The following is a 115,343-nucleotide window of genomic DNA, read 5'->3' as shown; positions in this document are numbered from 1 at the left end:
TTGTGTGTATTCACGCTTAACGGCAGGGCAAACAAGAAACCTCACAAATATGGACCAGACTTATTTGAAGCGGCCTCCACATTACTTCGATTTAAACACAGAAAAATACGCCGATACTTTCCAACAGAGCGCTCAATTCGTCCTATTTGAGCCAACTCGGATCGATTAGCCTTTTGTGCAGAATGTCTATAAGGAGTGTGTCGTGGCGTCGCCAAGAATCTCTGTGTTGAAGTCTTTTTTGTTCACCTTACCTGTCATGTTCTTCCTGAGCGGGTTGCTGGCCTGTAGCAATCAATCAATGACATGGACACGTGTGGATAGCGACCATCAGCCTCGCCACGAGGCAGGTATGCTGACGCACAAGAATCAGATTGTCCTTCTGGGCGGTAGAGGTGAGCGAGCAATCGAAGTATTTAATGCCCAAACAGGATTGTGGGAAAAGCAAATCACACCAGCGCTTGAATTGCATCACTTTCAACCTGTCAGCCTGAATGATGACATCTACATCATTGGTGCGCTTACGGGGCCATGGCCAAAAGAAAATACCGTGGACACTGTGCTTTCTTATAACGGGGAGTCAAAAACGTTAAGTTCACGCCACCCCATACCATCTTCCCGGGCGCGCGGCTCAGCCGGCGTTGTAGTATTTCAGGGTGAATTGTACATGCTTGGAGGACTCACGAACGGGCATTTAGGTGGCAGTGTTAACTGGTTTGATAAATACAATCCTTATACAGGCCAATGGACGCAGTTGCCCGATGCTCCACATGCGAGAGATCACTTTCAGGCAGTGGTCGTGAAGAACAAACTCTATGCTGCAGGTGGACGACAAACCTCTCATTCAACGGGTAACGGATTGTCGCAAACGCAGTCGCGCATTGACGTGTATGACTTTGCGACACACACATGGTCAACTCTGGCAGACTCAGCGAATATTCCTATCCCACGTGCCGGAAATTCTGCGATTGCTTTAGGCACTGATATCGTGCTGGCAGGTGGTGAGTCTGTAGCGCAGAAACAGGCTCACAATGAAGTGAGTATATTTAATACACAAATCAATCAGTGGCGAGACGGTCCTGATTTGGCTCACGGCAGACACGGTACAGGATTCGGTGTGTTAGATGATTATCTTTACACGGTCTCGGGCAGCGGCAATGCAGGCGGTGAGCCCGAGCTGGACACCTACGAGAAAATCCCATTGGCGGCGTTGAGGACAACTAACGACATTCAATCGACCAAAAACACATTGATTTCATTTGGCGAGGTTATTCGCGTCGATATCAATGGCCCGACAGTTTCTGAAACGGACAGGGTAAATCCATTCACTGACTATGTCATGCAAACTGTGTTTACTCACCAAGATGGCAGCGAAGTTGTGGTTCAAGGCTTCTTCGCGGCAGACGGAAATGCGGCAAATTCCAGTGCCTCACGGGGCGACATCTGGCGAACCCTATTTACACCTCAGAAAAAAGGCATCTGGCAGTATCACGCCAAATTGTTTAGTGGTAGCGATGTTGTGTTTGCTGGCGACAAATTAGCCTCGATAGAGCCTGTATCAAGCGCAGATGGCGCTGTGGAGGTGGGAGAGGCCATTCCCAATGGCGATTTTTTTGCTGCTAATGGTCAGGTGCAGGTGAGAAATGGCTATTTTTACTTCCCTCATACCGAAAAATACTGGGTCAAGGTGGGTGCAAATAGCCCAGAAAACTTTTTGGCGTTTCACGAAATTGACGGTACCTATCGCCATTCGCAACAGGCTCGTGACGGGGAAGCAAAAGCGCCCGACTTTATTCACGAGTTCGAAGCGCATCTACAAGATTACGAGCATGGCGATCCACTGTGGCAAGGGACTAAGGGCAAAGGCATTATGGGTTCCATCAATTATTTGTCCGCGATGGGGATGCAATCGCAATATTTTTTGACGATGAATATCAACGGTGATGGTCGCGATGTTTGGCCTTATATTGACCACGAGGCGTTGGAACGGTTTGACGTTAGTAAACTGGCCCAATGGGACATGGTTTTCCAACACTTAAATAACCGCAATATGCTGATCCACGCGGTGACACAGGAAACAGAAAACGAACTCTTTCTGGACGGCGGCAATACCGCACGGTTGCGCAAATTGTATTATCGCGAATTGATCGCACGATTTGGTTATCACAATGGGTTGATATGGAATTTAGGTGAGGAAAATGGTCCCGCTGATTGGTCGCCAGAAGGGCAGAACTCAGCGCAGCGCATTGCAATGTCGGCGTATTTTGCGCAACACGATCCGCACCACAACCCGATTTTTTTGCACACTATGCCAAGCCCAAGTGACAAGGACAATATTCTTCCGCCACTTTACGCAAGTGAGCTACACGGTATGTCTTTCCAAATCGACAATCGCGAAGAGGTGCACGAACAAATCGTAAAATGGCGTAAGCAATCCAAACAGAACGGTAGTCATGGCGGTGAGGGGTGGGCGATCACCATGGATGAAATTGGTATGTGGGACACCGGAGCAAAAATAGACGCTAATGATCCTACTCACGATTCATTGCGACGCCACGCGCTATGGGGGGCGTTAATGGCAGGTGCGACCGGTGTTGAATGGTATTTTGGCGCACATCAGCCTCACAATGATCTATCTTCTGAAGATTTTCGACAAAGAGAAAACCTGTGGAAGCAAACAAAAGTCGCCGCGGACTTTTTCAACGAACTACCGCTGGCGACTCTCCAGCCCGTTCCAACCCAAAATGGATTGTATAAGGCGATTGGCAAAAATTTCGGCCTGATTTATTACACTGTAGAGCAGGCTTCAGGCAAAACCGTAAAGGCAATCATCCCCGCTGAAACAGATACACTAGTCTGGATTGACCCAATTAACGGTGAAAAAATAATGACCCAGATTGGAGCCGGCAAGTCAGATAACAATGATGTACTTGGCCAATCACTCACAGTTCCCGACAAGTTAGCCAACAAGGATGTGGTGCTTTTCCTGCAAAGCCAACAGACGGATTAGCGAATACAAAAAAATGATAATTTAGTGATAAATTCACAATCAGGTTTTAATCTGACTGAGAGCGCTTCAATTTTCGCTTGTAGGGCTCCATAAAGTGCAGCAGTACAAAGCCGATTAAACTCAGTACGATGGCTATTTCGTAGCGCTGATAAGCCACTGACACGCCGATTGCGCCTGTTAACCAAATGCCTGCTGCCGTTGCCGTGCCGTGCGTGGTGCCGGATTCCTTAATGATCGACCCTCCACCAATAAAACCAATCCCCGTGATGACACCATACATGACTCTGGCTTGCGCCTCTGGGTCCTGATACACATCATTGGCAACCAGCATAAATGCCGCCGTAGACACCGCCACTAGTGGAAACGTTCGTAAACCCGCACCTTCAGATTTTAATTCCCGATCAAAGGCAATCGGCAGTGTCAGGGCAAACGCAATACCGAGTTGATACAAATGATACCAAATTAGCTGAAAATCGACCGAAAACTCTGTTTCCAATGGCAACTCCTTTTACACAAACGGGATCAAGTGGATAAGATGTGGCTGTCAATTTAGCGTAGATTAGCGCAAGTTAAAAGCGTCTGCGCAGGTGGGAATGCACAGCGTGGATCACTAAAAGTCAGGGTGCCAGAGGTTAATCTAGCACCCTTTGTCGCCGTTATTTACCAAATACGGACACGATCTTCTGGTGCAAGGTACAGCGCATCGCCAGGCTGAACGTTAAACGCTTCGTACCACGCATCATGGTTACGTGGTGCTAGCGCTCGGTAACGACCCGGCGCATGTGTTCCGCCGCGTAGTTGATTTAGCATGCTTTCTTCGGTGCGTTTTTCCTTCCATACCTGCGCCCATGCCAAAAAGAATCGCTGGTCGCCTGTTGTTCCGTCGATCACTGGCGCTTCTTTGCCGTCAAGGCTCAACTGATAAGCGTGGTAAGCCATGGCAAGCCCGCCGACATCACCGATGTTCTCGCCTAAGCTGTTTTGACCATTGACAAAGTTACCTTCGATTGGCTCATATGCACTGTACTGCGCAATCAGTTGCTGGGTTTTCTGTTCGAACGCGGCGCGATCTTCATCAGTCCACCAATTTCGCTGAATACCCTCAGCATCAGATTTTGAGCCCTGATCGTCGAAGCCATGACCCATTTCATGCCCGATAACGGCACCAATGGCACCATAGTTCACGGCAGGATCAGCATTCGGATCGAAGAAGGGCGGTTGCAGAATAGCCGCAGGGAAAACAATTTCGTTGAAGCTACTGTTGTAGTATGCATTGACACGCTGCGGCGCCATACCCCAACGATTGCGGTCGGTTTTCTTTAACTCGTCTTCCACTTGCTTGGCTTGGAAGAAGGCCCGAATGTTTTGTACATTGGCTACCAAATCGTCACGGGTAATCGTTAAGCCGGTAAAGTCTTCCCATACATCAGGGTAACCAATTTTAGGGTTAAAGGCCGCAAGTTTTGCTTGTGCGTTCTTTTTGGTTTCTTCGCCCATCCAGTCGAGGTTTTCGATTCGCTCGCCTAGCGCTGTGCGAAGATTTTCAACCAATTCGGCCATTTGTGTTTTGGAACTTTCCGGGAAGTAGCGGTCAACATAAACCTTGCCTATCGCAAAGCCAAGCGACTCGGTGCCAGACATTTGTGACACCGCGCGCTTCCAACGATCACGCGGCTCTTGCTGACCATTCAACGTTTTTCCGTAAAAATCAAAGTTTGCCGTATAGATATCATCCGATAACAAATCAGCATTGTTACTCACTGTGTGGTAGCGCATATATGCCTTCCAATCAGCCAGCGGAACGGAATTGATCAGCGCAATCACGTCGTTGATTGGCTCAGGCTGCGTGACGTTTAAGTTAGGGACTTTAAAACCACTGGGCTCGAAAAACGTGTCCCAATCGAAGCCAGGGTATTGCTGATCCAACTGTTCACGCTCGATTTGATTTAGCGTCAGATCGCGATTACGGCGTTTTTCACGCGGCCACTGAATTTCAGCGATCTGAGTCTCTAGCGCTAAAATCGCTTCAGCAGCTTGCGCCGGATCTTCGCTATCTGTGAAGCTCAGCATCTCGGTAATATGATTTTTGTACGCTTCGCGGATGGTGACGAAGCGTTCGTCATCGCTGAGGTAATAGTCGCGATCCGGTAATCCTAAACCGCCCACACCCACGCTTAACTGATACGCATTTGGGTCCAGTCGATCGTACCAGAGCCCACCCCATATTGGGGTGATACTGTCGGTCAACCAAGCTCTACCAAATTCTTTCGTGAGTGCTTGCACGCTATCGATAGCCGCTATAGCGTCAAGCGTTGGCTGGATCGGTGCTACGCCCTTGGCATTGAGTGTTTCTGTGTCCATGTAACTGTGGTAAAAGTCAGCAATGAGCTTTGCTTCACCGTCGAGATCCGTTGCTGTGTTTAAATCATCAATGATCGTCTTAACGCGGTCTTCACTGCGTTCAGCTAATGCGGTAAATGCACCAAATCGTGTTTTGTCTGCGGGCATTTCATAATTGTCATACCATGTGCCACTGGCATACATAAAGAAATCATCACCTGGTTTAACACTTTCATTGCGTGCGCTTAGGTCGACGCCAAAGGTTCCTAATTCAGGTTTAGCGTCTGCCACTGGTGCCGCTGCGGATGTATCCGTTTGTTGAGTGGACGTTTCAGGTGTGCAGGCTGCTAAGCCAAGTGCACTGATCAAAGCAAGTGCGATTACTGATTTTTTCATAAATTTCCTATCGGGTTTCTATCGTCAATGGTGATGTTGTTACCGCCATCACTCTTGGTTTTGTTTAAAAGGTAAAGCGTTTGTGGCTTGCATGAAATAACGCTCCATGGCTGGCCGTTCCTGTTGTGTAAAGTTCTTCACTGCGTTAGCGAAGCGGGGATCAGCCACGTAGTGACTGGAGTAACAATACGTGGGTTCGAATCCCCTCAAAATTTTGTGCTCGCCCTGTGTACCAGGATTAAACAACGGAATATTGTGCTGGATGGCAAAATCTATTCCTGCGTAATAGCAACATTCAAAGTGTAAACCGTCATACTCACGCAGGCTTCCCCAGTAGCGGCCATACAATCCGTGGTCGTCGAATAAGTATAACGCTGCGGCAATAGGTTTATCAGATTGGGTTGCCACCACAATCATCATATTACGCGCAAACTTAGCATAAAGTTGTTCAAAAAAACGACGTGTGAGATAACCGGTATGACCGCTGCGTTTAAGGTAGGTTTGACAGTAACACTGATAGAAAAATGCGATGTGATCGGCCTGAATAGACTCGCCGCAATAGTAATTGATTAAAATCCCTTGCTCAGCAACTTTTTTCCGTTCTTTACGGATATCTTTGCGCTTACGTGAGGTAAATCGCGCAAGAAAGTCGTCAAAATCCTGATAGCCTTGGTTGTACCACTGAAATTGTACCGAGAGCCTTGTGGGTAGCCCATGCAATTCTGATTCGCGCTTCTGTTGGTAGGTATTAAAAAGCCAATGCAAAGACGACGTGCCCGCGTTATTGCAAATACTGTGAATATGGTCAAACACAAACGCATTGACTTCTGTTGCGTTAGCGTTAGGGCAGCACAATACTTTGTTACTGGTGACCGGTGTAAACGGGACGCCAATCAGTAGTTTGGGATAATACTGAATGCCGTGCTCGTGATAGGCATTTGCCCACGCGTGGTCGAATACGTACTCGCCATAACTGTGATGTTTTAAATAGCAAGGAACATACGCCACGGGCATCGAATTATCTATTTCATACACTACGATAAAGTGTGTGTCCCAGCCCGTATCACCGCCAATACTGCCACTTGATTCAAGCGCATGCAGAAAATCATATTGCAAGAACGGGGGCGAGTGAAGGCTACACTTTTGCCAGTGATCGCGATTAATCTCTTGCAGTTGAGAGGCAATACTGATGCGATATTGGGTTGGCTTAGTCACGGAATCTCGTTAGTTTGGATGGCACGGGTTTTCCTTGGTTGTGATAATGATTGTTCTCGTGGGATACTGCAAGAATGGAAGACGATTCTCAAATATTTGCTGCGCTAATCCGCCTGCAGGCAATGCGTGAGCACAGCAGCCATGAATTGCTGCGTAAATTGACACAGAAAGGCTTTAGCCATAAAGCCGTACAGGAGCAAATCGAAGGATTAACCGAGCAGGGCTTACAGTCCGATCAGCGGTATGCGGAAATGGCAGTCAGGGTGGGTGTGTCTAAAGGGCACGGTCCACAGCGTATTCGTCAGCAGATGAGCCAGCAGAAGCTATCCAATACGCTGATTTCGCAGGCATTTGAGCAAAATGAGATTGACTGGTTTACCTTAGCTTACGAGGTGAAGTGCAAGAAGTTTGGTGAGGACATTGAACTAGATTGGCACAAAAAACAAAAGCAACAACGGTTTCTGCTTAACCGAGGTTTTGATTTTGAGCAGATTAATCATGCAATCCAATACAATCCAGTATTAGACGCTTAACACCATTGGTATAAGCATGCTATCTTTGCGCGCTAAGGCGCGAGCCTTGCTTAATTCGTTTTTACACTCAGCACACAGGACCCTTCATGACATTATCAACCGCTCAGATTCGACAGACGTTTATCGACTTCTTTGCTAAGCAGGGCCATCAGCCGGTTTCTAGCTCTTCGTTGATCCCTCATGGTGATCCCACTTTGCTGTTTACCAATGCGGGCATGAATCAGTTTAAAGATACTTTTCTGGGCACAGAAAAGCGCGCCTACACTCGTGCGGTATCATCTCAGCGCTGCGTGCGTGCCGGTGGCAAGCACAATGATCTAGAGAACGTCGGGTATACGGCGCGTCACCACACGTTTTTTGAGATGTTAGGGAATTTCAGCTTTGGCGATTATTTTAAGCGCGAAGCGATTCAATTTGCCTGGCGGTTTTTAACCGAAGAACTCAAGCTGCCCAAAGAAAAATTGCTTGTCACTGTGTATTCGGAAGACGACGAAGCGTTTTCAATTTGGGAAAACGATATCGGCGTACCGGCTGAAAAAATTATTCGTATTTCTACTTCTGACAATTTTTGGTCTATGGGAGATACCGGACCCTGTGGACCTTGCTCAGAAATTTTCTATGATCACGGTGAGCATATTTGGGGAGGCCCCCCAGGAAGCCCAGAAGAGGATGGTGACCGCTTCATCGAAATCTGGAATCTGGTTTTTATGCAGTTTAACCGTCAGGCAGACGGTGAAATGTTGCCGCTTCCCAAGCCATCGATTGACACCGGTATGGGGCTAGAACGGATCAGTGCTATTTTACAAAACGTCCACAGTAATTATGAAATCGACTTGTTTCAGGCGTTGATTAAATCCGCCGCAGTCATCGTCGGTACACAGGATTTGGAAGACAAATCGCTGCGTGTTATCGCTGATCATATTCGCTCGTGCTGCTTTCTCATTTGCGATGGGGCAATGCCGTCGAATGAAGGCCGTGGTTACGTATTGCGTAGAATTATTCGCCGCGCAGTGAGACACGGATATAAGTTGGGTGCAAACGAGATTTTCTTCTATCGACTCGTCGATACGCTGTGTGAGCAAATGGGCGAGTTTTACCCAGAGCTGCGTGAGCAAAAAGCCGTGCTTGAGAAAGTGCTTAAAGTCGAAGAGGAGCAATTTAGTCGCACATTGGCGCGCGGTATGACCCTTCTATCCGAAGCCTTAGAAGATATTGAAGGCACGGTAGTGCCTGGTGAGATCGTGTTCAAACTTTATGATACTTACGGATTTCCGGCTGATCTCACCAATGATGTGGCAAGAGAAAAAGGATTTACCATAGATGAGTCTGGATTTGAGGCGTGCATGCAGCAACAGCGAGAGCGAGCACAGAAATCCAGTCAGTTTGGCGCAGATTACGGCGCGTCAGTGCAGTTAGACAGTGAAACCGTCTTTACCGGCTATGACGCGACTGAACAACAGTCAACCGTGGTTGCTCTCGTTCTCAACGGTAAACCGGTCGAAACAGTTAATGATGCAAAAGATGTACTCATCGTTCTTGATAGCACACCGTTTTATGCAGAGTCAGGTGGTCAGGTTGGCGACACTGGGAGTATAAGTGGTGAAAACGCAACTGCCACAATAGGTGATACGCTAAAAATGGGTGCCAGCTTTGCGCATAAGGCGGAAGTCGTGGGCACACTGAGCGTCGGTGATCATGTCAGTGCTAGTATCGATAGCTTTCAGCGCCAAGCGATCAAACTTAATCACAGTGCAACGCACTTGCTGCATGCGGCATTGCGCAAAGTGCTCGGCGAGCATGTCACGCAAAAGGGCAGCTTAGTTGATGCAGAGAAATTGCGTTTTGATTTTTCGCATATGGAGGCAGTGAGCCACAACCAGCTTCACACGATTGAGGCAATGGTCAACCAGCAAATCCGCGCCAATCATTCGCTCACCACTAAACTCATGAACATTGATGAAGCTAAGGCGTCAGGAGCAATGGCGTTGTTCGGAGAAAAGTACGACGATGAGGTTCGTGTGGTGACCATGGGGGATTTTTCAACCGAGTTGTGCGGTGGCACTCATGTTGCCAGCACGGGCGAGATCGGCACGTTTAAGATTGTCTCAGAAAGCGGTATTGCTTCTGGGATTCGCCGTATAGAAGCGATTACGGGGGAAGCTGCGGTTGAATTCATGCAGCATCAACAACTCAAACTGGCGGAACTTGCGACCTTACTCAAAGCTGACCCAGCCGCGCTACCTGAGCGCGTCAAGGCGTTGCAAACCAGTATCAAAGAGCTAGAAAAGCAAAATCAACAGATGCAGCAAAAATTGAACAGTCAACAAGGGCAAGATTTGTTGAACAGTGCCGTATCGATTAATGGCGTTAGTGTGTTGATTACAGAGATGCAGGGTGTTGAAGCAAAGTCTCTGCGCAATATTCTGGATGATTTGAAGAACCGAATTGGCAGTGGTGTCGTATGTATTGGCGTGGCGAGTGATGAAAAAGTGAATTTGATCGCTGGCGTCACTAAAGATTTAACAGATAAGGTAAAAGCTGGCGAATTAATTAATCACGTCGCCTCGCAAGTTGGCGGAAAGGGTGGTGGCCGCCCCGACATGGCACAAGCGGGTGGTTCGCAACCAGAAAATCTGGCAAAAGCGTTGGATTCGGTTAATACTTGGCTACAGGAACGTTTGTAAGGAAAAACGGGCTAGTTATCTTGCAGTGACATCAAGACAACATGGAATGCCGACGCTGTACTTTCAAGCTGTGGTGCAGCGTTACATCGTAAGGATTCTCGAAAATTGTAATGGATAAGGAGCAATACAATGCTTATTTTAACCCGTCGTGTCGGTGAAACATTAATGGTTGGTGATGAAGTCACCGTAACTGTGTTAGGCGTCAAAGGTAATCAGGTTCGTATCGGCGTGAATGCGCCAAAAGAGGTCTCTGTGCATCGCGAAGAGATTTATATGCGGATCCAAGCTGAAAAAGGTGGAAATGCGGGCAAGGTCGAAAGCGACGACTGAGTGCCTATCCACTAAAATCAAAACCGAGCCTATGTCATCAAGCTCGGTTTTTTTGTGTGTGCTGCAGCTGTGACCAACGCGATCAAGCCCAACCCTTCGGGTCAAGTCCTTCGGGTCAAGTCCTTCGGGTCGTGTCCTTCGGGCCGAGTTCCAATAATCCACATTCTTTAGTGTCAAATAGTGGGCGCTTTACGTTGCACAAGATGGAAGGTTAACATGCGGTTAAATTACCGAGACTGACAGCAATAGCGCCCTTAAAACAGCGACTAATGCATGAACAGGTTAATCTTCGGGCTAATTGTGCAAAATACCTTCGGATAGAATAACCTAGGCCAAAAAAGGTTTGACTTCCCTTCATGAGTCGTTAGAATTCGACTCCACATTTTGGAGAGGTGGGTGAGTGGCTGAAACCAGTTCCCTGCTAAGGAACCATACCTATTACTGGTATCGAGGGTTCGAATCCCTCCCTCTCCGCCATGTTTTTTGTGTAAGACAACGCGTGTGTAGCTCAGCTGGATAGAGTACCTGGCTACGAACCAGGCGGTCGGAGGTTCGAATCCTTCCACACGCGCCATAATCTTTCAAAAGGATTATACTGTCTAGGGCGGACGGCCCGGTCACCGCACGCCGGTCACCGGAGGGGTAAATCCTTCCACACGCGCCATTGATTGAATGTCGTTGCAAGAACATGGTTGTGTTGGCTAGCTTGTGCTAGTCTTAAGGTGTTTAGTAAGTTTAATGTCACGCGTGTGTAGCTCAGCTGGATAGAGTACCTGGCTACGAACCAGGCGGTCGGAGGTTCGAATCCTTCCACACGCGCCATTAACCCCGCATTGAAATATCTACTGGCTAGGGCGGACGGCCCGGTAACCGGAGGGGTGAATCCTTCCACACGCGCCATTAATCCCGCATTAAAATATCTATTGGATCCTTCCACACGCGTCATTAACCTCGTCATACCGGAATAGTTGCGGATTAACGATCGCTGAATCGTTTTGAACACTTTCCTATCTTGTATCTCAAACGGTGATTACCACCGCTGTATTTTCACAGAACGTTGCTGTGCGTTTGAGTGAACTGCGCAATCTCGTCTTCCATTGAAGTTGATAACACGAACGCCAAGTATCGCAGTGCTCTAAATTGACATCCATAACCGGAATAACACATCTAAATGTAATAAATATGTAAAAATAATGCATAATAAGCGAAATTGAAGCGGAAATGTTTATAATATTCGGTTTTTTATTCATTTTGTGCCGTGAGTGGATTGCTTTTGACTGATCGGCGTGATACTTATGACGGTTGAATAAATGGAAAGGAGAACGTGGCATGCAAAATTTATCATTAGCCGACTCGGCATCCAGTGTGGTCAACGGTCAACTGGTTGAAGCCGCTATTCTTATGGGCGTTGGTATGCTGTCTGTTTTCCTATTTCTCAGTTTTCTTATCATTGCCATGCAGGTACTTGCTGCGTTGGTGAACCGGTTCCCGGGGCCACTGCCTGCGCACTCGCCTGCAAAGCCTCAAGCCGTGGCGGAGCCCCCCTTATCCAACGCCGTAGTGGCGGCCATTGCGGCTGCTGTCCACCGATATCGTAAGTCGACTTAACCTAAATCGGAGTTCCTATGACCAAACCCCTTGCTCTAACAGAGCTGGTGCTGCGTGATGCACATCAGTCTTTGCTTGCGACACGTCTTCGATTAGAGGATATGCTACCCATCGCTGCTTCGCTCGATAAAATTGGCTATTGGTCAGTCGAATCATGGGGCGGCGCGACGTTTGATGCGTGTATACGCTATTTGGGTGAGGACCCATGGGAACGTATTCGCCAGATCAAAGCCGCGATGCCAAATACACGTCAGCAGATGTTGCTGCGAGGTCAAAATCTTCTGGGCTATCGGCATTATGCAGATGATGTGGTTGAAGCTTTTGTGAAGCGAGCTCATAAAAACGGCGTCGACGTATTTCGTATCTTTGATGCGATGAACGATGTCAGGAACTTGAAAACTGCAATAAAAGCGACCATCGACTGCGGCGCGCATGCGCAAGGCACCATTTCCTATACGGTAAGTCCAGTGCATACCTTAGACACATGGTTGGCCATGGCGAAGGAGCTTGAAGGTCTTGGGGTTCACTCGATTTGTATTAAAGACATGGCAGGGCTGTTAAAGCCTTATGAGTGTGAAGCGCTGATAAAGGGCCTTAAAGAAACAGTCTCAGTGCCGATTGCAATGCAATGTCACGCAACAACGGGTTTGAGCACCGCGACCTATCAAAAAGCGATTGATGCGGGTATTGATATGCTGGATACCGCCATTTCTCCCATGAGCATGACCTATGGTCATACGGCAACAGAAACGATTGTTGCGATCCTCGAAGGGACCGAGCGAGATACTGGGCTCTCCCTTGCAGAGCTCACGCAGGTCGCTGAGTATTTCCGTGAAGTACGCAAAAAATACGCGCAATTTGAAGGTAGTCTCAAAGGCGTTGACGCTCGGATCCTAACGGCACAGGTTCCCGGTGGTATGCTCACGAATATGGAGAACCAGCTCAAAGAGCAGGGCGCCGAAGACAAATTTAGTGATGTTTTGGATGAAATCCCTAAAGTTCGTGAGGATCTGGGGTTCATCCCCCTTGTGACGCCAACATCTCAAATTGTCGGCACTCAAGCGGTGATGAATGTATTATCCGGCGAACGTTACAAAAGTATCTCGAAAGAAACCGCTGGCGTATTAAAAGGAGAATATGGTGCCTCTCCTGCACCGGTCAACGAATCACTTCAGGCGCGCGTATTAAATGGTGAAGAGCCAATAACTTGCCGTCCTGCCGACAGACTGTCACCTGAAGTGGACGAACTAACCGATGAATTGACTACGCTGGCAAAAGAACAAAGTTTCTCGTTAGCCGATGAGTCACTGGATGATGTGCTAACTTACGCGCTATTCCCTCAGGTTGGGCTTAAATTCCTGAAAAACCGTGGCAATGCAGACGCATTTGAACCAGCACCGCAAGCGGGCTCAACTAAAAGCGATGCCGAAACGAAGACTTCTGAGCCCACTGAGACTACCAACAACAGTGCGCAGTCTTATGATGTACAGGTGGAAGGTAAAACGTATCAAGTCACCGTGGCACCGAGTGGGGAGCTCGCATCGATCACGCCATCAGCGCCCTCTAGCGATGACAATAAACCGGCTTCGTCAAACGCTGGGGAAGGGCAACAAATAACCGCACCACTTTCAGGTAATATCGTGTCTATATTAGTTGGGCAAGGCGCACAGGTAGAAGAGGGCGATGTGGTTATTATGCTGGAAGCGATGAAGATGGAAACGGAAATACGCAGCTCAGTCACAGGCTCAGTATCCCAATTATTAGTCAAAGAAGGGGACTCGGTGCAAACAAGTCAGCCTCTGATAACGGTAAATTAAGTATGGATAAACTCGAAATCCTGTGGCAGAGCACCGCGCTGCCGCATTTTACCGCCGGCCAGTTAATCATGATGTTGGTTGGATTGGGACTGTTGTATTTGGCGATCGTCAAAAAGTTTGAACCCTTGCTGCTGTTTCCCATCGGCTTTGGTGCGCTGTTAACCAACATCCCATTGGCCGGATTTTCCGAAGTCGGCGGGCTCCTTCATTACATTTACTACGTGGGCATTGAAACCGGTGTGTTTCCATTGCTGATATTTATGGGAGTGGGCGCAATGACTGATTTCGGCGCATTGATTGCCAACCCGCGTATGTTGTTGCTAGGTGCTGCCGCACAATTCGGTATTTTTGCCACACTGTTTGGTGCGATTGCACTGAACTTAGTGCCGGGATTCGAATTTACATTAAAAGACGCGGCTGCCATCGCGATTATCGGCGGAGCTGATGGGCCCACGGCAATATTTCTTGCGTCGCGGTTAGCGCCCGATTTGCTCGGTGCTATCGCCGTTGCTGCCTATTCCTACATGGCATTGGTCCCTATCATTCAACCCCCAATTATGCGGCTTCTAACGAATGAGAAAGAGCGCAAAATAGAAATGGCCCAGCTTCGTCCAGTGTCGCAGCGTGAAAAGACTTTGTTCCCATTGGCGGTGTTACTGTTAACCATTATTTTCTTACCAACCGCGACGCCTTTAGTCGGTATGTTCTGTTTCGGTAACTTAATGCGTGAGTGCGGCGTGGTCGAGCGCCTGAATAAAACAGCACAGAATGAACTGATCAATGTCGTGACTATCTTTTTAGGCCTTGCTGTAGGTTCAAAGCTTTCCGCTGAGCAGTTTCTGACGTTAGAAACGTTAGGTATTCTTGGCTTGGGCGCCGTGGCATTTTCAATTGGCACTGCCGCTGGCGTGCTGATGGCTAAGGGCATGAGCAAAGTCAGCGGAGGCACTATCAACCCTTTGATCGGTGCAGCCGGCGTCAGTGCGGTGCCCATGGCCGCGCGTGTGGTGAATAAAGTCGGTTTGGAAGCTAACCCGCATAACTTTTTGTTAATGCACGCCATGGGGCCGAATGTGGCAGGCGTACTGGGCTCGGCGGTCGCCGCAGGTATATTGCTGTCGCTAGTCGGATAGTTTTACATTCAGACGCTACGCGTGCGTCTGATGTTGCCTTACTAGCGACTGGTGCGCAGAGACAAGCCGCTTTGTGACATCATGCTTAGGCCACCGAAACAACGTATCGGTTCGGCCAGTTTCTACAATCTGGCCATCGTGCATGACAATGATGCGGTCTGCAATGTGACGCACGATACCAAGGTTGTGGCTAATAAATACGAAAGACAAGCCAAGCTCCCGCTGTAAACGTAAAACGAGGTTCACCGTTTGCGAGCGTACCGATGGGTCAAGTGCTGCAAAGGGCTCGTCGGCAACAATGATGCTGGGGTTCAGGATCAGCGCTCTAGCCATTGCCACCCGCTGTTGTTGCCCGTCAGACAACATGTGCGGATAGAAAAAAAAGTGGTCGCGTAACAGCCCTACCTGCACCAAGACTTGTTCGACACGCTCTTCTCGTTCGGCGGCGGTTTGGTCGGTATTCAGTTTGAGAGGTTCTTGTAAGATATCTCCAATAATCAGCGCAGGGTTGAGAGACTCAGAACTGCGCTGAAATATCATTCTGACCTGACGCTTCTGCCATCGCAACAAATCGGCTTTGCTGTGCCCCGTGGTTTCCTGATGAAACTGGATTTCACCTGCGCTCGGCTCAATCGCACCACAAAGTAGCTTGGCCAGTAACGATTTACCTGACCGGTTACCGCCAATGATCGCTACTGTTTCAGCTTTTTCAATACTCAGGTCAAGCGGACCAAGCTGAAATTCGCGTCGTTTCTGGCGGCTAAACCAGGCTGGTTTTACATTGCTGAACGTGAGCGAGTGAGCAGACAGTAACTGAGTCATGAGTTATTCGTGTGTAAGGGGTAGTGGCAGCTATAAAAATGATCATGAATTTTTCTGACGGCCGGTGTTTGTACACAGGTTTTTTGCGCGCGGTGACAGCGCGGCCCCAGTCTGCATCCGATCGGAAGGTGTTGCAACGTTGGTATCGTGCCCGGCAGCGTAACTAAAGGCGACTTTGGTGGCAAGTCTGCACGAAAGCTCGGCGCGCTATCTAGCAACGCCTTAGTGTAAGGATGTAGCGGTCTTTTTTGCAGTTGTTTGATAGGGCCGGATTCAACCGTCTGACCGCAGTACAACACGGTCATTGAATCTGACATACTGGAAATCGCCAGTAAGTCGTGGCCTACAAACAGGATGCTTAAGCGTTTAGTCTGGTTGAGGCGTTTAAACAATTTTAGGATTTGTACTTTTGTTGTCGCTTCCATGCCGCGTGTGGGGTCATCCGCAATCAGTAACGCGGGCTGGGATACCAACGCCATAGCGATCATGAATTTTTGCCCTATATCACTGGCAATCTGGTGCGGGTAAGCGCTCATGACACCGGCATGATCTTTTATGCCGACTTTATGCACCAGTTCAATGGCAATACGCTTGCGCTCTTTTTGCTTTTCCCAAAACCAACCTTTACCCACAAATTCATAAGGAACGCTTTCTTCCAATTGCTCACCCAGCGTGACCGATGGATCGAGCGAAGCGAGAGGGTCCTGATACACAACAGCAATATCTCTACGCATGATTTCACGGCGTTGTTCTGCGTTCATTGCCAAGAGATTTGCGCCGCGCCACGTCATGCGATCCGCAGTCAGACGCATCTGCGGCGGCAGACCACCTGAAATCGCGCGCACGATTAAACTTTTGCCTGAACCAGATTCACCGACCAAAGCCTGTATCTCACCCTCTCTTACGCTCAGGTTGGCTTTGTCTAAGGCCTTAATCCAACCGTTGTCGGTATCGATTTCCAGCGTAAGATTTTTGATATCTAACAATGCCATTAGTGTCTTAGCCTCCTGTTGAGAGCTGCACGTAGACCGTCTCCCACCACGTTTACGGCAAACACCATGGCAAAAATCGTCAATCCCGGTAGGGCGATATTCCACGGCGCAATATAAACGACATTGACACTATCGGCGAGGATAGCCCCCAGTTCAATGGTTGAACCTTGCGCACCGAGATTAAGAAAGCCTAGCGCGGTGATGTCCAGGATCGCGACAGACAGTGCAATCGTCCATTGTACGACAAGCATTTCAATCATGTTGGGAAGTAATGAGTGAACGAATATATGTGTTTTAGACGCGCCATCCAGACGGGCAGCGAGAATGTATTCTTTATTCATCAACTCCCGTACCGTGTTACGTGTGTGATGCACAAAATGCGGGATCAGTGCCAGCGTAATCGCCCACATGCTGTTAACCAAACCGGTACCCAAAATCGCTACGATAATAATGGCTAACAACAGCGTTGGGATTACCATCAGGGCATCAAGCAGGTGATTGATGACACTCGCTCGGGTGCCATTGCTCATGCCAGCCATCACGCCAATCGCCACACCCACAAGCATAGCGATTAAGACCAGCATCACGCTGGTACCAAAAGTGACTTGTGCGCCGTGGATTAAACGTGAGAATAAGTCGCGACCCAATGCATCGGTGCCCATTACGTAGCGCACGGTGCCACTGGCATCCCATGAGGGCGGCACCAGCAGTGCATCAGTATTTTGCAGCGTTGGATCATAGGGCGATATTAGTGGCCCAAAAAAAGCGATGAACGCAAAAATAGCCAATACAACGACACCCGCCATGGCAACATGGCTGCGTTTAAATTCGCGCCACGTTTGTCGCCACGGTGAGGGATGAAACTCATCCTGATAGAGATTAAACCGCGACACGATCAAACTTCTCTCTGCTAGGGTCAACCAACCGGCTAAGGACTTCAATGATGATCGTCAGCACAATCACGGCACCGGCAACGGCCAGAAGGCCAGTTCGAATGGCTGGGTAATCTTGCTGATAAATTGCTTGTAGCAACCAGTGGCCCATACCGGGCCAGGAAAAGAGCGACTCAACGATCATAACATTTGTGATTAACGTGGTTACCTGCATGGCCATGATAGGCAGTATCGGTAACAAAGCATTACGCATTCCATGCTTGAGGAAAATTTGCGCACTGCTAAGACCTCGTGACTGTGCGGCAATAATGTAAGGCTTTCGCATGACATCAAGTGTAGAGCGTCGAACTGCGCGAATTAGCGTTGCCATTGTGATGATAGAAACTGACAAGGTGGGTAATGCAAGGTGTTTAAGCGCATCAACAAATGCATGACCTTTGTCGATGTTATCTGCGAGTAAAATATCCACAAAAATGAAACCACTCACCGTGGGTACGTTCAGCAGCAAGTCGACACGACCTGACATAGGTAACCATTCGAGATTCAGACTAAAAATCAGTATGAACACCATCGCGAGCCAAAATACCGGGAACGAATACATGACAGCACTGGCACCCAGTATCGACATGTCCAGACTTCGCTGCGGCTTCAAGCCGGCAAAAAAACCACAGGGAAGGCCGACTACAACGGCAAGCAGTAAGGCGTAAAACCCAAGCTCCAGTGTTGCTGGTAGCGACAGTAACACTTCGGAAAAAAGAGGTTCGCCGGTGATTGAGCTGACCCCCCATTGACCCACCAAGGTATTTGAAAAATAGGCAATAAATAACGAAAAGAAGCCCGCGTCACTATCAACCTTTAAGTAACGTAACGCCTCGGCTTTGGATTCTAAGCCCGTTAAATTGGTATAAACATCGCCGGGAAACAAATAACCGAGCGTAAACGAAAAGACAATGACTACCAGTAAAGTCAGTACCAGTAAGTTAAGGTAGCGGAGCAAAATCTTAGTCATCGCGCTTCTCTACCTCCCCTAGCTGAATACCACCATAAGAGTTGATAATGACTTTTTTAATATTTTCACGTTGCGCCTGATACCGAAACGCATGAGCAATGGGTAGCAACGGCACTTGTTCGTACAGAAGCCGATTGGCTTGCGCATACAATTGCTTACGTTGATCACTGTCGGTCACCGCAATGGCACGCTCGATCAGGTTGTCATATTTTTGGTTACACCACATTGCTCGGTTGGTTCCGCTCGGAATTGCGCCACAGGTTAACAAAGGGCGATAGAAATTGTCCGGATCAGCGTTGTCCGCAGACCATCCAATCAACACAGAATCATGCATGCCAGCCTGCAGATTATTTCGAAATGTCGTCCAGTCATAACTGACAATCGTCACTTCAACGCCCACCGCAGCGAGGTAACCCTGCATCAACTTCGCCATTTTCATAGCATTTGGGTTGTAAGCGCGCTGCACCGGCATCGCCCAGATTGTCATGCTAAAGCCTTGCTCTACCCCCATCGCTCGCAAAAGACTGCGCGATTGAACTGGGTTGTAACTGATTTCTTCGGCGTTCTGTTGATGCGCCCACGAGGTGGGTGGAACAATCCCGATAGCGCGCTTGGCACTGCCAAAGTAAACGGCATCAAGCAGTGTCGACTTATCAATTGCCATGGCTAAGGCTCGACGAACATCAGGATTGTCAAAGGGTTCGCGCTGCGTATTGAACGCCCAGAACCCCACGTTAAGGCCAGGCTTTTCAAGCAGCGTCAGTCGGTCATCTTCGCGTACTGCGTTGAGCTCGCTTTGTGCGGGAAATGCAGAAACGTCGCACTCTCCGGTGATCAGTTTAGCGAGCCGCAGTGCGCTGCGTTGTGTGATATCAAACACCAACTGTGGATTAGGAACCGAATGACGCCAATAGTTATCATGTCGTTCATAACGAATGAAACGATTCTTTCGATACTCGACAAATCGATACGGACCTGTACCGATAGGGTAGTGGTCTAATGCTTCGGGTCGACCCTGCTTGAGCAATTCATCTGCGTATTCTGCAGATAAAATGACCGCAAAATCAGTGGCTAAGTGAGCCAAAAATGAACTATCCGGTTTAGTGAGGTGGATTTGGATCCGATAACCGTTAATCCGGTCGACAGATTCGATGTTCGCCGCTAGGTTTAGACTTTGAAAATACGGGTACATGCCGCCGGATATTGTGTGGTACGGGTGCGACTCATCGCGCCAACGATTAATGCTGAACAACACGTCATCGGCGTTAAAGGTGCGCGATGGCGAAAAGTAGTCGGTGTGGTGAAAGGCGACGTTCTTTTTCAATTGAAAGGTATACACTAGACCATCTTCGCTGACAAGCCAGCTTTCAGCCAGTCCTGCCACGATGTTCCCCGTCTCGATATCAAACTCGATTAAGCGATCATAAAGTTGATGCGCACTTGCATCTGACGTTGTACCTGAGGTATCTAATTGCGGATTGAAGCTAGTCGGATCGCTCTCTGAACAATACACAACACCGCGTGTTGACGGTTGCGATGTTTCTGTTGGGGAACAACCGGCTAAGCACGCACCCAATACGGCGACAAAAAACGCTGTGGTTGGTCGCCACGCGCTACGCTTCATTCGCTGCTTCACTGCCAGTGGTGTCGAGCAAATTGTATTTCTTCAAATACCCGCGTAGTTGATGATAGGTCAAGCAGAGCTTTTCAGCGGTTTTCTTCTGATTGTACTGCGCATCTTTCAATGCCGCTTTCAAAATATCAATTTCGTAGTCTTGCGATTGTTGTTTTAAATCAAGGGGGAACGTTAGCGTTGCTGAGCGATTAACATTAGGCTGAACAGCACTTTGTGTTTCAGCGCTATGAGAAAAAGCGTTGTCTTCGCTTTTTGCTGCGTCAATCGGTATTGCGGTGGCTACGCGGTCGGCGGTTTTTACTCGCTGCGTGGGCCTAAATTTCGATTCAAACGGATCCAATACAATCTCGTGTACCGGCAGGTGAGGGTTATTCGCCCGATACACGGCGCGTTCAACCACATTCTTCAGTTCTCGTATGTTGCCGGGCCAATCGTAATCTAACAGCGTTCGCTTCGCTTTTTCGGTAAATCCACTAAATAGCTCGAGTTCCAATTCTCGCGTCATGTTGATCGCGAAGTTTTCCGCCAGCATCATAATATCGTCGCGGCGTTCGCGCAGCGGGGGGATGGTGATAACATCAAATGCCAGACGATCAAGTAAGTCAGCGCGAAACTCGCCGGAGTCGGCCAGGCTGGGCAAGTCTTCATTGGTGGCGGCAATTAAACGCACATCCACTTTAATTGAACGAGAGCCGCCGACACGCTCAAACTCACCATATTCTATCACGCGTAATAATTTTTCTTGGATCATGCCAGAGGTATTGGCAAGCTCGTCCAGAAAAAGCGTACCATTATCTGCGACCTCGAAACGCCCTTCACGTTTCTTTGATGCCCCCGTAAACGCTCCTGCCTCGTAACCGAACAGTTCGGACTCAAGCAAGCTTTCATTTAATGCCGCACAGTTGAGCTTGAGATAATTCTGATCCCATCGTTTCGACAAGTAGTGCAACCGCGCCGCGACCAATTCTTTACCCGTACCGCGTTCACCAATAACCAATACCGGTTTGTTCAGTGGTGCAATTTGCGAGATTTGCTCTAGAACTTCAAGAAAGCTATTCGCTTGCCCGAGAAGATTGTCTTGTTGGCTAAATCGACTCATGATTTCAAAAGGTGGTTAAATTCACTAAGTGTTAGTGTAATTCATTACGTCTGAATTGGTAGTGTTTTTCCGAAATGAATAAAAATTTAGTAAAAACAGCCATCTAACTGATTATTTAAGTTGGCATCCATATTGAATAGTTCATACCAGCAAATGCATTGTGCATTGTTATTGAATCTAAGAAGAGGTAGTCCACATGGGAATTTTCTCACGTTTTTCAGACATCATTAACTCTAATATCAATTCCCTGCTTGATAAGGCAGAAGATCCAGAAAAAATGGTTCGCCTAATTATTCAAGAAATGGAAGATACACTGGTCGAGGTTCGTTCGGCGTCAGCAAAAACGATTGCGAGCAAGAAAGAAGTCAGTGCGCAAATCAGTAAGTTTGAGCGTGAAGCCTCAGACTGGGAAGCAAAAGCAGAACTGGCGATCAATAAAGATCGTGAAGACTTAGCCCGCGCAGCACTGCAGGAAAAGAAAAAATGTGAAGATGCAGCGACATCGCTGAACAGAGAGTTTGCTGTGATCGAGGAACAAATCAGTAAACTTCAGGATGAGACGGCGCAACTGCAGGAGAAACTTGCCGATGCGAAAGCGCGTCAGAAGACTATTATCATGCGTCAGAAAACGGCTTCATCACGCTTGGAAGTGAAAAAGTCGTTGGATAACAGCAAAATCGATAATGCCATGGGCCGTTTTGAGCAGTATGAGCGCAAGATTGATGATTTAGAAAGTCAGGTCGATGCGTATGATCTGGGTAAGAAAACACTTAACGATGAATTTGCCGAGCTTGAGGCCGACGGTAAAGTTGAAGACGAACTTGCAGCTTTGAAGAAGAAAATGCAGGCTAAAAGCAGCAAAGCGAAATAAGCACAGAGTCTAATCATTATCGTTGGTGGGGAGTAAATAGTATGCAAGAGGGAATTGTTGGGATTATCATCGCGCCGATTATCATTTTCATGATTTTTGTCGCGCCGATTTGGTTGATATTACATTATCGAAGTAAAAAGCAGGTGAATCAGGGATTGAGCGACGAAGAGTATATGCGCATGCAGGATTTAGCCAACAAAGCTGAACAAATGAGTGACCGCATTCGTACGCTTGAGGCCATACTCGATTCGGAGACGCCGCAGTGGAGGGATAAGGTATGAGAACGCCAAAGACACTTTACCGTGATGCTGAGAACGGCAAGATTGCCGGCGTTTGCTCCGGTGTGGCGCAATACTTTGGTATCGAGACCTGGTTGGTGCGCATTCTGACCGTGACGAGCTTCTTTTTACTGGCAGGGCCTTTTGTGTTTGTCGGCTATATTGCCTGTTGGTTTATTATGGATAAGAAGCCTAAAGGGGCAGCGTATCAAGCTGGATATAATGTGGGTGAGGCGTTCAAGCAGGGAAGTAAAGGCTGGCGTGACGCGGTTTCACAGACAGAGGAAAAACCTGTCGAAGTGAAATCCAAAGTGTGGCAATCCGGTGAACCACCGCGCCAGGCATTTCATGACATTCAGCAACGCTTTCGTCGTGCAGAGGAACGCTTACGTAAGGTTGAAACCTATGTCACCTCCAAAGAATTCCAGTTAAACCGAGAAATCAATCAGCTCTAGTAACTAACGCCACCTGATTCAAAGTAAGCCACTGAAATCGTCACGATTTCAGTGGCTTTTTATTATCTGTAAAAAAAATGTTACATCGTTGGAACAGCTGGAAAGTGCACCTCCCTGTTGTTTGATGCGTAAATCATTACACTTTCAGGAAATTAATCGTCACGAAGTGGTTATGAGTAAAACAAGTCAGTATCAGTCAAAATCATCCAACAGCAATGGCATCATTGAATGGAGTTCTGAAGAAAATCAGATTTGGTCTGAATTGTACGAACGCCAAATTAAATTATTGGACGGGCGAGCGTGTCAGCAGTTTTTAGACGGCATTGATTTGCTCGGCATGACGGCGAATGAAATACCTCAGTTAAAAGACATCAACAAAGTTCTCAAAGAGACAACCGGTTGGCAAACTGCCGAAGTGCCTGCATTAATTAATTTTGGTGAGTTCTTCCGTTTGTTAGCCAACAAGCAGTTTCCCGTGGCGACCTTTATTCGTACTCGAGAGGACTTTGACTACTTACAGGAACCGGATATTTTTCACGAGATATTCGGCCACTGCCCATTGTTAACCAATCCGGCGTTTGCGCACTTCACGCACACTTATGGCAAGCTTGGGCTTGCAGCAAGCAAAGAAGATCGCGTTTATTTAGCAAGATTATACTGGTTCACCGTAGAGTTCGGCTTAATGAACACACAGGAAGGCTTACGTATTTATGGGGGGGGTATTTTGTCTTCCCCCGGTGAAACGGTGTATGCACTGGAAAGTGACAAACCGTTGCGTAAGCCGATTAATGCCATCGACGTGCTGCGTACTCCCTACCGCATTGATATTATGCAGCCTATTTACTATATACTTGGTGAGTTTGATGACCTGTATGATCTCGCTGAAATGGACATCATGAGTTTAGTTGAGCAAGCTAAGCAGCTCGGGCTGTTTGAGCCCTTATTCCCACCGAAACAAAAAATGGCGAGTTAAACTGACGGTGTCGAGTGGTGATTAACCACTCGACAGGCAAACTGATCGTGCTAGAATGTAAAAAAAACTTTACGACCCACTATGCGATTAGAAATCATCTGTCAGGATCGACTGGGCATCGCTCAAGACGTGCTCGACATCCTCGTTGAACATGAAATAGATTTGCGTGGTATTGAAATTGATGCCGTCGGAAAGATCTATTTAAATTTTCCTAATATTGAGTTTGATGATTTTCAGCATTTAATGCCTAAAATTCGTCGTATAGAAGGTATAGAGGACGTCAAGACCACTGCGTTTATGCCAATTGAGCGCGAGAAACATCAGCTCCGTGCTATTTTGAAAACCTTACCTGACCCAGTGTTCTCAATCGACCGCAAAGCCATCATTAGCCAAGTCAACGCGGCAACGTTATCGGGGGTGCAGCTAGATCCCGCCGATGTGTTAGGTAAAGATATTGCTGATTTTGTTAAAGGCTTTAATTTTCAGCGTTGGCTGGATGGCAAGCAAGTACTGGCTCAAGCCCACAAACTGAAGTTTGCAGACCAAGACTACCTCGGTGATATTTTACCTATTTATATTTTTGATGCTGAAGATGCTCAGATATTGGCGGGTGCTGTCGTGATGCTCAAATCTGAGCTTCGATTAGGGCAGCAACTCAGTGCGTTCAACCAGCCTCGAACACCACGGTTTGAGGGGATTGTGAGTCAGTCAGTTGCGATGCGCAGAACACTCAAACATGCGCGCCTGTGTGCAGCGTCAGACGAACCTATGTTGTTGGTTGGCGAACGCGGCAGTGGCAAACAAACACTCGCCAGAGCTTGCCATCATTCGAGTGCACGCAGTTCAGACGAGTTTTTGTGCTTTAGCGGCGCCGGCCTGTCTGAAGAACAAATAGAACTGGCTTTATTCGGTGCCACGGCAGAGCATTTAAATGCACCCGAGGGGCAAACCGGGCTGATCGAATTAGCCAGTAATGGCTCGCTATACATCACTGAAATCGCGGATATACCAATGAGTGTACAATCTCGGTTGGTGCGCTGTGTGACTGACAAAACCTTTTCGCGATTGGGCGACGCTCGCTTTGTGCCGACCAACGTACGGTTAATTTGCGCAACCAATGTCGACTTGCATGCGGCCATTGCTGCACAGCAATTTCGAGATGATTTGTATTATCGATTGCAGGCGATGACCGTCACCATTCCACCGTTGCGTGAACGCAAAGCTGACATCGCTATTTTGGTTGATGCACTGCTTAAGCAACAATGTATTAAACAAGGCAGGGCGCTGGTGCGAGTGGATAAAGCGGCACTGGATTACTTGCAGAACTACCCATGGCCGGGAAATGTGGCGCAACTCGAGAATACGCTTTCTCGCGCATTGGCGATGGTTGAAGGTGATGAGCTAACCCGAGATATTCTGCAACTGCCAACCAATGCCACCACGGTGAGTTTCGTAGATGAAGATTTCGAAGGGAGCTTGGACGAAGAAGTGAAAAAGTTTGAAAAAGACTTATTGGAACGTCTTTATCCGTTCTATCCCAGTACGCGGCAGTTGGCCAAAAAGCTGGGTCTCAGTCACACCGCGATCGCTAATAAATTGCGCGATTACGGTATTAATCGAGCATCAATCAAGTCGTAATTTTCTGCACGTTAAGTGCGTTATCAGGATGAGTTTATGAGTTTACATTTATTAGGTTACTGGCGGTCATCGGCAACTTACCGCGTACGCATCGCCCTGAACCTCAAGCAATTAGAGTATAAATATTCACCTATCCATCTGGTCAATAATGGTGGTGAGCAGAATGCCGAAGACTATCGACGGCGTAATCCAGCGGGCTTAGTACCCTGCCTAATTGACGACGATGAAGATTTCACCCTGAACCAGTCAATGAGTATTATTGAGTTTCTGGATGAAAAATACCCATCCGACATTCATTTCTTGCCCAAACATGCGTTGGAGAGGGCTAGGGTAAGGGGACTGGCTCAGGATATTGCTTGTGATGTGCAACCCCTTGCAAATCTACGCGTGCTTCAATCGCTGGAGTCGTTCGGCTGCTCACCGGACAGTAAGCCGCGCTGGGCCAAACATTGGATAGAAAAAGGGTTTTCCGCGCTTGAAAAACGGCTGCAGACCCGAGCGGGCAAATTTTGCTTCGGCTTTGATTTAACCATGGCAGATATTGTGTTAGTTCCGCAGGTTTACAATGCCGAGCGATTCGGCGTCGATATGACGCAATACCCGCTGATTGGTAAAATTCATAAAAATTGCAACCGCATTGAGGCGTTTCAAAGAGCCCATCCCGATAACCAACCGGATGCACAGTAGTTACAACCGGGTTACTGGTTTTTAATCGGTAGCTCGGTGGTATTTTTAACCTGCTTCAACGCAAACGTAGAACTCAGATGATCAACCAGAGGAAGGTGGGTTAATTTCGATTTAAGTAGATGCTCATACTCTTCAATGCTCTCAACAATAACCTTAAGTAAATAATCGCGATCGCCACTGGTGGTGTGGCATTCAACAATTTCATCAATTCCCTGTACCGCACGTTCAAAGTCATTGAGTGACTCGCCGTCATGATTTTTTAATGTGACAAAAATAAAAACTGACACGCCGAGATTGAGTTTTTTCCCATCCAGTATGGTGACTTTGCGTTTGATTATGCCATCGGCTTCCATGCGTTTAACGCGACGCCAACAAGGCGTATGAGATAGACCCACCCGTTGACTTAGGTCTGCCATCGAGACAGTGGCATCTTGCTGCATTACACGAAGTATCTCGCGATCAAACTTGTCTAGTTTCATGATGATGTGCCGCGGACAGCGTTGTGCTGGAGCCGTTAAGAGAGTTGTTAAAATTATAGGACAATTATCCTACTAACAGTGTTGAGCTTGCAACCGAAATTCAGCCACTTTGCTTATCCACTCGATAAAAGGCAAGGCACGTCCTCTGAAACATCCAGTACCATGCGTGTCTACTCAGTCCAACAATAAGAGAGTCCAACGTGAGTGTATTTGATCACAAAGAATTTGATAACCATGAACGTGTGTCTTTTTGGCACGACAAAGCGTCCGGCTTGCAAGCCATTATTGCCGTTCATGACACTCACCTTGGGCCAGCGCTGGGGGGATGCCGCATGTGGCCTTATAGCTCAAGTGCGGAGGCATTGACTGACGTTTTACGCCTTTCCAAAGGGATGACCTACAAAAACGCCATGGCAGAATTGCCATTGGGGGGCGGTAAGTCAGTGATCATTGGTGATCCACGCCAAATCAAAACACCGGCCATGATGGAGTCGATGGGGCGCTTTGTCGATTCGTTGGGTGGCAGCTACTTTACTGCAGAAGATTCGGGCATTAGCGTTGATGATTTGCACTCGATGGCGAAACAGTCAAAGTACATCGCGGGAATTAATGCTAAATACCGCTACGACGGCCAGCCATCGGACGGAAATCCAGCGCCTTCGACCGCTTACGGAGTGTTCGTTGGTATTCAGGCCGCAGTTCGCCATGCATTTTCTTCAGACCTTAACGGCTTAACTGTGGCCATCCAAGGGCTAGGGCATGTAGGTTATCGCCTTGCCGAGCATTTACACAAGGCTGGCGCGAAGTTAGTGGTAGCGGACATTTATCGTGATAATACCGCGCGCGTCGAACAGGCGTTTGGCGCAACTGTGGTGCCAGCAGAAGAAATCACTACCTATCCTGCGGATGTTCTTGCACCCTGTGCAATGGGCGCAACCATCAGTGAAGAGTCAGTTAACATGATCCAAGCCAAGGTGATTGCAGGCGCAGCAAACAATCAATTGAGCACCGAGCTTATCGGCGAGCAATTGTTGGATCGTGGCGTTTTGTATGCACCCGACTATGTCATCAATGCCGGCGGCGTGATTGATATTTATCATCAACGTTTTGATTCCAACCCAGACGACTTGAAAGCGCATATCGAGCGCATCGGAGATAATCTAAGCGCGATATTTACGCGCAGTGCGAATGAGAAAATGGCAACCAACCGAGTGGCAAATCTAATTGCTGAAGAGCGATTCAAACACAATTAGTCTAGGGGCGGTTACAGCGGTTGCAATCCCCTGAGCAAATAGGGATAATGCGCGCCGCTGTTACCTACAGCGTTTTTCAATGGTAGGCACTTGGTCCTCCCGCAATGATACTTTGTGAACCCGGTCAGGCCCGGAAGGGAGCAGCCGCAGCAAACGACTCATGTGCCGGGATGTGGCTAGGTGCTTGCCACCAATTCCAGCGTTTCACACGGTTTTCATACCTTCATCGGGGCTCGTCCTGATCAAGGAATGCTATCGCTTTTTCAATCGCATTCGCGACATTCATTTCCATTTGCTGCCGCTCACTTTGCGGGAGATAAAACGCCATATCAACTTCATAGCGTATATAGCGTGGTGGCACTTGATTTAACGCTAAGCAACACAAATCGGCCAGATAATCAGACGGTTTGGTTTTGTTTAGCCCCAGTTTATCAATGCGCTCTAACACCAATTGTTCATAAAAATTGTGAATGTCGTCGTCAAGTTTCATGGCAATGTTCTCCTGCGCAATGTAAGCACTGCGACTGTGTATTGGATCAAGTTCCTGTGTTTATACGTCTTACCCAATCAATGATCAAACCCTATCTTTAGCGCGCACTGAAAAGTGCTAAACTAGGGGCGTTTACTCATCAAGGTAGAAATAATGAAAAATAACATTCCGCCCGTTTACTACGGTGACTATCTTCAATTGGATAAAATTCTGGGCGCACAGCAATTGCAAAGTCAGAAATACGCGACGGCCGCGCACGATGAAACACTCTTCATTATTGTGCATCAAGTCTACGAACTCTGGTTCAAGCAAATTCTGCATGAATTAAACAGTATTATTTCAGTTTTTTCGCACGAACGCGTTGATGATCGTGATTTAACGACGGTTGTACATCGCTTGCGCCGCATTACCCAAATTCAGCAAATTATGAATGACCAGATAAGTGTGATGGAAACCATGACGCCACAGGAATTTTTAGCCTTCCGGGACTATCTGGTGCCGGCGTCGGGTTTTCAAAGCATTCAGTTTAAGCAATTGGAGATTTCGCTGGGATTGAAGCGTGAATACAGAATCGATTTTGATCAGGAGTCATTCTATACCCGATTAACCGCAGCAGATCGACAATACTTAACTGATTTAGAGAGTAAAGCGAGTTTGTTTGAGTTAGTCGATAAATGGCTTGCGAGAATGCCGCTGCTTGAGATTGACGGTTTTTCATTTTGGTCGCTGTACAAGCAAGTGACTGACGACTATCTCGCCGATGACGAAAAAACCATTGCAGAGAACAGCACATTAACCGCAGAACAACGAAAAAAAGAACTTGAAGCGCTGCGCCAAACTCAGGAAAAGTTTGATGCTCTTCTCAACACAGATAAGTATCAGTCGCTGCTTGACCAAGGCCAGTTTCGTCTCAGTCAGAAAGCAATGTTGTCTGCGTTATTTATTAAGCAATATTCGCAAGAGCCGATATTCAATTTGCCGTTCCAATTGATTACGCTGCTCACCGAAGTTGATGAAAAAATGACCATTTGGCGGCATCGCCACGCCATGATGGTTCATCGCATGTTAGGCGGCAAAATTGGTACTGGCGGTTCGGCCGGTCACCAGTATTTGCACCGCACAACCCAAGCGAATCGGGTGTTTGTAGACTTCTTCGATATGGCTACCTTCTTGTTACCAAAGCATTTATTACCGAAACTTCCTGACAACGTCACACGCTATCTCGAATTTCATTTGTATCAAGCGGCTAAACAGCCTGTGTAAACATTGCTTTACATGGAAAAAATATTTCAAAAAAAAATAATGAACTTTTCTAAATCCCCGTGTAAACGCAGTTGACCGCGCACGGATGATATGGTTATTATCGGCGTGAGGTTCACTGCCTTACTAATAAAAAACCGCGTAAAACGGTTACAACAATCACTAAATTTATAGTGGTCCAGGGAGACAATACATGTTTACAAACTCAAAGCTGGCACAGTCAGTAAAGTTGGCTTGTGCATTCGGCGCAGTTTCAACGCTTGGTTTCGCAGCTCCAGCATTCGCTCAAGAAGAGGGTGCCTCAGTTGAGAAAATTTCAGTAACAGGTTCACGCATCAAGCGCGCTGACATCGAAGGTGCAAACCCGGTTTCAGTACTTGACGCGATCGAAATTGAACGCTTCGGTATCACTTCGATTGGTGACGTACTTCAGGCAATTCCTTCTGCTGGTTCAGCAATCAACACCAACAACAACAACGGTGGTGACGGTACGACTACAATCAACATCCGTGGTTTGGGTTCTAACCGTACATTGGTTTTGGTTAACGGCAAGCGCTGGTCTCCAGGCCTAGGCGGTTCAGTTGACTTGAACAACATCCCATCGTCTATCATTGAGCGTATCGAAGTATTGAAAGACGGTGCTTCTGCGGTTTACGGTTCTGACGCGGTTGCCGGTGTTGTTAACATCATCACTAAACAAGATTTCGACGGTCTTCACGCCAGTGCTTACATGGGTGAGTACCTGAGCGAAGGCGACAAAAACTCTGAGTCGTATGACATCGGTTTCGGTGCATCTAACGATAAAGGTAATATTTACTTCAACGTTTCTTACGTAGAAGAAGAGCCTACATTCGCAGGCGATCGTGACATCTCTGCAACACCTGTATTCGGAACTCCACAAGGCTTTGGTGGCTCTTCTGCTCCACCTGAAGGTCGTTTCGCATTTTACGATGACAATGGTGATTTCCAGAGCTTATTCGGTGACGGCAACGGTGGTTTGATCCCTTGGGATAACGTAGGCAGCCGCTTTAACTTTGCCCCGTTTAACTATTTATCGACCCCTCAAGAGCGTATTAACCTTTATTCACAAGGTCGTTATGAGTTATCTGACAATGTGACAGCAACAGCCACTGCATTCTACGGTAACCGTAAATCTGCGCAGGCTCTAGCACCTACACCACTTTTCATTGGTACAGCGTTCGGTGACTCAGGTTTCACTATTGGTGCAAATAACCCGTTCAACCCGTTAGGTTACGCGTTGTCTACGGATGTGGGCGTTGGCGAACCTGGCCGTCTGTTCCTATTAGGTCGCCGTATGTTTGAAGCGGGCTTCCGTCAGTTTAACCAAAACGTGGACCAGTTCCAGTTTAACGGTGGTTTTGAAGGTGTATTTGAATTTGCTGACCGTGAGTTCTACTGGGATGTCGGTTATACCTATGCTGATATTACCAACAACGAACTAACTACAGGTCTGTTAAACACTGACCGTGTTGCTGCTGCATTGTCTGATGCCTGTGTGACTGACGAATCTTGTGTACCTCTAGATCTTTTCAATGGCTCTACCGGTATTGGTGAAGGTTCAATTACCCAAGAAATGTTGGATTACATCACTTTCACTGCACAAGATGCTTCAAGCACTGGTCTTGAGAGCTATCAGGCGAACGTCACTGGTGAAGTGATGGAGTTGCCTGCTGGTTTCCTAGCGTTTGCCGCGGGTTACGAGAAACGCTGGCAGTCAGGTTTTGATCAGCCAGATGCCTTGATTGCAGCTGGTATTACTTCGGGTAACGCTCGCCAACCAACTTCTGGTTCATTTAGTGTTGAAGAGTTCTACCTAGAATTAGCCGTTCCATTAATTGCTGATGTAGATTTTGTTGAAGCGTTAGATTTAGAACTAGCGACTCGTTACTCTGATTACAGCAACTTCGGTGACACAACCAACAGTAAAATTGGTTTGAAATGGCGTGTTAATGAGCAGTTAATGCTTCGTGGTACGTGGTCAGAAGCGTTCCGTGCACCGTCAATCATTGAATTGTTCCGTGGTAACGCAGACAGCTTCCCTGGTTTGGTAGACCCTTGTAATGGCTCTAACCCAGACCGTGGCAGCCTGCCAGGCTGTGCTGGTATCCCTGCGTCTTACGAGCAGCCTAACTCGCAAATTCGTATCACCGTGGGTGGTAACCCGGATCTTCAAGCGGAAGAAGCGGAAAGCTTTACTTACGGTATCGTATATAGCCCAGAGTGGTTGGAAGGTGCATCATTAACGTTCGATATGTTTGACATCGAAATTGACGGTGCAGTTTCAACAGTGGGTGCGCAGAACATCCTTGATGCCTGTGCGGGCGACGGCGTAACCTTATGTTCACTTATCGAACGTGGTCCAGCGGGTAACGTTGTAGACTTGTTTAATGGCGCGGTGAACTTAGGTGGTCAGGAAACGTCAGGTTTCGATATGGAATTTGCGTACAACTTCGAAACTGACTTCGGTGACTTTAAATTCCGCGTTGATGGTACTTACATCGATGAGCGTAATACGATTGTTATCGACCCTGTGTCAGGTGAGGCAACGACGTTCAAAGAAGCAGGTCGTGCGTTCGACCGTGATGTGGTTCCACGCATCCGTGCCAACATCAGCTTGAACTGGGTGATGGGCGACTGGACAGCTAACTACTTGATTCGTCATATCGGCGAAACAACAGAAAACTGTGCAATCGGTACTGCGAACGGCGTCGATTTGAACGAAGTGTTGTGTAGCAACCCGAATGAAGGCCCAGATGGTTCAGATCTGAACGTATTGAGCGCGATGGGTTACCACGATGTTTCAGTAGGTTACTTCATTAACGATAACCTACGCGTAACAGCGGGTATCAACAACCTGTTGGATCAAGATCCACCAGTGTCGTTCTCTACCTTTGCGAACAGCTTCGACCCGTCTATGTACGAAGTACCTGGACAGTTCGGTTACGTTCGATTCAGCATGAACTTCTAAGAATATCTTAGTAGACTAAAGCCTCTCTTCGGAGAGGCTTTTTTTTATGTGCAAATTGAGTGTGTTATGACGGGTGAATCTCTTTTTCAACAAGCGCTAGACTGTTTTGGTCAGCGCAATACACAGGGTGCTATAGGTCATTTAGAGCAAGCTGCTGAGTTAGGCCACTTAGAGGCGACACTCTTTCTTGCCGAGCAATACTTTAGAAATGATCCAGAGTCAGCATTTGATTTCCTGCGCCGCCAGTCTGAGGCGGGTGTTGTAGGTGCTTTGCATCGCCTTGTCACGTTACAGGTATTCTTCCATCGTGGCGAACTTCGATTAGAAGATGTCGTCGACCTCCATCATGAGGTCATTCATGGTCATGTTGAGAGTATGGCAATCATGCTGGATATCATGTGGCAATTGCCGCTTTATCCTGTGTATGCAAATTATTTGCTCGACGCTGCTCCCGACCTTGCGGCGGAATTCGCTGTTGCCGGTGCGGCAGAGAACGGTGATGCTGACCTTGAACCACTGTTTAAAGACGCTGTTGCGTCGTTTAATCAGCGGTTTAGCAAAAAGCCCAACATGATGTGTGATGATGAACGTATCGTTATTTACAGCCAAGCCGTCTCACCCGTTGCGTGTTCATATATTACGCAAGCGCTAAGCAAACACTTGGCTCCATCACGGGTGCTCGACCCCGTAAGTGGTGAGAGCATTCAACACAGTGTTCGCACCAGTGATGTTGTTCTTGTTACCCCAGATTTGATCAATTGGTTTATCCTGTACCTCGATAAATTGACAGAGTCATTAGCGGGCGTTTCCGCAGCGCGTGGTGAGCCGTTTAGCCTACTACGCTATGTCGAAGGGCAGGAATACAAGCCACATTATGACGCTATCATCGGCGAAGGGCCCCAATTTAAAACGTTCCTGCAAGATGGTGGGCAGCGCGTTAAGACCGCCATCTATTACCTTTCCGATCAGTACGAAGGCGGTGAAACGATTTTCCCTAAACGAAAGTTACGTTTAAAAGCGTCGAAAGGTGATATTTTAGTGTTTGATAATTTGGCTCATGATGGTAGTGTGTTGCGTGATTCCTATCATGCTGGAAATCCAGTTACGGCAGGGAGTAAGTGGGTTCTCACAAAATGGATCCGAGAGTCGACAACGCACTACGGGGACGTTGTCTATCCTAACAGGGGTTAAATTATGAAGTATATTTTTTTGGTAGTCGGTTTATTGGCATTAGCGGGATGTAACAGCACCGACACTGCATCCTCATCGTCTAGCAGTGAGCAGAATGTTGCTGCGATTGATAAGGACGATGGTGTCATTTGCAAAATGGAGCGTCGCACAGGGTCCAACATGATGACGCGCGTATGCCGCACTGCTGAAGAGCGAGCTGCGCAAGAAGAGGCGGGTCGTGAAGGCTTGCGTCGCTTGCAGCGCGGTGGTGTGACATCAGGAGCCGATGGCGAATAAGTCGGTTTTCCCTACTGATTGTGTGATTTAAAGCGCCCGAAAGGGCGTTTTTACGTTTAGTGAGTAACATGTCGTTAAGTTCTTTTGAAAGTGCGGTAATACGGGCGTTAAACGCGCAAGATTATGCCGCAGCGCTAGATTCCTATAATAGTTGGTATGACGCTGTCATTTCCCGAGGCGAATCAGTCAACTTAGTGTGGCGGTCGCAGCATAAAGCCAATGCCGCAAATCTCTCGCGCAAGGCGCTTTATGATTCACTTGGCAGTGTTGTCCATTGTTCAACGCGCTTAAAAAAAGCGGTAGACATGTTCGTCGGTTTAACACCCAAAGTTTTCGCGCTGGCCAACCAGCAACCGAGTTTTTTTTATGTGCCGGATCTGACTGCTCAACCTTTTTGGCCGGTTGAGTTGCTATCAGGATTGGGAACCCTTGCTGACAATCTCGCAGCATCATTGTTAGGGCACTTTGAGCATTCAAGTACTGAAAGTTATTTGACTCGATTCGACAATATACCTCAACAAGATGACTGGCAAAAACTATACACTGATTGGCAGTCGGTACAGTTAATGATAGGTGGTGAAGCTCAGCCGATACTCAAGACGCTGCCCAGCACGTTTTCTTCTTTTTTAGATGATCCATTAATAGCTCAGTGTCCACCGTTTGCCCCAGAAGCTTTTGTATCGACGCTCGTGCCGAAGGCTGTTATCCCGCCTCATTATGGACTGACAAATATCAAACTAACGCTTCATGTGGCGTTAAACGTTAACCCCAACGCCAGCCTCACAGCGGGTGGGCAGGTTTTTCATTGGCATGACGGCTGCTCAGCCATGGTGTTTGATGACTCATTCTTACACAGTGCGAAAAACGAGGGTGAAGTGCCTCGCAGCGTGTTAATCCTCGATATCTGGCATCCTGACTTAACGCTCGGTGAACGAAACGCCCTAGCGAGGTTTTTTGATGTCCATCATCAATGGAAGCAAGGCGTCGGGCGTTTGTCTGGTTTAGATAAGGGGCTGTAGATGAATCCGTCGTTATTGACACAACAACTCATGCAAGCATATCGCGGCAAGCAATATGAGCAGGTGATCCAGCTATTTTCTCAGCACACAAACCTGGCCACCTGTGATCCAGGCAGTGGCCTGTGCTTTCTTGGCGCATTACGCTTCACAGGACGTGTCGAAAAAGCACAGACTGGCTATGTGAAGCTACTGCGGCGCTTTCCGAATGCGCCGCCCATCTTGAATAGCTACGGCAATGCTTTAGTGGATAATGGCGATACATCATTGGCGATACGGCAATTTAAGCAAGCGTTGAGGATAGATGCTAATTTCGTTGACGCTCTGATTAACTTAGGGCGGGTTCAGGCGATACAGAAACAGTACGAGTTGGCACTGAAAAGCTACCAAAATGCAGATCGTATAAAGCCAAACAACATGCTGATCAGGCTCGGTATTGCAGACGCAATGCGAGAGCTCGGCAACAATCAACGAGCGTTGGCAATCTATTCTGAGCTGCTCCAGCAACCATCCGGCTTGCAAAATCCACGCTTGGTGCTGAATATGGTCAAGTCATATCGTGTGCAACAAGACTACCCTGCAGCCATCACATTGTTAACGTCGGCCATCGCGGTACAGCCTGGGAATGCTGAACTCCATTCTACTGTTGCTGCAATGTACGCTTTGGTTAAATCGTTTGAACAGTCGCGCCAACATTATTTAAGCGCACTCGAGTTGGCTCCGGATAATATCAATGTTCACGTTGAATATGCGCATTTCGCGTGGCAACAGAATGATGCTGAGGCTTTTACGCCATTAGTGAATGCACTGCACGCTCAAGAGCACCATCAAGCGCTGTGGCAAGCAGCGCTTAATCTTCTTCTAAATGCAGAACAATATGAGCTGGTCAGGCCGCTGACTGAGAAGGCACGTTCACTTTTTCCTCAGTCGTCTCCCATGTACCTGTACAGCGCTCGATTGGCACGCTTGTCGGGCAATCTCAAAGAAGCTCAAGCGTATATCGAACAGGCTATGCAAAGAGAGGGTAAGCCGTCATCGTCGGTAATTGAGAATGAGCGGGGCTACATTGCCTTGGCCTCATCGGATGGCAAGCATGCGGAAACAATTTACCGACGATTAATTCAACGTGAACCTGACAACCAAGGCTGGTGGACACTCCTATCCACGGCCATAAAACTGCAAAATAAGCATGAAGATTATGTTCGGCTATGTGACTATCGGCAGGTGTTTTGCGCCTCAATCGTCAATGACAGACCGACAGACTTTTTACCGGCTTTAGTGGCAAAGCTGGACGAACTTCACAGTGACACTCAGCATCCCATTGGTCAATCATTGCGCAATGGCTCGCAGACGTTCGAAGACATATTCGATGACCCTGACCCGACCATCCAATCATTAAAAGATTGGATATCGGCTACGGCGACCGCGTTTGTGGCAGCGCAACAGCGCGATAAGAAACATCCGTTTCTTGTACACGCCCAAAAGCAGCCAAGGTATACTGGCTCATGGTCGGTTAACCTGCGTTGTGGCGGTTTTCATACCTCACACTTTCATCCTCAAGGGTGGTTGAGTGGCGTCTTTTACGTTGATGTACCGAGCGCCGTTGATGAAGGGGGAGAAGGGTGGTTGCAGTTTGGCCGACCAGAGATTGAACAATTATCGCTGGATGCGGATTACGCGATAAAACCCCAAGCCGGTATGTTGGCGCTTTTCCCCTCGTTTATGTGGCATGGCACACGAGCCTTCACTCAACAGGGGCGGCGCCTCACGATTGCGTTTGATATGATACCGTCGAAATAGCGTTAGCGATTACTGGCTGGTTCTAATTTGAATGCCAGTGTGAATCTTGGTTTGTAACAAATGCGATTGGGAGGCCGGCCAACGTGCTTAATTGCACCATGAAACAAGACAACTCTACCTGGCTTGGGCGTGCATGCGAATGCACAATCATCATTTTTGTTAAAAAATAGCGTCTCGCCACCCCACTCAATGTCCCATTCTGGGGCGACGTAAACCAATGCTGTCATTTCGTTACTGCTGGGTAAACAGTCTGTGTGCGTGAAGAGCATGTCGCCAAAAGCTGCGTGATTGCAGTAGCCCCGATACGCCTGATACTGTGCTTCAGTCACTTGATTGACCGCTGCAATGAGTTTTTGATAAAGCGGTAAAGCGAGAATTTGCGGCTCGGCTAGGTTCACTGCCCAGTGTTTATGCTCCTGTGTGTCTGGACGCGCAACTTCATTGCGTTTATAGGCGCTGTTATCTAACCCAGAATAAAGATGCTTAATTTCAGAAAGTGTACAAATGTCGTCAAACACCCAAATGGGCCTGTTGTCGACCAGAGTATGGTAGGTTGGGGCGTAGTGCATTATCGTCCTGTAACATCAGGCAGCCGCCCATGAAGGCGGCTGCCATTCTCAACGTATGCAGATTATAAGCATGTTTAGCGGTGTTTAGTAGGTGCGTTTTTCACACATAATTTCTTTGATGTTCGAGCCGATTTTCGTGCGCTTGACGCAGCGCAAGTCTTTTGCATCAGCACCATAGGTCGCAATATGCTGTTCAACGAACGGCTGCATCGCTTTGATGAAGTCCTCAGGCAATGCGCGAGAAATTTGTCGCTCGGCGTCTCGCCATTCTTGCGAGCGTTGTTCCAACGCAACGTTCAGCCATAGCCATCCTTGCTTATAATCTGGCTCTCGTCCCCAACCATTCAAATAAATTTGTGCCAAATAAAACTGGGCTTCTTTACTGCCCCATTCAGCGGCAGTATGCAATTTTTCGTACGCGACGTCATAGTTTTTAGCACTCAAGGCATATAGGCCATTTTCAACCATGTTGTTATATTCAGTCATCCACATACCTTCAGTTGTGCGCTCTTGAGCAAAACTTGGTGCCGCGGCACATAAGGTGGCAATAACTACGGCGCTTTTGCACCATGTCGATAAGTTTAGTTTCATGATTCAATTTCCCTGTCGTTTCCGAATATGAGCTTTGATCATAGCCAAATTTCGTGACAAATCACCTGAACCTTTGTTACTAATTGTTAAACATGTTTCAAAGCTGCTTAAAAGTTACTCAATATCATTGTTTTAGATAAACAAAGCTGCTTACCATTAGTTAACAATTAGTGCCCAATTCATCCCTGCCAGCTTGACTTTATAATCCTATCCATGTGACCATCGCTGTGTAGTGGGCGATTGTAAGTCGTCCACATTCATCTAAATATAACGAACGGTTTAATAGCCCCTTGCCGCTGACTATCGGTTTTGGCGAGGATTCGAACAAGAAAATTGGTTGGGAACTATGTCCAATATGAGCAAGAGAACTCTTATTGCTTCTACCGTAATCGGTGCATTCGCATTCGGTAGTAGCGCCATTGTCTCTGCAGATCCGCTGAGCGAACTTCATAACGAAGAGGCAAAAATTCACGCGGCAGCTGCAAAATCTCAAGAAAAAGTAAACGCTTTGTTTGAGCAATCACAGGAATTGCTGGTCGAGTATCGAAGCGTTGTCGATGAAACTGAGAATCTTAAAGTTTACAACGATTACATTGCTACGCTAGTTGCTGACCAACAGCGCGGAATCGATTCTTTGCAACGTCAAATCGATAGTATCGAGAAAACTAAACAAGGTATCGTGCCGTTGATGTTCCGCATGATTGATAGCCTTGAGCAGTTCATCGAGCTTGATGTTCCAATTAATCTGGAAGAGCGTAAAGAGCGTGTTGAGCGTTTGCGCGACATTATGGCCAGCTCGAACGTGACGGTGTCTGAGCAGTTCCGTCAGGTGATCGAAGCGTATCAAATCGAAAATGATTACGGCACTCGCATCGCATCTTATCAAGGTGTAATCAACGATGGGGGTCAAGAGGTAACGGTAGATTTCTTCAACCTTGGTCGTACAGCATTACTGGCTCTTTCATTAGATCAGACATCTGCATGGGTGTGGGATAATGAACAACGTAGTTGGCAACAACTTGGTGATGAATACCTTAAGTCGGTTGTTGACGCAGTGAAGATGGCGCAAGGCATCATCCCTCCTGATCTGATCAAATTACCAATTCAAGCTGCGGAGTAATCAGTAATGAAAAGAATGATGAAAACATTACTTACAGCGGCAACTGTAACCGTGTTATCAACCAGTGCCTTCGCACAAAGCAATAACACGCTGCAAGATTTGCTCGAACAAGTTAAGAAAAATCGTGTATCTGAAGCGCGTATTAATGAACAACGCGAAGCAGAGTTCCGCTCGGAGCGTGCCGATAAACAAGCGTTGTTGAACCGTGCTAGAGCTGAGCTTAAGGCTGAGCAGGATCGCGGTGATCGCCTTGCTGACCAGTTTGCTCAGAACGAAACGACGTTGACTGAAAAAGAAATCGAACTTGATCAGGCATCCGGTACCTTGGGTGAAATGTTTGGTGTGGTGCGTCAAGCGTCTGCTGAAGCGTACGGTCGGATTTCAACGTCTATCGTCAGTGCTGAGTTCCCCGGTCGCGATGAGTTTTTAGCGCGTATGTCGGAAGAGTCGAAAGGTCTACCGAACATTGAAGAGTTAGAAGACCTGTGGTTTGCACTTCAAACTGAAATGACTGAGTCTGGTCAGGTATCACGCTTCACTACGGAGGTCATCAGCCTCGATGGCGGTACGACAACGCAGGAAGTTGTGCGTGTGGGTACGTTCAACCTGATTGGTGACGAAGGCTACTTGGTTTACGACGATGCAACTGACGCTGTTCAACCACTAGGACGTCAACCTGATGGTTATCTGGTTGAGTCTGCTGATGAACTACGTTCAGCTACATCAGGTATTGTCCCGTTTTACGCAGATCCATCACGCGGTCAAATCTTAGGCTTGTTGAAGCAAAAAGCGACACTTGCTGAACGTTATCACGCAGGTGGTATCGTAGGTTATGTCATTACCGGTATGTTGGTTATTGGTTTATTGATTGGTCTCTACAAACTCATCACGTTGACGCTTATCAACAGCAAAATTAACTCACAGCTTAAGAACCCAGGTAATCCTTCAAGCAGCAACCCTCTTGGTCGCATTTTGAAAGTGTATCAAGAGAATAAGAATGCTGATGCAGAGAACCTTGAGCTTAAGTTGGATGAAGCCATTTTACGTGAATTGCCACGTATCGAGGCGGGTATCAATGTCATTAAGATTTTTGCGGCTATCGCGCCATTACTGGGTCTACTCGGTACGGTATTAGGTATGATTGCAACTTTCCAAACAATCACTCTGTTTGGTACTGGCGACCCTCGTATGATGGCGGGCAGTATTTCAATGGCGTTGGTAACAACGGCGCAGGGTATTATCGCTGCTCTACCACTTATTTTGACTCATAGCATCGTTGCATCACGCAGTAAAACAATCGTTCACGTATTGGACGAGCAAACTGCGGGTATCATTGCAACGCACGCTGAGACGGAGAAAGCTTAATATGCTTTACCTGATTGGATTATGGGAATCTGTCAGGGAATTTATCGCTACTGGCGGTGACGTGTTGTATTTCGTCGCCGCTGCGCTCTTCCTCATGTGGGCTTTAATGATTGAGCGCTATTGGTTTTTGACCGCAGTGTTTCCCAAGTTAAAAAGCAAGATTATTGCTGATTGGGATGCTCGGAAAGACACCACTTCATGGTATGCGCATAGAATCCGTGACGCATGGATTTCACAAGCGTCAGACGCTTTGAACGCAAGATTGTTAATTATTCGAACTTTAGTGGCTATGTGTCCTCTAATAGGGTTACTAGGGACTGTGACTGGAATGATTACCGTGTTTGAAACGATGGCGACGCAAGGCACAAGCAACGCTCGTGTAATGGCTGCCGGTATATCGATGGCAACAATCCCGACGATGGCGGGTATGGTTGCTGCACTATCAGGCCTATTTGTCAGCTCGCGTATCGAAGCGAAAGCAAAAATGGCCAAAGAAGGTTTGGTTGATAGCTTGCCGCATCACTAGAGAGAGATTGATATGGGTCGTAAAGTTAGAGAGCCAGAAGAAGATGCAGCAATTGACATGACACCGATGCTTGACATCGTGTTCATCATGCTGATCTTCTTCATCGTAACAACGGTTTTTGTTAAAGAAGCCGGGATAGAAGTTAACAAACCAGATGCCAACAACGCTGTGTTGCATAAAAATGCCAATATTTTTATTGCCGTAACAGCAGATGGCGATGTTTGGTTGGACAAGCGTCAAGTTTCTGCTGATAGTGTTCGCGCAAATATCGAGCGTCTTTTGACCGAGCAACCAACGGACTACGTGATCATTCAAGCTGATGTAAAAGCGAAGCATGGTCTGATTGTAGAAATTATGGATCAGGTCAAAGATGCTGGAGTTGACCGCGTTTCCGTAGCGGCGAGGGGGTAAAATGGTTAGATTTATACTTTCAATTTTAGTCGGTGCCGCGATTGCTTTTGGTTTGTTCGTCGTTATGGCGAAGCTGATCGAAAACTCGGCGCGACCGGCAGATGAAGTGCCTCCTGCGCCGATTATTGACATCGTGATGGCAGAGCCGGATGAAGACACGCAGACACGTACGCGTAAACCGCCTCCGCCACCACCACCGCCTCAGGAGCCACCCAAGCTTCAGCAGACAGAACCTGAAGCCGAAGAGCCAAATGCAGATGGTTTTAGTTTAGTGGTACCTGGTATTGATACAGGTGGTGTGGGTGTTGATATTGGTGGCGTGGGTGCGATGGCACGTGATGGCGAAGCCACACCTATTGTACGTATCGATCCTAAGTACCCTGTACAGGCTGCACGTGACGGTAAAGAGGGTTGGGTACGTCTGCAATTTACCATCAATGAAGTTGGTGGCGTTGACGATATCGTTGTATTGGATGCTGAACCGAAACGGTTGTTTGATCGTGAAGCGCGCCGTGCACTGTCTAAGTGGAAGTACAAACCAAAGATTGTTGATGGGAAGCCTCAGAAACAGTACAACATGTTTGTTCAGCTTGACTTTACATTGGAGCAATAGCGATGAAAAAATTATTTAAAATTTCATTAATTAGCTCAGTATTAAGCGCCTCTATGCTGCTCTCTACAGCAGTACAGGCGCAGTCGTCTGCACCGATCCAATGTCCGGGTTACGAACAGGGTAAAACGACACTGGTCGGAGAACGTACTGGTAAAAAAGTGCAAAAAGCGTTTGAGTTTTATAACTTGGATCAGGTTGATGAAGCGCTTGAAGTGCTTTACGACATTGACGCGTCAGACGACTTTGACAAAGCGTATGTGCAACGTTTTATTGGTAATTTGCTTGCTGCACAAGATGGTCAGGGTATGAAAGCCTTGGGTTATCTTGAAGACGCTGTTAATCCACGCGTTCTTAATGATCTTGAGCATACTCAGACGCTTAAGCTGTTGGGTGATCTCAACATGCAAGAGAAGAAGTACAGTGAAGCGATCAGTTATTACGAGCAGTGGATGGACATCACGTGTAAGCAAGAAGCAGACGTGTACACACGTATTGCCAATGCTTATTACGAGATGGGGCAATTGGACAAAATGATTGACCCAGCCGACAAGGCAATTGCGCTGTATGAAGAGCCCAATAAGAACCCTTATGTGTTGAAGTTGACCTCATATTACGAACGTAAGATGTACCCGGAAACGGTTAAGGTTGCTGAAACTCTGGTACAAGAGTTCCCAGAAACACGTCAGTGGTGGAGCCAGTTAGGTTTCTTCTACATGTTAGTTGAAAACTATAAGCTCGCTCTATCGACGTTTGAAATGGCGTATATTCAAGGCCATTTAACTAAGGTTTCTGAGATTAAAGCGCTTGCGCAGTTGTATGCGACCAATGATATTCCGCACAAGTCTGCTGAAATCCAGGAGAAGTACATTAAGAGCGGTTTAATCAAGAGGGATGCAGACAGTCTCGCTTCGTTGGCTAACACGCTACATCAGGCAAAAGACTACGAGGAAGCTGCGCAGTATTATGGCGAAGCTGCTAAGTTGAGTTCAGATCCTGAGCATTATCGTAAGCAGGGTGTATTGTTGCTGACAGCCGAGCGTTATAAGGATGCGATTACTGCATTAAACAATGCGCTCGACCGTGGCGCCGAAGACGCTGGTAAAATCCATTTCTCCTTGATGGAAGCCAATTTCTACGCAGGTAACTTTAAACAAGCTTTCGAGCACGTTAAAGAAGCGAAGAAAGACAGTTCTACCCGTCGTAACGCGGCGGCTTGGGAACCCTACATTCGCGAGAAAGCGAAAAATCGGGGTATCAAGGTTTCCTGATAGCTTAGAAACTTAGCAAAACGCCTCACTCAGTGAGGCGTTTTTTTTTGGAATAATATTATCCGCATTTCGCGCTAATCGTAGGTATCGTGAATTCGGAATATGAAGATCCGCAGCAACTCACCTCTCGCGCTTATTCTTATTAAAGCGATTCAGTAGCCGCGTATAGCGCCAGAACAAGGCAGTTACGTGAAGGAAGATTGGCGTCTTTGCAGCTTGGAAACAGCCTAAAGTCAAGACTTCGAGCGCTGCGTGCCTGAGTTAGCTATCCCAAGTTAACAAACACAAACCATCACACTTGTCCAGAGTCCGCATTGGACGATGACAAAGAGACGATCAACGCTGGTTTTCAGTGAGCGCAAAACGCACCAGCGCTTGTAGTGCTTTGTAAATCTGCTGTTTAGTGGCAGACATTTGCTCTTTCGCGATTGGTGTCGATGAAGCGGTTTTGGGCGAGGATGCAATTATGTGAAAATTAGCCGGATGTAGTTGTTCTGGTAGCTTCGCATGTTGCAAGGCTGGCAATATAACCGCTTGCAAATCATCCTTAGGCGTAATTGAATCGAACCAATGCTGCGCTGCCAGAAGATTCAGCGCGCTACTAACCTGACTATAGCTGCGGTGCCCATGAATGAAGTCTTGCGCTTTACGTAACGCGGTTTCAGCACTCTGTTGGGCTGCGTCGACGAGTAGTTCTGCCGAATTAGCATTGAGGGTGCGATAGCATAATTCATTCACTAATCCGCTTGCCTTGTTCGCTTTACCAGACAGTGTGCGTATTGAAAAAGCGTTTTTCCGCCAGAACGCCTTGAGCGACGTACTGGAGCCAAATACCGAACTGATGACATCAATGCGCTGTTTTTCACACCAGCGGTAGATATGATCCAATAACAGAGACCCTAGCCCTTGCTGTTGCAGCATGGGAGTGATGGCAATTCGGTTTATTCGCAGAAAGTTTAACATAGCGACCGATGGGTTGGCCGTTGCTAGGGCCATTTGTTGCGCACTGAGATGTCCGTGTACTCGACGCGCGCCCTTTGCTATGTCGTCTGCTACGTCGCTGAGTGCTTCACCGCCTTCGATAATGCCGACGGCGGCGCCAAGCAGATTGTTTTCTGATGTGAGAATGAATACGACTGAATCATGAGCATCATACAGACGAACCAAATCTTGAGGGGTCGTTTGATAATGAGCAAGCTGTAGCAGTTGGAATGCACTATCCACCCAGTGGCTATGCTGAGTGAGAGCATCACCTCGCAGGGTGCTGAACGATGCGTCTTCTGGTTTCCCCACGGCACTGTCACTATCGACGCGGCGGGAAATAAATTTTTGCCACAGGTTTTCTATTGGGTCGTTGTCATACCAGCGCATCGGTTCAACAAGGTGTTCGTGTAACACATGTTTCGATACCAGTGACGAAAGTAGAGGGAGAACTCGTTGCGTAAACCCCAGCCCACTGCCCTCGTAACCATCCAATGTGGTAGAAAGAATAAAGCGTGTGTGTTGACTCAATATTTTTTTGAGTTGTGGCACGGGAATACTGGCGGCCTCATCGACAATCACGACGTCATAGTGATTTTGGGTAATTAATGGGCTATCCGGTGCTAAAAATTGAAGGCCTTCTCGCTCCTTACTGACTGCGTCCGTATGCGCAAACAAGGCTTTGACGGATGCCGATTGCGGCGCGATGACGGCGATAGACAAACCCGTTTTCAATTGAAGAGCAGCAATATAACCCAGTAACCAGGTTTTACCGCGCCCTCGATGGGCCGTCAATGTTGCACAGCACGTGGTATGCTGCTGAAAAAATTGGAATACTTTCTGCGCGAGAATTTCCTGTTCTTGTGACGGACGAAAAATGGCTGATAGTCTGGCTTCAGTCGTTAAATGGTGTGGTCTCGACTGTGTTTCTAATCTTGTTGTGATGGGCAAATGCAGTGTTGGCGCTGAATTTCCGTGACGTGTTACACGGGCGGTGGTGGGATCTGATAGCAACGACGCTTGAAGGATGAGCGCAAAGCGACTTTCGTCATCGCCGACACCGTAAGATTGCTGTGGCAGCGTGTTAAGTTGCAATGCCCACTGATCCCACTGTGGTGCGATAAGCACCAGCAGCCCGCCAGCCCGAATCGTTCCTGATAGCGCCATGAGCGCGTTAATATGCAAAATGGGTGACGTATTGTAGACAACGCAGGCGTATTCGCGACCCAAATAGTTTTTGTACTGTTGATAGTGTATGAAAGGTTTTGCGCTGCTTCGTCGCCCGACCCATAACAGCTCATTTGCTTTTTCGTGACTGACAATATGTTCGGCAAGTGCTTCACCTTCGTCGTGAGCGACACTAAGAAGCAGAATTTGACGGTGGTTTACATCTTTACTACGCGCAATTAACCATTGAGAAAGGCGTTTAACAACATCTACGGGGAGATTCATCTATACTTCTTTGCTTATTCAATCAGCTTTTCGCAACACATTGTTGCAGTGTATAGGAAAAAGTATGCGTTTTTTATCTCGACGTTTAGTAATGCCAAATGATTTAAATTATGCCAGTTCGTTATTTGGTGGGCGCGCACTGGAGTGGATTGACGAAGAAGCGGCCATTTACGCGATTTGTCAGCTAGAAACCAACTGTTTGGTGACCAAGCATATCGGCGAAATTAGTTTTGAATCACCAGCCTTACAAGGTGATATCGTTGAGTTTGGCTTGGCAACCAAAAAAGTAGGCCGAACATCGATTACGGTAACCTGCCTAGTCAGAAATAAAGCCACTAAAAAGACGATTTGCCTTGCAGACGATATCGTTTTTGTACAAGTGGACCCGACAACACGTATGCCGGTTCAGCACGGCAAAACGATGGAAAGTTTAGAGCGGCAAACCAAGGATGAATTGAAAACGTTGAATTTTCTCCCGCGCAGCGAAGATTAACCCATCACCGCTGGCTTTTTCTGCCAGCAGTGATAACATCGCCCAGCGCTGAATAAATCAGCGCCGACCAAGGGGTGCTAAGCATTGTCACACGTGACACGCTTTGCTGAGATTCCAAATGGAAAACCCTTTTACCTGATCCGGATAATGCCGGCGTAGGAATGGTAAAGCACGCACTTTAACACCTGCCCCAAAACCGGTTCTTTTCATTGCTTTACGAAGAGATCCTTATGAATAGAAAAATTTTCACTTTATCGAAATGCGCATTGCTATGCGCCGCTTCTTTTAACGCCCAAGCTAATGACGACGACGCTGATATTGAACGCATTCTTGTCACGTCTGATTTTCGTCAAATTAGTGTGGAACAGTTGGCTGCAAGTGCCACGATCCTGGATAAACGTCAACTCCAGCAACGCCAGGCGCAGCATCTTGATAGCCTCCTAAACGCAGCTCCCAATGTGAACTTTGCCAGCGGTGCATCGAGAGGGCGCTTTGTGCAAATTCGCGGTATTGGTGAGCGCAGTCAGTTTTCTGAGCCACAAAATGCCTCAGTCGGTTTTGAGGTCGACAACATTGACTTGTTTGGTATGTTCGCGCTGGCAAGCCCTTTTGATATTCAACAGGTTGAGATTCTACGTGGTCCGCAAGCCACTGAGTTTGGTGTTGGTGCATTGGCAGGGGCGATACGCTTTGTGGGCACTGCGCCGGGCGCCGACCTAGGTAATCAAGTACTGCTATCCTATGCACAGCATGATACGTGGCGTGCTGGGTTTGCCTACGGCGACGACATCAATGAGGAAAACGGTTTTCGTGTGTCATGGATAGAGCAGGGCAGTGACGGTGAAATAGACAATATATTTTTACAACGTGATGATACCAATGGCACAGACGAACGCTTTGGCCGCCTTGCGTATGTATATTCTCCGTCTGATAACGCATCAATTTTGTTTAATTATCGCTACTTTGATGTCGACAATAGCTACGATGCGTTTTCACTCGACAATGATCGACGTACACGCTCCGACGAGCCAGGCTTTGATCAAAACGAAACGCATGCGGCGAGTGTAAAAGCGCAGTTTGACACGGAACACGTGCTGTATCAGTTCATCGCCTCCTACGCGACATCTGATATTGCGTATGGCTACGATGAAGATTGGACATTTGACGGGTTTCATCCGAACGGCTACAGCTCTTTCGATTCGTATTTTCGAGATGTTGAGAGTCATACTGCCGAGTTACGTTTGCTATCTGCCCAGCCGTTATCAATAGCGGGTCATTCAGTCGACTGGGTCGCTGGCGTCGCGCTGCGTCAACGCGAAGAATCTTTACTGCGAAACTACACCTTTGCCGACAGTGATTTTGAGAGCGAGTATGAACCGGATAATGTAGCTGCTTATCTACGTTTGGATTCAGCGCTGACCGAGCGTTTAACCGCGCAGATTGGCATTCGTGTGGAACGTTCAACACTAGATTATCGGGACAATAGCGGTTTCGCAGAAGAAAGTTCCGACACGTTGGTCGGTGGAAAAGCCAGTGTAAATTATCAACTCTCCACCAACGCGATTGTCTACGGCAGTGTATCGCGTGGTTACAAAACGGCAGGGTTTAACCCCGATGAACGGGTCAGCGATGCCGCCCGAATTTACGCACCTGAGTATAACTGGAACTACGAGTTTGGTGCTAAACAGCGGTTCTACGACGGCAAAGTGGGTATGCGATTAGCCGCCTTTTACATGGACAGAGAAGACACTCAAATCAACGATTTCGATGTGTTGCTGCGAGACAATGGCAGTACGGATTTCATTGACGTCATCGCAAATGCGAGTGTCGGAACGAACAAAGGTGTTGAATTTGAATCTGAATGGCAGGTGACCGATGATTGGCAAATCGCGTTAAATCTCGGGTACTTAAATGCCACTTTCGAAGACTATGAAACTGCTGACGGTTCCTTTGTGCGCAGTCAGGAGCAAGCCCAAGCACCTCGCTGGACGGGGCATCTCGCATCCGAACTCTTCTTGACTGACAATGTTCTTTGGCGGGTGGAAATGGATGTTAAAGATGATTACCGTTTTTCGGATGGGCACGATGTGCGTTCACCAGGCTCTGCACTGCTGCATACGGCGATTGAATACCAAATGACGCACTGGCAGTTGCAGTTTTGGGCCAAGAACGTATTTGATAGAGATTACTTTGTGCGCGGTTTCGGTGGATTCAGCAACGATCCCAGAGACGGTGAATTTGGCTATGCGACACCGGAGCCTTATTACCAGTTTGGTGCAGGTCGACAGGTTGGTGTGACCGCACGCTACTCATTTTAAAAAGGAAATAAAGATGACGACAATATGTACTGCGGAAATTTCTCTCTACCCGTTGAGCCAGAATTTTCTGGATATCATCGGTGATTTTATCGAGCGCATCCAGTCCTACCCTGAATTTGAGGTTGTTGTTATGACGACTTGCACGCATGTTCGCGGTGAACACGCGCGTTTGTTTGATATTCTCGGTCAGGAGATTTTGCGCGTTCATCAACAAACGGGGCAAGCAATCTTAGTCTGCAAATTTTTACTGGGTGATTCAGTGGGAGTTGGGTTGTACGAGACGCGTGATGCTTGAGTCTGAAGTTGTTCACAGCGTAAGTGAGCAGTTAGTCGCGCAGGCAAGTTCGATGCACGCCATGGAAGTGGCAGCGGTTGTACTAGCGCTTGGGTATGTGATACTCGCAGCCCGGCAGAGTATTCTTTGCTGGGTGTGCGCATTTATCAGCACGCTGTTGTACGTGGGTCTATTTTGGCAGGTCAGTTTGCCCTATCAAACCGTGTTAAATGGCTATTACGTAGTGATGGCTGTTTATGGTTTTTGGCAATGGCGACATTCCGGTGCCGCCATTCTGCCTATTTCCACCTTTACGGCCACTCAACATGCGGGTATTGCGGTGTCGATAGGCATAGTGACTTTACTGTTAGCATTGTTGACCAAGCTTTTTGTCTCGACGCCCTTTGTTTATACCGACGCTTTTGTCACGGTGGCCAGTGTCATCACGACGGTATTGGTTGCCCACAAAAAGCTGGAAAATTGGCTATACTGGATTGTGATCAACCTCGTTGCCTGTTGGTTGTATTGGCAGGTTGAATTATGGTTAACCAGCATGTTGTTTGGCGTCTATACGCTGCTGGCACTCTACGGTTACCGAGAATGGCGGATTCAGTGGTTGGCACAGCGTGAAGCGCAAGTGTAACGAGCGAGATTAACTAAGGATGTAACGTGCTCACAATTGAACAACTTCCCGAAGGGTTACTGAGCAAGATTGACTGCGAAGGGCCAATGAGTATTCGTAGTGTTAATGAAAGCCTGATCAACGCGGTGTACTGCCTAAAGTGCAGTGAACAACGTTATTTGGTCAAACGTTTTTTTGCTGATCAGTCAACGGGTAGGGCGCGTAAATCGCTGTTCGCCATTCAGCAGAAACTGGCCAAAGTGGGTATCGCGCCGAAGCCCCTCTATCTGTGTGAAAAACAGGGATTCTACGCGGAGGAATGGGTACCGCATAATCCGGTGCCGTTGTCGGTATTACCGCAAGCGGAAAGAATTCGTGCGTTGGCCGCAGCACTCGCCGCCATCCATTCGGTGAAGCTTACGACGACGCGTCTCGACTTGCCGAGTCAATGGCAACAATATATTGAAGCGGCCAAGCTGAGTGAAAACCATAAGCTGACGCGGCGAGCAGAGGAACTGGTTTTTGCGGCCTCGTCGTCTGCGAATGCAGCCGACGATGTTGTATTTTGTCACAACGATCTTGCCTTTAATCACGTGATCGATTACGAGCAACCCATGATTATCGATTGGGAATACTGTGCGTCAGGTAACCGGTACTTTGATTTAGCATCCAGTATGACGATAAACCGTTTGAGTCAACCGCAGCAGATGATGTTGATCAGCGATTATGCAGACCTTACCGGGATCGAGCTGTCGCAGGTTCAGAATGGTGTGTCACGGCATGAGCCTCTGGTTACACTGACTTATCAGTTGTGGTACGCGGCAATCACTGAGCATATGAAACACGCCTAAATTTTTCTTTACCTTTAGGCTTGCATACGTATAATGCGAGCGCGCTAGGGGTGTAGTTCGAATTGGTAGAACAGCGGTCTCCAAAACCGATGGTTGGGGGTTCGAGTCCCTCCACCCCTGCCACTTTTCTCTTTTTTTACCAGCTTCTCTATCTATTAACCTGAATTCGGGATAAGCAACTCCTTTCCGCAGCGCCTTAACCCGTGTCACTCCATCACTTAAACGCTTTGATCCAGAGCTTTACGGCACCACTGTATAGTTTAATTTGAAATAAGTACCAAATTAAGAACTTTGCAGATTTTCTTACGGCGAGTTGAGGTTATACTAACGTTTTGCGCGTGGGAATTTTTGTTATGGCAAACACGCTGAGTCAATATCAACTTGCTGTGCTCACTGAGATGGGATTGCGTGTCTGGCAACGTTCAGATGAGTGTGAAACCTCGTTAAATACGGTTGAAGCTCGGTCTGAGCCAGCGCCGAACCCTGCCACTATCGAAACTCATCAACAGTCTCAAACTGCGTTGGAACAGGCCGGTGAGGTACTACACGATATTCGAGTGGCGTTTGCATCTTGTCATGATTTGACTGAGACGCCGCAGCTTGACTGGTTACTGTCGGCCCATGGCGGGGTCGATGTGCAAGGCGAGCGCGTGTTTCTACCTGATCTCCGTAAGCCGCTCTCTCCTCGAGTGAAGCGCGAGTTATGGATTAAACTGATTAGCGCTTGAGATGTTGATCACGCCACTGACTCACGAGGATGCTGAACAAGCCTATGCGTTGTGCCGCATATCACATCCGGTTCCCTGGAGCTTTCGCGTATTTGCGGACTGTTTATCCGCCCCCTATTTTGCAGCTCAGGCGCGAGACGATGGTACTTGTCTGGGTTATTATATTGGTTTGAGTGTGCTTGATGAGGTCACATTGATGGATATCGTTGTGTGCCCAACGCAGCGAGGAAGAGGCCTAGGGAAAACGCTATTGGATCACTTTTTGACTTATGCACGTGGACTGCATGCAACAAAAGCGTGGTTGGAAGTTCGTGCCAGCAATTCAACCGCTATTTCGTTGTATCGCTATGCCGGATTTGAGCATATCGAAGTGCGCACAGGATATTATGAAAATCCACGCCAGAATGGACAGTCTTCTGAAAAAGAGGACGCCCTCGTATTAGCCAAAGTGCTGAGTAAAGAAGCTCCTGTCTTATGAGGGTGGGGCCTATTTTTAAACTACGCTGTAAATCGGATTGGTCGGTCATCGATATTTTTCAACGATGCGTTTGCTAATGAGGGGTGGCTGCGCGCCACTTAATCGTTTCGCCTAGTCGGCGTTGGTCGACAACAATATTCGAGCATACCCAGCAAAATTTCTGTAGAATCCGACCGCATAAATACGTCAAACTCGGTGCGCCCAAGCAATACTCTACGGCACCTGTAGCGGCACCTAAAACTGAAATTTAATCAAATGAATTCAAATTTATCTAATGAAATCAATAAGCGAAGAACTTTCGCTATCATCTCTCACCCGGATGCGGGTAAAACCACCATTACTGAGAAAGTCCTTTTATTTGGCAACGCTTTGCAGGTTGCTGGCACGGTAAAAGGCAAAAAATCTGGACAACACGCCAAGTCAGACTGGATGGAAATGGAAAAAGAGCGGGGAATTTCGGTCACCACGTCTGTGATGCAATTCCCTTATCAGGATCATTTGGTCAACTTGCTGGATACGCCGGGTCACGAAGATTTCTCTGAAGACACCTATCGAACACTGACCGCCGTCGATTCCTGCTTGATGGTAATCGATTCTGCCAAAGGGGTCGAGGCGCGCACAATTAAACTCATGGAAGTGACGCGATTACGTGATACGCCAATCATCACCTTTATGAACAAACTTGACCGCGACACGCGCGATCCGATTGAGTTACTCGATGAAGTTGAAGAGGTGCTGAACATCAAATGTGCGCCGATCACCTGGCCCATCGGTATGGGCAAAAGTTTCAAGGGCGTTTATCATCTGCTGCGCGATGAAACCATCCTATACAAGTCGGGACAAGGCCACACCATTCAACAAAAACGCATCATTAAAGGGCTCGATAATCCTGAGCTGGACGCAGCCATTGGTGAGTATGCGCAAGAACTACGCGATATGTTAGAGCTGGTGCAGGGCGCTTCGCATGAGTTCAATCTCGACGAGTTTCTGGCCGGTGAATTAACGCCCGTATACTTTGGTACGGCCTTGGGGAATTTTGGCGTTGATCACATGCTGGACGGTTTGGTTGAGTGGGCACCAAAACCGCAAAGTCGGGTGTCTGATCTGCGTGAAGTCACTTCTAATGAGCCCAAGTTCAGCGGTTTTGTGTTTAAAATCCAAGCCAACATGGATCCTAAACATCGCGACCGGATTGCATTTTGTCGTATTGTGTCGGGTAAATACCAAAAAGGCATGAAGTTACGCCACACGCGGATTGGTAAAGACATAAGGATATCCGATGCACTGACTTTTTTGGCGGGTGATAGAGCTTTACTGGAAGAGGCCTACGCGGGAGATATCATTGGGTTACACAACCACGGCTCGATTCGGATTGGCGATACGTTTACAGAAGGTGAAGACTATCGCTTTACGGGCATCCCTAATTTCGCACCGGAACTGTTTAAACGCATACGCTTGAAAGATCCTTTAAAGCAAAAGCAGTTGCAAAAAGGTCTGATTCAATTATCTGAAGAAGGCGCTGTGCAAGTATTTAGACCGTTAATTAATAACGACTTAATTGTTGGCGCAGTGGGCGTATTGCAGTTCGATGTGGTCGTCGCACGTTTAAAAGCAGAGTACAATGTGGATGCAATATATGAACACGTTAATGTCGCCACCGCACGTTGGGTGTATGGTGATGCGCGTAAACTGGATGAGTTTCAGCGCAAAGCGCAGGCTAATCTTGCGCTTGATGGTGGCGATAATCTCGCTTACGTAGCGCCTACTATGGTGAACTTATCGCTGGCGCAAGAGCGTTATCCTGATATTTCTTTTAATACGACTCGTGAACACTAAGCTGCTTAAACTATGAATTTACATGCAACACTACTACAGCGGTTTAAGTCCGCTTTAACGACGATGGGGCAGCCTGAGGCAAATGCGCCGCTAAGCAGAAGCACGCGCGCAGAGTTTGGCGATTATCAATTTAATGGGGCGATGGGATTGGCCAAAGCGCTGAAGCAAAATCCGCGTCAGATCGCGCAACAGATTGTCGATACGGTCGAGGTTGATGATATTGCCGCCAAATTAGAGATTGCCGGGCCTGGGTTTATCAATATTTATCTTAAACCTGCTTTTTTAAATATGTGGGTCAGTGAGGCACTTCAAGATGAGCGCTTAAGTGTTGCCAGACAACCTGAGCAAACGGTCGTTGTCGACTACTCGTCACCCAACCTTGCCAAAGAGATGCATGTGGGGCATTTGCGCAGCACCATCATTGGTGATGCCGTGGTTAAAACGCTGGAATTTTTAGGCCACAATGTTGTTCGACAAAATCACATGGGCGACTGGGGTACCCAGTTTGGGATGCTACTGGCACACCTGAGTGATCAATTGGCGCAAAATAGTGTCGCCGAAACAGCACTGAGTGATTTAGAAGATTTTTACCGGGCAGCAAAAGTACGCTTTGATGAAGAGCCTGATTTTGCTGACCGCGCGCGGGAGTATGTGGTTAAGCTGCAAGGCGGTGACGCGCAATGTATGGCTCTTTGGCAGCAATTCATTGATATATCTATTCAGCATTCCGAAGAAGTCTATGCGCTGCTTAATGTCAGTTTAACGCGCGACGACATTATGGGCGAAAGTGCCTACAATGCCGACTTAAGTCAGGTGATTGAAGCATTGAAAAGCCGCGGTATTGCGGTTGAAGATCAAGGCGCTCAGGTTGTATTTTTACCAGAATTGGCTGATAAAGACGGTAACCCAGCCGTTTATATTGTGCAAAAGTCTGGTGGTGGTTATCTCTATGCGACTACCGATCTAGCTGCTATTCGCTACCGCAATAATACGTTGCATGCAGACAGAACATTAATATTCACTGATGCCAGACAAGCTCTGCACTTTAAGCAAACCGAGTTAGTGGCCCGTAAAGCAGGATTTATCGACGCGTCGCAAAGTTACGAGCATTGTCCCTTTGGTATGATGCTGGGTAAAGACGGCAAACCATTCAAAACGCGTTCTGGCGAAACGGTTAAGTTGCATGATCTTTTGGTTGAAGGGGTCGAGCGTGCCAGAGCGTTGCTAACAGAGCGCGCGGAACACACCGGAGAGCAGGTTGACGAGCAATTAGCGCGTAAAATTGGTATTGGTGCGATTAAGTACGCCGATTTGAGTAAAAACCGCACAACGGACTACGTGTTTGATTGGGATAATATGCTCAGCTTTGAGGGAAATACAGCCCCTTATCTGCAATATGCTTACACGCGGATCACCAGTATTTTGCGTAAGGCCGGCGACGTCGGTCAGCCGGCTGTGTCTATCACAGAGCCTGCCGAGCAAACATTGGCGACCAAACTCGCGCAGTTTGAAGAAACACTCTTGGCCGTGTCGGCTGAGGCAACCCCACACGTGTTGTGTGCTTACCTTTATGACGTGGCAAGTCACTTTATGCGGTTTTATGAAGCTTGCCCCATACTGAAAGACGGTATCGCCAAAGAAATTAGAGACAGTCGGTTAGCGCTGGCCATGCTAACAGCGAATACCTTAAAGACTGGATTGGCGCTGCTAGGCATTGAGACCGCACAACGGATGTAGTGGCAATCGGTTAACGATTGTCACCATCGTCCATATATTCGCTCAAACTTTCAACGTGTTGGCGTGTCTCTCCAATGAGCGTGCCAATCTCTTTGGCAGACTCGGTGGTGCGAGACGCTAGGCTTCGCACTTCGTCGGCAACAACGGAGAACCCGCGACCGGCTTCACCGGCGCGGGCAGATTCGATAGCCGCATTCAAAGCCAGTAGGTTGGTTTGATCTGAAATACTGTTGATGGTGTCAATAATGCCACTGATCCTGGCGAGTACTTCGGACATGGCGCCGTGCGTTTTAGACAGGACCTGATTCCGTTCAGAAACATCCGCTCCATAAAGTAATATTTTGTTTAGCGCACCGTCTTCATCCTGCACGGGTGAAATGGCAACGGATAAGCGCACATTTTGCCCGTTGGCAGACAGCGTGATCTCCGTGTTCAGGAACTGCCCTTTATTAAGTTGGTCCCACTGGTTTTTGTTCAAATAATGCGACAAGGGTTTGAGTTGATTGACCAGCTCACTTTTATCCTTCAAACCGAAAGAGGCCAACCCCAATTTATTGGTTAAGGTTAATTTTCCCGCAGCGTCAAATTCAAGCACAATGTTGGCCTGACTGATAGCAGATAATCGAATATCGTTCTCGATGGCTTTACGTTTGGTTGAGTCAACATTAGCCTGGATTGAGATAAATTGTTTCACCTTACCATTGTCGTCAAAGACCGGATTGATGGCGAGACTGATCCAGTAGGGGTCACCACTTTTTGTATAGTTTAAGATCTCTTCATAAAAAGGCGTGCGATTTTTGAGGTTCTCGCGGATCCGCATGCGCGTTTGTTCAGACGTGTGTTTACCTTGCAGCAACTGGCCTGGCTTTTTACCTAGTGCGTCCTGACTTGAATAGCCAGTCAATTTCGAGAAACCGGGATTGGTGTATTCAATTAACCCTTCAGCATTGGTAATAATCACTGAATTATCAGTTTCATTCGCCACCAAAGACAATAGCGCAAACTGATCGCGCTGACGCTTTTCTTCAGTGATATCCTTAACGAACGCGGTGTAGGTTATTACCTCACCGATCACGACTTTGGATAGCGACAAGTTACCCCAAATCTTGCGGCCATCCAGGGTTTCAATTTCAACATCGCGCGACGTGCCGACTATTTTGTCTTCGCCGGTTTGTCGGTTGCGGTTGACCATGTTGTCGTGCTGTGCCTGTATCATCTGAGGCACTAACATTTTGACATTATTGCCAATTACCTTGTCTCTTGATACTGCCCACAGTTGCTCTGCAGCGCGGTTAAAAAACGTGACCAGATTGTTTTCGTCGATAGAAACCACGGCATCGATACACTGTTCCAATGTCTGGTCGATGCGTTGCTGTGCTTCTTTCTGCTGTGAAATATCCTTAATAAAGGCGGTGTAATGCACGCCGTCACTTTGCTGTATTTTCGACAGGGAAAGATTACACCAGCGTCGCTCGCCTCGTGAGGTTTCAATTTGAATGTCTCTGGAGGTGCCGACAATTTTGTCTTCGCCGCCGTTGCGGTTGGCGTTGACGAAGTTATCGTGATTAGCTCTGAACTCGGTCGGCACCAACGTCTTAACATTGGTATTGATCACTTCCGCCGCGCTGACCTCAAAAAGCTTTTCCGCCGCTTTGTTGATATACGTGATATTGTTGCGTGTATCAATTGAGATCACCGCATCGATTGCTTGATCTAAAATGGCGGTTGTCGCGTTCTTCTTCTTAGAAAAGTAGTTAAGCAGCATGTTGATGCCTCACGTTGTTGCTGTGAAAATTTATGCAGTAACGAGCACATGATTAGATGACAGTAAATGTATTTTAAGTAAAAGGGAAATGTAAAATGGTAAAAATACTCGCCTTTTCTGGCAGTGCGCGCAAAAACTCGTTTAATCAGGCCGTGGCTACGGCAGCAGCAGACGCGGCACGAAATGCCGGTGCGGAAGTCACTTTGGTGAACTTAGGCGACTACCCAATGCCCATTTTTAATGAAGACGATGAAGCGGCTTCTGGCATGCCTGATCAAGCCCGCGCATTCAAAGAGTTATTGCTCAGCCACGATGCATTTATTATCGTGTCACCGGAGTATAATTCCAGTTACCCCGCGCTTCTTAAAAATGCGATTGACTGGGCGAGTCGCAAGCAGAGCGATGAAAAGCCGCTTGAAGCGTTTCGCGGTAAAACAGCATTGATAATGGCGGCATCAGCGGGTGCCCTGGGCGGTATGCGAGTGCTGGTCACCTTGCGTATGCTATTGGGTAATATCGGCGTGAACGTGCTGGCAAATCAAAAAGCCATCGGCAAAGTTGATACATTAATGAATGACAGCGGCCAGTTAACCGACGAGAAAACGCTCTCTCAGATTGCCAAACTCGTTGAAGAGCTGGCGACAACCACCCAAAAGTTGAAATAACTCTCAGTAATCGCTGGCGCAGTGAAAAATCTGCGCTCAAGCCTTTGTTCAGGATATGCTTTTGAGTATCAGGGCTGTTAACCTGAGCGCAAATTCGGTAGTATCCGCACACAAAATTCATCACCTATCCAAAAGCATGTTCGAAGTTAATCCAATTCATAATGCCATCGACGATATCGCTAAGCGCACCAAGTTGCTTAGGGGGTATCTTTGACTACGACGTTAAAGTAGAACGTCTCGAAGAAGTCAATCGCGAGCTGGAGAGTTCAGAGGTTTGGAATGATCCTCCGCGAGCGCAAGCCCTTGGTAAAGAAAAGGTTGCGTTAGAAGACGTAGTAGAAACCATCCAGCAGCTTGAGCAAGGCAGTGAGGATGTTGTCGGCCTTGTTGAACTGGCCGTTGAGGCAGAAGATCAAGAAACTTTCGATGAAGCTCAGCAAGAACTTGACGCATTAATCAAAAAGCTGGAAGTACTTGAGTTCCGTCGTATGTTCTCCGGCCCGAATGACGCTAACGACTGCTACCTTGATTTGCAATCAGGCTCTGGCGGGACTGAGGCTCAGGACTGGGCAAATATGTTATTGCGAATGTATTTGCGTTGGGGGGAAGAGCATGGTTTTAAAACTGAACTTATTGAAGTGTCAGATGGTGATGTAGCGGGTATAAAAAGCGCTACGATACGATTTGGCGGTGAATATGCGTACGGTTGGCTACGTACGGAAACCGGTGTTCATCGCTTGGTGCGAAAATCGCCGTTTGATTCGGGCAACCGTCGTCACACATCCTTTGCGTCGGCCTTTATCTACCCCGAAATCAATGATGACATTGAGGTTGAGCTGAATCCTGCAGACCTACGCATTGATACTTATCGAGCTTCAGGCGCTGGTGGGCAGCACGTTAACCGCACAGATTCTGCGGTACGGATCACGCACATTCCGACCAATATTGTGGTGCAGTGCCAAAACGATCGCTCGCAGCATAAAAATAAAGACCAAGCGTTTAAACAACTTAAAGCAAAGTTGTACGAACATGAATTGCAAAAGCAAAATGCAGAAAAACAGGCGATGGAAGACAGTAAATCCGACATCGGCTGGGGTAGTCAAATCCGTTCCTATGTATTGGATGACTCCCGCATTAAAGATTTAAGAACTGGCGTAGAAACACGCAATACCCAAGCTGTACTTGATGGTGGTCTCGACCGGTTCATCGAAGCTAGCTTAAAATCCGGACTCTAATTGGAAAACCGCTATGACTGAAAAAGCCTCTTCACCGGCGACTGAGAATGCAGACAACAATAAACTGATCGCGGAGCGGCGTGCAAAACTAGCGCAGATCCGCGAGAACTGCTCTGCAAACGGGTTTCCAAATGATTTTCGTCGCGAGCACTATGCTTCTCAGCTCCAGAAAGCCTACGGCGAGCACGATAAGGAAACGCTCGCTGATGCCGCCCATCAGGTCAGTATTGCCGGTCGGATTATGGCCAAACGCGGGCCGTTCATTTTATTGCAGGATATGAGTGGACGGATCCAGTCTTATGCCAGCAAAGACACACAAAAAGACATCAAGGCCCGCTATGGCAGCTTAGATATTGGCGACATCATCGGCGTTAGCGGTGCTTTGCACAAATCAGGTAAAGGCGACCTGTACGTGGATATGGCGCACTATGTTCTGTTAACGAAAGCGTTGCGCCCACTGCCAGAAAAGTTTCATGGTTTGGCGGATCAGGAGATCAAATATCGTCAACGTTACGTCGATCTGATCACTAACGAGCAAACGCGCAAGACCTTCAAAGTTCGCAGCCGCGTAGTGGCCTCTATACGTCAGTTTTTAGCTGAGCGAGACTATTTAGAAGTCGAGACACCGATGCTACAGGTGATCCCCGGTGGTGCTACGGCCAAACCGTTTATCACTCATCATAACGCCATGGATATCGATATGTATTTGCGTATCGCGCCAGAGTTATATTTAAAACGTTTGGTGGTCGGCGGGTTTGAACGTGTGTTTGAAATCAATCGGAACTTTCGCAATGAAGGTCTTTCAACGCGGCATAATCCTGAATTTACCATGCTCGAATTCTATCAAGCTTATGCTGACTTTAACGACTTAATGGATTTGACAGAAGCGATGCTACGCAAAGTCGCAGAGGATGTGTTGGGTAGTCAGATTGTATCGAACACAACGAAGAATAAGGAAGGTGAGGTTGTCAGTCGCGTTGACTATGATTTTGGTCAGCCGTTTGCCCGATTGACGATGAACGAAGCCATTTTGCAATATTATGATGAAGCAACCAGCGGCGACAACGCTGAGCGATTCTCAACGGCGATTAACGACCCTGAAAATCATTTAGATACACTCAAAGAAATTGCTAAACGCTTGCATATTAAAGAGCCAGAGGTTGATGGGATCTGGGGCGCAGGCAAGTATTTATGTGAAATTTTTGAAGCCACTGCCGAAGAACAACTGGATCAGCCAACCTTCATCACCGCCTATCCGTGGGAAGTGTCACCGCTGGCACGACGCAATGACGACAATGCATTTATTACCGATCGATTTGAGTTTTTCGTGGGTGGCCGCGAGATTGCGAATGGTTTCTCAGAGTTGAATGACCCTGAGGATCAAGCCGAACGCTTCTTAAAGCAAGTCAGCGAAAAAGAAGCGGGTGATGACGAGGCTATGCACTTTGACGCTGATTACATTCGCGCATTGGAATACGGGTTGCCGCCGACAGCCGGTGAAGGTATCGGTATTGATCGTTTGGTCATGTTGTTGACTGACAGCCCGACCATTAAAGACGTAATTTTGTTTCCGCACATGAAACCGGAAAACAAAGCGGATGCGTAGTTAACGTTTAATCGCATTGATTAGGGCTTGATTGCATGTGCAGTTAAGCCCTTTTTTTAATCCCTGTTCGACAATATAGCCATTGATAGCATCGATTTCTGTGCGTCTTCCATGAACCCTATCTTGGTGCATCGAACTGTAGTTTTCCGCGGTCTTGTGGCACACCTCGCGCACGGCAGTTAAGATACCTTGCGGCGACACGTTGATATCGCATGCTCGCATCACGGCAGATACCTCATCGGCCAGAGCCTCCAACTGAGCTGTGTAAGCAGGTTCGAGTAGGGCGCCATTGGGAACGTCATGCAATGCGGTCAGCGGATTGATCAGCGCATTGACGGCGAGCTTATGCCACATGGCTGTTTGAATCGCTTGTTCGCTGGCAACGCCAGAGAGTAACTTAGCCATCAACGACGTTACGCTCTGCAGCCTTTCGCTATTTTGACGGCCATCAATGTAGCCTATTTTTGTGTGCCCCGTGCCCGTCTGTCGGCATACTTGCGGGCTAGGCTTGAACGCAGCGTCGCTGGTAGTCGCCATGAAGGTATGAAATGCAGCCAGTGCTGTTTGCGCTTGCTCGTAGCACCCCATACCGTTATGGATCAATACAACGTTACTGCCGTGTGGAATACAGGGGGCATATTCGTCAATGGCAGACACTATTTGATAGCTCTTTAAGGGAAACAGCACGGTCAGTTCGCGAGGTGAATACGCTGGCCATTGATTCACCGGCCCGCGCAAATGCACAGTGTCACCGTCCATTAAATGCACATCCTTGACCGCTGTTGAACGAATATGGCGACTGTACGCAAGGTTCGTTTTCTGTGCGCGTGCCGCTATTAAGCTACCAATAGCACCACTGCCAATAATATGCAGTAGCGTGTCCGTTTGATGTGCGTCGACGAGTGCCATACCTATCGGGGCCATAACAATTTGGGCCACAAAATATCACTGGGGTGCCCCAAGGCTTCAACAATAGCCCGTGTCTCATCGCGCAAAAACCATGTTCCTGCATCAGGCGGCTGATAAAAATCAAAGCGTTCGCCTTCATATTTAAAACCCAGTGCACAGGCGTGTAGGTGAAGTCGGTCCGCAGTCTGCCCCCCATATCGACCATCGCCAACAATTGGCGAACCAAGGCTACGCAGGGCGACGCGTAATTGGTGTGTCTTTCCCGTGAGAGGACGCAGGATAAACAGCCTATACCCACTGTCAATTGAGTGGCTCATAAACTGCGTATAGGCTGGGTTTTCAGTGCTTTTCAGAAGCTTATAGCTACCGCGTCTTGCAGCCGCCATGTCACCGAGTATATGACCTTGCTTCTTTTTAGGCTTCGCGCTGGACACGGCCAGATAGTATTTGCTTACCCGGCGCTGCGCAAACGCTTCGGCCAACGTAGCGGCCGCTTGAGGTTGAGTGGCGATAACCATGATACCGGACGTGGGTGTATCCAAGCGATGCACTAGCTTTAGTGAACCGTGATAACCCATGTTGTGCAGGCTTTCCATCACTGTCGGCGTGTCACTGCCGCCATGCATACTAACGCCAGCAGGTTTGTTGATAATTAAAAAATGCGCGTGTTCAAAAATAATGCGAAGCGGTGCGGTCACATTATGACTCACCCAAAATAGCCAATGCGCGCGGATAATCCAAATCGAGTATCGCGCTTTGCAGCGCTTCTTTGTCAGCTTGGCTCAAATTGCTCTGGGCGGTCGCATTGTCGAATAGTTCGTCGCTGATAAAGCGTTGTTGCTGTAGCGCTTTGGTTAACGCCTCGACGTGCTCACCGCTGTGTGTTTGAGCGACGTGACGGGTATTTTCATCTGAGCTTCGAGTGTGTTGGTTGCGCACTGCTTGTATTTCGGTCAGCGTTTGGTTGAGTGTGTGGATTAACGTTTGTAGCGATTCGTCATCGAGTGAATCACGCTTTACCAGCGCTTCGACTTTTTTTGCCTCTTTGGCCAATCGCTCAAGTCCCAAATTGCCACTGACACCTTTGATCGTATGAACCAGTAGTTGCATCGTCTCAAGGTTGTTATGTTGCTGAAATTCGGCTAACTTGCTTTCGGCGTCTTGATATTCATCTTCGAACCGACCGAGCAACTTAACAAATAACGCAGTGTTACCGCCGAGTTGCTTAGTGCCAAAATCAAGATCGACAAGGAGTGCTTGGTTTTCCATCGTGTGCCCTTTTTGCGCAATGATGTCAGTTTACGCGAAAACCAATCGTGTGTGTATTAACAATTTAAAAGCGGAAATTATGAATAAAACGGGTTGGATAGTGGGGTTTCTCAGTGTGTTGTTGCTTGGTTGTGCTCAACCGCTTCCACCACAGAACAATGCAAAGGAAAAGCCGAGTGGCGTGACAATCCCGTATGAGCGTTACCAGCTTGAAAACGGACTGACCGTAATCCTGCATCAGGATACATCCGACCCGCTGGTTCATGTTGATGTGACCTATCATGTGGGATCGGCACGAGAGGACGTTGGCCATTCAGGGTTTGCGCATTTTTTTGAACACATGATGTTTCAAGGCTCAGCGCATGTCGCTGATGAACAACACTTTTCCATGATCACCGAGGCTGGTGGTGACATGAATGGCACCACAAATTCAGACCGGACCAACTATTATCAAACCGTGCCGCGCAATCATTTGGAAAAGGTTCTCTGGCTTGAATCTGACAGAATGGGATTTTTGTTACCGGCGGTGACTCAACAGAAATTCGAGAATCAGCGTGAAACGGTCAAAAATGAACGCGCGCAACGCATCGACAATCAACCCTATGGACTGCGCAGTGAACGGATTAGTGAAGCGCTTTATCCCGCCGGGCACCCCTATTCCTGGCCAGTGATAGGTTATGTTGAAGACTTGGACCGTGTCGGCGTTGATGATCTTAAGGCGTTTTTCCAGCGCTGGTATGGGCCAAATAATGCCATTTTGACGATTGGTGGCGACATTGATATTGAACAGACAAAACGTTGGGTAAAAAAGTATTTTGGTGAGATCCCGCGAGGGCCTGAGGTAGAAAGACAACAAAAAACGCCGGTGAAACTGGACAGCCCACGGTATCTGACCTTAGAAGATAACGTCCATTTGCCATTTATTCAAATGACCTTCCCAACCGTGTATGCCCGCCATCCGGATGAAGCGCCGCTGGATGTGTTGGCAGATATTTTGGGCGGAGGAAAGACCTCGATTTTCTATAAAAACTTAGTCGTCAGTGGCAAAACGGTGCAAGCGGGTGTATCGCATCCGTGTCGCGAATTGGCCTGTGAATTTCAGTTGTTGGCGCTTGCCAACCCGGCGGTAACCACAAATTTAGACAGCCTTTATGCTGATTTTTATGCCGCGTTAGAAGAATTTGAAGTGCGTGGTGTCCAGCAAGATGATCTCGACCGGGTTAAAATGAGCATTGAGGCTGGTACTATTTTTGGTCTACAAAGTGTGGCGCGCAAAGTCTCATCGCTGGCCAATGGTCAGCTTTATGCCGGTGAGCCTGATTTGGTGCAGACCGATATTGACCGTTACAACGCGGTGACAAAAGACGATGTCATGCGCGTATATGAGCAATACATCAAGAATAACCCCGCAGTGGTACTCAGTATTGTGCCGGAGGGGCAAACGGCCATGGCTGTGCAAAAGCCGAATTACTCAGTTCCGGCTCGTGAGTTGCCTGCTAACGCGACAACCCCCGTCGCTGTTGCTAATATCACGACGCAAAGTCAGTTTGATCGCAGTGTTATACCCGCAACGGGTCCCGCGCCGGTGGTGAATGTTCCTGACTTCTGGGAGGCCACGTACCGTAATAATATTCCAGTGCTTGGGGCGCAAACTCAGGAAACCCCAACCGTTACACTGGCGATAAATTTAGAAGGTGGGCCCTTGCTGGACCCAACAGATAAGGCGGGTCTTGCCTCGATGACTGCGCAGATGCTGAATGAGTCTTCTCAAGCGCGCGATAGCATCACGCTGGCGAATGAGCTTGCTAAACTGGGCAGCAGTATTCGGTTTGGTGCTTCAGGTCGCTTTATGACGATTTATGCCTCCAGCTTAACCAAAAATCTGCAACCTACGTTGGATATCCTGCTGGAGAAACTACTGACCCCCGCTTTCTTAGCATCAGACTTTGCACAAATTCAACAGCGCACATTGCAAGCGATGCAGCAGCAATTGAAGAGTCCCAACATTCTTGCAAGCCGAGCCAGAGATTTGGTTAATTATGGCAAGCAAAACCGCGTCAGCTTGCCTGATGATGGAGTTGTTTCAACGGTTAGCAACATCACCCTTGACGATGTAAAGCAGTTTTATGCAACCTTCGTCAATCCGGATCAGGCTAACATTGTTGTCGTTGGTGACATCGATAAACCCGCTGTCATGCAGTTGCTCACGCGTTTCGACGGATGGCTTGCCAAGCCGTATTCGATTCCGCAGTATGCTGCTTTTCCTGAGTATGAGCAGGCCAATATTTTCTTGGTGGATAAACCCAATGCGGTGCAATCCGTGGTGGATTTTACTCAACGCTCATTGCCCTATGATGCTACCGGCGAGTTTTTTCGGATGCGCTTAATGAACTTCCCACTGGGCGGTAACTTTAATAGCCGTATTAACCTGAACCTTCGCGAGGACAAAGGATTTACCTATGGGGCGGGAAGTAGTTTTAGCGGCGGAAAAACGCTGGGTGTATTCAGCGCGGGCGGCGATATGAACGCGCTAAACACGCTCGACAGTATCAACGAGATCATCAGCGAGATCCAGCATTACAAGGCGCAGGGCCCGACAGAGGGTGAAATGGCGCTGATGAAAAATGCGTTTACTCAATCGGATGCGTTAAGGTATGAAACGCCCTCCAGTAAATCACAGTTTCTACGTCATCTTTTGGTCTATGACTTAGACCGTAATTATACGCAAAAGCAGTTAGAAATTATTAACAGTATTGATGCTCAAACGTTACAGTCTTTAGCACAAAAGCATCTTGTGCTGGATGATATGCAACTGATAGTGGTGGGAGACGCACAGGCTTTGCGCGCAGAGCTGGAGTCCCTGAAACGGCCTATCATTGAGTTAGATGTTCCAAATTAACTGAACGCTAAACCGTTTTGGTATTAGTAATGATAAAAAGTGCAGGTGTAGCGTTTAAAACACTCTATACTTGCCCCACTAACGAAGAAACACAGACACAGTGAGCAAGCCATTGTCGAGCACATCGTTAACCTTTGAGCAAAAGGTCGCAGCTCTTGCGACAGCCGATTTCCAGTCCGCATTACCGCAAATTCAACATGGCGTTGAGCGCGAAGCGCTGCGCATAAAGCCAAATGGTCTTCTGTCTCAGGATAAGCATCCTAAGGCTCTGGGCTCAGCGTTAACACACGATTCAATTACCACGGACTTCTCTGAGTCTCTGTTGGAATTTATTACACCGCCTGAAACCTCAGTGCAGACAACACTCGATCAGCTCAGTGATATTCACAAGTTTGTGATGGGCAATATAGCGGATGAAGCGCTGTGGCCCATGAGCATGCCATGTTATGTCAGCGGCGAATCGAATATTCCGATTGCAGACTACGGCGACTCGAATATTGGTCGTATGAAAACGACTTACCGCATCGGACTGAAGAATCGGTATGGCGCGATGATGCAAGCCATATCGGGTGTACATTTTAACTTTTCGCTGCCGCAGAGTTATTGGACTGCGTACGCACAGCTAACCGGTGGTAAAGCGGATCAAGATGCGCGTTCACAGCATTATTTTGACATGATCCGTAATTATCGGCGCTGGTGCTGGTTGATCCCGTTTTTGTACGGTTCTTCGCCAGCAATCTGTAGTTCATTTATTGGAAATAAGCAGCACAATCTTCCTTTTCAAAAGATGGGTAAAGGCAGTCTTTATTTGCCTTACGCCACGTCATTACGCATGAGCGATCTGGGTTACACGAATAGCCAGCAGTCAGTTTTGCACATTTGCTATAACCGGTTACCCGAGTACATCAGTTCAGTTCGTCAGGCAATCCGTACCCATTCAAGTGAATACGAACGCTTTTCAGCGGGTGAAAATGGGCTTTATGAACAGTTGAATCGAAACATACTGCAAATCGAAAACGAACTTTATTCGCCTATTCGACCCAAACAGCCCACAGAATCGATGGAAAAACCCAGCGATGCATTGGCCTCTCGGGGTGTCAGTTACATCGAAGTCAGAGCGCTGGACGTTAATCCGTTCAGTGACATTGGCATCAGCGAGAATCAATTTTATTTCCTCGATGTGTTTTTACTCACTTGCCTGCTATGGGATTCTCCTGAGTTCGATCCCAAAACCTATAAAGAAACGGAAACCAACCTGAAACGTGCTGTCATCAATGGTCGCGACCCCGAGCTGACGTTGCTCAAGCGAGACTTTAAAGGCCTGGGCAATCCGGTTGAAGAAGTCAAACTACAGGACTGGGCAAGACTATTGTTTGAGCGTTTTGCGCCCGTTGCCGCCCAGTTGGACAGTGCCAATCAAACCACGCGTTACTCTCAGGCGGTTAGGCAAGAACTTGCTAAAGTGAATGACTTTAGTTTAACGCCTTCAGCGCAGCTACTTGATCATTTACTGTCGAATAATCTGGACAACGGCGCTTATGGTGTTTCCTTATCGCAGCAATACAAGCAAGGCTTTATTGAGCGTGATTATCGACATTTTGATGAATCTTACTTCGTTCAGCAAACAGCGGTCTCACTTGATAAGCAACACGCGATAGAAGCCGCCAACAGCGTGAATTTTGATGACTTTTTGCGTGACTATTTCGCCAAGGCTTAATACCCCTCTGTACGCGTTGCTGGCGGCCTTCAGCGTGCTACTGGCCGCTTGTACTGTCACGCCACCAAAGGATAGCAGTAATTTATGCGCTATTTTCGAAGAGAAGCCCGATTGGTACGATGCGGCGGATGATATGCGCGAGCGGTGGGGTGTGCCAATCCACGTGCCGATGGCAATGATGTATCAGGAAAGTTCTTTCAAGGCTGATGCATTGCCTCCCAAAGATACGATATTTTTTGGTCTCATTCCGTGGGGGCGTGTGAGTTCGGCGTACGGCTACTCACAGGCTAAAACGCTGACTTGGCAAGATTATGTGCGTGAGACGGGCAATGGCTGGGCCGATCGGGATGATTTCGAAGATGCGATTGATTTTATGGGATGGTTTATCGCCAAGTCTCATACTATCAATGGCGTGTCTAAGTGGGACGCGTATGCGCAGTACTTAAATTACCACGAAGGGTGGGGAGGGTACCGGCGCGGTACTTATCAGCGCAAAGCGTGGTTGGTTAAAGTCTCTGAGCGAGTGAAAAGCCGCTCATTACGGTATGCGTCGCAACTACGGGGCTGTGAAGAGGAGCTACAAAAGAGTTGGTTGTGGCGCTTGTTCACGTAGTTGCGTGGGTTGATGGGGGCAAGCCAATGGAACTGAATACGCTATGAGTTCAAGTGCACAACTTATTGCTCAAGCCGAAGCCTGTCTGCGACGCCGTGAAGTCGCTAATGCTGAAGCATTGTTGATGCAGTGTGTGGCACAGGAAAATGGCAATGCTATTGCGCTGATGCACCTATGCCTTATCCAGTTTTCGAAGCGCCACTATGAGACTGCGGAATCTTACTTAAATGCATTTTTGAATACCCGTTCCGCATTTACAGCGTCGCAGGCAGCCGAGCATTTTATTCGCACGTTGCTTCAGTTTAACCGGTTCAATGATGCCCTCAAGGTGGCCGAAAAAGTCAGTCATTGGTTTCCATCTGACTTAACACTTCGCTGGCTGCATGTACAAGCCGCGTTGCAGAGCCGCGCTATCGACAAGGCCCTGAGTCTCACGTCACAGTGGGTAGCTGCTGTCGATGAAACGCACAAAGCACAAGTGATGTTGACGCACGCCAACACACTGGCAAAAAAAGGTCATTTTTCTGATGCGGTAGTGCACTACGAGGCCGTGCTCGCTGAGCAGCCCAACAACAGCTATGCAATAGCCGGTTTGCTGAAAAGCCAACGTGTAAAGCAGACGAATAGTCGCTATCAAAAATTCTTTGACCACGCTTACGCAAACGCAGCGAATGACGACCATCGCGCTCGCGTGAAGTTTGCTCAGGCCAAGTATTTTAATGACATCGGTGAGTATCAGCAGGCTTGGCAATGCGCCGAGCAGGCGAATCAAATGAAACAGTCTCAGGTTCAATTTAGTCGAGATACGTTGAGCAAGCAGGTGGATGCAACACTGCAAACCTTCAGCGCGGTTAATCAACGTGGAGCAGCGCAACAAACGGACGGCGAGCCTGACCACACGCCTCACATATTGGTCGTTGGAATGCCGCGTTCTGGTACCACCTTGGTCGAGCAGATGTTGGCAACGCTGCCTGACTACTATGCGGGTGGAGAGACTCCCGCGCTTGAAGTGAGCATCGCCACAGGGCGGCATGGGCAGTATTATCTGGCACCACTTGCGCAAGGGAAGTCTATTGATGAAACGACAATCGCGCAAAGCTACACTCGGTATTTTAGGCAGTTCAGCAACTTCGCTGGTCACATCATTGTGAATAAAGTGCCCACTAATTTCTTTCACGTGGGACTGTTTAAACACCTGTTTCCGCAGGGAAAAATCATTAACCTACAGCGTGATCCATTCGATGTTGCTGCATCTATCTTCTTCGAAAGTTTCTCTGCACAATTCGCCTACACGCATTCACTGGATAATATTCTTTTTGTGTACGACCAATATCAACGGTTAATGGCAGAATGGTCACAATGGTATGGCAGTGATATTCTGAACCTTGATTACGAGCACTTGGTGAGCAATTACTCAGTTGCCATTTCACAAGTAGAGCAATTTTTAGAAGTGAAAATGCCCGGCGAAGCCGAGATCCGTGGTGCAGACAATCCCGTTGAAACGCCCAGTATCTGGCAAGTGCGCCAACCGATTAATCGTCATGCGGTAGGCCGTTGGACACGTTACGCAGAGGCTTTTGAGCCCTTTAGGGAGAGATATAATAAATGAATCAGCCGATGCCTATTGCACCCGGTATGCAATATGTTAATGCCAACAACCAAACAATAGTATTGGCAAGGGGCGGGATCCTACACACGGATATCTGGCGATCGATGATGCCGGATCACCCTCGTCTGAATCAGACATTAAAAACCGCCATTCTCGATTATCAAAAAAATCATCCGACGGTGGATAAAATGGCAAACCCCGGCTGTTGGCGTGGGTCGGATGAGTTTGACGGTTGGCAAACATTGCGCCGCATGGCCATTGACAATGTTAAAGCCATTCATCGTCATTATCTTTCCATCGGTGCACCCTGTGCTGCCTTGGAATCGTTTGATGATTCGCGCTTTGAAACTAACCATTGGGCCAATGTGAACGAAAAGGGCAGCAGCAATGCTATTCACTCGCACTCGAAATGGCATTGGTCAGGTGTTTACTACGTGCAAGGTACTGGAACAGGTGACATCGCGCTTTACAGCCAGGCCTATTTAAATCAGCAGGTGAGTTTAGGGCTACCGTATGGGCAGTCGTTTACGTTACCGGCAGAGGATGGGTTGTTGCTAATGTTTCCCAGCTATCTATTGCATGAGGTATTGCCAAATCCCAGCGATCGGCAACGGATTAATATCGCTTTCAATGTAAAAATCCAGTTTTAATTGATCCAGCGCAATAACGCGGGGCTCTCCATAAGCGGGTATTGATCGAGATCAGTATGTTCTTCAGTGGTTCCAGTACGCTATGTCTCGTTGACATTGTTTATGTACTTTCAAGGAGAGCATCATGCCCCTCAATCTATTTTTTGACCCCGTTGTGTGGATGTCACTAATGATGATAGCCATCATCATCGGTATGTGTGGCTACTTTACCTATATGTTTATTCACAACAGCGCCGACCATAGCAAATAATGATGTCGTTTTAATCGCCAAGTTTGGGGTCGTTCGTTGCGATGAGAACGAGGAGGGCACCTTGTCCTCCCCATTCGAGTGTGGCTTGATGGAAAGCGATGACGTTAGGGTGCTGCACCAGCCAATGCGGTACTTGCTGACGCAGCACACCACTGCCAATGCCATGCACAATGCAAACGCAGCGGGCGTGCTGTTTGTGTGCTTCTGCCAACAGGGCGGCGATTTCACGCTTTGATTCATCACGCGAGAGCCCGTGCAAATCCAGGAGAAACTCAGGTACGTAGTCGCCACGGCGTAAACGTTTTAACTCGCTGCTGTGCTTAGTGTGGTTAACAAATTTCAGTGGCCCCTGAGCATCGAAATGAGCTTGGAAGTCGTCTGAAAAAGCGAACTCAGCGGCTCGTTTTCGGTCTGCTGCAATCGCCGACGAGATCGCTTTGCGACGAAATTGCTTCGCCATCGCTTTGTTATCGGTGCGGGTTAGCACGATCTTATCATCCGGCGCTAATGGGACTAAACCCGGTGTGGTCTTTTTAAATTGTGACCAGTCATCATCTTCCACCGCCGTTTTCCTCGTAAATTTCGATCCTATCGACCGTAATATTAGGTATCATACCAGCCATTGTTTAGCGGATGAATAGACCCGATGACTGACAAAATTTACCTCGAACAAGCCATTGAAGATCTAGAAAGCCTACTTGATATGGTGCGATGGAGCGTGAGTCGGTTTAACGATGCCGATTTGTTTTTCGGTCATGGTACTGATAACGCGTGGGATGAAGCCGTTACGCTTGTCATGTTTGCCTTGCATTTACCTCAAAATATCACCCAGCAAACTGGCGATGCGCTGTTTCACGCCAAATTAACGCGTAGCGAGCGACAAAAAGTTGCAGAATTGGTGTTAAAACGCGTACAAACCCGCTTGCCGTTGCCTTACATCACTCATCAAGCGTGGTTTTGTGGATTACCATTTTACGTGGATGAGCGCGTGTTGATACCGCGCTCGCCCTTTGCTGAATTGATTCAATCGCAATTTGCACCGTATGTGAGTGAGCCTACACGTATACTCGATTTGTGCTGCGGGGGCGGCTGCATCGCTATTGCCATGGCACACGCGTTCCCTGATGCAGAGGTCGATGCGGTCGATATCAGTACAGACGCACTGGACGTGGCTCAAATCAATGTTGAGGAGCATGGGGTGGCTCATCAGGTGACTCCTATTCAATCAGATTTGTTCGCGGCGGTGTCAGGCCAGAAGTATGACTTAATCGTATCGAACCCACCTTATGTTGATGCTGAGGACATGTCGGATCTTCCCGCAGAATTCCAACATGAGCCAGAATTGGCGCTCGCAGCCGGTGACGATGGGCTTGATTTGGTTGAAATTATTTTGAAACAAGCACCAGAGCACCTTTCAGAGGACGGCTGGCTTCTGGTAGAAGTAGGCAATAGTCTGGTTCATTTCGAAGCGCGCTTCCCAGGACTCATGGTTGATTGGGTGCGTTTTGAGCAGGGCGGTGAAGGTGTATTTGCAGTGTCGCGGTCGGCACTTAATGAATTTTGGCAGAAGGGCGCATAACAGCATGTCAGGGAATAGTTTCGGAAAACTTTTTACAGTGACCACATTTGGCGAAAGCCATGGCGTCGCTATTGGCGGTGTGGTTGACGGGTGCCCTCCGGGCCTCGCGTTGGACGAATCCGATTTACAAGGCGATTTAGACCGGCGAAAGCCCGGTACCTCTCGTTATACGACGGCACGCCGTGAAGAAGACGAAGTACAGATCCTATCGGGGGTTTTTGAGGGTAAAACGACCGGAACCAGTATTGGTTTGCTGATTAAAAATACCGACCAACGCAGCCAGGATTATTCGAAAATTGCGGATCGCTTCCGTCCTGGTCACGCAGACTACACCTATCAACAGAAATATGGCACGCGAGATTACCGCGGTGGTGGCCGTTCATCCGCCAGAGAAACCGCTGTGCGAGTTGCCGCCGGTGGTATTGCGAAAAAATTTCTGAAAACCGAGTACGGCATTGAAATCACTGGTTATTTATCCCAACTCGGCCCGATTAAGATGGATTTGCTTGAGCCAGAGCAAATCAATCAAAACCCATTCTTTTGCCCGGACTCAAATCAATTGGAGGCTTTGGATGCTTACATGCGTGAACTGAAAAAGTCCGGTGATTCCATTGGTGCCAAAGTGTCTGTGGTAGCCACGAATATGCCGGTCGGGCTTGGTGAACCGGTGTTCGACAGGCTGGATGCCGACATTGCGCACGCTATGATGGGTATCAACGCCGTGAAAGGCGTTGAAGTGGGTGACGGGTTTGATGTGATCATGCAAAAGGGCACTGAGCACCGCGATTCACTCACGCCTGATGGCTTCACCAGCAATCACTCTGGGGGCGTGTTGGGAGGCATTTCGACCGGGCAGGATGTGGTGGTGCACATGGCACTCAAACCGACGTCCAGTATCTCTATCAGTGGCGACACCATCGATATTAACGGAAACGCCACTGAGATTGTCACCAAAGGTCGCCACGACCCGTGTGTCGGCATACGTGCTGTGCCGATTGCCGAAGCGATGCTGGCAATCGTGATTATGGATCACGTACTACGCCAGCGAGCGCAAAACGCTGGGGTTCAGTCGCCTACACCGGTGATTGCGGGTAAAGCACCGTAGTCGGTGAAACGCCTCTCGCTCACCTACTTTCTGTATTTTGCTCAACTCGGTGTTCTCATACCGTATTTGGGCATTTTTCTCGATGGTCGGGGGTTTAGTTCGTCACAAATTGGCGAACTGTTCGCCTTGATCACGTTTGCACGGATCTTTGGACCCTCACTGTGGGCAAGCTTAGCCGACCGTAGCGGCAAAGTCCTTCTGGTATTAAGGCTTGGCTGTTTATTCACCGTGTTGAGTTTTGTGGGCGTTTTTTGGGCGCAGCAATTTTGGTGGCTAACGCTTTGCTTTGGCTTGATGATGATGTTCTGGACTGCCGTGTTGCCGCAACTGGAAGTGGTTACACTACGCCAAACTGAATATTTTCAACACAGCTACGGCAATGTCAGACTATGGGGCAGTATCGGATTTATCGTGTTGACCGTGCTGACCGGTCATCTCATTGATATCCATGGCAGCGAGGTGCCTGTTGTTGTCAGCACGTTGGTGCTAGCGGGGCTGTTTTTATCCACGCTATTGATTGCTGATAAAGTACCTAAGTCGCAATCGGCTGAGCGTGTGAAAGGTCAGTGGCACCGAGCTTTGCGTCGCACATTTATCCTGTTCATCGTATCAGCAACGCTGTTACAGGTCAGTTTTGGCGTATATTACGGCTTTTTCGCACTGTACATGCGCGATCTTGGTTACAGTGGCCAAACGACGGGGATCATGATTGCGTTGGGCGTCGTGGCTGAAGTTATCATATTTATGCTCGCATCTCGCTTAATTGCGCGCGTCGGGGTTAAATGGCTTTTGATCGTGAGTTGCGTGTTTACCGGAGCAAGATGGCAGCTATTGGGCGCTTTTGGCGACGACCTCTGGTTAGTGGCCTTGGCTCAACTGATCCACGCATTCAGTTTTGGATTGACTCACGCGGCTAGTGTACATTTTATCTTTCGCTATTTTGACAAACGCTTTCAAAGTCGTGCGCAAGCCATCTATATCAGTGTAGCGTTCGGTTTTGGTGGTGCATTGGGGAACTGGTTTGCAGGGCATTTGTGGCAAGACGGTGCGGGTGCGCAGCTTTCATTCACTATGGCTGCCGGTGTCGCGGTCATCGCGGGATTGGTTTTACTCCCGGTGGTTCGAGTGCGTTTGCATTAAAAAGCCCCGAATATCGGGGCTCGCGTTTATCAAATCAGACCATTAAGCGCCAAAATTTTCGCTGGCGAATGACCAGTTAACCAATGCCCAAAATCCTTCAAGATACTTAGGGCGAGCATTGCGGTAGTCGATGTAATAAGCATGCTCCCACAAGTCGACCGTTAACAATGGTGTGATGCCTTCGTGTGTCAGTGGCGTTGCAGCATTGCTTGTATTAACGATATCCAGGCTTCCATCTGCATTCTTCACTAACCATGTCCAGCTTGAACCAAAGTTATTCACTGCTTTGTCGTTGAAGGCTGCTTTAAAGTCAGCAAAAGAGCCCCACTTGGCATTGATTGCATCAGCAAGAGCGCCGCTTGGCTCACCGCCACCATTTGGGCTTAAGCTGTGCCAGTAAAACGTATGGTTCCAGATTTGCGCAGCATTATTAAACACACCGCCATCAGACGATTTGACAATCTCTTCAAGGCCTTTGTTCTCAAGCTCTGTACCTTCAATAAGGCCATTCAACTTAGTCACATAAGTGGCGTGGTGTTTGCCATAATGATAATCAAGCGTTTCTGATGAGATATGAGGTTCTAGCGCGTTTTTTTCATAAGGTAGTGCGGGTAATTCAAAAGCCATTGATAGCCTCCATTTTGGTCCTGACAGAAATTATTGAGTTTGTCGCTGACACTAAATCCTCAGTGAACGAGCAAACCACAGTCAGTATAGTTACTGATTCACTAACAGATGGGGTCATTTTTTTTAACACCAAGGGTGTATTCTAAAATTTGTCTAAAGGGGGCGCTTGAAAGCCGACTGTGTCGGCCCTATATTCTACGCATTCACATTCAATTGAGAGCATTATGGAATCCTACGACAAAACTGAAACCGTTGAAAAAATTAAGCAGCAAATTTCTGAAAATCCTATCTTGCTCTACATGAAAGGGTCGCCTAAGTTACCAAGTTGTGGTTTTTCATCGCAGGCTTCTCAAGCGCTGATGTCTTGCGGCGAACAATTCGCGTATGTGGATATTCTGCAAAATCCGGATATCCGCGCGGAGCTTCCCGTGTATGCAGAGTGGCCAACATTCCCTCAATTGTGGGTTGATGGTGAACTGATTGGCGGGTGCGATATCGTTCTTGAGATGTTTCAACAAGGCGAGTTACAACCGCTCATCAAAGAAACGGCGGAAAAGCACGCATCATAGTTAAGATGCGAAAGACGTTAAAAAATCAGGCTAATGCCTGATTTTTTTTGAATGTTTTTTTGAAACTGATGCGTGGCTAAGTGTGGAAGGTTTACTGCAACGAATGTTTCTGGGCCGATTGACCTTAGCAGACTTCTTTGAATAAAGAGTCGTCTATAATGGTGGTATCGATAATTTGCTGAGCCATCTGTACGCAACGGCCACACTCTGAACCTAGCGTGAGAACAGTGTTTAATTCACGCAGATTACCAACGCCATGTTCTTTAACCGCGTTTTTGATCGCTTTGTCTGTAACACCGTAACACATGCATACGTACATAGAGTTTGCCCGAAAACTTCATTGCAAATGATAATAGTTGTTATTCATGTTGCATGCAAGTTTTTTCAGCGCGTTTCTGTGCGTAGTTTTTTAGGCTGATGCTTGGTTTTTTCAGAACCAGCCTTATATACAACGCGTGTACTAAAATGAGTTAATAAAACAACTAACTGGAGATAATTATGAGCGTACTTGTTGGACGTCCGGCCCCTGATTTTACCGCAGCAGCAGTGCTAGGTAGCGGTGAAATTGTTGATTCATTTTCATTCAGTGAAGCGACCAAGGGCAAAAAAGCCGTGGTGTTCTTTTATCCACTTGATTTCACCTTTGTGTGTCCTTCTGAGTTGATCGCTTTTGATAAGCGCTACGCTGAATTCCAGAAACGCGGTGTGGAAGTTATTGGTGTTTCGATTGACTCACAGTTTAGCCATAACGCGTGGCGCAATACACCGGTTAACCAAGGTGGTATTGGCGCAGTGAAATATACGCTGGTCGCAGACGTAAAACATGAGATTTGTCAGGCATACGACGTAGAGCATCCAACCGATGGCGTCGCATTTCGTGGCTCTTTCTTGATTGACGAAGATGGTTTAGTACGCCATCAAGTGGTTAACGATTTACCGCTAGGCCGGAATATTGACGAAATGTTACGTATGGTGGATGCACTCGCATTCCATCAGGAGCACGGTGAAGTTTGCCCTGCAGGCTGGCAGGAAGGTAAGGCCGGTATGGATGCAAGCCCAGAAGGCGTGGCGAAGTACTTATCGGGTAACTCTGACGACCTATAACGTTGTCGTTATTGACTTATAGTGGAAAAGGCTGCGTTTAGCAGCCTTTTTTGTGGGCGTTTACCGTGACATAAGCGTTAGGCGAGTGGCCAGCCGCCTAAATTTTGCCATCGATTGACCATGTGACAAAACAGCTCTGTGGTTTTTTCTGCATCGTACAATGCGGAGTGGGCTTGCTTCTGATCAAAGGCGATTTCTGCAGCCTGACACGCTTTAACCAACACCGTTTGACCTAAAGTGAGTGCTGCTAAACTCGTCGTGTCAAATGACACAAATGGATGAAACGGCGTACGTTTAATATTGCACCGCGCGATGGCTGCATTGATAAAGCCTTGATCGAAACTAGCGTTATGCGCCACGATCACTGACCGTTGACAACCCGCCGCTTTTTGTAGTTTCCGAATATTTTTACACAGATCCAGCATCGCTTCGTGCTCTGAAATTGCACCTCGTAGCGCGCAAGTCGGATCGATACCATTAAAATCAAGCGCAGCCTGTTCTAAGTTAGCCCCTTCGAAGGGTTCTACGTGATGGTGAATTCGTTGGTCCGGTTGCAGTTGATTGTTGTCGTCAAACGTGACGGTGACTGCGGCTAACTCAAGCAATGCATCAGTATTCGGATTAAATCCAGCCGTCTCTACATCGATAATAACGGGAAAGTAGCCACGAAAGCGCTCAGCTAATAATTCAGAGGGGTAGGGCATGCAGTATACTTATGGTTTAACGAGCGTAAGCTCGATTCGTGATAACGGTTTAGGTTTGAGAGTATGACAATATCGATAGAAGGTATCCAGTAAAGGACTAAACTTTTCTGCTACCATGACGATAATAAGGCATAGATTTAGGAGTTGATATGTCGCGTATTTTTATTTTTTCAACGGCGTTGTTCGTTTCCTTGCTGAGTACCGCGACGCTAGCCAATATGCGCCAATATGCCGCCACCATCGAGTCATCTGACTGGCAGTTGACTAATCAGTCGCGTATCCAGTGTGTCTTGGAACATGAAATTCCGGGTTATGGGAAAGCACTTTTTTACAGTGCCGCGTCAAAGCAATTGAATATGGAATTTGAATTGGATATGCGCCTGTTACCGAAAACGTTCGGTGTCGCGGCGGTTTATTCAGTACCACCACGGTGGATGCCCGGTGAAGCCCAGAAGCCTCTCGCTGAAATGCCATTGCGCACGCAATACAACGGTGATCTTCCAGAGCGCACAGCATGGACTATGCTCAGCGAGCTGGAGAAAGGGTATTGGCCAACCATTTATTATCAAGATTGGTACAACGAATACGACAAAGTGTCGGTGGGTTTAAACGCGGCTAATTTTCTACCCGCGTATCGACAATTCGGTCAATGCGTTTCGCAGTTGCTCCCTTATAGCTTTGAAGACATCGCTTACACCGTGTTGAGTTACAAGAAAAACTCGGTGGAGCTCACACCCTATTCTGAGCGCCGCTTGGAAATGATTGGAAATTATCTGCGCGAAGATAGCGCGCTTTCATTGGTGTTGGTGGATGGCTATACCGATAGCTATGGCGGGCGCTGGACCAACGAGCAACTATCCATTCGACGCGCCAATGAGATCCGCGATTACTTTGCCAATATGGGAGTAAGTCCAGCGCGTATTGATGTCACCGGACACGGTGAAAAACGGCACGTGGCCCCAAATAACACGGAAGCCAATCGCGCGCAAAACCGGCGGGTTGTGGTTCGCATGGCGAAATCGTAACAGGTGCTCAGTCTGTTTCTGCGCGCTGGCGGCGCAGATAGCCGACCACGGTATCTGTGTGATCAGTAAACACGCCGTCAACCTCAAGCTGTTTAAACAAAATGTCTAGCGTTTGTGGTGCAGTCATATTGGCTGGCAGTTGATCCGCTCTGAACGTGTAGGGGTGAATTAACAAACCGTGTTTTTTAGCGTCGGTAACCAGTGAAGTCGCTTGACTGCGCTCGACATCGTACACGTGAGGAAACCAGGGGCCAATCCCTTGTGCGACCGCAGCGATTTCAGCAAGCCCCTCATTTGTTTTCAGGTAGTCATAATCGTTGTTCGACTCTTGCCAACTATTCTCGGCGAGCAACTGAATCAAACGCAATTCACTGTTAAGCGTATGCCGAATTCGCTTAATTTCGTTAAAGTCAAAACATTGCAGTAACACAGGATCGTCGGCATCCGCATACCCATGTCGTTTCAATACCGTCAGCACCTGCGAGCTGATGTCTTTACCTTCAGCACGGTGCCAGGCGGGGGCTTTGATTTCAGGGTACAGCCCTACGTTTCGCCCACGCACTTGATTTAAGGTGTTAACCAACGCAATGTGCTCTTCAAATGTTGCCAGCGAGAATGCTGCCTGACCTTTGTACCGATTGGGAAATACCAAACTGCCATCGGCGTTAGCCCGCTCATGTACATGCAATTGCTTGAGTTCTGCCAGCGTAAAATCAATGGCGTAGAAACGACCATCCTCTCTGGCACGGTTGGGGAATTGATGCTCTACATCAGTGGTGCGCTCTAGGTGAATGTCGTGTAAAACGATCAGCACATTATCCTGACTTAACACCAAATCTTGCTCAATGTAGTCGGCACCCTGATTATAAGCGAGTACGGCAGCTTCCAGCGTATGTTCAGGTAAATAGCCTGAGGCGCCGCGATGCGCGACTACACTAGGTGAACTCTTGGCATGATCCGCGTTTGATTGGCTACTTTCGTTTGCGTCAGCGAACGCACCACGACCAAAAATACACAAAAACGCGATGATGCAAAAAACGATATTTTTCATATAGCAGTACTGCTTTCAACCAAACCTTTGGTTAGGAATATCACAGTTTAGTATCTGTCGCCATGGCCAACATCGCTCAGGCTTGAGCAGCTTTACGTTTCTTAATCACCCGAAAAGCGATATACACTATTGCGGCTGCAACCAAAAAGCTTGCCGCGATGGTTGAGGGTTCCCGCATGAGTTCTATGGCACCTTTGCCAAAGAAAGCTGCACTCAGGCCCAGAGGTGCAATGCCCAAGGTGGTTCCCAGCACATACTGCCAAAGTTTGATGCGGAGGGAGCCACTGATAATGCTCGTGATAGTGAAAGGCGGAGTCGGTGCCAGACGCAAAGCAAGAAGAGCCCATACTCCTCGGTCATCCACCTGTTCCCGGACTTTATCAACTTTGCCGCCAAATTTTTCGCCAAACGACTGCGGGTCGATGAGCATACCTATGCCATAACCACTCATCCCGGCAAGCACAAATCCACACACCACAATCAACACACTTACCCAGATATTAAATACCAAGCCGACCGCCATCGCCATCAGTGGGATAGGGATCATCAGCGCGCCACCGAGTAGGAATATTCCTAAAAATATCAATGCCGTTGAGAAAGTTGTAGGAACCTCTTCAGTGACTTCAACAATTTTGTCGACTTTAAGGTACTCATTGATAGGCGTTAGAAAGTACACCGCAACTAACGCGGCAACAATTGCCACGATAACTGCGATAACGAACCATTTATTCTGCTTCATGTTGTGCCTTTTTGATTAACCACTCGAATAGACTACGGTGATTTTTTAAATACAGTAAATACTCTGGATGCCATTGTACGCTGACAATTGGCTGATCATTGTCACTTTCCACCGCTTGGATAATCCCGCTGCGCTCGATGGCGGTGATACGCATCGACTCGCCTGGGTTGACCACCGCTTGACTATGAATGGCGTTGACCCTGAAACGGGTGGAGGGGATCAACTGCCTTAGCACCGACGTCGCTTTCGTTTGCTTGACGATTTTACGTGCAAACGGGCTTCTGATCCGCATCTTCCCTTTGAGTAAGGGCAGTGTTGATTGAGCTATCGTTCCACCAAGATACGCATTAAGCAACTGGTGACCGCGGCAGATGGCCAAAATGGGTTTTTTCTCGCGGATCGCTTTTTCAATGACATCAATCTCCATCGCATCACGGGGCTCATCATAACCGCCTTTTGTCCATTGAGAAAAAAATTCCATCGGATAGCAAAAGGCTTCTTTGATCTTCAACCACGTTGAACGATGAACTGCTTCATTGGGGGGCGCCTGATAGCGGCTAGGGTGAATGTCGCTGCCCCCACCCAATACAACACCATCAAAATTCAGAGATGACGTATATCGAGATGGCGTAACCCGGATTGGCTGGCCACCGGCAAGGCGGATTTGCATGGCTGTAAAAATCCATGCCGTAAAACCGCCTGAATCCGGCCCAGTGACGACGATGTTCGGCTTTTGACTACTACGCATTTGACTCGCTAGAAACTGATGATTAAGGGGTACCCGTTGCAATTAGCGAGCCACTGAAATTGAGATAAAGCCTATTTGTTATTTTGACTTAGTAGCAACGAATCACGCAAACTTAGACTCACTTATGGCCACCGCGAAATAAAGGTAAGCTTCTGAAATTAATAGATAAACGTAGTTTGCTTTGCGGGGTTTAGCGCTAAAAAATTGGGTAGTGTCATGTCTGGACTTTTTGAGTGCACTGTCGTGCAGTCCGTAGACAAACGACTAGCAACCGCAGGATTTTCCGATGCAGCGGTAAAAACTACTCACTGATTGCTTTTGATGCAAAGTCTAGATCCAAAACTCAGTAAGTGGCCGGAATTATATAGCCAGTTTGTAAATACTTCACTTATCTTTCGCTTTCTCGCAAAGTTTAGCTCTGCATTGTAAGCTATTTAAATAGTGTCCCCGTTAGGGGTGAACAGGTATGTCAGGCAAAGTCGTATTGAAAGTGAAATTAATTACTTAAACGAGCCTAATCTAACCGCTATTTATGTTATGATACACGCAGTGTATTTTGAAGCAAATAATCGTATTTTTTCAATTGATGAAAAACGCATTTTTTGAAAAATGCTTGCGATAAATGTTTTCAATCGTTGGGAAGCGGATAAGTTTTTGAGGAATATGTAAATGGATCTGACATTAAATACGCTTCCGTATGTCGCTCGTTTGCACGATCAAGAAAAGCAGCGATTATCTGCTCTGAAAAGGACTCATCTACTCGACTCGCCACCTTCTAAACGTTTTGACAAAATTACTCTCCTTGTAGCTGATATTTTCGAAGCGCCAATTGCCCTAGTATCCCTTATTGACGCCGAGCGACAATGGTTCCTATCACGGTGTGGTTTAGCGTCGACGCAGACTTCAAGAGATGTGGCGTTTTGTGCCCATGCCATTCATGAAGATGAGATATTTGTAATAGAAGATGCCACTTGTCATCCTATATTCAAAGACAATCCATTAGTGACCGGTGACCCCTTTATTCAATTCTATGCGGGAGCTGTAATACGGGATGAAAATCGTTTGCCTTTAGGCACGCTCTGTATCATCGATACTAAACCGAGAGTGTTCGGGAAAAAAGACTCTCGCCGGTTAATCAAGTTTGCCGAACTGGTTCGCCAAGAAATGTTTGGTTTCAGCGACGAAACAGATGAGCGTATGCAAAACTCCTTTATCGCGAAAAAAGATCCCGTGACGAATACGTTGTGGGGTGATGCCCTTTTTGACGCAGTCGAACGATATCGTGATACAAACATTCATCAAAAACCGTTTGCTACTATCTGTATTGATATTGTTAATTTTAATATGCTCAACAACTCGTACGGTCGAATTGTCGCTGATCAAGTCATATGGGAAACGAGTAAAAGGCTCAGACATTGTTTAAAAGGTATAAATACATTTTATGTGGGTCGCTTAAAATCAAGGCAACTGGGGGTATTCGCTTGTTTAGATAGCGATACAGGGTCATTGGAATTAGAGCAGAAACTTTCGCAAATGGAGTTTTCACTCAGAGAAATTGTGTCGACATCTGTTTCTGACGTATATCCCCACATAGATATCGTTTACGCGATTGAAACTTCACAGCATACCTTGTTTAGAGAGTCCATACGCTCCATGCAATTAGTGATGAGCCAAATTAGGCCCCAAAAGTCCGGTGTGCAGTTAGTTAAGGTGACCACAGAAACGCGAGCACTTATCACTAAGCATTTTGATATTGCTGGGGGCTTGTTGGACGCAATAAATACAAACCAGCTGGGTTTGGTTTATCAGCCAAAAGTGTCAACGGATGGTAATGAGATTGTCGGTTTGGAATGCTTGCTGCGTTGGCAGCATTCAACGCACGGCTTTGTTTCTCCGTTAGATATCTTTGAATGTGCCAAGGGGATAAATAGTACCCTCTATCTTGAAAAGTGGATTTTTAAGACTGCTTTGTGCCAAGCGGCGTACTGGAAAGAAATGGGAAAAAAAGTGCCGAAACTATCGATTAATCTGACGGGTGAAACATTAGTCGATCCAAGTTTCTATGAATTTCTATTAACGAACCTAGACGAATACGGGTTGGACCCGAGTGATATTGACATTGAAATACTAGAAAGCTCTGTGTTCCATGATATGGAGTTTTGCCTTGCCGTCATCCAGCGCTTTTATGAGGTAGGCATCAGTTTTTCTCTAGACGATTTTGGGACAGGATTTTCAAATCTGTCTTATTTAAAAAAAATGCCGATATCAACTTTGAAGGTTGATATGTCGTTTGTACACGATATTACTGAGAAGGGTCAGTCAGCTGCGTTGTGTAACTCAATTATCTCGATGGCGAGAGACTTAGGTATGCAAAGTGTCGCCGAAGGTGTCGAATCCAAAGCACAATTGGAAATGCTCACTGCGATGGGCTGCAATTTGATACAGGGCTATTATTTCTACAAACCGATGCCAACTGGTTTGCTCCAGAACTTGCTGCAGAATAACGACTAAGCCTCTTCTAACGAAATTATTTTCAGATAAATACCTCAGGCCAGAATCGCTTCTGGCAATGTTCTCGCCCCAATCAATCGTTCCGACCGATTCATACGATTATAGGAGCAATAAACTTTTAGCTTGGGAGCTTAGTGTAGGGCTTGGTACATCGCATTATGGCACCAGATATTTTCATGGGGGAAATAATGGCGATTTTCAATCTGGATTTACGGTGTATGGGCTAAGTAAATTAGGGTTTGTACTTTTACAAACGGCGATTCGGGCGAGAAATTACACAATTTGTTTGAAGAAGTTTTACTTTAAGGCACGTCACCTATTTAGGGTTGAAGCAGAGCGTTCGTTAACTGGATCGTGGATTAATTTTAGTCCAAAACATGCAACTCCACTCCTAGAGGTGACACCGATAAGACTTAATTTAATAAGCACCAAGCCATAGAACTGAACCCAGTGGGCCGCGCTTGATAACAATTTACAAGCCTTTTCGCTCGCTGATGTAGAATAACTCAACGGCGTTCGCTCAGCCTTGTTTAGATTGCTATCAAACGGCTGCAAAAATCTACCGCAAAGATCAACACGCTTTAGTTTTCTGCTTTATCCTTAAACTCACACAAATTCTCAATGATGCAAGAACCACAGCGGGGCTTGCGGGCTACATAGGTGTAACGCCCATGCAGGATCAACCAGTGATGCACGTCAATTTTAAATTCGGCGGGCACAACTTTTATCAGCTTTTCTTCCACTTTTTCAACGGTTTTACCCATCGCGAGCTTGGTTCGATTACTGACACGATAAATGTGCGTATCCACCGCGATGGTAGGCCAGCCGAATGATAATAAAAGTAGATAGAACGGTTTACGTTTAGTGGTTGCTTGAACGTAATCAGTTCGCGTGCCGCTTAGCTGTAATACATTTATAACTGTTTCATTCAGACTGTTCCGAATTAAGTCGTCTCAACCATTTTTCTACGTCACGTTTTTTATCGACTAATTCTCTGTCATTAACCACATTCAGTGCTTGCTGCGCGATTTCTATCGCCTGATCGTGTTGATTTTGGGCGTAGGCTAGTTGTGACAGGTTAATTAGGCCGTTGGTATATCCCAAAGGGCATTGCATGATCTGATGATGATCCATTGCTTTGTGAAAAGCCATTTTTGCTTTCGTAAACTCTCCCTGATCCTGAAAAATTAGCCCTTTGATTTCTTCCAGATAGGCCAAATATAGCCAGTCTTTTGATAAGTTGGCGCCTTCCCTCGCAACTGCAAAAAAGGTCTGGGCATCTTCTAGGTTTCCGTTCTGCAAATGATTCATACCTTGCCAAAAGTTGAGACGTATAAGTTCCTTTTGGTTGTCAGTTCTTCTCGCTTGCAAGATACCTTGTTGCAAAACATTGTCAGCCTGCTGGAATGGGTAATGTCGCTCAACTAACAATTGCCCCAGAATACGTCTTTCCATGACAGCTAGAGGGTTGGTAATAATCGCTGCCTTAAGTAAATCGACGGCTTGATTAAACTCGCCCTTTTGATTGAGCTCAAGCGCATTAGCCAGAATTTCATTAGCTAATGAAGATGCGTATCTAGTAGTTGGAAGCTCATAATTTTTATCAAGTCGATTGCCAATTATGCGAGCTAAATTATCTACGGCTACAACGACCTGCTCATTTGAAATCGTGCCTTTTTCAATTTTGTTTCGGTAATAAAGTGAATACAATAATTGATAATCTTTTGGTGAGCCTGCCAATGTCATTTCGACAATCAAGCTGGCACCAGAAATCTGAAAAATTTGTTCAATGTGTTCCTTAGCGAAAGCCTTGCTTGGCATTTTGGATCTCGCCATGACCTCGAACACATAGTCGGTTTGCAGCACGCCAGCGGTATCCGTGGAGTGTAAGCGCTGAATTAATTGATCCATTGCGCCGTATCGCACCCATTTGTGATCAGCATCCATAATTTGATTGTTGACGGGTAATACCATAAGTGACCCACTAATAGGCTTATCGTATTGGTGGCTTTTTGTAAAACTGACTAAAACGCCAATGATCACGATCAAAGCAATGCCGATCGCTACCAACCCTTTGCGAAATTTTCCTATAGATACAGTAGGGCTTACTACTTTTTCTGGTTTTCCTGCAAACTGCTCTACTGGTGGCAACCAGATATAACCTTTTCTGGGCAGGGTTTTTATCACCTGCTCATGGGCAAATATTTTTCGCAATTCTTTAATTGACTGGAAAATCACTTGATCGTCAACCACCACGTCATCCCAAACGGTTTCAAGTATTACTTTCTTGGATACGGTTTTCCCTGCACTTTCCAGCAGCAAAGTCAGTAGCTGCATGGTTTTTGGTCGAAGCTTGATGGTTTTGTCACCGTAAAGGATCTGTCCATTTTGCGGGTAGACATACCGACCGGCGGTGGAGAAATAATACTGCAACGTAACAAACGACTTTTATGAGACTTATCCAAGCGATGGTACAGCAATTTATTTACAGATCAGTAATAAATCACTTTATTTTGGGAAAGTTAAATATTTTCGAGTGCCTGTAGACTCCGTGAGTGGCCTTTCAGGTTTTTTCAGAATATTTCAGTGGCGTCTATTTAACAGGATGACAAGCTCAAGTCGACTATTAACAATTCACATATTTCATTTCTAAGGTCCATCACTATGCAGTCATTAGAACGCTTTTTTAAAAACCACCCCTTACTTGGTGCAGCAGTAACCGTGCTGGTATTGATTATCTTTACACAACTCGGAGCTGTAATCCTAGGAGCCGTTCATCCAGAAATAGGAAGGGAATATTTTGCAACGGTATTAAGGTTACTCAGTGGTGGGATAGTGATTGCATTGATGTCGCGCTTATGCTGGCTCGAAGCAGGATTTATATCTACTCCTGTTCATCGCTGGGGTAAGCGATGGCCACTTGCGATGCTACCTCTGGCAAGCTTGGGGATTGTCAATTTTTTCGGAGTGGAGTGGCATACCCTGCAGTTCGATGTTGCAACGTTTTGGTTTTGGCTAATTGATAATGCCAGCACAGGTGTGTTTGAAGAGACCATGATGCGCGCAATCGCTTTTTGCATATTACTTAAAGCATGGGGGAATACCAGAGCTGGAGTATACAAAGCGGCTATTGCGCAGGCTGTTATCTTTGGTTTAGTGCACTTGCTTAATTTGCTCAACGGATTTGCTGTTGAGGTCGTAGCTCAGGTTATTTATGCCACATTGATAGGATTTGGCTTTGCTGGCGCAGTGATATATACGCGCAGTATTTGGCCAGCAGTTTTAGTACATGGATTCATCAATGCTGTTGCTAATATTAATAGTTATTTCGATCCTAATTTTGTGAATACACCCACCGATATAGCGACATTGACGGGATTAGTCGCGTTCATATTCGTCATCAGTATTTTGCCAGGGCACTTCGGTATTCGCCAATATTGGCGTGAGACCACGCAAAGTAAAACAGCTTAGACCAATAAAGTAAGAGGTGGATTGTGAAATCTTTTAGCGTCCTTGTACTAATTATTGCGTTGCATTTAGGCTATTTAAACTTTACTTATGCTGCGTCACAGGATAGTAAAGCTGCGTTTGACGCGCTAGAGATGGCGCAGGAGGATTTGCAGCAACGTAAATTGGGCCCAATGTCTGATTATACATTGATGTTTCTTCAGCATGAGCAAAACAAACATGGGGACTACCAATTAGCGCGCATTACTCAGCGAAACGGATTTCCAGTTAAATCTGAGTTGCTTAGGTCCAAAGGAGAAGTAGATAAGGAGGCTGATGTTAATTGGAATAGGTTCATTTTGGTAACAATGCCACGTGAATATACTCAACAAGCAAAACTAGTGCGAGAAACAGAGGCTAGCTGGTATTTTCAAGTTCCAACAACAGTGCAAGCTCAAACGGATTCTGAGGAAATAGAAGAGTTATCTCATGCCAATAAGCTACTTCAGGAGCGACTAGTGACAGAGGTTTCAGTGAGTAAGTTGAAACCCTCATTCACAGGCATGCGTATTTTTGCGCCACAACCTTTTTCACCCTCATTGCTAGTCAAAGTTACGACATTTGATGTTAAATTAGATTTTGATGAAGTATCTAGTTCCGGGCCACTCTATGTATCTAAGGAAACAAGGCAACTTGAAGGGCATTATGGATTATTTATATCTATTAATGATTGGGTTCAAACTACGATAACTGATATGCAAATAATGGAGCGCCAAAAAGGATTTAACAACCACGACGAGAAGCTATTACCCTGAGGTCCTTTGTCTGTTTAAGTCGTAACACGATCCAAAGAAAGGCGTATGGAAAAGCGTGGAACAATTTATCTTAATAAGTGATTGCGACACTTTTAACAACGCTGACTAATTCATAACGGATGGAAGAACTTTATAATAACGTAGACCACTCGCCCAAGCCTTTTAACCGCTGCGCTGTGACTTTTCTTAGCAACCAAATTGTTACTCAAGTTTGTCTTTAAACTCACACAAATCCTCAATGATGCAAGAACCACAGCGGGGTTTGCGGGCTAGACAGGTGTAACGCCCATGCAGGATCAACCAGTGATGCACGTCGATTTTGAATTCGGCGGGCACAACTTTTATCAGCTTTTCTTCCACTTTTTCAACGGTTTTACCCATCGCGAACTTGGTTCGATTACTGACACGATAAATGTGCGTATCCACCGCGATGGTAGGCCAGCCGAACGCCGTATTGAGCACAACATTCGCCGTTTTTCTGCCTACCCCGGGTAGCGCTTCTAGTGCTTCGCGATCCTCCGGCACTTGTGAATCATGTTTGTCGATCAAGATTTTGCAGGCTTTGATAACGTTTTCTGCTTTGGCGTTAAACAAACCAATCGTTTTAATGTATTGCTTAAGCCCTTCAACACCCAACGCGTAAATCGCTTCAGGTGTATTGGCGACGGGAAACAGCTTGTCAGTCGCCTTATTCACACCCACATCTGTCGCTTGCGCCGACAGTGTAACGGCAACGAGCAACTCAAACGGTGTAGAAAAATTAAGCTCTGTGGTTGGATGGGGGTTGGCATCACGCAGCCGTGTGAGAATTTCCCGGCGTTTGGCATTGTTCATCGATATTCCTATGCTCCAGCGCTATTCCGCAGTGACACGTGCACGCTGCACTTGTTTTTCAGATGGGACCTTGGCGATGCTGGCAATGCGCAAATCCAGTGCATTTTTAGCAGCGATTAGTAAGCCCATCGCAAGAAAGGCGCCCGGCGGTAATATGGCAAGTAAAAAAGGGCTTTCAGTGGTGAACAGCGTGATCTTGAGCACGCTGGCCCAATCACCTAGCAGCAATTCTGCGCCGCTGAACAGGGTACCGTAACCGAGTATTTCCCGAACGACACCGAGTGCAATCAAAACGACGGTAAATCCTAAGCCCATGCTCAGACCATCATAGGCCGCAAACCCCACTGGGTTTTTCGATGCATAGGCTTCAGCTCGCCCGATAATTGCGCAATTAGTTACAATCAGTGGAATAAATATGCCCAGCGCCAAAAATAGCTCGTAGGTGTAGGCGTTCATTACCAACTCGACAATGGTTACAAACGCGGCGATGACCATCACAAAAATAGGGATACGAATTTCATTTGGTACAATATTGCGAACCAGCGACACAGTGATATTAGAGCCTATCAATACCAATGTGGTGGCTATTCCAAGCCCTAAGCCATTAGTGACGGTGGCAGTGACGGCGAGAAGGGGGCATAATCCTAGGAGCTGAACCAATGCCGGGTTATTTCGCCATAGCCCTTGCCATGTAAGGGTGTTAATTTCCTGCTTAATATCACTCATGCTTGCGGCTCCTGCATGTTTTCATCGGGTTTACTATCACAGGTCTGCCCCGATAACAGCCATTGTTGCACATTTGATCGTACAGTAAGAACCGTGCGTTCAACTTGATTCACCACGGCGCGCGGCGTAATAGTCGCGCCAGTGAACTGGTCAAACTGACCTCCGTCTTTCTTCACTTCCCATGCGTCTGCGGTCTCGTCTGTCACGCGTTTTCCGCTGAAGGAAAGGATCCAGTCGCTGATCCGCAGGTCAATCTTATCGCCAAGCCCCGGTGTTTCCTTGTGATCAAGCACGCGTACGCCGGTCACCGTGCCATCCAGTAGCACACCCATTAATAGATGAATGTTTCCGCTATAGCCATTGGGTGCGGTTGTTTCGACTACGTATCCAGTCGCTTGCCCCTCATTGCGTGCCTGATAAATGCGTTGTGGTTCGCTGGCGTGAAGTACAGGGTCGAACACAAGTAAACAGCTTTGCGCGATATCATTTGAGTAGTAGCTGGCTGGCATCACTTGTTCAATGGTATTACGCAGCAAAGTTTGCTTCTGCTGGGCAATCGTATCTTTGGTAAACACATAGGTTAAGCCAATGAGCGCTGTGGTGACGACCGCGAAACCCGCGAGGATGAGACCGTTTTTCGAGGCACTTCTTAACATATTACTACCGCGACCTTCTGCTGTGCCCGTAAGTACGAGGTTGAGTGTAATAATCAATAAGTGGCACTGCCATATTCATAATGACGACGGCAAAGGCCACGGCGTCGGGGTAGTTGCCAAACAAGCGGATGATGACAATCCAAAAACCAATCAACGCACCAAACACCATTCGCCCGCGAGGAGTGGTGCTCGCAGAAACAGGATCGGTTGCAATAAAAAAGGCGCCAATAATGGCACTGCCATTGACCAGGTGAAAATACGGTGACGCGAAGTTATCCGGCGATACGGCGTAAAACATTAAGCTTGTAGCAGCGACGGCGAGCAATAAGCTGCCTGGGATGTGCCAACTGATCACGCGTAATTTTATTAAAGCTAAACCACCCACCAAATAGGCGATACTGACCCACAACCAGCCTTTACCTGCCGCGCCATTAAACATAGGTGAATTGAGCGATTCAGAGTAAGTTTGCCCTGAAAGCAATGCTGTTTTCACCGAATCCAATGGTGTCGCCATGGTCACGCCATCTGCATTTACCTGCAACTGAGCAATGCTATAGCCTTCTAACGTGAACCCGGTAAACACGACGGACGCAGCGTCGATGATACTTGCACTATTTTCGGCGATAGATTGCGGCGGAAGCCACTGTGTCATTTGTACCGGAAAACTGATCAGTAACATGATGTAGGCTGCCATTGCAGGGTTAAACATATTGTACCCGAGGCCTCCGTAGAGTTGTTTCACCACCACAATAGCGAACACACTCCCAATCACAATGACCCACCAAGGCGCAAGCGGCGGAATACTAATGGCTAATAGCAGTGCAGTCAGCAGGGCGCTGTAATCGCTGAGCGTGCGTTCAAGGCTTTTCTTGCGCAACAGCAGAACGGCCGCTTCGGCTAAAATGGCGGTTGTGATAGCAAGTATCAGTTGAACAATAACTCCCCACCCAAAAAATACTACTTGTGCGGCAATGCCGGGTAGGGCCGCATAACACACAAGCCGCATCACTGCGCCGGTGTCGCGGCGAACATGCTGGTGGGGAGAGCTACGAAGTGACAGTTTCATGAGTCGCCGCTGGAATTTTGTTGATTGAGTTTACGCGCTTTTGCGCGAGCAATGGCTTGAGCGATTTTTTCACGTTTTTGTCGCTCGGCATCACTCATCTCTGGTTGATCCTGAACCTGAGTACCTGACGTTTTGTTATTCGAAGCGGTGTCAGCATCGGGCTTTTTATCCGCACTCGTTGTTTCGTTTTGGGCGGTTTGTGCTTTTTTGGCTTTTGCTCGGACAACGGCGGCTTGTACTTGCGCTTTTTTATCCGCACTCGTTGTTTCGTTTTGGGCGGTTTGTGCTTTTTTGGCTTTTGCTCGGGCAACGGCAGCTTGCACCTGCGCCTTCTTCTCTTGGGCAGTGCTTTGAGGCGATTCACTATTTTCAGTAGATTGGGATTTCTTGGCTTTCGCTCTGGCTAATGCCGCTGCAATCTTGTCTTTCGCGCCACTGTCAGATTTTTCCATCGCCTGTTTACGCGCTTGCGCTGCCAACCGGTGTTTTTCTTCACGGGCTTCTTTTTCGGCTAACAACCGGGCTTTACGTGCTTCGAAGCGCGCTTTGGCCTTATCAGATTTGTCTTTCTCATCACGGAGATTGCGTATATCAGCCTTGGCTTTACGATAATAGTGCACCAACGGAATTTCACTGGGGCAGACATAGGCGCAGGCTCCACACTCTATACAATCGAACAGGTTATACTCTTCTGCGTTGTCATACTCTTTGGATTTGCTGTACCAATACAACTGTTGAGGCAGCAGGGTAGCGGGGCAAACATCTGCACAAAACCCGCAGCGAATGCACGCGCGTTCATCCTCAGGGGCGGGTAGTTCATTTTTAGCAGGTACTAGCAAACAGTTTGTGATCTTAACCACAGGTACGGTTAAACGAGTGACGGTGAATCCCATCATCGGGCCGCCCATGATCACATGCTGCTCTTGTTGCTTGTGAGGCAAATAACCCGCGTGAGTGAGTAAGTGCAGCACCGGTGTACCCAACATCGCCCAGACGTTTTGAGGCTCTTCAATGGCACTGCCGGTAATGGTGACTACGCGCTCTGTTAACGGCTTACCACTGAAAATAGCGTCGGCAATCGCATAGCACGTACCGACATTGAACATCACGCAACCCACATCCGCAGGTAGGCCTTTGCGCGGTATTTCGCGGCCAGTCAGTACCTGAACAAGCTGTTTCTCGCCGCCAGCGGGATACACCGTTGGAACGCTCACCACGCGGTAATGTTCGCTGTCTTGGCATGCAATTGTTAACGCTTCAATCGCCTGAGGTTTATTATCTTCCACCGCTACGATGATGCACTTGGGCTCAATGAGATAATTTAACACATCGATACCTTGACGGATCTGCCAAGCGTGCTCACGCATCAATCGGTCATCGGAGCTGATGTAAGGTTCGCATTCAATCCCGTTGATGATTAAAAAATCAATAGGCTTAGTGGGGGAAACTTTAATGTGTGTTGGAAAGCCAGCACCGCCAAGGCCACTGATCCCAGCATCACAAATGGCTTCGATCACTGTACTCTTGGGGAGTTGCTGATATTGTGACAACGGTTTGAGCATTGCGCAGGTGTCGTTGCCATCAGGGACTAAGGTAATGGCCATTTCGGGCACGCCGCTCGGGTGAGCGCTAGGCTGAGGCGTTATTTCGGTGATCTTACCTGAGGTCGGTGCATGCACTGGCACTGCAAATGGCAGGCTGCTGCGGGTCAAAGGCTGACCTTTTAATACCGACTCGCCCACGGTGACAATGATGTCGCCTTCCACACCCGTGTGTTGTTTTACCGGCACATAAAGCACTTCCGGTATCGACATGCGCTGAATCGGCTGAGTGTTGGAGCGTTCTTTCTGTCCCGGCGGATGTACGCCACCGGGGAATTGCCACAAATTATTTTGATCCAACCGTTCAATGACGGCTTCATACAATGTATTCATAACCCGTTAAGACACCATTTTAATCGGAATGTCGCCAGCGGGCGTGTTGTTTAAGTCCCATTTCCACGATTGGGCAGTAGGCTCTAGCGGAACCATGTCGATACAATCGACTGGGCAAGGTTCAACACACAAGTCGCATCCAGTGCACTCATCAACAATAACCGTATGCATTTGTTTCGCAGCACCCAGGATCGCGTCGACCGGGCAAGCTTGGATACACTTGGTACAGCCAATGCACTCATCTTCACGGATAAACGCGACTTTTTTAACATCTTCTACGCCATGCGCAGCGTCAAGAGGTTTGGGTTCCACCCCCATAAGTTCAGCCAATTGCTTAATGGTTGCTTCACCACCGGGAGGGCACTTGTTGATGTCATCGCCATTCGCTATTGCCTCTGCATAGGGTTTACAGCCAGGGTAGCCACATTGACCACATTGCGTTTGCGGCAGGATACTGTCTATTTGTTCAACTAAGGGGTCACTCTCAACGCGGAAACGGATTGCCGAATAGCCAAGGATTGCGCCAAATAGCAATGCCAATGCGCCGATGGAGAGAAGGGCATAAAACAGCATTAAAACTTCACCAAACCGACAAAGCCCATAAAAGCCAGTGACATGAGCCCGGCGGTTATCATGCCAATTGATGCGCCTTTAAACGGGGCAGGTACATCTGCCGCCGCGAGACGTTCACGCATCGCGGCAAACAGGATCAAGACCAGACTAAATCCGAGTGCGGCACCGAAACCATAAAAAATAGACTGCATAAAGGTGTGCTGCTCAGTAACATTCAGCAAAGCCACGCCCAGCACAGCGCAGTTGGTAGTAATAAGCGGTAAGAAAATACCTAAAAGACGGTACAAAGTCGGGCTGGTTTTATGCACAACCATTTCCGTAAATTGTACAACCACCGCGATGACGAGTATGAAACTGAGCGTGCGCAAATATTCGATACCTAGCGGCATTAAAACGTAGGTTTCCACTAAATAGCTCGATACCGAGGCAATGGTGAGTACAAACGTTGTGGCCATTGACATTCCAATGGCAGTTTCAAGCTTGCCAGACACACCCATGAAGGGGCAAAGCCCAAGAAACTTGACCAGTACAAAATTGTTCACCAAAACGGTGCTGACCAGCAGAAGTAGGAAATCTGTCATCTAATATGCAATATCGATTTTCAATTCAATGCGCCCCAAAAGGCTTTGCGCTACGTTAAACGTGTTTTTAGCGTTTGCAAACAAGCAAATGATATGGCTAATTATCGCTGTTTATGTGCCAATTAACAACTTGATAAATCTAAGGTTATTATTTTGAAATAGATGAGGAATGATAACGCGCGAGCCAGCAGTAAAGTGGCTCCCCCTCCCCGACTCGAACGGGGGACCTGCGGATTAACAGTCCGTCGCTCTAACCAACTGAGCTAAGGGGGACCGGCTTTTCAACGGACGCGAATATTAATGAGCATCGATGGCAGTGTCAACAGCCCTTATGCCTATTTTAGTAATTAATTTGTGAATCGCTCAAACTAACATCACTCTAGTGCAAGAATGCAAATTGACGGTATCGATTTAGAATTGATCGCAGGTAGTTGGACTGTAAACTAATTCTAAAATAACCATCATATTTCATTTCACCTAACTAAAAGTTATTAAAAATGCGTTGACTACTGTACTTATTGTCAGTGATTCACAAAAGTGTCATGGTTCTCTGCCGCTACAACGGTTAGTGGTGACTTACCTAATAAATAACCAACTGCCGTTAACATGGCGGTTTTATTAGGTTTTTATAGTTATCCACTATTTCTGTGGATAACTCTGTGAATAATGACGCGGAACGGTGCTTCAAATCTTCGTTTCAGTGTCAATAGGAAAGCTTGTTAAAAACTGAAAAAATATAATTTACTCAGGTAAAACAGTGGTTTATCCGTTTTGGGCTTTTTAGCTATTGAAATGGTTGCAAGTTTGTAGATCGCTCTCATTGCCTGTGTGTTATTTCCGCTAATCGTTTGATAAAGGCGCAATTTATGCGTTTTTTGCTGACATTCTGTGCAATGCACGCCAACGGATTGACGCTCGCTGTGGGTAACTTGCGTATCTGAAAAGTGACACTTTGTCTTTTTCACAACCACTGTTCCGTTAATGCAGTGAGTTCGACGAAAAAAGATGGCGGTGAGCGTTTAAGTCGATAAGGTGGCTTGTGGCTCACAACACAGCCATAGACTGCAAAAGATTTTTACGTCCTGATAAAGCTTAAAATGTGATTAAGCGATGGGCTGAAAACTTGGTATTATTCACTGGCTGTTGCGATTGTGCAGCAGCGAACCACTCATTGAGAACAGGCGTGACTGTCCAAACAAAAAAAACACAACGACGAGACTTACTGGCAGCCGATATTCCCACCACGTTGCGCAAGATGACGATCCCAATGATCTACGGCATGATCATGTTGATGACATTTGGATTAGTGGACACGTTTTTTGTCAGCCTGTTAGGTACGCAGCAACTGGCAGCAATCAGTTTTACGTTCCCAGTGACTTTTACGCTAATTAGTCTGAATATTGGGTTAGGGATCGGGACGTCAGCCATCATCGGGCGTTATCTGGGGAGCGGAGATGAAACGCACGCTAAGGAAACCGGTACAGGCGCTTTAATTTTGTCGGCGCTGTTGGTCGGTGTGCTCGCCATTATCGGCGCAATCACTATTCAGCCCGTTTTTCACTGGTTAGGCGCTTCTGAACTCCTGATGCCGTACATTTATGATTATATGATCGTGTGGTACGTTGCCGGGGTGTTCTTAGCAATTCCCATGGTAGGGAATAGCATTTTACGCGCATCCGGAGATACTAAAACGCCAAGCTTGATCATGGCGGCAGGAGGGGGCATTAATGCAGCACTCGATCCGCTACTGATTTTCGGCTGGGGGCCTGTTCCGGCGATGGGGATCCAAGGTGCTGCTGTGGCGACGATGGTGGCTTGGGGTATCAGTGTCGTATGGATTTTGTATTTGCTCGCTGTTCAGCGAAAACTCATAGAACCTCGGTTGCTGAACTGGACTGAACTCAAACGCAGTAGTGCAGGCGTGTTAAAAATTGGCTTGCCAGCAGCAGGCGCAAATATGTTGACCCCCATCGCGGGGGGAATTATGACTAAGCTAGTGGCTGCCTATGGAGCTGGGGCAGTGGCCGCGTGGGGCGTAGGTAATCGGCTTGAGTCGATGGCAAGCATCGTCGTCTTGGCATTGTCGATGTCGTTACCGCCCTTAGTCAGTCAGAACTTTGGGGCTGGCCATATCCATCGGGTTAGAGAGGCGTATTCGTTATCCATTAAATTTGTGATGTTCTGGCAGTTGGGCGTATTTTTTATTATGTGGTTATTGTCACCTTTCATTGCGGCCGCCTTTACCGATGACGCGCAGGTGGCGGCCTTGATCCAATTATTCCTGATGATAGTACCCTTAGGCTATGGTTTACAGGGCGTGGTGATACTGACCAATTCGTCGTTTAATGCAATGCACAAACCCATGTCGGGGTTGGTGTTGAGTATTATCCGTTTGTTTATATTCTTTGTGCCCATCTCCTACGTAGGAAGTTTACTGTATAATCTAGAAGGCATGTTTTGGGGAGGGGTACTGGCCAATCTCTTGATGGCGAGTGTTTCATTCGTTTGGTTTAGACGCACTATCTTGCGCGATATCCAAAACGCCACCGCAATAGAGCAATAGGATAGTTATGAGCCGTGAGTTTCAACTCGTTTCACAGTATCAACCGGCAGGCGATCAGCCTACCGCGATAAATGCACTTACTGAAGGTCTCAATGATGGGTTAGCCACGCAAACCCTGCTCGGTGTCACCGGTTCGGGTAAAACCTTTACCATGGCGAATATTATTGCCAACGTACAGCGACCCACCTTGATTCTGGCGCATAATAAGACCTTAGCTGCACAGCTATATGGTGAAATGAAAGATTTTTTTCCTCACAACGCGGTTGAGTATTTTGTTTCTTACTACGATTATTACCAGCCTGAAGCCTACGTACCAACTACTGACACGTTTATCGAGAAAGATGCGTCGATAAACGACCATATTGAGCAAATGCGCTTGTCTGCCACAAAAGCGTTGATGGAGCGTCGGGACGTTGTGATTATTGCCAGTGTTTCAGCGATCTATGGCTTGGGCGATCCTGAATCATATATGAAAATGTTATTGCATTTGCGTAAAGGCGACACGATGGATCAGCGCGATATTCTGCGTCGTCTGGCGGAGCTGCAATACAAACGCAATGACATTGCTTTTGAGCGCGGAAGTTTTCGAGTGCGTGGTGATGTCATTGACATTTACCCGGCCGATTCTGAAAAGCATGCGGTGCGTGTGGAATTGTTTGACGAAGAAATCGATAAGATCAGTATTTTCGATCCGTTAACCGGTGCACTGGATAAAGAAGTTGTGCGTACTACCATTTTTCCAAAGACGCACTACGTCACACCAAGAGAAAAAATCCTCAATGCCGTTGATTCAATAAAGGCCGAGCTGAACGAGCGTAAAACACAACTCAAAGATAATATGAAGTTACTCGAGGAGCAGCGGATATCACAGCGTACTCAGTTCGATATTGAGATGATGCTGGAGCTGGGTTATTGCTCAGGTATTGAGAATTACTCTCGTTACTTGTCGGGTCGGGCGCCGGGTGAACCGCCCCCAACCTTATTGGATTATTTTCCTGCCGACGGGTTGCTTTTCATCGATGAGTCTCATGTCACCGTGTCTCAGATTGGCGCGATGTACAAGGGGGATCGCTCGCGCAAAGAAACCTTAGTTGAATACGGTTTTCGATTGCCTTCGGCGTTGGATAATCGTCCGCTCAAGTTTGAAGAGTTCGAACATATCTCGCCGCAAACCATTTACGTGTCGGCAACCCCCGGCAAGTACGAATTGGAACGCTGTGGTGAGGATGTGGTCGAGCAGGTTGTGCGTCCGACCGGGTTGCTTGACCCCGTGCTGGAGATTCGGCCGGTTGCCACTCAAGTTGACGACGTACTGTCTGAAATCGCTAAACGCGTTGAATTGGATGAGCGTGTGTTGATTACCACGCTGACTAAGCGCATGGCAGAGGATCTCAGTGAGTACCTGAACGAGCACGGCGTTAAAGTGCGTTATTTACACTCCGACATCGATACCGTTGAACGAATTGAAATTATTCGTGATTTACGCTTAGGTAAGTTTGATGTACTGGTGGGAATTAACTTACTACGGGAAGGCTTGGACATGCCTGAAGTGTCGCTGGTGGCGATACTCGACGCCGATAAGGAAGGATTTCTACGCGCCGAGAAATCACTGATCCAAACCATTGGCCGAGCCGCGCGTCATATCAATGGCAAAGCCATTATGTATGCCGATAAAATAACGGGCAGTATGCAACGAGCGATAGACGAAACAGAGCGTCGCCGCGCCAAGCAGATAGCGTTTAACGAAGAAAACAATGTGGTGCCAATGCGGCTGAATAAGCCTATCACTGACATCATGGACTTAGGTGGGACCGCGCATCCTGCCTCGGGTAAAATCAAATTGCGTAAAGTTGCTGAAAAAGAAAAAACGTATCAGGCAATGAACGCGACACAGTTAATGGAGCGTGTGGCTGAGCTTGAAAAGCAAATGTTTGAGTATGCACGTGAATTGGAATTCGAGAAAGCCGCTGGTTTGCGCGACGAAGTTGAGCAGCTTCGCAAGCAGGTTGTCGCGTTATCATAAGAAAGCATTGTATTCTGATGATTCCTTGCCTAATATTGTTTAAAGCGTATCGATAACTATACCTAAAAGTGGTGCTGTCATGTTGAACCGACTCCAAGAATCGGACATTAAATTGCTTCGCGTGTTTTATGCCGTAGCCTCGTGCAACGGTTTTACCGCAGCGGAACCGGTGTTGCGGATGCAGCGACCGAATATCTCTGCGGCGATCAAAAAGCTTGAAGAACGTCTTGATTTGGTTTTGTGCCATCGTGGCCGCGGTGGTTTTCAAATGACCAAAGAAGGCGAAATGGTGTTTCAGGAAACTAAGCGGATCTTCAATGCATTTGATAACTTTGTGTTTAACTTAAAAAGCTTGCATGACGATTATTCTGGGCACATCACTATCGTGCTGATGGCAGGCTTACCGCTGTCGATGCAACTAGCCGTCAGTAAAGCGGTGAAGAGCACGATGAAAAAGTTTGACGATATCCACGTCAATATTCAAACGCGCCTTTACAACGAAGTTGAGCATGTTGCTGTTTCCGGCGAATGCCATCTGGTGGTATCAACCTACGATATGGTAAAGCCTGAGTCGGTGACGTTTCATGAGACCGGCACAGTGTGTGCGGGCCGATTATATTGTGCGCCATCACACCCATTGGCTAAGTATCGTGATGTGGCATTGCCGAAAGAGGTGCGGATTGAAGATTATCCTGCCATCGGGATCAGTGGAATGTCGTCTGCAAACTATATTGAAGATGATCGCCGACTTGCTATACAAACGTTTTCAGATTCGTTCGATGCCTGCATGTCAGCGATTATGACCGGTGAGTACGTCGGGTTGCTACCTGACTACATGCGCAAAGAACAGGGCGCCAGTCTGGGGCTTGTGCCAATTGGCAATGGCGAATTGTTTGAGTTCGAACATGAATTATTCATCATGAACGGCAAGAACACCCGCCTAAACCCCGTACTACGTTACTGCATCAAAGAGCTTTCATACTTTATTACCGATAGCCAGAAAGGCTAGTTAAACGCCCACTCTCTTACTCATAGATGAGTGGGTCAATCGCTTTATTTTCTGCAAACGCTTCGAGGCGCTCCTGACAAGCACCGCAAACACCACAAGCTTTTTCCCGGCCATTATAGCAAGTCCAGGTGTGCTGATAATCCAGCCCCATGTTTAAGCCATCGCGCAGAATGTCAGTTTTGCTCACATTGAGGTAAGGCGTAATGATCTCGATCGCATCGTAGTTTGCGATGGCACAGACGGCGTTCATTTTTTCGACAAACTCCGGTCTGCAGTCGGGATAAATGGCGTGATCACCCGAGTGAGCGCCGTAGTAGACTTTGTCCGCCGAAATGGACACAGCATACCCCACTGCTAAAGAAAGCAGGATCATATTACGATTTGGCACCACGGTGCTCTTCATGCTGTCTTCTTCGTAGTGCCCTTCAGGGATATCAATATCGGACGTGAGTGAAGAGCCTGCCAGTAGTTGGTTAATGCTCGTGATGTCGACCACCTTGTGCACGACACCGAGTGCTTCACAAACGCTGGCGGCGACCACAAGTTCCTTTGCATGGCGCTGGCCATAGTTAAACGATACCGCATGTACCGGTGCACCTGAACGCAATGCTTTATGCAGAACGGTATACGAATCCATTCCGCCGGAATAAACAACCACTGCTGGCTTGATCATAGTCACCCTGTGAAAAAAGAAATTATTGAGAAACACGCGCAGTTTACGTGTTCCCTGTTAAAATCCCAACTAATCGACGTGAAAGATCCGGTTCAATGCTTAAAGTTAACGAAATTTTTCAAACCATTCAGGGTGAAGGTGTGTTCACCGGGGCGCCGGCCATCTTTGTGCGGTTGCAGGGGTGTCCCGTTGGCTGCCCGTGGTGTGACACACAACATACGTGGGAAGTTGCTCTCGACGATAAAGCACCCTTAACGGCCGTGACGACGAAAACTGCAGATAGCGCAGCGTGGTCTGATGCCGATACGCAGGAGATATTGGCCATTTTCGCAGCGCAAGGGTATACCGCCAAGCACATTGTGATCACCGGCGGTGAGCCTTGCATGTACGACTTAACCGGGTTAACCAGTACCCTTTATGAGCTGGGGTACTCAACACAAATCGAAACCAGCGGTACGTTTGACATTTTATGTCACTCGTCAACATGGGTAACAGTGTCTCCCAAAATCGATATGCCCGGAGGCTATCCGATTCTGGCTACCGCGATGCAGCGTGCCAATGAAATAAAACACCCCATTGCGATGCAAAAGCATATTGACCTACTCGACAACCTTTTGGCAAACATGCCCGTTGCAAATGATACGGTTATTGCGTTGCAGCCAATATCGCAAAAACCTCGTGCAACCGAATTGGCAATCAACACTTGTATAGAGCGAAACTGGCGGCTATCGTTACAAACACATAAATATCTAGGAATCGAATAAACCGTGATTACCCCACAGGACGAGCAGGCAATCGATAAGTTTTTCTATACGCTTAGCGAGGTGATGAATAGCGCTGAAATCGCACAGCTACTTTCGTTCTATCACCTTCCCAGTGTGTTTGTGTCAGATGAAGAAAAGACGGTCTGTTCTACCCCAGACCAAGTATCTAGTCGTTTGCTGGCATTGTTCGCCCATTCGAATAATATCGAAAAAATTGAGCACCAAGCCACCGTCGTGCATGTCATGTCGCTGTCAGACTCCATACTATTTGCCAAAGTTGATTGGCGGATTTGTGATGAGAATAATCAAATGTGCACAACCTGTTCTACCTCTTACACGTTGGAAAGAGGCGGCATGCACGGGTTTGACATCATCGTATCAGTGATTGATGAGGAAGAACGCGCGCTGGACGACTTACAGGCCCAAATAGGCGCGTAATGATGAGGATTTTAGCGCTGACCGTATTGCTGTGTGTAGGGGGATTCTCGTCATTCATCACGCAAGCGGCGGTATGGCAGATAACCTATCCTCGCGCGATGGTTGAGGGCGATGTGCGCAACGATTACCCGGTTGCTCTGCTTAACTTAGCGTTAAACAAAACGGGCGTTCGCTATGAATTAAAGCCATCAGATCGCATCATGTTGCAGGGCAAAGCGCTTAGGCAATTGCGTGAGAATCGCAGTGTCAATATTGTCTGGAGTATGACTGACCAACAACGCGAGACGGAGCTGCTGCCCATCCGTATACCGATTACGAAAGGCTTAATTGGCTGGCGCGTGTTTTTAATTCATCGCGACAATCAAACCAGTTTCAGCCGGATTGCCTCACTGGCGACGTTGCAAGGATACGTTCCGGTGCAGGGTGAAGATTGGCCAGATACAAAAATTTTGCAATCTAATGGCTTTGATGTCGAGACTGCCTCAACGTACTTAGAAACGTTTGAAATATTGTCACGTTTTCAGGCAGATTTTTATCCGCGCTCAGTCATTGAAGTGCTCAGTGAACTTGAAATCGACAATATCAATCCAGACATCGTGCTGGAGAAACGCTTGGCGCTGCATTATCCCTCAGCGATGTATTTTTTTATCAATCGTGCTAACCCAACCTTAGCGAAACTCATTGAAACGGGTTTGCAGAGAGCCATTGAAGATGGCTCGTTCGATGAGTTATTCAAAGCGAACTACCAACCCCTTTTGGAAAAGCTGAATTTGGCAGAAAGAATCGCGTTTGAGTTGGAAAATCCGCTAATGAGTCAAGAAACACCGCTGAACAATTCACAGTATTGGTATACGCTGCCGCCACGAAAGTAGCGGCAGGCAGTTTGCTTATTGCTTTCCGTGTACGCCAATCATAGAGCGGCCTGAGGGATCTGCGTTGTTTTTGAAGCTGGCATCCCACTCCAGCGCTTCCACCGTACTACAGGCGATAGATTTACCGCCTGGAACACATTTCGCCGCACTTTCTTGAGGGAAATAACTCTCAAAGATTGTGCGGTAATAATAACCTTCTTTGGTGTCTGGTGTATTAATGGGGAACCTGAATTCAGCGGCGGCCAATTGCTGATCGGTGACATGCTCTGCAACGAAATCGCGGATTGAATCGATCCACGAGTAGCCGACGCCATCACCGAATTGCTCTTTCTGTCGCCACAATACTTCGGCGGGCAGATAGGAGCCATCGTCAAATGCTTTGCGCAATATCCACTTCTCCATTTTTCCGTCAGCGCACATTTTGTCTTTCGGATTCAATCGCATAGCAACGTCCATAAACTCTTTGTCTAGGAAGGGAACACGAGCTTCCACACCCCAGGCAGAGGTAGACTTGTTCGCTCTAGCGCAATCGAACATGTGCAAACGTTCGAGCTTTCTCACGGTTTCTTCATGAAACTCTTTGGCGTTTGGCGCTTTATGAAAATACAGGTAGCCACCGAATATTTCATCTGCACCTTCGCCGGACAACACCATCTTGATACCCATAGCTTTGATTTTTCGGCTCATCAAATACATGGGCGTCGCGGCACGTATGGTCGTTGTGTCGTAGGTTTCTAACTGATAAATGACATCGCGGATCGCATCCAAACCTTCTTGGATCGTGAAATGAACTTCGTGATGTACGGTACCTATCATGTCAGCCACTTTTTGCGCGGCGAGTAAGTCTGGAGCGCCTTCCAGACCGACAGCAAATGAGTGAAGACGGGGCCACCATGCATCAGACTGGTCATTGTCTTCAACGCGTTTGGCAACATAGCGTGCAGCAACCGCTGAAACAAGTGAAGAATCTAAACCACCGGATAAGAGAACGCCGTAAGGCACATCAGACATTAAATGCGACTTAACTGATTTCTCAAACGCCGCTTTTAAATCACCGAGGTCAGTGGTGTTGTCTTTGACGTTGCTGTATTGCATCCAGTCGCGCTGGTAGTACTTCTTCAGCTCGCCTGTCTTGCTCCATAAATAATGCCCCGGCGGAAACTCTTGCACGGTTTTACAGACAGGGACTAATGCCTTCATTTCTGACGCAACATAAAAGTTGCCGTGCTCGTCATAGCCTGTGTACAGGGGAATGATACCCATATGATCGCGGGCAATAAGGTAGGCGTTCTCGGCCTTATCGTACAACGCAAACGCAAACATGCCATTGAGTTTGTCGATGAAATCGACGCCATGTTGTTGATACAACGGTAAAATAACTTCGCAGTCAGAGCGTGTTTTGAACGCGTACCGTTGTGATAGTGCGGAGGCTAGTGTCTTGTGATTGTAAATTTCGCCATTCACCGCCAGTACATGATTACCGCTAGGGTCGATAAGGGGTTGAGCACCGGTATCGACATCGACGATGGCTAAGCGTTCGTGGCATAAAATTGCGTTGTCATTGTTCCATACACCTGACCAATCAGGGCCACGATGGCGAAGCGTTTTTGACAGCTCTAAAGCTTTTGTTCTGAGCTCTACTGGATCTGTTTTGATATCTAAGATACCGAAAATACCACACATGAATGCGTTCTCTCTTTGTTGATTGTCAGGAATTTCTGTCGTGGCCCGAGGTAGGGACTAGCGGTACCTGAAGCGTGTCGGATTATTTTTATAAGTAGATTTTTACACGCTATTTGAATGTGCCATTGTGAGAGCAAATTGCAAGTGGTAATTCTATCAGAGCATAAAAAAAGCCGGTTTGTTCATCAAACCGGCTCTAGAGCATGCTGTCGCACCGTTAGGGGCGCTGGAATTCGCTTGACGCTTTCCACTCAGGCCACTTGTCAGCATTCGCCAAATCAACACCGACTTCGAACAACATTTGCGTGTCTTCCTGAATGCCGCCAAAATCCCAGCTTTCGCGGAATTGGTCACACACCTGATGATAACAACCAGTGACAATAACGTTAGTCCGTTTACGATACTGTGCTGTTGCCTCATCGATAGGCTCTTCACCACCTTTGGCATACAGCGCCGGAACGCCCTGTTTGGCAAAACTAAAATGATCTGAACGATAGTAGTAGCCTGCTTCCGGTCTGCCTTCCTGAGCAAGAACACGGTCCTGACGTTTTACCGCTTTCGCGAGGTAATCTTCCAGTTCAGATTTGCCCATCCCAATCACCGAAACGTCTTTCGTGCGACCCAGCACATTCATCGCGTCCATATTGATGTTCGCGACGGTTTTGTCCAAAGGAATGATGGGGTTTTGTGCATAAAACTTACTGCCCAGCAGACCTTGTTCTTCTGCTGTGACAATCAAAAAACTGACAGAGCGCTTGGGCGCGGGGTCTAGTGCGGCAAACGCATCAGCCATGACGATTGCTGCGGCGGTTCCAGTGGCATTATCATGCGCACCATTGTAGATCTGATCACCTTCTTTGCTCTCGTCTTTGCCCAAGTGATCCCAGTGCGCCGTATAAATAATGTGCTCATCGGGCAATTCAGAGCCGGGCAGGGTGGCGAGAACGTTATAACTTTTTGAGCGTTCAATGCTGTTATTTACCGTCACGCTGGCAGCAATATCCATCGCTTGGTGATAAGGACCTTGCATCGCCTTGGCTTTTTGTTGTGCAAAATCTAATCCTGCATCAGCAAATACCTTTGTCGCGGCTTCGAGGGTTAACCAGCCTTCAATGGCAACGCGGCTTGCGCCGTTATCGGCAGACGGTAAACCATACTGCGCGCCACTCCAGCTATTGGCCACGACTGACCAAGGGTAAGACGCTGGCGCCGTCTCATGCACAATTAATGCGCCGGCGGCACCTTGGCGGCTAGCTTCTTCGTACTTGTAACTCCAGCGACCGTAGTAAGTCATCGTAGTGCCTTGAAATTTGCCTGAGTCAGGATTTTCAAAGCCAGGGTCGTTGATCAAGATAACCACCGTTTTACCCTCAACATCGAGACCTTCGTAGTCGTTCCAGTCATATTCTGGTGCATTCACACCATAGCCAACAAAGACCAATTCCGAGTCAGTCAGCGCGACTTCACTCTGTTCGCGTTTAGACGAGGCAACCATGTCTTCCTGATAGGCGAATTGATTTTCGCCTATGGTCATTGTCATGTCAGGATCTGCTGTGATCTGGATCAGGTCAACAGGCTGCAAAAAGCTGTCGCCGTTGCCGGGCTGCAGACCGGCTTGTGTGAAGGCATTGACTAAGTAGTCGAGGGTTTTTTTCTCACCCGCCGTGGTGGGTAACCGACCTTCGAACTCATCTGAAGAGAGTACTTTGGTGTGTTGCTTAAGGCTGTCCGCAGAAATATTGTTGTAGACCGTTTCAAAATTGCTCGTTTGTGGTGGAGCCGTTTGCACATCGGTATCGGGGTTTTGCCCGCAGGCTGAGATACCAACCGCACAAAAGCTCGCCAGTGTTAGGTGTTTTAAGTTCATACTTTGCTTCTTATTTTGATTAGAATAGCGACTTATTGACCTCGTTAAGTATAGAGATTTGTGCCATGCAAACAAGCCATCAGTCGATGCAATTTTCGACTCAAGGCCATCAATCACCTCAGTGGGGAAGCTTTACGCATCTGGCGAAAGGCGAGCCATATCTGGCTTATCTTCACGCACTTTATCGGCTAGGTGTGCGCGAACAGCAACCTGTGGTGAATGTTTTAGAGCACCTTCGCCAAACCGCATGCGCTGACAGCGCTGCAGTCCCGGAATTTGTGTGCCAATCTACTTACGATAGGGATCAACGCTACTATGAATCCATTATTTTTGAGGACAACAGGGTGCCTACGAGAGAGGGTTCATGGCATGACTTTTTTGGCGGCCTGATATGGCTTCAATTTCCGCACACCAAACGGTTGCTCAATCGGCTTCATGTTGACGAAATTCGCCAGCATGGCCTGCATCCACGTACGCGTTTGCGCAATCAAATCACGCATTTTGATGAGTGTGGTTTAATCTTGTGTGGCACATCACCGCGGGCAAGACCGGTGGTTGAGGCGCTTGCTCAACATCACTGGCATTCAGCTTTATGGGACAATCGCGCATGCTGGCATGATGACCTGATCCCCATTATTTTTGGGCATGCCAATCTGGAGATGTTAATGAACCCTTATCTCGGCCTCACCGCGAAGTGGGTGTATGTTGAACTGCCGTCAATTGACGCCGCAGTCGTGTCTTCTGGCCATTTCGGTAGGCTCGATAATTACTTGGCCCATGAAGCTAATTTGGCTGAGCAGTTTGAACAGCGTCAGCGTTTAAAGCCGCTGCCGTTGGCGGGAATACCATCATGGCATTCCAACCAGTCAGCGGCGTTTTATGCGAATACTGAGGTGTTTAGGCGAAAGCGGTGAACGCGGCCCATACGCCCCAGATAATCAGATACGGCGCGGCCGCAATAATGTAGGTTTTAGAACCACGAATGGCGGTCCACTGAGTTAATCCAACTGCGATCAAGTAAATACTCCACAGGCTCTCAATGCGCATGGATTGCAGCAAGCCAAACCAAGGGGAACCCAGTTCGAGCCCAAACCAATAGGCCAAGGATGTCGGGCTTAGCGCCACCGGCGAAAGCTGATGCGAATCAGCCAATAAAATTACCACCAGCGCAATCAAACCCGCCACCACCGACGGCATTGAAATCCACCAAGTGAACCCGTACCAGTCAGTAAAACCATGTGTACTCTGTTCATCAGATTTTGTCATTAGGTTGAGGTAGGTCGCGACAATGGCATTGATCACGATGTAACCCACAAAGGCACCTACGACTGAAAAAATTTGCATGCTTCCGGCCGACATATTGTTGCGGATCATTGCTTGTTCATTCGGGCTGGTATCGGCGTAGGAGCTGTTAATGATCAGATCTTTATACCATTCAAAGTCAACGAAATTAAAATACAGATACGCAGGCAGAATGGCCAAAGCGATGACTAAAATAAACGGAAACCACGACCAGTTGTGTTTGACGTTGGTTGCCGCGAAGACGCCATTCGGCTTAATAAATATTTCACTACAGGCTTGGATGGGGTTAGTGACTTCAGACATGTTATTCCCTTTAATGATTTATGATTATTTTTTGATGACGAACATCTCGTCACACAGTAAGTCTGGCTTTACCGATTCAGGCGTTTCAGTACGGTAATACAAGGACGCGGCAGCTGACAAATATCTTTTTACTTTATTCTGTAATAAAGTTTTACTCAATAAGACTGTAGGACAGGTAGACGTCATATTAAAGTGGCGCATCACAACTCAACATGTGTAGGACAATGGAATGATAGAAGTCAAACAACTTGCTAAAAAGTTTACGGTTGAAAACCCTAAAAAACTCAGCGAACAAGAAAAAACAGACCCTCGCTTAAAAGGCCGCTTTTTTCATAGTGTAAAGGATGTGTCCTTTGACTGTGCTCAGGGCCAGGTACTGGGTTTACTCGGCCCCAATGGTGCAGGTAAAACCACGACATTACGAATGCTCTCAACAGCTCTCAAGCCAGACAGTGGTAGCATAACCATCAGTGGTGTTGATGTGTTGGAGAAACCCATTGTTGCGCGGCAAAAAATTGGTTTTCTATCTGGCTCAACCGGTTTATACGGTCGCCTTACCGGGCGTGAGAATATCGCCTATTTTGGGCGTTTACATGGCATGGATGATGAGAGCATCGAATCGCGCATTGGTCAGTTAGCCGATATATTAGAACTGCATGATTTTCTCGATCGTCGAAGCGAGAACTTCTCGACCGGCATGAAGCAGAAAACCAATATAGCGCGTGCCGTTGTCCACTCGCCAGAGGTCGTCATTCTGGATGAGCCCACGACGGGGTTGGACATCATGGCAGCTCAAACGGTACTTAACTTTATTATGTCGCTTAAAGCACAGGGAACACCCGTCATCTTCTCTACTCATCACCTTGATGAAGTTGCCGAGTTATGTGATCGCGTTGCGGTCATCGATCAGGGCATTACCCGTTTTAACGACACGATTGATGCATTTACCGCGTTATCCGATCAGTCGTTGAGTGCCTCTTTCCTTGCCACCATTCAAAGGGAGCTATAATCATGTGGTTAGTTATGACGAAAGAAATTAAAGAGTTGTTACGTGACCGTAAGACCTTGTTTTTTATGATTGCCTTACCCTTACTCATGTTTCCTGTCATTTTCGGCGCAGTAGGCTTTTTTGCATCGAAAGCTGTCAAAGAAGCTGAAAGTAAGCCTCTGACGTTCGCCGTAGTACACGCTGAGCGAGCTAGAGGATTGGTTGCTGCGCTTGAAGAACAACCATTGTTGGAGCGTTTAGACATACCCAGCGATGTTGATATTCGTAATTGGGTGAAAGCGGATAATGCCGACTTTGTTATCGAAATTCCTGAGAATTACAGTAACGATGTGATGCAAAGTGGACAAATTTCGATCAAGCTGTACTTTAATGACGCCGGACTCAATATGGTTGAGCGGCGACTCAATGAGGTGCTCGATACGATTGCGTCAAAGAATCAACGAGCGGCATTTGCAGCACTTAACGTGACCGAACAACAGCAGCAGGGCTTATTGGATCCCATTGTTCTTGAGAAAGTTAATGTCGCTGATCAACGTGAGAACTGGGGTGAAAAAATTGGCGGAATGGTTCCCTATTTGGTGTTTATCCTGTGTTTACAGGGCGCTATGATCCCTGCAACGGATCTAGGTGCTGGGGAGAAAGAACGCGGTACGCTGGAGACGTTGTTGATTTCGCCGATTGAACGGCACCATATCGTACTCGGCAAATTTTTCGCCATTGCGTTGGCAGGTATCATGTCGGCATTGGTGACGGTGGGGAGTATTGCCATCTGGGGTACTGTTCTCAGTCAGGGGATGGCGATTAAGATAGTGGCCGATTTTATGGCCGCAATCAGCATCATTGATTTCGTACTGGTATTTTTGATGCTTATTCCGGTGGTGGCTATCTTTGCGTCTGCATTGCTTAGCTTGTCTATTTACGCACGAAGCTTTAAAGAAGCCCAAGGCTACATGACGCCACTGGTGTTTGTAGTGCTTGTTCCGGTTATTTTGTCGATGCTGCCGGGCGTTGAATTAAAAGGCGGCTGGGCGTGGGTGCCATTAACCAATGTTGCGCTGGCGATGAAAGAGTTGATTAAAGGGACCATGGATTACTTCCAGCTCTTCGCTATCTTTGGTTCTACAGCGGTTATCGCCGGGGGATTAATTTACTTTTGCGTGTTCTGGTTTAACCGCGAAAAAGTCCTGTTCCGTTAAGCTAGACGTTACAACACACGCCCGGACTGGTCCGGGCGTGTCGTTACCCAAGGCGTATCACGTCAATCCAGCAGTCTATATCTGCCACTCTCCAAAAACATTTCCTCGCCAATTTGCTCCTGATACATTTTAGCCAGTTTATCTATCTAAAGGACTTCGTGTGCCGGAAGAGTGCTGGCCTATCACATGCTTAGTTACACCGGCTTTTTTCGCAGCCGCTCGCAATGCTTTGGTCAATGCTGTCCAATGCAGATGACGGCGGCAGTAGTATCCATCCACAGGATGCTGGCATCGTGTTGTGGAGGGGAATAAGTATTGCCACTTAAACTCTCTTATTGCATACGGATACTTTCTGGCTAAGCCCGGCGGTAGGCTGGTTTCTCCTCCACCTTCAGCAGTATCGCGCTGATGAATAGCCCTAACTGACTCGATTTGTTTTTTGAGCGCCTGCACTAGGTTGTTCGGTAACATCGTCACGCGGTCTTTGCCGCCTTTACCCCGAAAGACAAAGACGCTTTACCGTCAAAGTCGATATCTTTTACCCGCGGTTTAAGTCATTCAGCTTTGCGTAAACCACATCCATAAAGCGACGAAAAGGCGAGCTGATACTTTTCGTTCATGTGGCTGATAATACTCAAAGCCTCTTCGTGAGCTAGCACGGTAGGCACACGCTTAGGCGCACGGGCACGAATGGTATCGGGTAACAAGGTCAGCTCACGCTCAAACACATGCTTGTACATAAACACGATGGCGCAGAGTGCTAAGTTCTGTGTCGATGAGGTGACTCGACGCTTAACAGCAAGGTAGGTTAAGAAGTCTGTGACTTCCTGCTCACCGAGCTCTTCCGGATGACGCTTGTGGTTAAAAATAATAAATCGCTTGATCCACAACAGATAGGTTTTCTCCGTTTGGATAGAGTAATGCTTGGTGCGCATGATATTGCGAATTTTTTCTAAAAAGGGACTTTGACCCATTAATTTCTCCAATAAATAACGATATGTAATTACTGAGAATTCTCAGTAACGCGCATCATAGAATCGGATAAATTGACGTGTAACCAGCGCGGTATAAGGGGGTTAGTACAGTTTACGGTTTGTAGTTACTGAGACGTCTCAGTAACACGCAATGAATTTAGGCTAAAATCAGCCTGTAGGCCGCATTATTGCTGAAAATGGGGTATGCTTTGATAATGTAATTTATGAGACTTCTTAGTAACACGCAAATTCAAGCACCTAAAAAGGCTAACTCATTGATTTACATATGAAAGCTTGCATTTAGAGATCGTTATTACTGAGAATTCTCAGTAACACGCATGAAAACAGTGTTTTTTAACGAGTCAATTATTGTAAGCTGCTGATATTAAATACGAATATGGAGATTTGTTGCATGAATCCAGCCCGGTGTTACTGTGAATTCTTCATAATAAGATGTTAGGTTTCACAAGGATGTATGTATTTTGAAAGTATTTTTGACGTTTTGTCCTTTAATATTAACGTTGTCAGCTCTTGGAAAAGGCGGAGTTGACTCGGCGTATTTAGCTGGGGAGTGGAAATGTCATCAAGAGTTTCAGCTTTCAGATTCTGTTATTTTTAGCGCATCGCATACTAGCAAATACTCATTGTCTTCTGACACCGTCGTCTCAAACGGAATTATCACAACTTATCTAATTAACAAGCCAGGCACTAAGTCTGTATTGCAAGTACAGTTTCATTCACACTATTCGATTGATGAATTAGAAGTTACATTCAAACCGTATGAAATCGAGGCAACAGTTCTCGAAAATGGTTTGGGAGATTTGACCGAAGAGTTTGTCGATGGGTTTATGCAACACAAAGTTGAATCATCAGCTGACCTATTATTGATTGACGAGTCAAATTTTCATTTAAAATATAGGAATGGAACATCGGCGGAGTGTTTAAGAGCGTGAAACCTAACAAACCAATCAAGCTCGCTCACTGCGTTCGCTGGGACAGTTACTCGCCAGCGCTATCGCTATTTTCGCGGTCAAGTAACTGCCCCTTATTGGGGCGTTATACTACTACTTTAAAGGATGATTGATGCTCTCTGATAAAGAAGGTTATTTAAAAGTTTATGAGTTGATAATGAAGGAGGAACAACATTTTTTAGAGGCACATCAAACTCGAGTTAAGTTCTACATGAGCATAATATCGGTACTTATGGCTGCAACCGTGGCAGGAGTGATGAAGGCAACTATTTGGTACCATTTTATTATCTTAACTGCTGGTCCAATTTTATCTTTGTTAGCATCAAGTATAGCTTCTGACGGTACTTTTCGCTTATATCAAAGGTTCCTAGAATCAGTCACTATGAGAGCCAAGTTAGAGCAAGTTTTAGGTTTCACTAAAATCCCTCAGTTTGATTCATCTATCGAAAATTTATATTGGCAAAATGAAGGCATTGTTGCGCCAAGACATATTGAGAGCCGTAAAGAGTTTGATTCTTCTAAATCTTTTTTGGAAAAGTTTTCACGTAAAGGATACCACCACTCAACAAAAATGCTATTTCGTGGGTTTCAAGTGTTAAGTGTTTTGTTCTTATTTAGCTTAATTGGCTTATCGGTATTCGTAGCATAACAGGCCATTCAAAAGGACAAATAACAGTTGGCTATTTGCTCCTTCGTCGCTTATTTTAGCCAACTATCATTCGCCTCTTAATGGGGCGTTGGTATGACCAAAAGGAGAACGCAGGTTGTCTAAGGGTTGGATTATTTCTGGGAAAGGATTACGAATAGGTGTTGGGCCAACTACGATCACGATTAAAAACGACGGAACATTTGAATCGAATGGAGTTCCCTTATTGCTGGGGTTCGATATGTGCCCTCATTGGATAGACATATCGTACAATCACCTCAAAACTGCTCTAAGAATGAATCGTTTGGGCATTCGAGAAAACGAAACCAGTTCCAAGGTCAGCATGCTGCTCGAAAAGGAATTTATCGCTGGTATGCAATCAATTACTGCTACCTGTACTGCGATAGATGCATTCTTTCATGGAACGTTAAAGAATTTGGATAATTCGGATCAACTGCGCGAACAATGGAAATCTAGTAAAAAAGGCACAGCACGTTACAAACGTGTCGCAGAAACTCTGAGGCAAGCATTTAAATTAGACGACAAACAAGCAAAGAACTTTAAGGAAACAATACGTCTCATTTATGATTTCCGTGACAGAGTCGTTCATCCGGACAGCACGCAAAAGGGCGTTGTAAGACATCCTGAATTTGGCTACAAAGTAGAATGGAGATTTGCAGCATTTAGGGCCATAAACGCAAAAAATGCTCTTGGTAATGCTCTACAAGTAATCGAACACTGTTGTGTCCATGAATCGCATTTTAGAAATAAAGAAGTAGCCTCATACTGCAAGGCATTGCACAAAGACATCAAGCCAACAATAAAAAAATGGAACAGAGCATATGGAAACCTCTATGGTAAGGGCATCTAACAAAAAGCTAAACACGTGTGCCGCTGCGCGGCACACTGGGACAGTAACGCAGCGGCGCTACGCGATTATGCCGCTACGTCACCGCCCGTTAGCTTAGCGTTAAGTGCCAGCCTGTATGCAACCAAATTATGAAAAATACACACTGGAAGAGCTTCTAGAAGCTAAGGCTGGTTTAGATTCAGAACGCTTTCCTGAGAGACTTATTTCAATAGAAAAGTTAATAAGCCAAAAAACGGAAATGGCTAGTAACTTTGACAAAGGAAATAAGTAAAATAAGGTGAATTTATATGAGCGGACAACGCTATCCGGAAGAGTTTAAGATTGAAGCAGTAAAGCAGGTTACGGAGCGAGATCATTCAGTAGCAGATGTTGCCCAGAGATTGGGGGTAACCAGCCACAGCATTTATAATTGGATGAAGAAGTACGGACCTAAAGCTGCTGAGCATCAAGCAAGTCGTGATGAAGCCAAGAAGATAAAGGCGCTTGAAAAGGAATTGAAGCGAGTTACTGAAGAGAGAGACATCTTAAAAAAAGCGGCGGTATACTTCGCAAGCCAATCCGACTGAGGTATACCTTTATTCAGGATAACAAGCACTTAATGTCGGTTAGGCGGTTGTACAGGATCTTTGATGTTCACCCTAGCGGTTTTTATGCGTGGCTAAAGCAACCAAGCTCACAACGCGCTTGCCGTGACACTCAACTGTCAGGCTTGATTAAGCAATTCTGGCTTGAATCAGGTAGCGTTTATGGTTACCGAAAGATCCATTCTGACTTACATGACACCGGTGAAAAGTGCGGCATTAATCGTGTTCACAAGTTGATGAAGCAAGCGGGTATTAAAGCACAAGTCGGTTACCGTAAACCTCGACATAGAGGTGGTAATCAACATGTTGTTGTTCCACATCGTTTGCAGCGAGAATTTAATCCCAAGGCACCGAATACCTCGTGGGTAACAGATATCACCTATATCAAGACACATGAGGGGTGGCTGTATTTAGCCGTCGTCCTAGACCTGTTCTCGCGAAAAGTCATAGGCTGGTCAATGCAGTCAATGATGACAAAACGAATTGTATTGGACGCCTTACTGATGGCTGTTTGGCGAAGAAAACCGACCGAGAAAGTCATGGTGCACTCGGATCAAGGTAGCCAATATACAAGCTATGAATGGCAATCATTTTTAGCTGCACACGGACTAGAAGGCAGTATGAGTCGGCGTGGTAATTGCCACGACAATGCTGTTGCAGAAAGCTTTTTCCAACTGTTAAAGCGTGAACGAATAAAGAAACGAGTTTACACAACTCGGGAGCAAGCAAGGGCTGATATCTTTAATTATATTGAGATGTTTTATAACGTAAAACGAAAACATGGTTCCAATAATTTACTGTCGCCAGTAAACTTCGAGAACCAATACCAGCAACAACTAGAAAGTGTCTAGGTTAGTGGTGGCGATTCAACCCGATAAAAATCATGCTATGTTTGTTCATGCTAGCCTCCAAATTGATTTAGTATTGAACAAACTAATTATGGCTCTGGTGAGTAGTTTTGCTGTTAACTAACCCACGAAAATGCGGAGGCTAGCATTTCTAAGGGAGTCATTGTGTCTATATCTCTAGGAGATCTTTTTGAAAAAAGGATTTAATAAACAAACACTGATTCGTTGGAAGGTCTATATAGACCGTTCAAAAATGTACATTGGATACATTCAATTCCTTCTCATCATTTTTGTCTTCATCAACTCTTTGGACAACAATCCAGTAAGTCAGTTTGTTTTAGAAAAACCATTCATTGCTGTACCAATAATCTTGGTCTTGTTTGTTCTCTGCTCGTTAGTCCTTGGCTATATGGATTCAAAACTGGGGTTCAGAGAAGAAGAAATAAGAAATCATTCACGGTCAAACCCTGTATTACGGCAAATTCAAATCTCATTAGATGAGGTAAACTCAAAAATAGATAAACTTGAAAAGAGTCAAAGTGAAAATGAGGTGGTTTAATTGAATTGACCAGTCCAGTTAAGGATATAATCAACCCTTAGCTGGAGAGAGTAAATGGCCGAAA

General features: G+C 47.2%; 108 protein-coding genes, 5 tRNA genes, 1 other RNA gene and 1 riboswitch. Of the genes, 73 read left to right on the top strand and 41 right to left on the bottom strand.

Features of this window, described 5'->3' with window-relative positions:
* Positions 1-202 precede the first annotated feature (202 nt).
* Positions 203-3,007, top strand: a complete 2,805-nt coding sequence (locus tag KIU71_RS00565; RefSeq protein ID WP_214129147.1) for a Kelch repeat-containing protein — start codon at positions 203-205, stop codon at positions 3,005-3,007.
* A gap of 46 nt (positions 3,008-3,053) precedes the next feature.
* On the opposite strand, the gene KIU71_RS00560 is transcribed toward KIU71_RS00565, so the two are convergent.
* The 3 genes from KIU71_RS00560 to KIU71_RS00550 form a co-directional block, all read right to left on the bottom strand.
* Complete coding sequence (locus KIU71_RS00560) at positions 3,054-3,503, bottom strand: MgtC/SapB family protein (protein WP_214129146.1); 450 nt, start codon at positions 3,501-3,503, stop codon at positions 3,054-3,056.
* A gap of 164 nt (positions 3,504-3,667) precedes the next feature.
* The gene (locus KIU71_RS00555; RefSeq protein WP_214129145.1) at positions 3,668-5,743 is read right to left on the bottom strand and encodes a M13 family metallopeptidase; all 2,076 of its coding nucleotides are present in this window, start codon (positions 5,741-5,743) and stop codon (positions 3,668-3,670) included.
* Between the two features lie 48 nt (positions 5,744-5,791).
* The gene (locus KIU71_RS00550) at positions 5,792-6,958 is read right to left on the bottom strand and encodes a GNAT family N-acetyltransferase (RefSeq protein ID WP_214129144.1); all 1,167 of its coding nucleotides are present in this window, start codon (positions 6,956-6,958) and stop codon (positions 5,792-5,794) included.
* Positions 6,959-7,032: 74 nt separating this feature from the next.
* On the opposite strand from KIU71_RS00550, the gene KIU71_RS00545 reads away from it, so the two are divergent.
* The 9 genes from KIU71_RS00545 to KIU71_RS00505 all read left to right on the top strand — a co-directional run bounded on the left by KIU71_RS00545 (position 7,033) and on the right by KIU71_RS00505 (position 15,063).
* On the top strand, positions 7,033-7,491 hold the full coding sequence (locus KIU71_RS00545; protein ID WP_214129143.1) for a regulatory protein RecX: 459 nt from the start codon (positions 7,033-7,035) through the stop codon (positions 7,489-7,491).
* Between the two features lie 86 nt (positions 7,492-7,577).
* Positions 7,578-10,175: an alanine--tRNA ligase gene (gene alaS, locus KIU71_RS00540; RefSeq protein WP_214129142.1), complete on the top strand. Its 2,598-nt coding sequence runs from the start codon at positions 7,578-7,580 to the stop codon at positions 10,173-10,175.
* 129 nt (positions 10,176-10,304) lie between these two features.
* Complete coding sequence (gene csrA / locus KIU71_RS00535) at positions 10,305-10,505, top strand: carbon storage regulator CsrA (RefSeq protein ID WP_214129141.1); 201 nt, start codon at positions 10,305-10,307, stop codon at positions 10,503-10,505.
* A 386-nt stretch (positions 10,506-10,891) separates the two neighbouring features.
* Positions 10,892-10,982, top strand: a tRNA-Ser gene (locus KIU71_RS00530).
* 20 nt (positions 10,983-11,002) lie between these two features.
* Positions 11,003-11,079: transfer RNA gene (locus KIU71_RS00525), tRNA-Arg, on the top strand.
* A gap of 171 nt (positions 11,080-11,250) precedes the next feature.
* Positions 11,251-11,327, top strand: a tRNA-Arg gene (locus tag KIU71_RS00520).
* A gap of 507 nt (positions 11,328-11,834) precedes the next feature.
* The gene (locus tag KIU71_RS00515) at positions 11,835-12,113 is read left to right on the top strand and encodes an OadG family protein (protein ID WP_214129140.1); all 279 of its coding nucleotides are present in this window, start codon (positions 11,835-11,837) and stop codon (positions 12,111-12,113) included.
* Positions 12,114-12,130: 17 nt separating this feature from the next.
* Positions 12,131-13,930, top strand: coding sequence for a sodium-extruding oxaloacetate decarboxylase subunit alpha (gene oadA, locus KIU71_RS00510; RefSeq protein WP_214129139.1), 1,800 nt, complete (start codon positions 12,131-12,133; stop codon positions 13,928-13,930).
* 2 nt (positions 13,931-13,932) lie between these two features.
* Positions 13,933-15,063, top strand: a complete 1,131-nt coding sequence (locus tag KIU71_RS00505) for a sodium ion-translocating decarboxylase subunit beta (protein WP_214129138.1) — start codon at positions 13,933-13,935, stop codon at positions 15,061-15,063.
* A 15-nt stretch (positions 15,064-15,078) separates the two neighbouring features.
* On the opposite strand, the gene KIU71_RS00500 is transcribed toward KIU71_RS00505, so the two are convergent.
* Genes KIU71_RS00500 through pspF form a run of 6 tightly spaced genes read right to left on the bottom strand, consistent with a single transcriptional unit; the run spans position 15,079 to position 21,514 of the window.
* Positions 15,079-15,885 carry an ATP-binding cassette domain-containing protein gene (locus KIU71_RS00500; RefSeq protein WP_214129134.1) on the bottom strand — a complete coding sequence of 269 codons (807 nt, stop codon included), beginning with the start codon at positions 15,883-15,885 and terminating at the stop codon, positions 15,079-15,081.
* Positions 15,882-16,877 (bottom strand): oligopeptide/dipeptide ABC transporter ATP-binding protein, encoded by a 996-nt coding sequence (locus KIU71_RS00495; RefSeq protein ID WP_214129133.1) that lies wholly within the window; start codon positions 16,875-16,877, stop codon positions 15,882-15,884. The genes KIU71_RS00500 and KIU71_RS00495 overlap by 4 nt, the downstream gene beginning before the upstream one ends.
* Positions 16,877-17,770, bottom strand: coding sequence for an ABC transporter permease subunit (locus KIU71_RS00490; RefSeq protein ID WP_214129132.1), 894 nt, complete (start codon positions 17,768-17,770; stop codon positions 16,877-16,879). Before KIU71_RS00490 ends, KIU71_RS00495 begins: the two co-directional genes overlap by 1 nt.
* Positions 17,757-18,779 (bottom strand): ABC transporter permease subunit, encoded by a 1,023-nt coding sequence (locus KIU71_RS00485; RefSeq protein ID WP_214129131.1) that lies wholly within the window; start codon positions 18,777-18,779, stop codon positions 17,757-17,759. Before KIU71_RS00485 ends, KIU71_RS00490 begins: the two co-directional genes overlap by 14 nt.
* Positions 18,772-20,403, bottom strand: a complete 1,632-nt coding sequence (locus tag KIU71_RS00480; RefSeq protein ID WP_214129130.1) for an ABC transporter substrate-binding protein — start codon at positions 20,401-20,403, stop codon at positions 18,772-18,774. The genes KIU71_RS00485 and KIU71_RS00480 overlap by 8 nt, the downstream gene beginning before the upstream one ends.
* Positions 20,393-21,514, bottom strand: coding sequence for a phage shock protein operon transcriptional activator (gene pspF / locus KIU71_RS00475; RefSeq protein ID WP_214129129.1), 1,122 nt, complete (start codon positions 21,512-21,514; stop codon positions 20,393-20,395). Before pspF ends, KIU71_RS00480 begins: the two co-directional genes overlap by 11 nt.
* A 196-nt stretch (positions 21,515-21,710) precedes the next feature.
* Here pspF and pspA point away from each other — a divergent pair, with 196 nt between their 5' ends.
* From pspA to maiA, 6 genes are all read left to right on the top strand, one after another.
* On the top strand, positions 21,711-22,385 hold the full coding sequence (pspA, locus tag KIU71_RS00470) for a phage shock protein PspA (protein ID WP_214129128.1): 675 nt from the start codon (positions 21,711-21,713) through the stop codon (positions 22,383-22,385).
* A gap of 41 nt (positions 22,386-22,426) precedes the next feature.
* Positions 22,427-22,666: an envelope stress response membrane protein PspB gene (gene pspB, locus KIU71_RS00465; protein WP_214129127.1), complete on the top strand. Its 240-nt coding sequence runs from the start codon at positions 22,427-22,429 to the stop codon at positions 22,664-22,666.
* Positions 22,663-23,118 (top strand): envelope stress response membrane protein PspC, encoded by a 456-nt coding sequence (gene pspC / locus KIU71_RS00460; protein ID WP_214129125.1) that lies wholly within the window; start codon positions 22,663-22,665, stop codon positions 23,116-23,118. Before pspB ends, pspC begins: the two co-directional genes overlap by 4 nt.
* Before the next feature lie 172 nt (positions 23,119-23,290).
* The gene (gene phhA, locus KIU71_RS00455; RefSeq protein WP_214129124.1) at positions 23,291-24,091 is read left to right on the top strand and encodes a phenylalanine 4-monooxygenase; all 801 of its coding nucleotides are present in this window, start codon (positions 23,291-23,293) and stop codon (positions 24,089-24,091) included.
* An 81-nt stretch (positions 24,092-24,172) separates the two neighbouring features.
* Positions 24,173-25,729, top strand: a complete 1,557-nt coding sequence (locus KIU71_RS00450) for a sigma 54-interacting transcriptional regulator (RefSeq protein WP_214129123.1) — start codon at positions 24,173-24,175, stop codon at positions 25,727-25,729.
* A 36-nt stretch (positions 25,730-25,765) separates the two neighbouring features.
* Positions 25,766-26,416 carry a maleylacetoacetate isomerase gene (gene maiA / locus KIU71_RS00445; protein WP_214129122.1) on the top strand — a complete coding sequence of 217 codons (651 nt, stop codon included), beginning with the start codon at positions 25,766-25,768 and terminating at the stop codon, positions 26,414-26,416.
* An 11-nt stretch (positions 26,417-26,427) separates the two neighbouring features.
* Here the strand turns inward: maiA and KIU71_RS00440 are convergent, their stop codons facing one another.
* Positions 26,428-26,895, bottom strand: a complete 468-nt coding sequence (locus tag KIU71_RS00440; protein WP_214129120.1) for an Lrp/AsnC family transcriptional regulator — start codon at positions 26,893-26,895, stop codon at positions 26,428-26,430.
* A gap of 200 nt (positions 26,896-27,095) precedes the next feature.
* On the opposite strand from KIU71_RS00440, the gene KIU71_RS00435 reads away from it, so the two are divergent.
* A complete protein-coding gene (locus KIU71_RS00435) occupies positions 27,096-28,148 on the top strand; it encodes a Glu/Leu/Phe/Val dehydrogenase dimerization domain-containing protein (protein ID WP_214129119.1) in 1,053 nt (350 codons plus the stop codon).
* 88 nt (positions 28,149-28,236) lie between these two features.
* Positions 28,237-28,333, top strand: an RNA gene (ffs, locus tag KIU71_RS00430) — signal recognition particle sRNA small type.
* A 38-nt stretch (positions 28,334-28,371) separates the two neighbouring features.
* Here ffs and KIU71_RS00425 read toward each other — a convergent pair.
* Positions 28,372-28,638 (bottom strand): late competence development ComFB family protein, encoded by a 267-nt coding sequence (locus tag KIU71_RS00425; RefSeq protein WP_214129118.1) that lies wholly within the window; start codon positions 28,636-28,638, stop codon positions 28,372-28,374.
* A gap of 153 nt (positions 28,639-28,791) precedes the next feature.
* On the opposite strand from KIU71_RS00425, the gene KIU71_RS00420 reads away from it, so the two are divergent.
* The 6 genes from KIU71_RS00420 (at position 28,792) to KIU71_RS00395 (ending at position 37,170) form a co-directional block, all read left to right on the top strand.
* Entirely contained in the window at positions 28,792-29,901 is a 1,110-nt protein-coding gene (locus tag KIU71_RS00420) for a tryptophan 2,3-dioxygenase family protein (RefSeq protein WP_214129117.1), read from the top strand.
* A 190-nt stretch (positions 29,902-30,091) separates the two neighbouring features.
* Complete coding sequence (locus tag KIU71_RS00415) at positions 30,092-32,887, top strand: TonB-dependent receptor (RefSeq protein WP_214129116.1); 2,796 nt, start codon at positions 30,092-30,094, stop codon at positions 32,885-32,887.
* Positions 32,888-32,953: 66 nt separating this feature from the next.
* Entirely contained in the window at positions 32,954-34,078 is a 1,125-nt protein-coding gene (locus KIU71_RS00410) for a prolyl hydroxylase family protein (RefSeq protein ID WP_214129114.1), read from the top strand.
* 3 nt (positions 34,079-34,081) lie between these two features.
* Entirely contained in the window at positions 34,082-34,354 is a 273-nt protein-coding gene (locus KIU71_RS00405) for a hypothetical protein (protein ID WP_214129113.1), read from the top strand.
* A gap of 68 nt (positions 34,355-34,422) precedes the next feature.
* The gene (locus tag KIU71_RS00400; protein WP_214129112.1) at positions 34,423-35,373 is read left to right on the top strand and encodes an aspartyl/asparaginyl beta-hydroxylase domain-containing protein; all 951 of its coding nucleotides are present in this window, start codon (positions 34,423-34,425) and stop codon (positions 35,371-35,373) included.
* A complete protein-coding gene (locus KIU71_RS00395) occupies positions 35,374-37,170 on the top strand; it encodes a putative 2OG-Fe(II) oxygenase (protein WP_214129111.1) in 1,797 nt (598 codons plus the stop codon).
* Positions 37,171-37,172: 2 nt separating this feature from the next.
* Here the strand turns inward: KIU71_RS00395 and KIU71_RS00390 are convergent, their stop codons facing one another.
* Positions 37,173-37,739: a 2OG-Fe(II) oxygenase gene (locus tag KIU71_RS00390; protein ID WP_214129110.1), complete on the bottom strand. Its 567-nt coding sequence runs from the start codon at positions 37,737-37,739 to the stop codon at positions 37,173-37,175.
* Positions 37,740-37,823: 84 nt separating this feature from the next.
* Positions 37,824-38,330 (bottom strand): hypothetical protein, encoded by a 507-nt coding sequence (locus KIU71_RS00385; protein ID WP_214129109.1) that lies wholly within the window; start codon positions 38,328-38,330, stop codon positions 37,824-37,826.
* Positions 38,331-38,685: 355 nt separating this feature from the next.
* Between KIU71_RS00385 and KIU71_RS00380 the strand changes: the two genes are divergently transcribed.
* The 6 genes from KIU71_RS00380 to KIU71_RS00355 are packed head-to-tail and all read left to right on the top strand — an operon-like array spanning position 38,686 to position 43,633.
* Positions 38,686-39,450, top strand: a complete 765-nt coding sequence (locus tag KIU71_RS00380) for a DUF3450 domain-containing protein (RefSeq protein WP_214129108.1) — start codon at positions 38,686-38,688, stop codon at positions 39,448-39,450.
* Between the two features lie 6 nt (positions 39,451-39,456).
* Entirely contained in the window at positions 39,457-40,815 is a 1,359-nt protein-coding gene (locus KIU71_RS00375) for a MotA/TolQ/ExbB proton channel family protein (RefSeq protein ID WP_214129107.1), read from the top strand.
* A gap of 1 nt (position 40,816) precedes the next feature.
* Complete coding sequence (locus KIU71_RS00370; protein ID WP_214129105.1) at positions 40,817-41,341, top strand: MotA/TolQ/ExbB proton channel family protein; 525 nt, start codon at positions 40,817-40,819, stop codon at positions 41,339-41,341.
* A 12-nt stretch (positions 41,342-41,353) separates the two neighbouring features.
* Positions 41,354-41,752 carry an ExbD/TolR family protein gene (locus tag KIU71_RS00365; RefSeq protein WP_214129104.1) on the top strand — a complete coding sequence of 133 codons (399 nt, stop codon included), beginning with the start codon at positions 41,354-41,356 and terminating at the stop codon, positions 41,750-41,752.
* Between the two features lies 1 nt (position 41,753).
* Positions 41,754-42,365 carry an energy transducer TonB gene (locus KIU71_RS00360; RefSeq protein WP_214129103.1) on the top strand — a complete coding sequence of 204 codons (612 nt, stop codon included), beginning with the start codon at positions 41,754-41,756 and terminating at the stop codon, positions 42,363-42,365.
* A 2-nt stretch (positions 42,366-42,367) separates the two neighbouring features.
* Complete coding sequence (locus KIU71_RS00355) at positions 42,368-43,633, top strand: tetratricopeptide repeat protein (RefSeq protein ID WP_214129102.1); 1,266 nt, start codon at positions 42,368-42,370, stop codon at positions 43,631-43,633.
* A 336-nt stretch (positions 43,634-43,969) separates the two neighbouring features.
* Here the strand turns inward: KIU71_RS00355 and KIU71_RS00350 are convergent, their stop codons facing one another.
* Positions 43,970-46,066 carry a GNAT family N-acetyltransferase gene (locus KIU71_RS00350; RefSeq protein WP_214129101.1) on the bottom strand — a complete coding sequence of 699 codons (2,097 nt, stop codon included), beginning with the start codon at positions 46,064-46,066 and terminating at the stop codon, positions 43,970-43,972.
* 64 nt (positions 46,067-46,130) lie between these two features.
* Between KIU71_RS00350 and KIU71_RS00345 the strand changes: the two genes are divergently transcribed.
* The 10 genes from KIU71_RS00345 (at position 46,131) to argS (ending at position 55,403) form a co-directional block, all read left to right on the top strand.
* On the top strand, positions 46,131-46,559 hold the full coding sequence (locus KIU71_RS00345) for an acyl-CoA thioesterase (RefSeq protein WP_214129099.1): 429 nt from the start codon (positions 46,131-46,133) through the stop codon (positions 46,557-46,559).
* 60 nt (positions 46,560-46,619) lie between these two features.
* Positions 46,620-46,738: riboswitch (TPP riboswitch) on the top strand.
* Positions 46,739-46,789: 51 nt separating this feature from the next.
* Positions 46,790-48,877, top strand: coding sequence for a TonB-dependent receptor (locus KIU71_RS00340; RefSeq protein WP_214129097.1), 2,088 nt, complete (start codon positions 46,790-46,792; stop codon positions 48,875-48,877).
* 13 nt (positions 48,878-48,890) lie between these two features.
* The gene (locus KIU71_RS00335) at positions 48,891-49,172 is read left to right on the top strand and encodes a YkoF family thiamine/hydroxymethylpyrimidine-binding protein (protein ID WP_214129096.1); all 282 of its coding nucleotides are present in this window, start codon (positions 48,891-48,893) and stop codon (positions 49,170-49,172) included.
* On the top strand, positions 49,165-49,794 hold the full coding sequence (pnuC, locus tag KIU71_RS00330) for a nicotinamide riboside transporter PnuC (RefSeq protein WP_214129095.1): 630 nt from the start codon (positions 49,165-49,167) through the stop codon (positions 49,792-49,794). The genes KIU71_RS00335 and pnuC overlap by 8 nt, the downstream gene beginning before the upstream one ends.
* Before the next feature lie 26 nt (positions 49,795-49,820).
* Positions 49,821-50,624 carry a phosphotransferase gene (locus KIU71_RS00325; RefSeq protein ID WP_214129094.1) on the top strand — a complete coding sequence of 268 codons (804 nt, stop codon included), beginning with the start codon at positions 49,821-49,823 and terminating at the stop codon, positions 50,622-50,624.
* Between the two features lie 46 nt (positions 50,625-50,670).
* Positions 50,671-50,747 (top strand) — tRNA-Trp (locus KIU71_RS00320).
* Between the two features lie 230 nt (positions 50,748-50,977).
* Positions 50,978-51,352, top strand: a complete 375-nt coding sequence (locus tag KIU71_RS00315; protein ID WP_214129093.1) for a hypothetical protein — start codon at positions 50,978-50,980, stop codon at positions 51,350-51,352.
* 1 nt (position 51,353) lies between these two features.
* Positions 51,354-51,830, top strand: coding sequence for a ribosomal protein S18-alanine N-acetyltransferase (gene rimI, locus KIU71_RS00310; RefSeq protein ID WP_214129092.1), 477 nt, complete (start codon positions 51,354-51,356; stop codon positions 51,828-51,830).
* A 255-nt stretch (positions 51,831-52,085) separates the two neighbouring features.
* Complete coding sequence (gene prfC, locus KIU71_RS00305) at positions 52,086-53,666, top strand: peptide chain release factor 3 (protein WP_214129091.1); 1,581 nt, start codon at positions 52,086-52,088, stop codon at positions 53,664-53,666.
* 12 nt (positions 53,667-53,678) lie between these two features.
* Positions 53,679-55,403, top strand: coding sequence for an arginine--tRNA ligase (gene argS, locus KIU71_RS00300; protein WP_214129090.1), 1,725 nt, complete (start codon positions 53,679-53,681; stop codon positions 55,401-55,403).
* A 10-nt stretch (positions 55,404-55,413) separates the two neighbouring features.
* Here the strand turns inward: argS and KIU71_RS17925 are convergent, their stop codons facing one another.
* Entirely contained in the window at positions 55,414-57,168 is a 1,755-nt protein-coding gene (locus tag KIU71_RS17925; RefSeq protein ID WP_214129089.1) for a PAS domain S-box protein, read from the bottom strand.
* A 95-nt stretch (positions 57,169-57,263) separates the two neighbouring features.
* On the opposite strand from KIU71_RS17925, the gene KIU71_RS00290 reads away from it, so the two are divergent.
* The 3 genes from KIU71_RS00290 to lysS all read left to right on the top strand — a co-directional run bounded on the left by KIU71_RS00290 (position 57,264) and on the right by lysS (position 60,674).
* Positions 57,264-57,833, top strand: coding sequence for an NADPH-dependent FMN reductase (locus KIU71_RS00290; protein ID WP_214129088.1), 570 nt, complete (start codon positions 57,264-57,266; stop codon positions 57,831-57,833).
* Positions 57,834-57,969: 136 nt separating this feature from the next.
* Positions 57,970-59,068 (top strand): peptide chain release factor 2 gene (gene prfB / locus KIU71_RS00285; protein WP_214129693.1). Its coding sequence is split into 2 segments (ribosomal slippage): positions 57,970-58,044 and positions 58,046-59,068, totalling 1,098 coding nucleotides; the frame shifts between segments, so codons are not numbered across the junction.
* Between the two features lie 13 nt (positions 59,069-59,081).
* Positions 59,082-60,674, top strand: coding sequence for a lysine--tRNA ligase (gene lysS, locus KIU71_RS00280; protein ID WP_214129086.1), 1,593 nt, complete (start codon positions 59,082-59,084; stop codon positions 60,672-60,674).
* Here lysS and KIU71_RS00275 read toward each other — a convergent pair whose 3' ends face one another.
* The 3 genes from KIU71_RS00275 to KIU71_RS00265 are packed head-to-tail and all read right to left on the bottom strand — an operon-like array spanning position 60,675 to position 62,852.
* Entirely contained in the window at positions 60,675-61,613 is a 939-nt protein-coding gene (locus tag KIU71_RS00275; RefSeq protein ID WP_214129084.1) for a ketopantoate reductase family protein, read from the bottom strand.
* Positions 61,586-62,281: a TIGR01621 family pseudouridine synthase gene (locus tag KIU71_RS00270; protein ID WP_214129083.1), complete on the bottom strand. Its 696-nt coding sequence runs from the start codon at positions 62,279-62,281 to the stop codon at positions 61,586-61,588. Before KIU71_RS00270 ends, KIU71_RS00275 begins: the two co-directional genes overlap by 28 nt.
* A 1-nt stretch (position 62,282) precedes the next feature.
* Positions 62,283-62,852 (bottom strand): Hpt domain-containing protein, encoded by a 570-nt coding sequence (locus KIU71_RS00265; RefSeq protein WP_214129082.1) that lies wholly within the window; start codon positions 62,850-62,852, stop codon positions 62,283-62,285.
* A gap of 79 nt (positions 62,853-62,931) precedes the next feature.
* Between KIU71_RS00265 and KIU71_RS00260 the strand changes: the two genes are divergently transcribed.
* The 6 genes from KIU71_RS00260 (at position 62,932) to KIU71_RS00235 (ending at position 70,590) form a co-directional block, all read left to right on the top strand.
* Positions 62,932-65,751, top strand: a complete 2,820-nt coding sequence (locus KIU71_RS00260; protein ID WP_214129080.1) for a M16 family metallopeptidase — start codon at positions 62,932-62,934, stop codon at positions 65,749-65,751.
* A gap of 112 nt (positions 65,752-65,863) precedes the next feature.
* Positions 65,864-67,468 (top strand): glutamate--cysteine ligase, encoded by a 1,605-nt coding sequence (gshA, locus tag KIU71_RS00255; RefSeq protein ID WP_214129692.1) that lies wholly within the window; start codon positions 65,864-65,866, stop codon positions 67,466-67,468.
* A gap of 19 nt (positions 67,469-67,487) precedes the next feature.
* Positions 67,488-68,081, top strand: coding sequence for a transglycosylase SLT domain-containing protein (locus KIU71_RS00250; RefSeq protein WP_390881764.1), 594 nt, complete (start codon positions 67,488-67,490; stop codon positions 68,079-68,081).
* A 43-nt stretch (positions 68,082-68,124) separates the two neighbouring features.
* On the top strand, positions 68,125-69,690 hold the full coding sequence (locus tag KIU71_RS00245; RefSeq protein ID WP_214129078.1) for a tetratricopeptide repeat-containing sulfotransferase family protein: 1,566 nt from the start codon (positions 68,125-68,127) through the stop codon (positions 69,688-69,690).
* Complete coding sequence (locus KIU71_RS00240) at positions 69,687-70,340, top strand: putative 2OG-Fe(II) oxygenase (RefSeq protein WP_214129076.1); 654 nt, start codon at positions 69,687-69,689, stop codon at positions 70,338-70,340. Before KIU71_RS00245 ends, KIU71_RS00240 begins: the two co-directional genes overlap by 4 nt.
* A 124-nt stretch (positions 70,341-70,464) precedes the next feature.
* Positions 70,465-70,590: a DUF3149 domain-containing protein gene (locus KIU71_RS00235; protein WP_214129075.1), complete on the top strand. Its 126-nt coding sequence runs from the start codon at positions 70,465-70,467 to the stop codon at positions 70,588-70,590.
* A gap of 10 nt (positions 70,591-70,600) precedes the next feature.
* Here KIU71_RS00235 and smrB read toward each other — a convergent pair whose 3' ends face one another.
* Entirely contained in the window at positions 70,601-71,152 is a 552-nt protein-coding gene (gene smrB, locus KIU71_RS00230; protein ID WP_315853217.1) for an endonuclease SmrB, read from the bottom strand.
* Between the two features lie 84 nt (positions 71,153-71,236).
* Between smrB and prmB the strand changes: the two genes are divergently transcribed.
* The 3 genes from prmB to KIU71_RS00215 are packed head-to-tail and all read left to right on the top strand — an operon-like array spanning position 71,237 to position 74,414.
* A complete protein-coding gene (gene prmB, locus KIU71_RS00225) occupies positions 71,237-72,169 on the top strand; it encodes a 50S ribosomal protein L3 N(5)-glutamine methyltransferase (protein WP_214129073.1) in 933 nt (310 codons plus the stop codon).
* A gap of 4 nt (positions 72,170-72,173) precedes the next feature.
* Positions 72,174-73,274, top strand: coding sequence for a chorismate synthase (gene aroC / locus KIU71_RS00220; protein WP_214129072.1), 1,101 nt, complete (start codon positions 72,174-72,176; stop codon positions 73,272-73,274).
* A 3-nt stretch (positions 73,275-73,277) separates the two neighbouring features.
* Positions 73,278-74,414, top strand: a complete 1,137-nt coding sequence (locus tag KIU71_RS00215) for an MFS transporter (RefSeq protein ID WP_214129071.1) — start codon at positions 73,278-73,280, stop codon at positions 74,412-74,414.
* A gap of 42 nt (positions 74,415-74,456) precedes the next feature.
* On the opposite strand, the gene sodB is transcribed toward KIU71_RS00215, so the two are convergent.
* Positions 74,457-75,041, bottom strand: coding sequence for a superoxide dismutase [Fe] (gene sodB / locus KIU71_RS00210; RefSeq protein ID WP_214129070.1), 585 nt, complete (start codon positions 75,039-75,041; stop codon positions 74,457-74,459).
* Positions 75,042-75,265: 224 nt separating this feature from the next.
* Between sodB and KIU71_RS00205 the strand changes: the two genes are divergently transcribed.
* Positions 75,266-75,610 (top strand): Grx4 family monothiol glutaredoxin, encoded by a 345-nt coding sequence (locus KIU71_RS00205; protein ID WP_214129067.1) that lies wholly within the window; start codon positions 75,266-75,268, stop codon positions 75,608-75,610.
* 124 nt (positions 75,611-75,734) lie between these two features.
* On the opposite strand, the gene KIU71_RS00200 is transcribed toward KIU71_RS00205, so the two are convergent.
* The gene (locus KIU71_RS00200) at positions 75,735-75,929 is read right to left on the bottom strand and encodes a (2Fe-2S)-binding protein (protein ID WP_214129066.1); all 195 of its coding nucleotides are present in this window, start codon (positions 75,927-75,929) and stop codon (positions 75,735-75,737) included.
* Positions 75,930-76,108: 179 nt separating this feature from the next.
* Between KIU71_RS00200 and KIU71_RS00195 the strand changes: the two genes are divergently transcribed.
* A complete protein-coding gene (locus KIU71_RS00195) occupies positions 76,109-76,714 on the top strand; it encodes a peroxiredoxin (RefSeq protein ID WP_214129065.1) in 606 nt (201 codons plus the stop codon).
* 77 nt (positions 76,715-76,791) lie between these two features.
* On the opposite strand, the gene rnt is transcribed toward KIU71_RS00195, so the two are convergent.
* On the bottom strand, positions 76,792-77,418 hold the full coding sequence (gene rnt / locus KIU71_RS00190) for a ribonuclease T (RefSeq protein WP_214129064.1): 627 nt from the start codon (positions 77,416-77,418) through the stop codon (positions 76,792-76,794).
* A 149-nt stretch (positions 77,419-77,567) separates the two neighbouring features.
* Here rnt and KIU71_RS00185 point away from each other — a divergent pair, with 149 nt between their 5' ends.
* Positions 77,568-78,443, top strand: coding sequence for a flagellar protein MotY (locus KIU71_RS00185; protein WP_214129063.1), 876 nt, complete (start codon positions 77,568-77,570; stop codon positions 78,441-78,443).
* 7 nt (positions 78,444-78,450) lie between these two features.
* On the opposite strand, the gene glpQ is transcribed toward KIU71_RS00185, so the two are convergent.
* The 3 genes from glpQ to KIU71_RS00170 form a co-directional block, all read right to left on the bottom strand.
* Positions 78,451-79,494: a glycerophosphodiester phosphodiesterase gene (gene glpQ, locus KIU71_RS00180; RefSeq protein ID WP_214129062.1), complete on the bottom strand. Its 1,044-nt coding sequence runs from the start codon at positions 79,492-79,494 to the stop codon at positions 78,451-78,453.
* Positions 79,495-79,570: 76 nt separating this feature from the next.
* Entirely contained in the window at positions 79,571-80,233 is a 663-nt protein-coding gene (locus KIU71_RS00175) for a TVP38/TMEM64 family protein (protein WP_214129061.1), read from the bottom strand.
* Positions 80,220-80,981, bottom strand: coding sequence for a gamma-glutamyl-gamma-aminobutyrate hydrolase family protein (locus KIU71_RS00170; RefSeq protein ID WP_214129060.1), 762 nt, complete (start codon positions 80,979-80,981; stop codon positions 80,220-80,222). Before KIU71_RS00170 ends, KIU71_RS00175 begins: the two co-directional genes overlap by 14 nt.
* A gap of 669 nt (positions 80,982-81,650) precedes the next feature.
* Between KIU71_RS00170 and KIU71_RS00165 the strand changes: the two genes are divergently transcribed.
* Positions 81,651-83,492, top strand: a complete 1,842-nt coding sequence (locus KIU71_RS00165; RefSeq protein WP_214129059.1) for a sensor domain-containing phosphodiesterase — start codon at positions 81,651-81,653, stop codon at positions 83,490-83,492.
* Positions 83,493-84,073: 581 nt separating this feature from the next.
* Here KIU71_RS00165 and KIU71_RS00160 read toward each other — a convergent pair.
* Both KIU71_RS00160 and KIU71_RS00155 read right to left on the bottom strand, forming a co-directional pair.
* Positions 84,074-84,409 (bottom strand): hypothetical protein, encoded by a 336-nt coding sequence (locus KIU71_RS00160; RefSeq protein ID WP_390881763.1) that lies wholly within the window; start codon positions 84,407-84,409, stop codon positions 84,074-84,076.
* 7 nt (positions 84,410-84,416) lie between these two features.
* A complete protein-coding gene (locus tag KIU71_RS00155; protein WP_214129058.1) occupies positions 84,417-85,925 on the bottom strand; it encodes a winged helix-turn-helix domain-containing protein in 1,509 nt (502 codons plus the stop codon).
* Between the two features lie 231 nt (positions 85,926-86,156).
* Between KIU71_RS00155 and KIU71_RS00150 the strand changes: the two genes are divergently transcribed.
* Positions 86,157-86,963 (top strand): CPBP family intramembrane glutamic endopeptidase, encoded by an 807-nt coding sequence (locus tag KIU71_RS00150; RefSeq protein WP_214129057.1) that lies wholly within the window; start codon positions 86,157-86,159, stop codon positions 86,961-86,963.
* 23 nt (positions 86,964-86,986) lie between these two features.
* Positions 86,987-87,754: a hypothetical protein gene (locus KIU71_RS00145; protein WP_214129056.1), complete on the top strand. Its 768-nt coding sequence runs from the start codon at positions 86,987-86,989 to the stop codon at positions 87,752-87,754.
* Between the two features lie 201 nt (positions 87,755-87,955).
* On the opposite strand, the gene nth is transcribed toward KIU71_RS00145, so the two are convergent.
* The 8 genes from nth to KIU71_RS00105 all read right to left on the bottom strand — a co-directional run bounded on the left by nth (position 87,956) and on the right by KIU71_RS00105 (position 94,397).
* On the bottom strand, positions 87,956-88,588 hold the full coding sequence (nth, locus tag KIU71_RS00140) for an endonuclease III (protein WP_214129055.1): 633 nt from the start codon (positions 88,586-88,588) through the stop codon (positions 87,956-87,958).
* A 21-nt stretch (positions 88,589-88,609) separates the two neighbouring features.
* Entirely contained in the window at positions 88,610-89,314 is a 705-nt protein-coding gene (locus KIU71_RS00135; RefSeq protein WP_214129054.1) for an electron transport complex subunit E, read from the bottom strand.
* Positions 89,311-89,970 (bottom strand): electron transport complex subunit RsxG, encoded by a 660-nt coding sequence (gene rsxG / locus KIU71_RS00130; protein ID WP_214129053.1) that lies wholly within the window; start codon positions 89,968-89,970, stop codon positions 89,311-89,313. The genes KIU71_RS00135 and rsxG overlap by 4 nt, the downstream gene beginning before the upstream one ends.
* A gap of 4 nt (positions 89,971-89,974) precedes the next feature.
* Positions 89,975-91,036 carry an electron transport complex subunit RsxD gene (gene rsxD, locus KIU71_RS00125; RefSeq protein WP_214129052.1) on the bottom strand — a complete coding sequence of 354 codons (1,062 nt, stop codon included), beginning with the start codon at positions 91,034-91,036 and terminating at the stop codon, positions 89,975-89,977.
* The gene (gene rsxC / locus KIU71_RS00120; protein WP_214129051.1) at positions 91,033-92,970 is read right to left on the bottom strand and encodes an electron transport complex subunit RsxC; all 1,938 of its coding nucleotides are present in this window, start codon (positions 92,968-92,970) and stop codon (positions 91,033-91,035) included. Before rsxC ends, rsxD begins: the two co-directional genes overlap by 4 nt.
* 6 nt (positions 92,971-92,976) lie before the next feature.
* On the bottom strand, positions 92,977-93,543 hold the full coding sequence (gene rsxB / locus KIU71_RS00115; RefSeq protein ID WP_214129050.1) for an electron transport complex subunit RsxB: 567 nt from the start codon (positions 93,541-93,543) through the stop codon (positions 92,977-92,979).
* Positions 93,543-94,124 carry an electron transport complex subunit RsxA gene (rsxA, locus tag KIU71_RS00110; protein WP_214129049.1) on the bottom strand — a complete coding sequence of 194 codons (582 nt, stop codon included), beginning with the start codon at positions 94,122-94,124 and terminating at the stop codon, positions 93,543-93,545. The genes rsxB and rsxA overlap by 1 nt, the downstream gene beginning before the upstream one ends.
* Before the next feature lie 196 nt (positions 94,125-94,320).
* Positions 94,321-94,397, bottom strand: a tRNA-Asn gene (locus KIU71_RS00105).
* A gap of 910 nt (positions 94,398-95,307) precedes the next feature.
* Here KIU71_RS00105 and KIU71_RS00100 point away from each other — a divergent pair.
* The 3 genes from KIU71_RS00100 (at position 95,308) to KIU71_RS00090 (ending at position 99,719) form a co-directional block, all read left to right on the top strand.
* The gene (locus KIU71_RS00100; protein WP_315853216.1) at positions 95,308-96,687 is read left to right on the top strand and encodes an MATE family efflux transporter; all 1,380 of its coding nucleotides are present in this window, start codon (positions 95,308-95,310) and stop codon (positions 96,685-96,687) included.
* Between the two features lie 7 nt (positions 96,688-96,694).
* A complete protein-coding gene (gene uvrB, locus KIU71_RS00095; RefSeq protein WP_214129048.1) occupies positions 96,695-98,710 on the top strand; it encodes an excinuclease ABC subunit UvrB in 2,016 nt (671 codons plus the stop codon).
* 79 nt (positions 98,711-98,789) lie between these two features.
* The gene (locus KIU71_RS00090) at positions 98,790-99,719 is read left to right on the top strand and encodes a LysR family transcriptional regulator (RefSeq protein WP_214129047.1); all 930 of its coding nucleotides are present in this window, start codon (positions 98,790-98,792) and stop codon (positions 99,717-99,719) included.
* Between the two features lie 16 nt (positions 99,720-99,735).
* On the opposite strand, the gene queC is transcribed toward KIU71_RS00090, so the two are convergent.
* A complete protein-coding gene (gene queC / locus KIU71_RS00085; RefSeq protein ID WP_214129046.1) occupies positions 99,736-100,392 on the bottom strand; it encodes a 7-cyano-7-deazaguanine synthase QueC in 657 nt (218 codons plus the stop codon).
* A gap of 95 nt (positions 100,393-100,487) precedes the next feature.
* Between queC and queE the strand changes: the two genes are divergently transcribed.
* From queE to KIU71_RS00070, 3 genes are read left to right on the top strand one after another with little or no spacing between them, the layout of a single operon-like run.
* Positions 100,488-101,156: a 7-carboxy-7-deazaguanine synthase QueE gene (gene queE / locus KIU71_RS00080; RefSeq protein WP_214129045.1), complete on the top strand. Its 669-nt coding sequence runs from the start codon at positions 100,488-100,490 to the stop codon at positions 101,154-101,156.
* Positions 101,157-101,159: 3 nt separating this feature from the next.
* A complete protein-coding gene (locus tag KIU71_RS00075; protein ID WP_214129044.1) occupies positions 101,160-101,594 on the top strand; it encodes a hypothetical protein in 435 nt (144 codons plus the stop codon).
* Positions 101,594-102,466, top strand: a complete 873-nt coding sequence (locus KIU71_RS00070) for an amino acid ABC transporter substrate-binding protein (protein WP_214129043.1) — start codon at positions 101,594-101,596, stop codon at positions 102,464-102,466. Before KIU71_RS00075 ends, KIU71_RS00070 begins: the two co-directional genes overlap by 1 nt.
* Before the next feature lie 15 nt (positions 102,467-102,481).
* Here the strand turns inward: KIU71_RS00070 and asnB are convergent, their stop codons facing one another.
* Together asnB and KIU71_RS00060 are read right to left on the bottom strand one after the other, a co-directional pair.
* A complete protein-coding gene (asnB, locus tag KIU71_RS00065; RefSeq protein WP_214129042.1) occupies positions 102,482-104,149 on the bottom strand; it encodes an asparagine synthase B in 1,668 nt (555 codons plus the stop codon).
* A gap of 217 nt (positions 104,150-104,366) precedes the next feature.
* Positions 104,367-106,016, bottom strand: a complete 1,650-nt coding sequence (locus KIU71_RS00060; RefSeq protein WP_214129041.1) for a M28 family metallopeptidase — start codon at positions 106,014-106,016, stop codon at positions 104,367-104,369.
* A 65-nt stretch (positions 106,017-106,081) separates the two neighbouring features.
* Between KIU71_RS00060 and KIU71_RS00055 the strand changes: the two genes are divergently transcribed.
* The gene (locus KIU71_RS00055; RefSeq protein ID WP_214129040.1) at positions 106,082-106,930 is read left to right on the top strand and encodes a DUF3025 domain-containing protein; all 849 of its coding nucleotides are present in this window, start codon (positions 106,082-106,084) and stop codon (positions 106,928-106,930) included.
* Here KIU71_RS00055 and KIU71_RS00050 read toward each other — a convergent pair.
* A complete protein-coding gene (locus KIU71_RS00050) occupies positions 106,914-107,621 on the bottom strand; it encodes a YIP1 family protein (RefSeq protein WP_214129039.1) in 708 nt (235 codons plus the stop codon). The two genes, KIU71_RS00055 and KIU71_RS00050, sit on opposite strands and share 17 nt — an antisense overlap.
* A 229-nt stretch (positions 107,622-107,850) precedes the next feature.
* Between KIU71_RS00050 and KIU71_RS00045 the strand changes: the two genes are divergently transcribed.
* A complete protein-coding gene (locus KIU71_RS00045; protein ID WP_214129038.1) occupies positions 107,851-108,630 on the top strand; it encodes an ABC transporter ATP-binding protein in 780 nt (259 codons plus the stop codon).
* A gap of 2 nt (positions 108,631-108,632) precedes the next feature.
* Positions 108,633-109,826 (top strand): ABC transporter permease, encoded by a 1,194-nt coding sequence (locus tag KIU71_RS00040; RefSeq protein WP_214129037.1) that lies wholly within the window; start codon positions 108,633-108,635, stop codon positions 109,824-109,826.
* Between the two features lie 138 nt (positions 109,827-109,964).
* Here the strand turns inward: KIU71_RS00040 and KIU71_RS18085 are convergent, their stop codons facing one another.
* A complete protein-coding gene (locus tag KIU71_RS18085; RefSeq protein ID WP_250207172.1) occupies positions 109,965-110,303 on the bottom strand; it encodes a hypothetical protein in 339 nt (112 codons plus the stop codon).
* Positions 110,304-110,380: 77 nt separating this feature from the next.
* A complete protein-coding gene (locus tag KIU71_RS18080) occupies positions 110,381-110,800 on the bottom strand; it encodes a phage integrase N-terminal SAM-like domain-containing protein (RefSeq protein WP_250207171.1) in 420 nt (139 codons plus the stop codon).
* A 482-nt stretch (positions 110,801-111,282) separates the two neighbouring features.
* Here KIU71_RS18080 and KIU71_RS00030 point away from each other — a divergent pair, with 482 nt between their 5' ends.
* The 6 genes from KIU71_RS00030 (at position 111,283) to KIU71_RS00005 (ending at position 115,279) form a co-directional block, all read left to right on the top strand.
* Positions 111,283-111,753 carry a hypothetical protein gene (locus tag KIU71_RS00030; RefSeq protein WP_214129036.1) on the top strand — a complete coding sequence of 157 codons (471 nt, stop codon included), beginning with the start codon at positions 111,283-111,285 and terminating at the stop codon, positions 111,751-111,753.
* Positions 111,754-111,883: 130 nt separating this feature from the next.
* Positions 111,884-112,420, top strand: coding sequence for a hypothetical protein (locus tag KIU71_RS00025; RefSeq protein ID WP_214129035.1), 537 nt, complete (start codon positions 111,884-111,886; stop codon positions 112,418-112,420).
* 115 nt (positions 112,421-112,535) lie between these two features.
* Positions 112,536-113,288, top strand: a complete 753-nt coding sequence (locus tag KIU71_RS00020) for a hypothetical protein (RefSeq protein WP_214129034.1) — start codon at positions 112,536-112,538, stop codon at positions 113,286-113,288.
* Between the two features lie 115 nt (positions 113,289-113,403).
* Positions 113,404-113,559, top strand: coding sequence for a hypothetical protein (locus tag KIU71_RS00015; RefSeq protein WP_214129033.1), 156 nt, complete (start codon positions 113,404-113,406; stop codon positions 113,557-113,559).
* Positions 113,560-113,575: 16 nt separating this feature from the next.
* A protein-coding gene (locus KIU71_RS00010) for an IS3 family transposase (protein ID WP_214129032.1) occupies positions 113,576-114,723 on the top strand; the annotation gives its coding sequence in 2 pieces (ribosomal slippage) (positions 113,576-113,825 and positions 113,825-114,723; 1,149 coding nt in all).
* Between the two features lie 187 nt (positions 114,724-114,910).
* Positions 114,911-115,279 (top strand): hypothetical protein, encoded by a 369-nt coding sequence (locus KIU71_RS00005; protein WP_214129031.1) that lies wholly within the window; start codon positions 114,911-114,913, stop codon positions 115,277-115,279.
* Positions 115,280-115,343 lie beyond the last annotated feature (64 nt).

This window comes from Alteromonas oceanisediminis, from assembly GCF_018474025.1.
GTDB lineage: Bacteria > Pseudomonadota > Gammaproteobacteria > Enterobacterales > Alteromonadaceae > Alteromonas_E > Alteromonas_E oceanisediminis.
The sequence above is the reverse complement of the archived record's forward strand: the minus strand, read 5'-3'. Positions and strand labels throughout refer to the sequence as shown.

Bases quoted from the DNA above. Each gene is read 5' to 3' on its own strand.
- KIU71_RS00555 (WP_214129145.1), bottom strand. From the start codon at position 5,743: ATGAAAAAATCAGTAATCGCACTTGCTTTGATCAGTGCACTTGGCTTA.
- KIU71_RS00545 (WP_214129143.1), top strand. From the start codon at position 7,033: ATGGAAGACGATTCTCAAATATTTGCTGCGCTAATCCGCCTGCAGGCA.
- alaS (WP_214129142.1), top strand. From the start codon at position 7,578: ATGACATTATCAACCGCTCAGATTCGACAGACGTTTATCGACTTCTTT.
- csrA (WP_214129141.1), top strand. From the start codon at position 10,305: ATGCTTATTTTAACCCGTCGTGTCGGTGAAACATTAATGGTTGGTGAT.
- KIU71_RS00515 (WP_214129140.1), top strand. From the start codon at position 11,835: ATGCAAAATTTATCATTAGCCGACTCGGCATCCAGTGTGGTCAACGGT.
- oadA (WP_214129139.1), top strand. From the start codon at position 12,131: ATGACCAAACCCCTTGCTCTAACAGAGCTGGTGCTGCGTGATGCACAT.
- KIU71_RS00505 (WP_214129138.1), top strand. From the start codon at position 13,933: ATGGATAAACTCGAAATCCTGTGGCAGAGCACCGCGCTGCCGCATTTT.
- KIU71_RS00500 (WP_214129134.1), bottom strand. From the start codon at position 15,885: ATGACTCAGTTACTGTCTGCTCACTCGCTCACGTTCAGCAATGTAAAA.
- KIU71_RS00495 (WP_214129133.1), bottom strand. From the start codon at position 16,877: ATGGCATTGTTAGATATCAAAAATCTTACGCTGGAAATCGATACCGAC.
- KIU71_RS00485 (WP_214129131.1), bottom strand. From the start codon at position 18,779: ATGACTAAGATTTTGCTCCGCTACCTTAACTTACTGGTACTGACTTTA.
- KIU71_RS00480 (WP_214129130.1), bottom strand. From the start codon at position 20,403: ATGAAGCGTAGCGCGTGGCGACCAACCACAGCGTTTTTTGTCGCCGTA.
- pspF (WP_214129129.1), bottom strand. From the start codon at position 21,514: ATGAGTCGATTTAGCCAACAAGACAATCTTCTCGGGCAAGCGAATAGC.
- pspA (WP_214129128.1), top strand. From the start codon at position 21,711: ATGGGAATTTTCTCACGTTTTTCAGACATCATTAACTCTAATATCAAT.
- pspB (WP_214129127.1), top strand. From the start codon at position 22,427: ATGCAAGAGGGAATTGTTGGGATTATCATCGCGCCGATTATCATTTTC.
- pspC (WP_214129125.1), top strand. From the start codon at position 22,663: ATGAGAACGCCAAAGACACTTTACCGTGATGCTGAGAACGGCAAGATT.
- phhA (WP_214129124.1), top strand. From the start codon at position 23,291: ATGAGTAAAACAAGTCAGTATCAGTCAAAATCATCCAACAGCAATGGC.
- KIU71_RS00450 (WP_214129123.1), top strand. From the start codon at position 24,173: ATGCGATTAGAAATCATCTGTCAGGATCGACTGGGCATCGCTCAAGAC.
- maiA (WP_214129122.1), top strand. From the start codon at position 25,766: ATGAGTTTACATTTATTAGGTTACTGGCGGTCATCGGCAACTTACCGC.
- KIU71_RS00440 (WP_214129120.1), bottom strand. From the start codon at position 26,895: ATGAAACTAGACAAGTTTGATCGCGAGATACTTCGTGTAATGCAGCAA.
- KIU71_RS00425 (WP_214129118.1), bottom strand. From the start codon at position 28,638: ATGAAACTTGACGACGACATTCACAATTTTTATGAACAATTGGTGTTA.
- KIU71_RS00420 (WP_214129117.1), top strand. From the start codon at position 28,792: ATGAAAAATAACATTCCGCCCGTTTACTACGGTGACTATCTTCAATTG.
- KIU71_RS00415 (WP_214129116.1), top strand. From the start codon at position 30,092: ATGTTTACAAACTCAAAGCTGGCACAGTCAGTAAAGTTGGCTTGTGCA.
- KIU71_RS00410 (WP_214129114.1), top strand. From the start codon at position 32,954: ATGACGGGTGAATCTCTTTTTCAACAAGCGCTAGACTGTTTTGGTCAG.
- KIU71_RS00405 (WP_214129113.1), top strand. From the start codon at position 34,082: ATGAAGTATATTTTTTTGGTAGTCGGTTTATTGGCATTAGCGGGATGT.
- KIU71_RS00400 (WP_214129112.1), top strand. From the start codon at position 34,423: ATGTCGTTAAGTTCTTTTGAAAGTGCGGTAATACGGGCGTTAAACGCG.
- KIU71_RS00395 (WP_214129111.1), top strand. From the start codon at position 35,374: ATGAATCCGTCGTTATTGACACAACAACTCATGCAAGCATATCGCGGC.
- KIU71_RS00390 (WP_214129110.1), bottom strand. From the start codon at position 37,739: ATGCACTACGCCCCAACCTACCATACTCTGGTCGACAACAGGCCCATT.
- KIU71_RS00385 (WP_214129109.1), bottom strand. From the start codon at position 38,330: ATGAAACTAAACTTATCGACATGGTGCAAAAGCGCCGTAGTTATTGCC.
- KIU71_RS00380 (WP_214129108.1), top strand. From the start codon at position 38,686: ATGAGCAAGAGAACTCTTATTGCTTCTACCGTAATCGGTGCATTCGCA.
- KIU71_RS00375 (WP_214129107.1), top strand. From the start codon at position 39,457: ATGAAAAGAATGATGAAAACATTACTTACAGCGGCAACTGTAACCGTG.
- KIU71_RS00370 (WP_214129105.1), top strand. From the start codon at position 40,817: ATGCTTTACCTGATTGGATTATGGGAATCTGTCAGGGAATTTATCGCT.
- KIU71_RS00365 (WP_214129104.1), top strand. From the start codon at position 41,354: ATGGGTCGTAAAGTTAGAGAGCCAGAAGAAGATGCAGCAATTGACATG.
- KIU71_RS00360 (WP_214129103.1), top strand. From the start codon at position 41,754: ATGGTTAGATTTATACTTTCAATTTTAGTCGGTGCCGCGATTGCTTTT.
- KIU71_RS00355 (WP_214129102.1), top strand. From the start codon at position 42,368: ATGAAAAAATTATTTAAAATTTCATTAATTAGCTCAGTATTAAGCGCC.
- KIU71_RS00350 (WP_214129101.1), bottom strand. From the start codon at position 46,066: ATGAATCTCCCCGTAGATGTTGTTAAACGCCTTTCTCAATGGTTAATT.
- KIU71_RS00345 (WP_214129099.1), top strand. From the start codon at position 46,131: ATGCGTTTTTTATCTCGACGTTTAGTAATGCCAAATGATTTAAATTAT.
- KIU71_RS00340 (WP_214129097.1), top strand. From the start codon at position 46,790: ATGAATAGAAAAATTTTCACTTTATCGAAATGCGCATTGCTATGCGCC.
- KIU71_RS00335 (WP_214129096.1), top strand. From the start codon at position 48,891: ATGACGACAATATGTACTGCGGAAATTTCTCTCTACCCGTTGAGCCAG.
- pnuC (WP_214129095.1), top strand. From the start codon at position 49,165: ATGCTTGAGTCTGAAGTTGTTCACAGCGTAAGTGAGCAGTTAGTCGCG.
- KIU71_RS00315 (WP_214129093.1), top strand. From the start codon at position 50,978: ATGGCAAACACGCTGAGTCAATATCAACTTGCTGTGCTCACTGAGATG.
- rimI (WP_214129092.1), top strand. From the start codon at position 51,354: ATGTTGATCACGCCACTGACTCACGAGGATGCTGAACAAGCCTATGCG.
- prfC (WP_214129091.1), top strand. From the start codon at position 52,086: ATGAATTCAAATTTATCTAATGAAATCAATAAGCGAAGAACTTTCGCT.
- argS (WP_214129090.1), top strand. From the start codon at position 53,679: ATGAATTTACATGCAACACTACTACAGCGGTTTAAGTCCGCTTTAACG.
- KIU71_RS17925 (WP_214129089.1), bottom strand. From the start codon at position 57,168: ATGCTGCTTAACTACTTTTCTAAGAAGAAGAACGCGACAACCGCCATT.
- KIU71_RS00290 (WP_214129088.1), top strand. From the start codon at position 57,264: ATGGTAAAAATACTCGCCTTTTCTGGCAGTGCGCGCAAAAACTCGTTT.
- lysS (WP_214129086.1), top strand. From the start codon at position 59,082: ATGACTGAAAAAGCCTCTTCACCGGCGACTGAGAATGCAGACAACAAT.
- KIU71_RS00265 (WP_214129082.1), bottom strand. From the start codon at position 62,852: ATGGAAAACCAAGCACTCCTTGTCGATCTTGATTTTGGCACTAAGCAA.
- KIU71_RS00260 (WP_214129080.1), top strand. From the start codon at position 62,932: ATGAATAAAACGGGTTGGATAGTGGGGTTTCTCAGTGTGTTGTTGCTT.
- KIU71_RS00245 (WP_214129078.1), top strand. From the start codon at position 68,125: ATGAGTTCAAGTGCACAACTTATTGCTCAAGCCGAAGCCTGTCTGCGA.
- KIU71_RS00240 (WP_214129076.1), top strand. From the start codon at position 69,687: ATGAATCAGCCGATGCCTATTGCACCCGGTATGCAATATGTTAATGCC.
- KIU71_RS00235 (WP_214129075.1), top strand. From the start codon at position 70,465: ATGCCCCTCAATCTATTTTTTGACCCCGTTGTGTGGATGTCACTAATG.
- prmB (WP_214129073.1), top strand. From the start codon at position 71,237: ATGACTGACAAAATTTACCTCGAACAAGCCATTGAAGATCTAGAAAGC.
- aroC (WP_214129072.1), top strand. From the start codon at position 72,174: ATGTCAGGGAATAGTTTCGGAAAACTTTTTACAGTGACCACATTTGGC.
- sodB (WP_214129070.1), bottom strand. From the start codon at position 75,041: ATGGCTTTTGAATTACCCGCACTACCTTATGAAAAAAACGCGCTAGAA.
- KIU71_RS00205 (WP_214129067.1), top strand. From the start codon at position 75,266: ATGGAATCCTACGACAAAACTGAAACCGTTGAAAAAATTAAGCAGCAA.
- KIU71_RS00200 (WP_214129066.1), bottom strand. From the start codon at position 75,929: ATGTACGTATGCATGTGTTACGGTGTTACAGACAAAGCGATCAAAAAC.
- KIU71_RS00195 (WP_214129065.1), top strand. From the start codon at position 76,109: ATGAGCGTACTTGTTGGACGTCCGGCCCCTGATTTTACCGCAGCAGCA.
- rnt (WP_214129064.1), bottom strand. From the start codon at position 77,418: ATGCCCTACCCCTCTGAATTATTAGCTGAGCGCTTTCGTGGCTACTTT.
- KIU71_RS00185 (WP_214129063.1), top strand. From the start codon at position 77,568: ATGTCGCGTATTTTTATTTTTTCAACGGCGTTGTTCGTTTCCTTGCTG.
- glpQ (WP_214129062.1), bottom strand. From the start codon at position 79,494: ATGAAAAATATCGTTTTTTGCATCATCGCGTTTTTGTGTATTTTTGGT.
- KIU71_RS00175 (WP_214129061.1), bottom strand. From the start codon at position 80,233: ATGAAGCAGAATAAATGGTTCGTTATCGCAGTTATCGTGGCAATTGTT.
- KIU71_RS00170 (WP_214129060.1), bottom strand. From the start codon at position 80,981: ATGCGTAGTAGTCAAAAGCCGAACATCGTCGTCACTGGGCCGGATTCA.
- KIU71_RS00165 (WP_214129059.1), top strand. From the start codon at position 81,651: ATGGATCTGACATTAAATACGCTTCCGTATGTCGCTCGTTTGCACGAT.
- KIU71_RS00150 (WP_214129057.1), top strand. From the start codon at position 86,157: ATGCAGTCATTAGAACGCTTTTTTAAAAACCACCCCTTACTTGGTGCA.
- nth (WP_214129055.1), bottom strand. From the start codon at position 88,588: ATGAACAATGCCAAACGCCGGGAAATTCTCACACGGCTGCGTGATGCC.
- KIU71_RS00135 (WP_214129054.1), bottom strand. From the start codon at position 89,314: ATGAGTGATATTAAGCAGGAAATTAACACCCTTACATGGCAAGGGCTA.
- rsxG (WP_214129053.1), bottom strand. From the start codon at position 89,970: ATGTTAAGAAGTGCCTCGAAAAACGGTCTCATCCTCGCGGGTTTCGCG.
- rsxD (WP_214129052.1), bottom strand. From the start codon at position 91,036: ATGAAACTGTCACTTCGTAGCTCTCCCCACCAGCATGTTCGCCGCGAC.
- rsxC (WP_214129051.1), bottom strand. From the start codon at position 92,970: ATGAATACATTGTATGAAGCCGTCATTGAACGGTTGGATCAAAATAAT.
- rsxB (WP_214129050.1), bottom strand. From the start codon at position 93,543: ATGCTGTTTTATGCCCTTCTCTCCATCGGCGCATTGGCATTGCTATTT.
- rsxA (WP_214129049.1), bottom strand. From the start codon at position 94,124: ATGACAGATTTCCTACTTCTGCTGGTCAGCACCGTTTTGGTGAACAAT.
- uvrB (WP_214129048.1), top strand. From the start codon at position 96,695: ATGAGCCGTGAGTTTCAACTCGTTTCACAGTATCAACCGGCAGGCGAT.
- KIU71_RS00090 (WP_214129047.1), top strand. From the start codon at position 98,790: ATGTTGAACCGACTCCAAGAATCGGACATTAAATTGCTTCGCGTGTTT.
- queC (WP_214129046.1), bottom strand. From the start codon at position 100,392: ATGATCAAGCCAGCAGTGGTTGTTTATTCCGGCGGAATGGATTCGTAT.
- queE (WP_214129045.1), top strand. From the start codon at position 100,488: ATGCTTAAAGTTAACGAAATTTTTCAAACCATTCAGGGTGAAGGTGTG.
- KIU71_RS00070 (WP_214129043.1), top strand. From the start codon at position 101,594: ATGATGAGGATTTTAGCGCTGACCGTATTGCTGTGTGTAGGGGGATTC.
- asnB (WP_214129042.1), bottom strand. From the start codon at position 104,149: ATGTGTGGTATTTTCGGTATCTTAGATATCAAAACAGATCCAGTAGAG.
- KIU71_RS00060 (WP_214129041.1), bottom strand. From the start codon at position 106,016: ATGAACTTAAAACACCTAACACTGGCGAGCTTTTGTGCGGTTGGTATC.
- KIU71_RS00055 (WP_214129040.1), top strand. From the start codon at position 106,082: ATGCAAACAAGCCATCAGTCGATGCAATTTTCGACTCAAGGCCATCAA.
- KIU71_RS00050 (WP_214129039.1), bottom strand. From the start codon at position 107,621: ATGTCTGAAGTCACTAACCCCATCCAAGCCTGTAGTGAAATATTTATT.
- KIU71_RS00045 (WP_214129038.1), top strand. From the start codon at position 107,851: ATGATAGAAGTCAAACAACTTGCTAAAAAGTTTACGGTTGAAAACCCT.
- KIU71_RS00040 (WP_214129037.1), top strand. From the start codon at position 108,633: ATGTGGTTAGTTATGACGAAAGAAATTAAAGAGTTGTTACGTGACCGT.
- KIU71_RS18080 (WP_250207171.1), bottom strand. From the start codon at position 110,800: ATGGGTCAAAGTCCCTTTTTAGAAAAAATTCGCAATATCATGCGCACC.
- KIU71_RS00025 (WP_214129035.1), top strand. From the start codon at position 111,884: ATGCTCTCTGATAAAGAAGGTTATTTAAAAGTTTATGAGTTGATAATG.
- KIU71_RS00015 (WP_214129033.1), top strand. From the start codon at position 113,404: ATGCAACCAAATTATGAAAAATACACACTGGAAGAGCTTCTAGAAGCT.